We start from the raw sequence: 115343 nt of genomic DNA, 5'->3' as shown, positions 1-115343 counted from the left end.
CCAACCGATGCCGCCGCCTAGCGCGATGAGTCCGTAGAGCCCACCGGCCAGCACGGCTGCCAGCCACTGGGCCTGATGGACGGGCGTCAGCGGCTTGAGGATATGAATATGCCAGTCGAAATTGGCCATGGGACGGGCCAGGCTCAAATAGCGTTGTCCGGCGAGCGGGCCCGAGTCGAACCCCACGAGGCGCGTACGGGTATCTCGGCGATGATGTTCACGCAGTCCAGAAGGCGGTAGCGCTGCGTTGCCGTAGCGTCGGGAGGCGATCACGGCCTGGCGCTGGGCGGTCGTCAGCGGTGCCATGGTCGTCAAGCGTAGTTCGGGATGGCTGGCCATGAAGATGACCCCGTCATGATCGGTGACCAGGAGTTCGGCATCCTGCTCGGCCCACCCCGTTTCCACCGTATCGAGCAGGACCTTGAGCACCATGACGCCATCGGGGCGAGCCTCGGCGGCGGTATCGTCGAGCCTGACCGGTGCCGAGAAATAGTAGCCACGATCCTGAGACTGGATACCCAGACCGAAGAAGCTGCCATTCTTCCCGGCCATGGCTTCCCGATAGTAAGGACGAAAACGATAATTCTGGCCGATGAACGTATCGGGACGATGCCAGTTGCTCGCCACGAGGGTGTCACCCGCCTGATCGAGCAAGTAAATGTCCGACACATTGGCGGTGGCCCGAAAGCGGTCCAGCATGCGGTTCAAAGGCATCGGGTCTTGAGTGTCGGGATCGTCCAGAAAGCGCTTGACCATTTCACGCGAGGCCAGCAGCTCCGGTAAGTAATCGTGCCGCGATAAATGGCCGACGAGGCTCGCGGCCGACAGACGCAACTCGTTCTCGGCATCTTGACGTAGCGCCTGAAGCGCTTGCTCGCGCGCCAGGCGTGACGTTTGCCACATGCAGAGGAGTAAACCGGCGATGACGCCCAGCACCAAGAGTGTGCGTGGGCGTAGCGGGAGTGGAAAGCGGCGCTGAAAGTGCATGGGAACGTGATGACTCGTGGCGGATGGCATAACGCAGCGGGGCCACATGGCCACGTTCCCATGATGAGCGGCGCCTAGGCTAAAGTTAAGCGCCAGCACTTAGTCTTTAGTCGCGACCCGAGCGCTGGTTACTTGGGTACTGAGCGTCGGAGCCTGGTCACGTTGCAGACCAGGCGCGTGGCAGGATGAATCTCTCAAGCGGCCGTTTTGTTAACTCTGCCGATGCTTCGTCCGCCAACTGAGCACCGCCACGGTCAGCGCGGGCAAGAAGGTCACGGTGACGATCGCCGTGCCGAGCAGCCCGAACAGCACAATCGCGCCGACACCGCGATATAGTTCGGTGCCTTCGCCAGGTAAAAATACCAGCGGCGAGAGCCCGCATAGCGTGGTGAGTGTGGTCATCGCTATGGGGCGTAAGCGGCTCTCCACCGCATGAAAGACCGCATCGCGCACGTTCATTGACGCTTCGCGCAGGTTCTCGCGGGCCTGGTGAACGACCAGAATAGGATTGTTGACCACGGTGCCCATTAGTATCAAAAAGCCCAACATGGTGATCATGTCAAATGGCTGGCTGATAGCGTTCAAGCCAATGCGTGGCAGCACCGCGCCGACGGTATTCATCAGCCATAGCCCGACGATGCCCCCGGCCGCGCCGAGGGGGATAGTTGCCAGAATCAGCAGCGGGTAGCCCCAGTGGGTGAAAATCGCCACCAGCAACAGGTACACGATCGCCAGCGCGATCAGGCCGTTGCTGGTTAACGCCTGGCGAGTGGCGTCCAACTGATCGCCCGCGCCCGTCACCGTCACATCGATATTGCCTGGCAGCTCGCCTGTGTCGCGCATTGGCTCTATCACCTCACGCTGCATCCGTTCGATGCCCGCTTCGAGCGCCACGCTGCGCGGTGGAATCACGTCCAGAGTCACGCTGCGCCGACCATCGACCCGGCGGATGGTCGCGGTGCCCACGGTTTCTTCAATATCGGCCACGTCATTGAGCGGTACATTGGAGCCGGTTGGCGTGTGCAGGGGCAGGCTGGCCAATTGGTCGAGGTCGATATCGCCTGCATTCGGGCCATAGCCGTACAGGTCGATTTTTTCATCGTCGAGATAGAAATCATCCAGGTAAGCGCCGTTGGTCAATACCGCGATGGCGGTGCCCAGAGCATCGGTGTCGAATCCTAATTCAGCGGCGCGTTCCCAGTCGGGGTAGACCTCGATCAGCGGCTGGCCGAGGTCGAGCGCAGAGGGGCGCGATTGAATGCGCGGATTGTCGAAGGCCGTTTCCGCACGCTGATAGATGCGGTTGGCCGTGGCGTAGAGCGTTTCAAGGTCATTGCCGGCTATATCCAGCGTGATGCTGCGCGTGCCGCCGTCGTTGCTGGAAATGATCGAGCCGCGAGCGGCAAAGGCACGCATATCTGGATAGGCCTCGTAGCGCTCGGTCAGCGCATCCATCAGCGCTTCAATATGATTGGGATCGATGGTCTCGGCAATGATGCGCACGCTCTGGGCTTCGGCCTCGATGCCCATGGTGCGGATCGGCGGAACATCGGTATCGCCGCGCTCAAAGGCGGCCGGTTCGGCGCCCACATGGGGCTCGAGTTCACGCTGCAGGGTGCGCGCGATCTTGTCCATGGTGGCGAGGTTATAGCTGGCGGGGGCATTCATGCTCGCAAAGGTCTTGGCTTCTTCACCCTCGGGCAGGTACTCCGCAGGGGGTGTCAACCAGACAAAAATCGCCACGCCACCGATGACGCCAAGTACGATGGCCGCCAGGCGTCGTCCGGCGCTCTGGATCATGCCGTTCACCACCCATAAGCAGGCGCTCATCCAGCGCGGGCGGGTAGTGTTGCCATTACGATTATCTCCACCCCGGCCGCGGAAATCGATATGCGCGCCCAGGGTCGGGATGACGGTAATCGCCACGACCATCGAGATCAGGATCGAGGTGGCGATGGCCACGGCAATATCGGAGTAGAGCTGCCCGGCTTCCTGCTCGATGAAGAAAATCGGCACGAACACCAGAATCGTCGTCAGCGTCGAAGCCAACACTGCCGACCAAACCTGCTTGACGCCTGCCAGTGCCGCCTGGAACCGTGCCAGCCCCCGACGACGCTGGGTTTCGATACTTTCGAGCACCACGATGGTGTTATCGATGGTCATGCCGATGGCAAAGGCGACCCCCGCCAGGGAAATCACGTTCAGGGTGCGCCCGGCCAGCAGCAGGCCGAGAAACGCGGCAATGGTACAGATGGGAATGCCGACGACACCGGCAAAGGTGGCCCGTGCCGAACGTAGAAAGGCATACATCACCAGCGTGGCGAACAGCGCCCCCAGGCCGAGGTTGAACCAGACGTTGGCAATCGATGATTCCACGTAGCGCACGTCGTCGTTGGACAGGGTGATTTGCATGCCTTGCTCTGCGAGCAGGCCGTCGTTCAATGCCTCGACTTCCTCAAGCATGTCGCGCTTGATGTCGATGACGTTGGCCCCGGGTTCGCGGCGGACCTGAACGCTGAGCACTGGCTCGCCAGCGGCGTTATACGAGCGTGACGTGAGTTCGGCGTAGGATTGCTGCACCTCGGCGACGTCACCAAGGCGAACGATTTCGTCACCCTGGCGCCTGAGGATCAGCGCTTCGAGGCTTTTTACGTCGTCAAAGCGTCCCACGGTGCGCAACAAATAACGACGCTTGCCGCTTTCCAGATTGCCACCCGACACGTCCTGGTTGCGCGCTTCCAGCGCGGCTTGAATATCGCTGATGCTGAGATCGCGAGCGGCGAGGGCGTCTGGGTCGAGCAGCAATTGCATCTGGCGTTCGGCACCGCCGGAGACGCTGACTTCCGACACCCCGCTGACGCTTTCCATGCGTGGGCGTACGTTATCTTCCAGGTAATCGCGCATGGCCGGCATATCGAGCTGGCGAGGGTTGCCCTCGCGCGGGCCGACGTTGAAATACATGAACGCGTTGGCCGAAAACGAGTTGGCGACGATGCGCGGCTGGTCCACGTTGGTGGGGTAGGAGGGCACCTGACTGAGGGCGTTATTGACCCGGATCAGGGTTTCGGTGAGATCGACGCCGAAGGGAAACTCCAGCTCGATTTCTGCACTGCCACTGCTGGCGGTGGACTCCATACGCTGCAGATTGGGCACGTTGCGTAGGTATTCTTCCTGCTCGATGAGGATATCTTTTTCGATGTCCTGCGGGTTGGCGCCGGCCCACTCGGTCTCGATGCCAATCACCCGAGTTTCCAGGTCGGGAATCATTTGCACGGGAATCCGCCAGATGGCGGCGATGCCCACAATCAGTAAAATCAGCGTGACCACGCTGACCAAAATGCCGTGGCGAATAATGGCGGCAAACATGCGTGGGCGTTACTCCTTGTCGTCGGCGAGGGTCAGTGCTTGACCCTGTTCGAGGCGTTCATTACCCACCACGATCACGCGATCGCCGACCGCAACGCCTTCATGAACGGCGACATTCCCCTCATGGCCGCTGCCGATTTCGACCCGCTGTTCAATGGCGCGCCATTGACCACTTTCCTGACGGGCAAGCCACACGCTGACGCTGCCATCCGGGCGTCGGATCAAGGCATCGCGGGGTACGCTGGGGCCGGAGTCGCCTTCAATCCGCAGGCGGCCCTCAACGGCCATGCCGGGCATCAGGGTAAGCGCCTCGCGGGGGGCGGCGCGCAGCAGGAATTGGCGATTACGGGTATCTTGCGGTACCTGCGCTTGGGGACGGGCGGAATACCATTGGTCATCGCCTTCCTGGCGCACCTCAAGCGTGGCGTCATCCATTTGCGCATAGGCGGAGTAAGGCACTGAGAAATCAACCACCAACGAGTCGATGTCGATCAGCGTCAACAAGGTGTCGCCGGGCGTGACCCATTCGCCGAGTTCGGTTTCGCGCTGGGTGACCAGCGCGTCGAATGGAGCGGTGATCTCGTGGCGGGTTATGCGTAGTGCCCAAAGTGCCTGTGCGGCTTGTTCAGCATCCAGAGTGGCTTCGGCAGCAGCCAGAGCATTTTGCCGCTGACGCTGCTCACTAGCCGCGATGTGCTGCTGTTCTGCCAATTGGTTGGCTTCGTCGAGCAAGCGTCGGGCGTCGTCACGTTCGGCGCGGGCCTGGTCGACGTTGGCCTGGGCGCGTTGGTGTTCGAGCTCGGCTTCTCGGCTGTCCAGAGCTAACAAGCGCTCACCCTGGCGGACTCGCGTACCCAGGTCGACATGTAGCGTGCTTACCTGGCCCGCCTCGGCGCTGGAGAGCTGCGACGTGCGCGGAGCACTCACGCTACCGTTCAAGCGGAGCATCTCGACACGCTGAGTTTCCTCGACTCGCTGGGTTTCCACTTGCGTTTCTTGAGCGGTAGCGGCATCCGCTGTGGCCACCAGCAAGGTCAGTGCCACTGCGCACATCCAGAACGTGCGGCCGCTAGATCGAAGTCGTCGCAAGTTAGCCCACCCTTCAACTCAAATAACGCAACAGCGTGACACATTAAAACGCTCTGTTGGCGTTGGTGAGATCAACGTTATCGCGCTTGGGAGTGTCCCACCGAGCATGATGAGCGACGCCTTGCCGAAAGGCTGGACATCAAGCGTCGGCGCTGATGCTACGCCGGACCCGGTGATGCAGGCGCCAGCCCAGCAACAGGGCAGCCACCGTCAGCCCGGCGCACAGCCCCAGCCAATAGCCATGGATGCCAAAGGGAGCGAAATGACCTTCCCAGCCGCGCCCGAGCCAATGGCCACCCGCCAGCCCGACCAACCAATACGACAATACCGTGATCAACATGATGATCCGCGTGTCCTTGTAGCCACGCAACGCGCCGGCCAGATTGACCTGGAGCGAGTCGGATATCTGATAGAACATCGCCAGGGCGACCAGCGACATGGCCAGCGTATGCACCTCCGTGTTCGACGTATACAGAGCGAGGATGGGCGATGCCGTCATCCACAGAATGGCGTCGTTTAACAACGCGACCAGCAGACACACGACGACGCCATTCCAGGCCACGAAGCGCGCCTCGTGCATGTCACCGCGCCCCAGCGTGTTGCCCACCCGCACGGTGAGCGCCATGCTCAGCGACAACGGCAACATGAACAGGATCGAGGTGTAATTGAGCGCGATCTGGTGGGCGGCGACGACGACTTCTCCCAGGCGCGCGATGAACAAGGCAATCAGGGTAAACAGCGTGACCTCGACGAAGATCGCCACACCGATGGGCACGCCGACATATAACAGCTCGAGTATGTCGCGCCGCCGGGGTGGCACTGGCGAGTGCCATAGCCTGACCTCACCGTATGCGCGTGCTCGCCGCGTATAGATCATCATCGCCAGGCACATCACCCACATGGAGATCGCCGTGGCGATGCCACAGCCCACGGCGCCCAAAGCGGGCAATGCGGCGATCCAGTCGGGGGTGAGGCCGCCGAACAGCGAGACGATGCCGGGGCCCCCATAGATCAGCGCGTAGTTGCAGGGAATGTTGAAGCCCAAGCCCAGGAGGCTGATCCACAAGGCGGGACGGGTATGGTTCATGCCATCGGAGAAGGCACGCAAGGCTTGATAAAGGCCGATGCCCGGCATGCCAAACGCCACGCCAGCCAGATAACCGGCGGAAAGCTCGGCCACGTGGCTGGGGACACCCATGAGTCGAAAAATCGGACTGACGCCGAACCACAGAGCCGCCGCCGAGAGCCCACCCAGCAGCAAGGCGATCCACAGCGCCTGATGGACGTAAGGACGAATCGCCGCCTGGCGCTGGCCTCCTAACAGCTGCGCCACGATGGGCGTGAGTCCCATCAGGGCGCCGGTCATGAAGAGCATCAACGGCAGCCACAGGCTGGAACCGACCGAGACGGCGGCCAGGTCGGTGGCGCTGGCACGCCCCGCCATGATGATATCGACCGCGCTCATGCCCGACTGCGCCAATTGCGCGCCGCAGATGGGCAATGTCAGGCGCATCAAGAGACGCGATTCACGAAGGCTATGGGCGAACAAGGCCTGTGGCGCGGTCAAATCAGTCCTCCCTTGATAGGTAAAAGCGGCATTCTAAGCTCTGTCTGAAAAATCGACGAGCGATAGCCAGACAAGGCAAAAATCGGCGAAAAAGCGGAGTTTACACGGGGTAAATGAGTATTTTGAGTCGATTTTTAACGCCGTATGGGTGAGCGCAGGCATTTTTCAGACAGAGCGTAGCAAGGGTGCGCCGAGGACGCCTTTCTTCTAGCGGCCCGAGGACGCCTTTCATCGTGCAGTGGAGTGCCTATAATGTGCCTCCGCTTTTGAAGGAGGTCGCGTGAAGCACCGTATCGACGATGTCATCGCCGTATTCGACGGCATCTTTGCCGTGCCGTATCGAACGTGTCTGGTCAGCGGTGACGACGAGCCCCTGTACTGTCCCGCCGACAGCGAACATGACATGCACCGGATCATCTTCGCGCATGGTTTCTTCGCCAGTGCTCTACATGAAGTCAGTCATTGGTGCATCGCCGGGGAGCGCCGTCGTCAGCTCGAGGATTATGGCTACTGGTATGCGCCGGACGGCCGCGATGAGGCGCGTCAACGCGAGTTCGAAAGCGTCGAGGTCGCCCCCCAAGCGCTTGAATCGCTGTTCAGCGAGGCGTGCGATCTACGTTTTAGCGTCAGTGTCGATAATTTGGATGGCATCGAGGTCGATCGGCATGCCTTCGCCGCGGATGTCGAGGCCCGCGCGGCCCGTTATAGAGAGACCGGCCTACCTCTCCGCGCGGCGGCGTTTCGCGATGCACTACATGCCTTCTACCGTCGCGGGCTATCGCGCGAAGCGGCGATCGACATAGGGCGCGAGCGATTGGCACAGGCATGACCGAAGGCATGCCCATCCCTTGCCACGATAACGGTCACGAGTGCCCGCTATTCTTCGCCGCGCAAGCGTTGATGTAGATACAGCATGACCTGTACTTCGTGGTCGGCGCGCATGGGCTCGAGCCCGAGATCGCCGAACAGTTCGCCCCGGGCGCGCGTCCATTCTCCCGGGCCGAGATCGGGGTAGAGCGTTTCCGCCGGCGCCAGTTCGACGAAGGGCGTCACCGCGAAGTCCTCGAACAGGCGCGATAGTGCAGCCTCGTCGTCGCCGATCCCCGCAGTATAGAGCGTCACGTTGAAATGATCGGCCTCCAGCTCGCGCAACACGTCCAGGGGGCTCAAGCCCAGGCTGCGCAGTTCATCCAGGCTGTAATCGCCGAGTTTGAGGAGGTCCTCGTCGAGCCAGTCGTCGTCGGGCTGAATCAGCGCATGCTTGACCTGGCCATCGGGCAGGGCCCAGGAAATGGCGACGGGAAGCGCGTCCTCGTCGCCGGTTTCGATGGTGATGAAACCGGGAAAGTCCATATTATTGCTCCTCGTCGAGTTGGAAGAATCGGCGTGCTGTGGCCGTCGTCGCGGTGGCCAGCGTCGTCTCGCTTTCACCGCGCCAATGGGCGATCTCGCGGACGATCCAGGGCAGCAGCGCCGGTTCGTGGCGGCGTCCCTTGAGCTTGGCCGGCAGGTTGCGCGGCAACAAGTACGGGCAGTCGGTTTCGACCATCAAACGTTCGACGGGAATGTCGCCGACGATCTCGCGCAAGTGATGGCCGCGGCGCTCATCGCACAGCCAGCCGGTCAGCCCGATATGCACATCGAGATCCATATAGCCATGCAGGGTCTCGCGATCGGCGGTGAAACAATGGATGACGGCGCTGCCGATATCGTCGCGCCAGTGACGCAGGATTTCTCGCATCCGCGGGCCGGCGTCGCGCTCATGCAGAAACAGCGGCAGGCCGCTTTCGGCAGCCAGGCCGAGCTGGGCTTCGAGGGCGCGTTCCTGCTCGGCAGGGGTGGAAAAGTTGCGGTTGAAATCCAGCCCGCATTCGCCCACGGCGACGACCTTGGCATCGGTATGCAACGCCCGCATGGCGCTCTCCAGCGTGGCATCCCAGTGGCTCGCCATATGCGGGTGCAGTCCCGCCGTGGCGTAGAGGCCGTCGTGGCGATGCGCCAGAGCGGCGGCTTGTTCACTGTGCGCCATGTCGGTGCCGGTGAGGATCAGTGTCGCTACCCGCGCCGCATGGGCACGCCCGAGTACGGCGTCGAGATCCTTGGCGAAGCTTTCGTGCGTCAGGTTCGCGCCGATGTCGACCAGGGGCGCGGGCGACGTCATGCGCAGCGCGTCAGGTAGCGGATTGGCGTCGTCGTGTGTCACGGAAGATCTCTCCAGCCCAATGAGTCGCGAAAACCCACCATTCTACCCCCGGACCTAGGAGGCGACCATGCGTTACACTAGTGTCTTTACTACGAATGTCTGTCAACGAGGTGGTTACGCGTGACGCTGTTACGTCTGGAACAGTTGCAATTGGCTTACGGCACCCAGGTTCTGCTGGATAACGCCGAGCTGACGCTGGAAAAAGGGGAGCGCTTGGCGCTGGTGGGGCGCAACGGCACGGGCAAATCGACGCTGCTTAAGTTGATTTCCGGTGAGACGTTGCCCGATGGCGGGCATATCTGGCGCGCACCGGGGCTGAAGGTGGGCGTGCTGGCGCAGGAACTGCCGGCTGCCAGCGGTAACACCATTTTCGATGTGGTCGCCCAAGGCCTCCCCGAGGCGGGCGCCTTGCTGAGCGCATATCACCATCTAGTGATGAGCGATTCGCCCGACATGGACGAGCTCGAGCGGCTGCAAACCCAGCTCGAATCGGTGGATGGCTGGTCGTTTCATCAACGCATCGACACCATTCTCTCGCGTCTCGGGCTGCCGGAAGATACCGAAATGGTAAGCCTCTCCGGGGGCTGGCGACGGCGTGTGGCGCTAGCGCGTGCCCTGGTGGCCGATCCTGATGTACTTCTGCTCGACGAGCCCACCAACCATCTCGATCTGGATACCATTGGCTGGCTGGAAGAACAGTTGCTCGCCTTCAATGGCTCGGTGCTGTTCATCACCCACGACAGGGCCTTTCTGTCGCGGTTGGCGACCAATATCCTCGAGCTCGACCGGGGGTTGCTGGGGCGTTATCCCGGTAACTACGCGGCGTATCAGGAGCAAAAGCAGCATGAGCTCGAGGTCGAAGCGCGAGAGCGCGCCGAATTCGACAAGAAGCTCGCCAAGGAAGAAAGCTGGATTCGTCAGGGCATCAAGGCACGCCGCACGCGCAACGAGGGCCGAGTGAGAGCGCTCGAGAAGATGCGTGGTGAGCGCGCCGAGCGCCGTGAGCGCGTGGGCCGTGCGCAGCTCAGCGTCGACAGCGGTGAGCGTACCGGCAAACGCGTCGTCGAACTCACTAATGTCAGCCAGCGTTTCGGCGACGACTGGGTGGTTCGCGATCTGTCGCTGGAAATTCAGCGTGGCGATCGTATCGGCTTCATTGGCCGTAACGGCGCCGGCAAGACCACGTTGCTGAAGATGCTGCTGGGTGAGCTCGAACCCACCGAAGGGAAAGTTCGGATGGGCACCAACCTCAGCGTGGCCTATTTTGATCAGCTGCGTGCCGGGCTCGAGCTCGAGAAGACGGTCTACGACAACGTGGCTCAGGGCAGTGACCGCGTGGAAGTGGGAGGCAAAGACAGGCATGTCATGAGCTACCTGCAAGACTTCCTGTTCTCGCCAGACCGCGTGCGTCAGCCGGTCAAGGCACTCTCGGGCGGGGAATCCAACCGCTTATTGCTGGCCAAGCTGTTCACCCAGCCGGCCAACGTCCTGGTGCTCGACGAACCGACCAACGACCTGGACGTCGAGACACTCGAGCTGCTCGAAGAGTTGCTGCTTGATTTCGACGGTACCCTGCTGCTGGTTTCGCACGACCGTGCCTTCATGGACAACGTGGTGACCAGCGTGCTGGCCTTCGAGGGTGAGGGTCGCGTTCAGGAGTATGTCGGCGGATATAGTGACTGGGTGCGTCAGGGCGGCAAGTTGCCCCCGGCGCCTGGCGAGTTCGGCAATGCGGCGAACGTACTGCCGGCCCGCGAGGCCGAGCCCTCGACGCCCGCGCCCGCTAGCCCTGATACCGGCAAGAGCAAGGACTCAACGGCGCCGGCCACGTCCAAGCGGGTCAAGCTTTCCTACAAGTTGCAGCGCGAACTGGATCAGCTGCCGGCCACCATCGAGACACTGGAAGCCGCCATCGCGGACTTCGAAGCGGAAGTGGGCGCTCCTGAGTTCTACCAGCAAGACGCCGAGACAGTTACTCAGCGCCTGGAGGCGCTGGAGGCGAAGCAAGCCGAACTGGATGAGGCGATGTCGCGCTGGATGGAACTGGAAGCCATGGCCGAGGGCGAGTAAGGGCCGAGAGAAAGACGGTGGCCGAGGAAAAGTAGATGGCGTCGCGCCGGGCACCTTGATCGTGCCCGGCGCATACGGTCATTCGTCGACTTCCCCGTCTTGCCCCACGCGGACCGCTAGTACGTCGCATTGCGCGCCGTGCAGCACGCCGGTGGAGGTCGAACCGAGCAGCAAGGCGAAACCGTGACGCCCGTGCGAGCCCACTACGATCAAGTCGACATTGTGCTCGGCGGCGAAACGATGGATCTCGGTATCCGGCATACCGACCACGACGTACTGGTTGTCCGCCGAGATCCCATGAGGATCGGCGATTTCCGCGAGCCGCTGCTTGGCATGATCGTCGAGCTGATCCTGGATGCTGGTCAGATCCATCGGGATATCGCCGCCATAGGCGAACCCCAGTGGCTCGAGCGTATGCATGATCGACAGCTTGGCATGGTTACGTTCGGCGATGGGAATCGCACGCTCGAGTACCTTACGGGAATCCTTGGTCAGGTCGACGGCGACTAAAACGTGTGTGTACTCGTTACTCATGGGGCATCTCCCACCTTGTCGATGAACACTTCCACTTTAGGCGTGCCGAATCGACGAGACAATGCTTTAGATCAATCAGCGCCTACGGAGGCAGGCTTGGAGATCTTTCTATTCTTGGGGCTGGCGGTATTTCTCATTCTTTCGCCAGCTTTGTGGCTCCGGCCGGGGCTTCATGAAAAGCGTCGCAGTGCGTTGCGGGTGGCGGCGCGTGAATCGGGCGCGGCGATCCGTGCCGACAAACCGCCGCTGCAAGCGGTGGATGGCTTGGTGGGGTATCGCTGGCGTTATCCCCAAGCCGCGCCGGGGAGTGACTTCACGCTGGTGCGCGACGCCCACGCGAGTGATCGGTTGCAGGAAGCCATGGTGGGATGGCGTTGGCGTCAGGCACCGCTGCCACCTTTAAGCGAAGATGATGATCGCCGCTTGAAAGAGGTACTGCTTGCTTTACCCGAAGACGCGCTGGTCGTGGAATCGGGGCCGCACGGCTTGACGTTGTGGTGGGAGGAATCTCGCGAGGTTAAGGCATTCGAGCCAGCACTGCGTGCACTGATCGATCTCGTCGACCAATTGGGGGGAAGCGGCCGCCATCGCAAATAGCATTGCCGACAAGGAGGCCGGTCAGCGAGTACCGCCGCACAAACGAGTACCGCACAGATACGTACCGCCTCGCATGAGCGCCGCGTGATGACTCACGCGGCACTCGGCGACACCAAGCGATCGCTCACTCCTCGCAAGACGAGCGTGATAGCAGCCGCTGCCCGTTCTGCTCGATGCGCGTCAGTATAGCGTCCAGTTGGTCGACGTCTTCATCGCTCAACCCTTCGATCATTTCGACACGCGCTTGCTCGACGACGGTCTCGATTTTCTTGAGCAGTGGCGTCGCCTTGTCGGTGAGGTAGACGCGCTTGGTGCGGCGGTCTTCATCACTCGGGCGGCGCTCGATGAGCCCCTGTTCGGTTAGTTGGTCGAGTGTCCTGACCAAGGACGGAGCTTCCACGCCGATGGAGCGAGCCAGATCGCATTGCGGCTGGCCATCACCCATTTTCGACAGGTGGTATAGCGTCACCCAACGTGTCTGCGTCAGCTCCAGTGGAGCCAGGCGTTCGTCGAGGATGGCGCGCCACAGGCGTGGTACGCGCGACAGTTTGAGTCCGATATCCTGATGCATGGGCCTTGTATTGGTTAGGAACCTAACGGGATTGTCCCGAGTGCGACGTGCTATTGCAAGTCACACTATCGTCGACCTTTCATTCATCGTCTTGGGCCGAACCGGCAACCAAGTGACGGATGTTCCAGCCAGGCAAACCCGGGGGTGAATGGATGTCGCCATCGGCATGCGTGGCCTTCGAGGCGTCTTCGTCGACACGAAAACGCAGTGTGCCGATCCGCTGGTCGGTGGCCGTCATCACATCGATCTGCCAGTTCCCTTGTGATGCCGAGGGGAAGTTCTGCTTGTGCGTCCAGGCGCGGTAGCCCTGCTCGCGTCCCCCGCGGATGACCAACGGTATGCGATCGACCACTTCGCCATTGTGCCGCCACACGTGATAGATCTTCTCGCGTAGGCCACGTGGCGCGCGAATTGCGGTGTAAGCGTACAAGCCTTGCCCCGAGAGTGTCGATGGGGTCAGCACGCTTTCGCCGCGCGGTTCGCGGGCCTCGACATCGAAGCCCGGTGAGAGGGCGTTGCCGGAGAGCCACAGCGTAGCCGGCGGAATCCACACTCGTCCCATCCAGGCCGCCGAGGCCAGCACCACGATCAGCCCGATCATCGCCAGCCAGCGCCACAGTCCTTGAGGCTGCATCAGGTTGATCAGGCTGGGCACGCTGAAGATCGCCATGGCCACGATAGCCAGTAGCAGGCTCTGACCGGTGGTCAGATGCAGCATGATCGGCAATGTCACCAACACCACCACGAACACGCACAACGCATGGAACATGAAGTACAACCAGCGATGGCGTTGCGCGAGGCCGAAATACAAGGGGTCGAGAATCGCCAGCAGGCCGCAGCTGATCAGCAGCAACGTGAACACCGCCTGTCCGCTTGCCCACACCGTGGTGGCAAGGAAAAACGGCAATGCGAAGAATAACGTCTCCTGGTGAATGAGCTGCGCGATGAAGGTCGTCACCATGCGTGGCAGACCCGGCTGGCCGTGAAAGTTGAGCAACCGGGTCAAGAGACTCTCGGCCAACAACAGGCACCAGGCGAACAGCAATCCCAAGGCCAGCACTGCGCCCAGCCATTGCTGACGATTGACCAGGAAAAACCCCAGCAAGCCGATGACGAACGCCGTCGGCGGCCACAGCCAGGCATAGCGTTTGAGCTTTTCGACAAGCGGCGTAATGCGAGCGAGCAGTGTCGCGCTAGCGGGTAAGGACATGAGGCGTGTGGATGTTCCGATGCAGCGTGTAATAAAAGGGAGTGCGTAAAAAAGCGGCGCGATGGTTGGCGGATCGCAAAGATGCCTATCCTATCAGGAGTCGGTCGTGTCCGGGAGCTGTCTTGTCGGGATGTGCCTCGTCGGGATGTTCTCGATGGGACGTGTTTCAACGCGACCATTCGCTAATGGCGGAAGACTTGACGCCACCGCTTGGCTGGCGCAAGCTGATCTACATTCAAACGACTGTATGAAAGTGTGCGAGGAGCAGCGCCACGCCCGAGCTCGGCGCATGCCTCCTTCGTGAATCGTGAGGTCCAGGCCAACAGCAGGGAGAGCCCTGAATGATTTATCAAGGTAACGCCATCACGGTGGTGCAGCGCGATGACGGCATCGCCATGCTGACCTTCGATGCGCAAGGCGAGTCCGTCAACACGCTCTCGAGCAAGGTGATCGAGGAGTTCGAAGCGGCCCTGGCGGCGCTTGGCAAGGCAACGAATGTCAAAGGCCTGGTCGTCACCAGCGCCAAGGACGCCTTCATCGTCGGGGCAGACATCACCGAGTTCCACGGCATGTTCCGCCGCGACGAAGACTTCCTGGTCGACATGAACACGCGGGTGCACCGTATCTTCAACACCCTGGAGGATCTGCCTTTTCCCAGCGTGGCGGCGATCAACGGTTTGGCGCTCGGCGGTGGCTGCGAAATCACCCTGGCGTGCGATTTCCGGGTCATGAGCGACAACGCCAAACTGGGCCTACCCGAGACCAAGCTGGGGATCGTGCCGGGCTGGGGTGGTTGCGTGCGTCTGCCGCGCTTGATCGGCGCCGACAACGCCATCGAGTGGATCTCCGGCGGGACGGAAAACCGTGCCGACGCCGCCTTGAAGGTCGGCGCGGTGGACGCCGTCGTCTCAGGGGACGCCCTGGAAGCCGCCGCGCTGGATATTCTGGGCCGCGCCAACGCCGGTGAGCTCGATCACCAGGCGCGCCGCAGCGCCAAACAGTCCCCGCTGATGCTCAACGCTATCGAGCAGATGATGGTGTTCGAGACCGCCAAGGGCTATGTGGCGGGCAAGGCGGGGCCGCATTACCCAGCCCCCATCGAGGCGATCAAGGTCATCCAGAAGGGCGCCGGTGAAGGCCGCGAACGCGCGCAGGCCATCGAAGCCAAGGCGTTTGCCAAGCTTGCCAAGACCGACGTCTGCTATCACTTGGTCGGCTTGTTTCTGAGCGATCAACTGGTCAAGAAAAAGGGCAAACAGTACGCCAACCAGGCGGCCGCCGTGAACAAGACGGCGGTGCTGGGCGCGGGCATCATGGGCGGCGGTATCGCCTATCAGAGCGCGTACAAGGGCACGCCGATCCTGATGAAGGACATCAAGGAAGAAGCGCTGCAACTGGGCCTGCAAGAAGCCCGCAAACTGCTCGGCAAGCAGCTCGAGCGTGGCCGCCTGAGTAGCGACCAAGTCGCCGAGGCGCTGTCCAACATTCGCCCCACGCTCTCCTATGGCGACTTCGGCGATGTCGATCTGGTGGTCGAAGCCGTGGTCGAAAATCCCAAGGTTAAGGAAGCCGTGCTGGCCGAGGTCGAGGGCCTGCTCGACGACAACGCCACGCTGACCTCGAACACCTCGACGATCTCCATCGACCGCCTGGCGGCCAATCTCAAGCGTCCCGCAAACTTCTGCGGCATGCACTTCTTCAACCCCGTGCATCGTATGCCGCTGGTTGAGGTCATCCGTGGCGAGAAAACCAGCGATGCCGCCGTGGCCGCGACCGTGGCGTATGCCCGGCAGATGGGCAAGACCCCGGTCGTCGTCAACGACTGCCCGGGTTTTCTGGTCAATCGCGTGCTGTTCCCCTATTTCGGCGGCTTCAGCCTGCTGGTCGAGCAGGGCGCCGACTTCGAGCGCGTCGATAAGGTCATGGAAAAGTTCGGCTGGCCCATGGGCCCCGCTTACCTTCTGGATGTGGTGGGCATGGACACCGCCGTGCACGCGCAGACGGTGATGGCGGAAGGCTTCCCCGAGCGCATGGCGCAGGAAGCCAATAATGGTGGCAAGACGGCCATTCAGCGCATGTACGACGAGGACCGCCTGGGCCAGAAGAACGGCAAGGGGTTCTATCGCTACGAGGAAGACAAGAAGGGCAAGCCCAAGAAGGTCTCCGATGAGCAGGCGCATGCGCTGGTCGAAGAAGCCGTCGACACTCGGGGCGAGTTCAGCGATGACGATATCATCGCGCGCATGATGGTGCCGCTGTGTATGGAAGCCGTACGCTGCCTGGAAGATGGCATCGTGGCGACGCCGGCCGAGGCGGACATGGCATTGATCTACGGCATCGGTTTTCCGCCGTTCCGGGGTGGGGCATTGCGTTATATCGACGCGCTGGGCGTCGATGCGTTCGTCGCCCAGGCCGAGACGCTGGCCGAGGAACTGGGACCGCTTTATCGCCCCACCGAGCGGCTGCGTGACATGGCTGCCAAGGGCGAGCGTTTCTATCCCGACACGTCCGAATCCGATCAATGAGCCACCACGCAACGAGGAGCGCGAAAATGAGTTTGAATCCTAGAGATATCGTGGTGGTCGATGCCGTCCGGACCGCCATGGCCAAGGCCAAGCACGGTGCTTTCCGCAACGTGCGCGCCGAAAATCTATCCGCCTCGGTGATGCAGGCACTGTTCGATCGCAACGCCAACCTGGTGCCTGCGGAGGTCGACGACGTGATCTGGGGCTGTGTCAATCAGACCCTCGAGCAGTCCATGAATATCGCGCGCAATGCCGCGATCATGACCGGGATTCCGCGCAGCGTGCCGGCGCAGACGGTCAATCGCCTGTGTGGCTCGTCGATGAGCGCGCTGCATATCGCCACGGCCAACATCAAGGCCGGCATGGGCGACTTCTACATCATTGGCGGTGTCGAGCACATGGAACATGTGCCGATGGATCATGGCGTCGACGTCAACCCTGCGGCCAGCAAGTACGCCGCCAAGGCCGCCATGATGATGGGCCTGACCGCCGAGCTGCTGGGCAAGATGCACAATGTCGGCCGCGAGGAGCAGGACGCGTTCGGCGTGCGCTCGCATCAACGCGCAGTGGCCGCCAACGAAAACGGCTACTTCGACAACGAGATCGTCGGTGTAGAAGGGCACGATGCCGATGGCTTTCGGCGTCTGATCGACCGCGACGAGGTGATTCGCCACGACGCCAACCTGGAAGACATGGGCAAGCTCAAGCCGGTTTTCGACCCCAAGGGCGGCACGGTTACGGCGGGCACGTCCTCGGCGCTCTCGGTCGGCGCCTCGGCGCTGGCGGTGATGAGTTACGAGCGCGCACAAGCGCTAGGGCTCGAGCCTCTGGCGCGGGTGGTTTCCACGGGCGTCGCCGGCTGCGATGCCTCGATCATGGGCTACGGCCCGGTGCCCGCGACGCAGAAGGCCCTCAAGAGCGCGGGCCTTAGCATCGACGACATCCAGACCGTCGAGCTCAACGAAGCCTTCGCCGCGCAGTCGATCCCAGTGCTCAAGGACCTCGGCCTGCGCGAGCGCATGGACGATGTCGTTAACCTGAACGGCGGCGCCATCGCGCTGGGGCACCCGCTGGGCTGCTCCGGTGCGCGTATCTGCACCACGCTGCTCAACGTCATGCGCCAGCAGGACACCACCTTGGGCCTGGCGACCATGTGCATCGGTATGGGCCAGGGCGTGGCCACGGTGTTCGAACGCCTCAAGTAACGCACTACCCGCTTTTCGCCTGAAGTACAGCGACCACAAAGCGACACTCGCCATGAGTGTCGCTTTTTAATGTGTATGCCGTTTCAATCGGTAAATCTGATATTACTGACCAAAATACTGACTACACTGATAAAAACGTCGCGGCGCATCGAATCATTACGTGGGCCGCGACGTGATACGCATATCGGCGATGGAGGAGGTGTTTTCTATGCTCACGCATGTCTGGGGACTCTTGGCGCACCCGAATCGTGAATGGAAGCAGATCCACGACGAAAGGGAGACCATCATCCACCTCTACAGTCACCATGTTCTGGTAATGGCACTGATCCCGGTGGTGTGTGCGTTCATTGGTACCACCCAGGTCGGCTGGGATTTCGGTGGTGGGCATACCATCCAACTCAACTATCTGGACGCCTTCTTCGCGGGGGTCGCCTTCTATGTGGCGATCCTGCTGGCGGTGGGCTTCATGGGCTCGGTAATCCACTGGATGGCGCAGCGTTATTCCAGTCCCCCGAGTCGTCGACGCTGCATCATCTTCGCCGGCTACGTCGCCACGCCGATGTTCGTCGGCGGCGTCGTCGCCCTCTATCCATTGGTCTGGCTGTGCATGCTGGCGACCATCATCGGGCTCTGCTATAGCGCCTATCTGCTGTATCTGGGTATTCCCAACTTCCTCGACATCGGCGCGGAAGAGGGTTTCATCGTCACCGGCTCGACGCTGGGTATCGGCGTGCTGGTACTCGAGGCGTTGCTAGCTGTGACAGTATTGCTGTGGGGCTACGGCGCCAAGTTGTTGGGCATCGACTTGTAGAAAGTCGCTGAGAAGGCGTGTCGAGTAGAGAGTGTCGAGAGGGAATGTCGAGCAGCACCCTTCGAGCACTCTGGAATATCCATGCTAGCCAAACGCCAACGGCGCCCCGCGGGGCGCCGTTGGTCTTCCAGGGCCGCCCTTCGTTACTGCTGGGCTTGGTAGGCGTCGAAGGCTTGGGAGAGGATGTCACGCGCCTCGCCGGCATCCCCGAAGCCGTTCAATTCGATATCGCCGCCTTCCGGCAGGTCCTTGTAAACGCGGAAGAAGGCATTGAGCCGCTCGGTCTGCATGGCCGGGAGATCCTCGATGCCCTCGATATCGGCGTAGCTGGGATCCACGGCGTCGGTGGGGACGGCGATGATCTTGTCGTCGGCTTCGCCGTCGTCGACCATCCGCAGCACGCCGATGGCCCGGACCTCGATCACGGCGCCGGGATAGATGCTGTCACGGGTGAGCACCATCGCGTCCAGCGGGTCGCCATCGCCACCCGCCGAGCTGGTGATGGAGCCGTAGTTGGCGGGATAGCGGACCGGCATCGAGACATAACGGTCGACGATCAACTGGCCGTGCTCGGCATTGATCTCGTACTTGGTGAAGCTCCCGGCGGGAATCTCGTTGACCACATGGAAGCTGGCCGGTGCGTCATCGGGTTGCGGATAGTCGAAGACGTTCGGCTGCGCCTGGGCGGACGCGGTGAACAGTAAGCTGGCGGCGATCAGGAAAGGGGAGATGATATTCATGAGACCTCGCGTTGTTGTGTGAGGGATGAGGTCTCAGCCTATGCAACGAACGATGACACGTGCGTGACACCGTCCTGAGTGGCTTTTCATAGTGAGCGCCGTGAGCAGAAATTGCCGTCGTCTTTGGCCCACGAGGCTCTCAAACGCCAACGGCGCCCTTCGGGGCGCCGTGTTGCGTTCAGCCTTCTGCGGCCACGTATTCCAGCGACTCCAGCGAGTCGGTCGCGGTGACGATGCTCTCCAGCTCGTCGCAGAAGGCGACGAAGGCGTCGCTGGAGTGGCCCGGCGTGCGGTGCATTTCGATCTCGACGTGCCCGAGCGGCGGCAAACCTTCTTCCTCGCCGACGATGCGACAGCCCTCGGGGACGCTGCGCGGGGTCTTGACCGTGGCGGCCAGCCCGGCCTGTACCGGCAGATTGATGCCGGTGGGGGAGCGGCTGGAATAGCGCACGTCCCAGCGCCGCTCGGTGGGCCCCAGCGCGGCGAACGCATGAGCGCGGAAAATGCAGCCCTCGGGGTTCAGCGCCAGGGGCAGAATCTCCCAGTCGTCGATGGCGCGGTCCTCGGCTACCACCCACACCATAGGCTCGCGGCCCAGCAGGCGACCGGTCTGCGTGGGGCCATGGCGCACCACCAGCGCGACATCCAGAAGCCCCTCCTGGAAGTCATGCACCAACGAGCCGCTGATGCTGCAGCTCACTTCGAGGCGCACCTCGGGAAAGTGAGCGGCGAAACGCGGCAGTAGCTCGGGCAGGTAGGTACTCGCCTGTTCCTCGGAGGTGCCCAGGCGGATCAGCTCGCCCTGGCGGTCCACCCCCATCACCCGCCGTGCCTCGTCCTGAAGCTTGAGGATATGCCGGGCGTAGGGCAGCAAGCGCCCGCCCGAAGGGGTCAGCATGACGCTGCGGCTGGTGCGCTCGAACAGCGACTCGCCCATCTGATCCTCGAGCCGCTTGATCTGCAGGCTGACCGCCGACTGCGTGCGATGCAGCACCTTGCCGGCGGCGCTAAAGCCCTCGCACTCGGCGACGGTGACGAAGGCGCGGAGCAGGTCGGTGTCCATGATCTATGAGCCTTTGCAATCTTTTTGATCTTAACCATTCATTTCTATTATTGAACCTGCCTCTCTACCCTGTCCATACGTTATTGGAAAAAGTCAGGAGCAGATCCGCATGTCAGCCAACGCCATGCAGGCAAACGACAACGCACTTCACGGTCTGATCGATCTCGAGCGCTATCCCATCGACCAGCTGGACGGCGAGCGCGGCCGCGCCCTTATCGAAGAGTGCCGTGCCCAGCTCGGTCAGGACGGCTGCGTGGTACTCAAGGGCTTCGTGCCCGACGAGGCCCTGACACGGCTGGAACGCGAAACCGAGCGACTCTCGCCGGAAGCGCATTACAACCAGACCGAGACCAATCCCTACAACAGCGACGGCGACCCCAGCCTGCCGGCCTCGCATCCCAAGAACCGCTTCGGCGACCGCACCAACGGCTTCGTCGCCGGGGACCGCATCGACGCCGACACCATCATTCGTCAGGTCTACTCCGACCCCGGCTTCCAGCGCTTCATCGCCAGCGTGGTGGGCATGGAAGAGATTCACCAGTACGCCGATCCGCTGGCCGACCTGGTCGTCAACGTGCTGCGCGAGGGCTGCCAGCATCCGTGGCACTACGACACCAACGAATTCATCGTCACCATGATGACGCGCCAGTCCCACGGCGGCGGTCGGTTCGAGTACGCGCCGGGCATCCGCAGCCCCGAGGGCGAGAACTTCGAAGGGGTGGAAAAGGTCATCGACGGCGACCGTTCGCAGATCAAGTCGCTGGATCTCCAGCCGGGCGACCTGCAGGTCTTCTTCGGCCGCTATTCGCTGCACCGCGTGACCCCGGTGGAAGGCGACCGCGAGCGCCACACCGTGATCTTCGCCTACGCCAAGGAGCCGGGTTTCATCGGCCGCCCCGAGCGCGCCAAGCGCATCTTCGGGCGCATGGCGCCGGTTCACGAGCGTCTGCTGGAAGAGGGCATGCAGCGCAGCGATAGCCTAGCCGACTAGGCGCTGTCCGAAACGTACCTGCGCTTGCCGCCCCTAACAAGACGCCTTCGCGGCCCTATAAAGATAGACATAGAGAGCTTGATCATGAGCATCGTCGACTTCGAAAACCTGACCGACAACGAACCCAACGCTATCCCGGTCGTACCTTCCGCCCCCATGGCTAACGGCGACAGCATTCCCACCGCCTTCGACCCGGTACAACTGCGCGGCGGGCGCCTCAAACGTCTACGCGCGATGATGGCCGAGCAGGGCTACGCCGCGCTGGTGCTGTTCGACCCGTACAACCAGCGCTACGCCACCGGCTCGCGCAACATGTTCGGCTACTTCCTGCGCAACTCCACGCGCTACATCTACGTGCCGCTCGAAGGGCCGGTGATCCTGTTCGAATACCCGGGCAGCGCGCACGTCTCCACCTGGCTCGAGACCATCGACGAAGCGCGCACCTCCAAGGTGGTGTGGTCCGCCGTCAATCAGCGCGACAACATGTCCTCCGACCCGTTCGGCATCGAGATCGCCGAGCTGATGGAAGAGCACGGCAAGGGCAACAAAAAGATCGGCATGGACCGCTGCACAATGAATCTGGCCCGCTCGCTGGAAGCCCAGGGGCTGGATGTCTATGACTGCATGCAGGACACCCTGCATTGCCGGCGCATCAAGACGCCCGAGGAAATCGCCTGCCTGGCCCAGTCGATGGCCGGCAGCGAGGCCGCCGTGGCCGAGGTGGAAGCCGCGATCAAGCCCGGCATCACCGAAAACGAGTTGTTCGCCATCATGTACGGCGATGTCATCCGCCAGGGCGGCGAGTTCATCGAGACGCGGCTGCTGTCCTCCGGCCCGCGCACTAACCCCTGGTTCAACGAAGCCAGCAACCGGGTGATCCGCCCCGGCGAGTTGGTCGCGCTGGATACCGACACCATCGGCTGCCACGGCTACTACTCCGATTTCTCACGCACCTTCCATGTCGGCCCCGGCAAGCCCACCGCCTATCAGCAGAGTCTCTACCGGATGGCCTATGACCAGGTGCACCACAACATGGGCATCCTCAAACCGGGCATGAGCTACCGCGAGATCGCCGAAAACGCCTGGAAGATTCCCGAGCGCTTTCTCGACCGCCGTTATCCCTCGATCATCCATGGCGTCGGCATGCACGGCGAGACCCCGCTGGTCGCCCACCACATGGATTTCGACCGCTTCTCCAAGGACGGCATCCTCGAGCCCGGCATGGTGGTCTCGGTGGAAAGCTACATCGGCGAGGTCGGCGGCGCCGACGGCGTCAAGCTCGAAGAGGAAGTGCTGGTCACCGACACCGGCATCGAAAAACTCTCGCGCTATCCGTTCAGTGAGGCCCTGCTCGGCAGAGAATTTTGAGGAAACACTGCATAAATGTCTGCGCGGGCAAATCACTTCGTTGTTCGGTGCGCGGAATCCTCACCTATACCCCATAGGCTCCGGTTCCTGTGCTCCGTACGCCTCGTGCTTTACGCCGCTCGCCGATTTATTCAGCGCTTCCTTAAGCGTACCCGTATCCCGACATGACGCCCATATTCGATAGAGCAAAGTTGTTATGACAGACGTATACCACCGGATCGCCGGCGAGCGGCTGACAAGCGAGCGCACCATCGACGTGCTCAACCCGGCCACCGCCGCGCCGGTTCGCCGCCTGGCGATGGCCGATACCGCCACCGTGCAACGCGCCATCGACGCCGCCCGTGAAGCTCAGCCCGCCTGGCGCGACATGCCGCCGGCCAAGCGTGCCCAGGTGATGTACCGCTTCAAGACCCTGCTCGAGCGTGACGCCGACGAGATCTGCGCGCTGGTCAGCGAGGAACACGGCAAGGTGCTTGAGGACGCCATGGGCGAGCTCAAGCGCGGCATCGAGAACGTCGAGTACGCCTGCGGCGTGCCGGAACTGCTCAAGGGCGAGTACTCCCACAACGCCGGGCCGGGCATCGATACCTGGTCCAACCATCAGCCGCTGGGCGTCGTCGCCGGCATCACGCCGTTCAACTTCCCGGCCATGGTGCCGCTGTGGATGTATCCCATGGCGCTGGCCTGCGGCAATGCTTTCATATTGAAGCCCTCCGAGCAGACGCCCTCGGCCGCCGTGAAGATGGCTGAACTGCTCGACGAAGCCGGATTGCCCAAGGGGCTGTTCAGCGTCGTCCACGGCGACCGCGAGGCCGTCGACGCGCTGATCGAAGCCCCCGAAGTGCGCGCGCTGTCGTTTGTCGGCTCCACCCCCGTGGCCCGCAAGATCTACGAGGGCGGCACCCAGCAGGGCAAGCGGGTGCAGGCGCTCGGCGGCGCCAAGAACCACGCCGTGGTGCTGCCGGATGCCGATCTCGACAACGCCGCGAGCACCCTGATCGGCGCCGCGTACGGCAGTGCCGGCGAGCGCTGCATGGCGATCTCCGTGGCTGTGTGCGTGGGCGACGCCACCGCCGACGCCCTGGTCGAGCGTCTCGCCGCCCAGGCCCGCGAGCTCAAGATCGGCCCGGGCACCGAGCGCGGTCTCGACATGGGCGCGCTGATCAACGAAGGCCAGCGCGACAAGGTCGCCGATTACATCGGGCAGGGCGAACGCGCCGGCGCCGACCTGGTGGTCGACGGCCGTGAGCACCCGCTGGTGGAAGGCTCGCCCGGCTACTTCCTCGGCGCCACGCTGTTCGACCGCGTCACGCCGGAGATGAGCATCTACCGCGACGAGATCTTCGGCCCGGTGCTATGCGTGGTGCGCGTCGAGACCTTCGAGGACGCCATCGCCCTGATCAACGCCCACCAGTACGGCAACGGCACCTGCGTGTTCACCCGTGACGGTGAAGCAGGGCGCCGCTTCGCTGATGCCATCGAAGTCGGCATGGTCGGCATCAACGTTCCGCTGCCGGTCCCCGTTGCCTTCCACAGCTTCGGCGGCTGGAAGGACTCGTTGTTCGGCGACCTGCACGCCTACGGTCCCGACGCCGTGCGCTTCTACACCCGCCGCAAGGCCATCTCCCAACGCTGGCCGAAGCGTAGCGACCAGGAAACCGCCCAGTTCAGCTTCCCCTCCTGAACCACCCGGATGGCTGAACCCCACGCCCGCGTCGCTCACACCGGCGCGGGCGTTTTTGTATCCACGTCTTTCGTGTAGCGCTATGTTAATCGACGTTAAACTAAGCTAGGTTCAGTATTGTTTGGTATTGCCGATACAACCTGATGAACCGGGTGGTGGAGCGTTCAGTGCTTCGCTTGGCGGTAGCGTGGGCGAAGCGGTAGCGGGGCAGGGGATCGTATTGGTTCCAGGGTGACAGAGCCGACAAAAGCAGCAGGCACGCGAATTCTGCATAACGCGCCGAACTTTTCTTAGTGTATTTAAAATCAAAAGCTTAAGAGCGACAAAGCGGGCTTGCTAAGATTTTTGAACGCGCCTGCTTGTTAAAGTGAGGAAATGAGCGCGCTGTCTAATACCTGTTATGTCTATGGAAGCATATGAGAAGATTTAGTGAGGAAGAGCAAGAAATAATACGTCGGCTTGTCGAAAGCGACGGTTATTCGAGAAATATTGTTAATCTAATTGATGGTCGTGGACTTGAAGGTGTGCGATTTTCAATGGATCGCACAACGTTATCTGCCGAGTTACTTTTCGAGGCGATAGGCCAAACTCCATCGGACGACGAGGTCCGGCTAATGGGTAGCCGTCAAGAAAGCATTGCCAAGATGATACTGAGCTATGTGGCACTGTTTCGTTACTTGGAAAAGCATGATCTGGTGATTACTTACAAGCCAGCTAATTCCAGCGGAAACATCATAGAATTCGGTTTAGGTGCAGTGAATCTTCCTGCGCATCGCTGGAAGCTAAATGATAAGAGCCTTGCCGGTTTGGTTGCTGAATATTATGACAAAGAAATTATTCCGACCCGCCCACTTAAACATCTCGTTGAGAATGATTTTATCCCTGACGAGGAGAAAAGGTTCAAATCCCAAATGCGAGCGACATGGACGGCTATCGGAACCTCGATAATCATAGGTATTCTGAGCCTTGCAGTGGGTGGTACTTTGATTTACCTGAATGTGGCAGGCAAGACATAACAATGCGCGGCACGCGGATGGCCTTGCCTTCGCTTCGCTAAGTCAAAGCCACCGGTGCGCTTAGCGTTAGAATTCTATGTGCCAACGAAAGAAGAACTTATGAAAAAAGAAGAAGTAACTCATGGCATCACGTAAAGCAATATCAACTGAAATCAAATTACGGCTATTTTCTGATTCAGCAGGTTATTGTCAAAACCCTGATTGTCTTCAACCGCTTTACCCAGCAGAAATGGGCGGTGAAAAACATATTGCAGAAATGGCTCATGTTATACCTCATGGAGAAAAAGGGCCGCGTCATGAAGAGCGACCTACTAAAGAATTTGAGGCAGATTCATTTGAAAACCTCATACTACTGTGCCCAACGTGTCACACAATCATCGATAAGGCGCCAGATGGTTTCAGTAGGAGTACATTGCTAGGTTGGAAAAGTAAACATTTAGTAGCATTGGCTCACAGTCAAGGAATACAAACTTACGAGGATCGTAATCAAGCTAGGGAGGCTGTGGCTGCAGCTATGGCTGAAAACAAGGCTATATGGAAAGAATATGCCCCTGTAGATGGGGGGAGCTTCGATTACAACCCAGAATCTGAAGCAGCCAAGACATGGGAAAATAGGATGCGAGGAGTAATTCTTCCGAACCATTTTCGCATCGAAGCAATTATTAAGAAAAACCAATGTCACATGGATCCTGATGAACAAGAAACTTTTGCTCGATATCAGGAGCATGTTAGAGGTTTAGCAGCGCGACATATTGGTGGTGTTGCCGGAGAAGCACTCCGCTACCCAGCGGCTATGGACGGAATTTTTTCATGATGTGGCAAATTAAATTCGCTCTTGAATATCTGCATGAGAACACAAGTTTAGTTTCGGCGGAACATATCCGAGATGATGCTATTAAAATAGAGCTTCATGATGGAAGCGAAGTAATTGCAATCATCTCTGCATCATACAAAATTACGCGGGAGCTAGTAGCTCAATATCATTCTTATTTTCCAAGGATGAACTTTCTTTGTGGCTATAGAAAGGAATGCATATGGGAAGGAGAGGCTATAAAGTATGCACAAGAAAACCAAATTGGATGGGGTAATGCAGGTTCGCTAAGTGATGCTGTCGAATCCGGTGATTTTATAAAAGCTGAACATAAACTATACTTTTTCTCATATAGGCTCATAAGGCAAATGGGCTCAATTGCTGAATTAAATCGAGAGTACGACCGAGTTTTTACTATGTCGTTAAAAAGTGGGAAAAACTACCGTGTTGGCATGATTATGGAGTACGAGCCTACCGCAGATTCCATACGAACTTTTTGGGATCAATTTGGCCCAATTGATATTGCCTGGAACATAAATCCCAATGGCAGTCCAACTCAGCAAGCAATAAATGCCGGCTTGGAGCTTGGGTGTGAAGTAGTGAAATGGGAAGAGTTAAAACAATTAATGCGAGGCCGTTAGCAAATGAATGCGTCTAAAGTAGCAAAACACATATTGATGTCCTGCCCAACTTTATCTGAGTTTCATGCTTACATGTTCGGGTCATCTCTAGCAGGTGTCGGTAGTGACTTCGATATACTTATAATTGGACCCTCAGGTATAGCTTTGTCACAGCTCAAGTCAGAAATAAGAGATGCGGGAAGTATGTTGCCTTTGGATGTTATATACATGCTTCCTGAAGAAGCCGAAGAAACTAACTTTGTAGCAAAGCAAAATTGCATATCATTTGAGCAGCTATGCAAGCTTAATAGTGCAACATGAAAAAATACTCTACTATCGATGATTAAAAGTAGAAATTTTGATATTAAAATAGTCAGCAATTCTAACAAGCGCATGTTGTCGGACTGGTTTTCCGCTGCGCTCCAAACCAGCCGCAAATGCGGGCGTTAGCGTATTTCTTCAACATGGAGGTTCTAATTGACACTTTGTGAGACTTTTCGGGAGTTGTCGTTCAGCACGTGGACCCATTTGGGGCGAGCCCGACGCATTGGGCATCAGCCACTAGAAGAAACCCTCACTGATATCAATATGCTGGAGCTTAAAGATAGACATGCTGATGAAGTTTTCACGAGAACTTTCACTCGGCCACAGGAAGGAGTTAATGGCGCAGATTGGGAGTGGTGGTTCACTGACGGATCAATGACAAAGTGGCTAGGGATTCGGGTTCAAGCCAAAATTCTAAAGCTTTCTTCTAACCGCTTTGAGCACCTGCATTATAGAAAAGGAAGAACATACCAAGCTGAAAAATTAAAACGTGTTGCTGCAAAAGATGGTTTGGTTCCGCTGTATTGCGTATTCACTCATTGGTCCACTGGTCACCTCCGTAATTGGTGGCCTTGCGGGAGTTTTGGCCCAGCGATGGAAAATTTCGGCTGTTCCATGCTTGCGACAAAACATGTTGATGCTTTGCGAAGAAACTCTCACGAAGATGGTTTGGCGCCAGTTATGGAGTGTGCTGTGCCGTGGCACTGCCTAGTGTGTTGTGCAGGCTACGGTGGTTCGGACTTGCCAGAGCGAGTTTGGTCATTTTTACAGCAAGGACTTGGAATCAAGCCTTCCGGGCGAAAACCAAAGGAAGCGCCGCAAATTGGTATTCGTGAACGCCCTCCGAATTATGTGTGGATGGTCATCGAGCAGGAGCGTGGACAGGATTTCGATGGACCAGATAAAGATTTGCGGGGGGTTGTCGTCTTTCGCGATCGAAAACGCTAACCAGGCCATTCACCGGATGCCAAAACCTCCGCGCTGCTACGGTTTTGTCACCGGTGATGGCGGGCGTTAAATGCCTGGTATCGTCGCTTATGGGCTTGGAGTAGTTTGCAGGCAAAACACAGCCGCCAGTCAGTCATCGGTTTTGGCGGGTAGCTCGGTGTTCAGGTCGCGGGGCAATCCGGCGTAAATTTCGTGCACCATCTGCCCATACAGTGTTCTGTTTCCTAGCGCCATGGGTCGCGTTGGTGCAAAGTATCGGGAGTGGGCATTCAGTATTGGGTGCCGCAATAAATTACCGGGGTAAACGGCATCTAACCAGGCGCATCAATTCGCGGCCCGGGGGCCGCCGGACGCCCTTTGCATTGCGGCTGCGCCTCCATTCCAAGGGCGCCGTTGTGCGCTGGCGTTAGGCTGCTAGGGAGGATTGATGACTATCAACCACAATAGCAAATGTGCTGACTGCACAGCTGGTAGGCCTTCTGATGCCTGTGTCGAGATCGGTCAGGTCGTGCATATCAATGGCGGTCCTGCAGGTGACACCGATCATACCTTCATGCAGTGTCAGAACTGCGGCTCTGTTCTAGTCCGTATTCTGGATCGTGGCGGGCTTGCCGGCAATGGCACCTTCTATCAGGTACTCACTCGTGGTCTCTACTAGGAGCAAGCCTAACAATTCATTTAAGCCGACGCCGCTTCGCGGTGCAGCTTAACTCAGGCTTTAGGTATTTGAGGGAAATCGATGAGCAGTGATCTCCAAGACAAAGCTGAAGGAATTAAGGCTTCTATAGGCAAGCTTTCTGAGGAGGAGTCGTTGGCTCACTTCGAGGCTCAAAGAAAGCGATACGGAGCTGAGTATGAGAATTTTTTAGAGCATTACGAAAAAGATGCGTGTTACCTCTGCGGCAAACCCTTCGCTACCATTAGCAAAGATCACCCTTGCCTTCATTGGCTACTCCGTAGGTGCAAGTTCAAGAAAAAGGACTTTCCGAAAGTATTCGAGAATTTCGATTTATATGCCTTATCAGCATTTCTGCGCTGGGTCGCCTATGCTGAATCAGGTAGCAAAAACATAAATAACCTGAAGGAAGAAAGCAGTGAGCGTAAGATCTTTGAGATCACCATAAAGTGGAAAAATATTGAGTGGACTCTGGATTGCTCTAACAACGATTTCGCCGGACACGTGGGGGCTAAAACTGAATTTCCTCACTGGCACTTACAAATGAGAATCGACGGGCAGCAATTCATTAACTTCAATGATTTTCACATCCCTTTTTCGGAGAACGACCAGCTCAAGATTCGTTTGGAAAATGACCCAGACTCCGGATTTTTGCATAGTTTTGGTCCTGGCGGACAAGGAATGCAAGAGCGAATGGATCAGCTCGAAAACAACTTCGATGAATTTTTAGAAGATTCTGTTTCTGCGTCGGATCCAGAAGATGGCCAAATTCATATGCAATCGGTTATCAAGGCTCCGGATGGTGGAATTCCAGGGGGAAAGATTGAAGAGGCGCTTGATATGGCTAGAACCACCGGAAAGACTTTGGCTCACTGTTTCAGTGTTGTTCTGAAAGATGAAGAAGGGGTATCGATGTCCACTATTGCTAGCCCTGCTGATTCAGTTCCTGAAATTGCCAAGCGAAGCGAGCGGAAGCGGAGATAAACCTAACCATCGGCTGCACTGTGACCGATTTTCCGCCGCTCCGCGGTTCCAAACCGGCACGTGAGCCGGGCGTTGAGCATCGAACACTGATCAAGCCAAGCGGGTAAGCTATGACTGAAGGCATCGCCGTTACGAGGCTGCTTCCGAACATTTGTACTGACAAGATGGAAGAGACCCGCGACTTTTACAAAGAGTTGCTGGGTTTTGTCGTTGGATTCGAGCATCAGGGCTGGTACATCCAGATGGCGTCGCCCGACAAGCCGGAACTGCAAATCGGTATCATGCGCCTCGACCATGAGTTTACCCCACGGTCTTTCCAGCACCCTGCACAGGGCGTCCTCATCTCGGTACAGGTTGAAGATGTTGAGGCGACATACGCTGCAGTGAAGGCCCGTGGTTTCGAATTGACACACGACCTATGCGATGAGGAGTTCGGGATGAGGCGGTTTATGGTAGCGGACCCGAACGGGCTACTTGTCAACATGTTCTCGTTTCCATGAGTGTGCGCCCGACAAGTGCATTAAATTCGTTCCGGCCCGATGGACCTCCACCGAAAGCCCCTGGCGGGCGCCGTTCATACAAAGCGTTATGTGCAAGGGAAGCCAAAATCAAAGGGGCAGCTCGATTTTGTATTGATCAATATAAATAGGGCAGGTTGATTTTTTTTAACCAAGCTGACCGATTTGAAATCTATCTGACCCTTTTTGGTTCATTGCCTCCTGTTCTCGCTCTAGTCCTAAACCTGCGCGTAGCCCCCGTCAACGAACACCTCGCTCCCCGTCATGAAGCTGCTGTCGTCGGACGCCAGGAACGCCACCGCGCCTGCGGTTTCCTTGGGATCGCCCAGACGCTCAAGCGGTACGGTCCGGTTCATCTCGCTCAGGGCTTCGGATGGGAGGAGTTCCATCAGCTTGTCTGTTTTGGTCGGGCCAGGAGACATGACGTTCACGCGGATACCGGTGCCCCTGAGATCATGGGCCCAACTGCGCACCAGGTTTCGAACGGCCGCCTTGGAGGCGCTGTAGATGCTCATCGCGGGGGTGCCCATGCTGCCGACCGTGGAACCGGTAAGGATGATGGAGCCGCCGTTCTTCATCAGGGGCAGGGCCTTCTGGACGGTGAAGAGGGTGCCTTTGACGTTGATGTCGAAGATGTAGGCGTAGTGCTCCTCGGTGATCTGTCCCAGACTGGCGAATTCGCCGACGCCTGCGTTGGCCACCAGGACGTCCAGGTGCCCCTTTGCTTTCTGGATCGTGTCGAATACGCGATCGAGATCCTCCGGCTTTGTCACATCCGCCTGGACGCCCCGGGCGTTGGATCCCAGTGCCTCAGCCGCGTTGTCGAGGACGTCCTGGCGCCGTCCGGTAATGAAGACGAAGGCGCCTTCTTCGATAAGGCGTTGGGCCGAGGCCAGGCCGATGCCGCTGGCTCCGCCTGTGATCAATGCGATTTTACCGTGTAGCCGACTCATGGTTGGGTCTCCGTATGTGTTGACTCGATTCGCTTTCACGATATATAAGCCACTTACAAATGTTTAAGTATGCACCTTTTAGTAAGTACCCGTTATGGCGAACGAAAAATCAGAAAACCCACGTTTCATTTGCGGCCTGCATGCGACGCTGCACGTGATCTCCGGGAAGTGGAAGCCGTTGATTCTGTTCTTTTTAGACAAGGGCCCGACGCGTTACGGCGAGCTCAAGCGAAGCGTCCGGGGCGTGAGCGACAAAATGTTGATCCAGCAGTTGAAGGAGCTCGAGTCCGACGGCATCGTCCAGCGAACCGACTATGGAGAGATTCCGCTGCGCGTCGACTACTCGCTGACGCCTTTCGGAGCAAGTCTGGTGCGGGCCATGGAGCCGCTTTGCGGCTGGGGCGAAGAGCACGAAGAGGACATTGCCGCGGCGATGGACCGCCGGAAAACCAGCCGGTAGGAAGCGAAGCGCAGTGACCAGGAAACCGCTCAGTTCAGCTTCCCCTCCTGCCCCCTCACGGCTGAACCCCACGCCCGCGCCGCTCACACCGGCGCGGGCGTTTTTGTGACTACGCCTTTCGTGTGGCGGTATGTTAATCGACGTTAAATTAAGCTAGGTTAAGTATTATTTGGTGCTGCCGATACAACCTAATGAACCGGGTGGTGAAGCGTTCAGTGCTTTGCATGGCGGTAGCGTGGCTCACACGGCAGCGGGGCGTGCTGGTTTCAAGGTGATAGAGCCGGTAAAGGCAGCAGGCACGCGAATTCTGCATAACGCGCCGAACTGTTCTTAGTATGTTTTAAAATCAAAAGCTTAAGAGCGAAAGGGCTGGCTCGATAAGATTATTGAACGCGCCTGCTCGTTCAAGTGGGAAAACGAGCGCGCTGTCTAGTACCTGTTAGCTGCCATTTAAGTTTCAGCATATATCATAATTTCATCAGTTAAATATTTAAAAAAGGAAGTTCGAATGTTCGAAGCTAAAGCAATTTTACCAGTAATTACTTTGCTGATTGGTGTGTATTTAGCTCCTTACATCGAAAAAAGAAAGAACAAAGCTAAAGCTAAAGAAATATATGATAATTTGAAATTGGAGCTCAATGACGAAATTGAAGAACTTCCAAATAGGCTAAAGAAATTTGCGTCATGCTTAGATAATCTAACCTATTGGGAGGAAAAAAATGAGCCGAAGACAAATCAATTTTGGTACTATATCCCCCGAGAAACAAATTGTTATTTTTTAAATAGCGCAATAGAAAACAGCTTTCAACTATTAACAAAAGAGCAACGATATGCAGCAAAATCTTTGCAAACACAGCTTGTCGCACTTGTAGATTACTGCTTAGAGATAAAAGAAAACGAAGAAGTTTCTAAAGAAAATAGGGCCTTATTGAAAAATTGTTACAAAAGGTATTTGTTTACAGGGTGCTGTGCATTGAACACTATGCGAATTCTTGTAGGCGATTCTAAAAGGATAACAGGTAAGTCTGACAAAGAAATAATTGATGAAATTTTCAGTGTAATTGGTATTAAATTCGCTGCTAAGGATTTGCACATTACTTGTAGGGTCCCGGATGATCAGATGAGCTATAGAAGTTATCCTTTGCTGGCCGCCAAGGAGCTTCTTCACCAGTTCATCCGGGAGCAAGGATATGGACATCAAGCTACATAAACAGGCGACCACCACTCCGAAGATCCGGGCCGAGATCCAGGCAGCGCCTTCCAGCATCAGCGACAGCGAGCTAGCACGCCAGTACGGCGTCGCCGTCTCGACCATCCGGCGCTGGCGGTACCGTGACGATGTCCAGGACCGACCGCACACGCGTCACAACCTGCTGGCCACGCTCACTTCCGAACAGGAAGAGGTGCTGATCGCGGCGCGCGAATTCCTGCGCCTCGGCCTGGATGATCTGCTCGTCGTGGCGCGTGAGTTCCTCAATCCTGGCTTGTCGCGTTCTGGTCTGCATCGCATGCTCAAGCGGCGCGAGGTGCCGACACTGGCAGAGCTGTCTAGACGGGACGCGGGCGACGATGAGAAACCCCGGCACAAGCCCTTCAAAGATTATGAGCCGGGCTACGTGCACATCGACATCAAGCACCTGCCCCGGATGCCCGATGAGGAGCAAAAACGCTACCTGTACGTCGCCATCGATCGCGCCACGCGCTGGGTCCATCTGGAGGTGAGACGCAGCCAGTCCGCGAAGGATGCGCGGGCGTTCATGAAGCGGGTGGAGGAGAAGGCTCCCTTCCAGGTCCAGACGGTACTGACCGACAACGGCAAGTCATTCACCGATCGCTTCACGCGGGCGGGGGAGCGCAAGCCCAGCGGGAATCACCCGTTTGACCAAGAGTGCCAGGCCCTTGGTATCGAGCACCGTCTGATCAAGCCGGGAAGACCGCAGACAAACGGCATGGTGGAGCGCTTCAACGGCCGTATCAGCGATGTGCTGGCGACTCGGCGCTATACCTCAGGCGAGGACCTGGAGCAGACGCTCAAACGCTACACCTGGCTGTACAATCACCACATCCCGCAGAAGGCGCTGCACCATCAATCACCGATTGCGATGATGAAGGAATGGCAGACCAAGCGTCCTGAGTTATTTACCAAGCGGGTAGTCAATCACACGGGACCCGACAATTACTCACAAAAGAGTGATCAGCGACTGAAACAGCTAACAAACAAATCAAGCCGATTCGCAACGCGTGGCAGTTTTGGTTTGCAGTGAGTTCTGTGTTTATGGCGTAATGCGGTAGCTTTTGTATTGCGTTGCTCACTACTTAATTGGGCGTTAAGCGTTACGTCGCAGCTCAAGTTTGGAGGGGATTATGAACAACGCTGAAATAGTGATTCTGGCAAATTCCGTGAAGCATCATCAGCACTGTGTTGCTGGAAAATGCACTGCTACTGGCCAGTGGGTGCGGCCGGTCTCGAATACAAATGGTGCGGAATTGAGTCACGCGCAAGCTCAGTGTCAGAACCCACATGGAACTTTCAATGTGAAGCCTTTGCAGAAAGTTCTTATGGGCTTTTCTGCTCATGTTCCCTTGGCGCACCAGCCAGAAAACTATGTAATAGACGGATCTATGTGGCGGCAAAATTATAGGATTTCAGACGGAGAACTAAACCAGTACCTGGATCAACCTGACGATATATGGGGTAATGCAGATCGAGTGCCACACGCACTCATTTTATCAGGACAGATTGTAGTTGGACAATCCTTGTATCTAATGGCTGTCGACAATTTGAATTTATACAGAAATCAGTATAACCGACGAAGAGCATCGTTTTTATATCGCGGCACTAACTATGATCTCGCTGTTACGGACCCTAGCTTTGACAGAATCACTCAAAACAACGAGGCAGTTAAAGGAATTCTATGTGTGAGCCTCGGCGAAGAGTACCAAGGCGACTGCTTTAAGCTCGTTGCGACTGTGTTTTAGTAGGAAGCACTATGAAAATTTATACGATTGGATTTACACAAAAGAACGCGGAAAAGTTCTTTAAATTCCTCAAGGTGTCGCAAGTCAAGACCTTGATTGATGTCCGTCTCAATAATGTGTCTCAATTGTCTGGGTTTGCAAAAAGGGATGATCTGAAGTTTTTTTTGAAAGAACTTTGTGGTGCTGATTATGCGCATTTGCCAGAATTAGCACCTACAAAAGATATTCTTAACGCATATAAAAAGGGTGATATGCCATGGGAGCGATATGAGGATAAATTCCTTAACCTGATGGCGAAAAGAAATATCGAGAAATCAATCATGCCTTCGCTCCTAGACCATGGGTGTTTGCTGTGCTCCGAACACGAACCGCATTTTTGTCACAGACGGCTAGTTGTGGAGTATTTAAACGAGTATTCTGACTTGGACCTCAAAGTTAAACATTTATACTGATGAAAAAAATCCTAGTTCTTTATCCGAAACTTTTCAAATGCTACCAAAAGTTCCATAGGAAAGTTGAAAAAATACTCTCTGCCTCAGATGCGGTTGAGTTGATTTATCCATCGGATGAAAATGATTTTATCCAACGGATTTCTGATGAGAGCCAGAAGGTTGGTTCGACTCTGCAATCTGAGAATTGGAGTGTGAGCGACATAACCCACGCAATTGTTTTCGACGACGGTGAAGAGTTTCCAAAAGAGGTTAAGCTACTCATAGAAAACTCTGTTCCTCTTCGTTTTATAAATATTGCTATTACTCGAGTAATCAATATTAAACGTGAGCCAGAATATAAGGGTCTAAAAAGTACGCCTGAGTACGAGTACATTGGGCGGGGATCGTATTGGGGAAACCCATATTCAATGTATGAAGACGGTGAAGACAGAGAAGAGGTTATAAGGAAGTATAAGTATGATTTTGTTTTTGAGAAGTTCCCAAACAAAGACAAGAATGAGGTGTACAAGTTGGCAGGGAAGCGTTTGGGGTGTTTTTGTAAGCCGGAGTCGTGTCATGGGGATGTGTTGGCAGATTTTTTGAATTCATGGGACGACGGTAAATGAACGCTTAACAATCGGCTGCACAGTGTCCGATTTTCCGCGCTTCGCGGCTCCAAACCGGCGCGTGAGCCGGGCGATAAGGTTGTAACCAATGAATAAAATTTCACTAAGTAGAGAAGACCTTGAAGAATTTGCTGCTAATGATCTTGGTTTCTATGGCTTAGATATCTCTCGGATTAGCAGCATCTTCATTGCTCAGGTAATGCAAATGCAGGCAAATAAAGTTATTAATACTCACCAGATACTAGATGAGGTTAAGTTCCTAGAAGGCCTTAAGGAGGTATCTTCTACTCAAACTGCTTCCGCCTTTAATAGAGAGCCTTTGAAAGGACTCATGAAAAAGCATTTTACTGATGCGCGATTTATAATGAAAAACCTTGGGGCTCATTTTGGCTATGAGTTTGGCGGAAATGAGAATTTAAAGGAGGTTATAAATAAAGCTTTTGCGAATAATAAATCTGGGTATATAGATGATGAGTTTATTAAATTTATGGCTCACGAAAGCACAGTTGGAGCATTTCAAAAAAGGGTTGAGAAAAAGAAGGTTAGCGGAGAATGGATTGTTTTTAAAAAGTACAACGGAGAAAACTACTATCTTACATTGGCTGCACACGATGAAGGTGATGAAAACATTTATAGTCGAGCCTGCGACGCTTATGATCTTGATTTCGAATTCTTACGTAAAAGTAATTAACAAGCTAATCAACTGCGCGCCTGCGGCGCCGGACGCGCAAAAATCCGCGCGCCGGTTATTGGAGAGTTATACATAGAAGGATCGGTGCCTTGGCATATAGTGCTGATCCTTGCCTACTGTCCGCCCGACGGGTTGAATCCTCCACTTACGCCATCACCTTATGGGGAAGAGCCGCCGTGAGGGCGTCGCTCGGTTCATTGTTTCAATGCGTTTCATGGGAGGATCGCCATGCCTTTTGCACCGTCCAGCATGCAAGTCGAAAGCACCGCCTTCACGCCGAATGGGGCGATTCCGAAGCGTCATTCGGCGGAAGGTGATGATGTATCCCCGGCCCTGAGCTGGAAGGATGCGCCGGCGGGGACCAAGGGCTTCGCGGTGATCTGCCACGATCCGGATGCGCCGCTGGTGAAGGATGGCAGCTACGGCTACGTGCATTGGCTTCTCTACAACCTGCCGGCGGATGTCACCTCGCTGGAAGAGGGCACGAAGACAGGCACTGCCGGCATCAACGATGGTGGCGCTATCGGCTATGGCGGTGCCATGCCGCCGGAGGGCCACGGGCCGCACCAGTATTATTTCTGGGTGCTGGCGCTGGATACCCTCACCGAACTGCCCGAGGGACTGACGCAGCCGGAACTGCTCAACGAGCTTGAGCCGCATATTCTTGGCATGAGCCGGTTGGTGGGGACGTATCGCCGCGACTGATTCGCCTTTGACTGTTTAGATCCCGCTTCACATGCACTCGGCGCCTTCCCTTGGGAGGCGCCGAGTGTCGTTTGGGGCCGGGTTCAGCGATAGCCGTCCATCAATTCGCGTACCAGTGGCGTATCGGCGTCGCGGTGGGTGGGGAGCTCGAAGCGGGCGCGGGCAATGGCGGTGCGCGAGAGCTGGGCTTCGATCAGCGTTTCGCCGTCCTCGGCCAGGGCGAGGGTGTCGCCGCGCGGGCCGAGAATGCGCGAGCCGCCCCAGAAGTGGCTGTCGCCTTCGGGGCCGAAGCGGTTGGCCATGATCACGGGTGTGCCGTAGGTCATGGCGTAGAACTGCAGGTTGACGGCCCAGTTCTGCTCGTTGGAGAAGTCGTCGCTGACGATGCCCGAGGCCGAGTTGATCGGTGCGCACAGTACGGTGGGGCGGGCCAGCAGGGCGGCGTGCACCAGCCCCGGATTCCACAGGTCGGCGCAGATCAGCGGGGTCACCGACCAGCCGGGGCACACCGGAAGATGCGTGAGCTCGCTGCCGTGGGTGAACAGCTTGCCTTCTTCCAGGCCACCGTAGGTGGGCAGGTTGAGCTTGCGGTGCACGGCCTGCAGCTTGCCGTGCTGGAGAATCGCCAGGGCGTTGTAGTACTCGCCGGGGCTGGCTTCCTCGACGAAGCCGACCACCACCTGCATCTCGCCGGCGGCGCGGGCGAGCTCGGCCAGGCGCGGATCATGAGCCGGGCAGGCCACGTCGATCACCCGGTTGCCCAGGCCGTAGCCGGTCAGCGAGAGCTCGGGGAAGACCAGCAATTCCAGCTCCGCGCGGCGTGCGTCGGCAATGAACGCGAGATGGCGCTCGAGATTGGCATCGACATCGCCGAGGCTGGCGTTGATCTGCGCGGCGCCGACGCGCAGTTGATCCTGATAGTGCATGGAGGCGTCTCGCTATTGTTTGGAAAACGTGGGTGCGCTGAGCAGCGCCAGCAGGTCGCTTGCCGGACGTGCCTCGAGGCTCATCACCACGTCGTGCAGCCGGGCCGCGCGCTCGCCCAGCACGGGTTCGGCCAGCGCCCAGTACTTGGCGAATATCTCGGCGTCCGAAAGCGGGCGATCGGGGTTGCCGCGCGCCTCGAAGTCGGCGCTTTCGATGACCTCGCCGCTTTCCAGATGCAGCCGGGCGCGCGCCCAGCGCTCGGCGGGAAAGCGGGCGTTGAAGGTGTCGTCCTCGTGAATCTCCACCCGGCTGGCCAGGGCCTTGAGGTCCGGGGCGTCGAGTTCGTCGCTGACGCCTGCGACATCCACGGTGCCTCGGCCCAGGGCGCAGGCGACGGACCAGGGCAGGCTGTACTGGGCTTGCTCGGTGGTGGTCGGGTGCGTCACATGCAGACGCTTGCCCTCGTGGAAGGTGACGATCTCGATGCGGGCGATGGCGGCGGGGTCGTGTTGTTCGGCGGGCAGTGACAGCACGGCTTCCACCGCGGGCTGGGCCCAGCGGCAGATCGGGTAGGCCTTGAAGTACTGCTCGTGGAGATACCAGCGCTCGCCCAGGTCCTGCCAGAGACCGGCCACGTTTGGTGCGGTCACGGTCAGCGCCGGGGCGCCGGTGAAGCCGTCCTCGGCCAGAAGGGCGGCGGAGATGCCGGTCATCGCGCCCCAGCCGGAGCCGTCCTTGAGCATCGTGGGATGGTCGATGCAGCGCATCATCTGGCTGCGCGGGCCATAGAACTCGGCGATGCCAAGGGCATGATGTAAGGTCTCGACATCGGCCACGCGCAGGCGCGCGGCCACGGCGGCCACACCCAGGGCGTTCCAGGCGCCGGAGGTGTGGTAGTCCGGGCTGGTGGCGTGCAGGGCGATCCCCGCGCGGGTGGCGATCTCGTAGCCGTAGGCGAGCAGGGTGAGGAAGTCGCGCCCGGAGAGATCGGCGACCTCGGGCAGTGCCAGCAAGCCGGGCAGCAGGGCCACGCCGGCATGTCCCTTGGTCAGCACCTGGCCATCGTGGGCGTCGAGCGCGTCGATCAGCCAGGCCCCGTGCAGGGCGACGCCGGTGGGCGAGGCCTTTCCGGCGGTGAACAGCAGTGGGCGTTCGCCGCCGTGTTGGGAGGTCACGAAGCGCGTGGCCTTGTCGGCCAGCGGCGTGCGAGTGGCGCCGGCGGCCACGCCCAGCAGGTCGAGCAGGCAGCGCTTGGCCTGATGCAGATGGGCGTCGTCCAGGGCAGAGAGAGCGAACCCGTGCATCCAGTCGAGGGGGGCGTGGTCGTGCATGGCAGTGGCCTCGGGTGCTGGCGAAGAATCAAGAAACGCGTGACGCAGAAAGAAGGCCGCATTGGAGCGGCCTTCGTCATGATCGAGCACGGTAGGGCATGGCCCCGTTCAGGTGCCGATCACAACAGGTCGTTTTCTTCGAGGAAGTTCTCGGCGACCCGTTCGATGGATGTCTTGTCGACATCGACCCGGGCGTTGAGTGTAGACATGGTGTCGTTGTCGAGCAGGCCGGAGAGCGTGTTCATCTGCTCGGCGAGCTCGGGATTGGCGTCCAGAGCCGCCTGGCGCACCACCGGTGTCAGCGCGTAGGCCGGGAAGAAGTTCTGGTCGTCCTCGAGCACCTGGAAGTCGAAGGCGGGGATGCGGCCGTCGGTGGCGAACACCAGCCCCACGTCGACTTGCTCGTCGCGCAGCGCCTGGTAGACGAGGCCGGAGTCCATGCGCTTGACGTCGCCACGGCTGGCGCGGAATTCATAAGCCTGCTGCAGCGGGCGCCAGCCGTCTTCGCGGGCATAGAACTCGGCGTTCATGGCGAAGGTCAGCCCCTGCTCATCGTTGACCGCCTGGGCCAGATCGCTGAGCGAGGTGATGCCGGTTTCCTCGACGCTTGCCTCGCGCATGGCCAGCGCATAGGTGTTGTTGGCGTCGGAGGGCTCGAGCCATACCAGGCCCTTCTCGGCGTCGAGTTCCTTGACCTTCTGGTAGGTCTCGTCGACGGTCAATCCTTCGGCGGACTCGTCGTTGTAGTTGATCAGCGAGGTGCCGGTGTATTCCCAGTAGAGGTCGACCTGGCCGTTTTCCTGGGCTTGGCGCAGGACGGCGGAGCCCAGCCCGGCGCGCTTATCGACGTCATAGCCGAGGCCTTCCAGGTACTGGGTGGTCATGCTGGAAAGGATCTGCTGCTCGGTGAAGTTCTTGCCGCCGACCACGACCTCGTTCGCCTGGGCGGTCGCCAGGCTGCTGGCGAGTGCCGCGCCGGTAAGCAGGGTCATCAAGGTTTTCATGGTGTCGCTCCTTTCGTTGCTTGTTGGATAGCCGTTGATTGTCGATTATCCGTTGACTGTTGGTATTGCGCTTGTCGGATTCGAGCCGTCGAGGGCTCCCGCTAGGCGCGGCCCGGATTGACCCCGCGCGGCACCACCACGAAGGCGGTGATGGCGATGAGCATGTCCACCACCACTGCCAGCAGGGCCGTGGGGATCGCGCCGGAGAGCATCATGACCGGGTCGTAGAGGTCGATGCCGGTGAAGATCAGCTCGCCGAGACCGCCCGCGCCGATCAAAAAGGCCAGCGGCACCGTGCCGATGTTGATCGCCAGCGCCGTGCGGATGCCGGCGAAAATCACGTACAGGGCGTTGGGCAGCTCGACCCGTAGCAGGCGCTGGGTGGGCGACATACCGATGCCCGCCGCGGCCTCCTTGAGGGCCGGATCGACGCCCTTGAGCCCGGTATAGGTGTTGCGGGCGATGGGCAGCAGCGTGGCCACGAAGAGCCCGAAGACCGCCGGGACGGTGCCGATGCCGAGAAAGCTCATCGACAGCGCCAGCACGGCGAGCGTGGGAATGGTGGTGCCCACGTTGAGGATCTGCATCATGGACTCGGCGACCTGCGCCATGCTGGGGCGTGACAGCCAGATGCCCAGCGGGATGGCGACCAGAATCGCTAGGCCAGCGGACATGACGGTCAGCCACAGGTGTTGCACGGCCAGGTAATGGACGTCGGGCAGATAGAAGATGAAGTCGTCGATCACGCCGCTGGACTGACTCCAGACACCGGCTAGAAAGATCGCCACCAGCACCAGCAGGCGTATGGCTCCGGAGAGGTTCAACGTCGGCATGGCTTACTCCTTGGTGGCTGGTGACGATGCCGCTTCGGCAGCCGAGGCGTCGCTCTCGCGCTTGGAATGAGCACGATAGCGCGAGCCCAGGTGATGGGTGATCGCCCGCTGGGTGACCTGACCGACGATGCGGCCGTCGTCGTCGACGCAGGGCACCCAGGTCATGTCGTTGGCGAACATCAGCGAGGCGACCTTGCGTAGGTCGTCGTCGAGGCTGACCACCACTGGCACGCTCTGGTAATGATCGCGACAGTGCCCTTGGGTGGTACGGGCCACGGCGGCGTTGATGATGCCCACTGGCTGACGCTTGTCGTTGACCATCACAATGCTGTTCTGGTACCCGTAGGATTCGATGCGCTGAAGGGCGGTGGCCAGCGTTTCGTCCGGACGCACCAAGCCGATCTCTTCGCTGGCCAGGTCGCGGACCTGGACCAGGTTGAGGCGTTTCAGTGCGCGGTCCTCGCCGAGGAAAGATTCGACGAAGTCGTTCTTGGGCGCGGCGAGCAGTTCATCGGGTTCCGAGTACTGGACCAGCTTGCCATCACGGAAGATGGCGATGCGGTCGCCCATCTTGATCGCCTCGTCGATGTCGTGACTGACGAACATGATGGTCTTGTTCAGTTCCTGCTGCATTTTCAGGAATTCGTCCTGAATCACCGCCCGGTTGATCGGGTCGATGGCGCCGAAGGGTTCGTCCATCAGCATCACCGGCGGATCGGCGGCCAGCGCCCGGGCCACGCCGATGCGCTGTTGCTGTCCGCCGGAAAGCTCGCTGGGGTAGCGCTTGAGGAAGGCGTCCGGCTCCATGGCGATCATGCGCATCATCTCCCGGGCACGCTCGCGGTACTTGGCCTTGTCCCAGCCCAGTAGCTTGGGCACCACGGTGATGTTTTCTTCGATGGTCATGTTGGGGAACAGGCCGATCTGCTGGATCACGTAGCCGATGTTGCGGCGCAGATCTTGGGTATCGAGGCTGGAGGTGTCCTCGCCGTTGATGAATACCTTGCCAGAGGTCGGCCGGACGATGCGGTTGATCATCTTCAGGGTGGTGGTCTTGCCGCAGCCCGAGGGGCCGAGCAGGATGCAGATCTCGCCGCTGGGCACCTCCATGCTGATATGGTCGGCGGCGGTCACCGCGCCCTTGGGCGTATCGAAGACCTTGGTCAAGTTGTCGAGTCGAATCATGAAGTTGTCCTTGTCGGGTCGGCAGCCTTTGCAGGTCGACAGAGAATGGCGCGGGTAACGGCTCAGGTGGCGGCGGCGGCGCGTTCCATCCCTTTGGGTGTCAAGCGCTTCTGCAGTGCCAGCAGCGCATAGTCGACGATGATCGCCAGGATGCTGACGGCCACGGCGCCGAGGATCAGTTGGCGCGGGTCGGACTGGGAGATGCCGCGACTAATGAAAGTACCGAGCCCGCCGGCGCCGATATAGGCGGCGATTGCCATGACGCCGATGTTGAGCACCACGGCGGTACGCACGCCGGCCATGATCACCGGCACGGCGAGCGGAATCTCGACCATGCGCAGGCGCTGGTTCTGGCTCATGCCGACGCCGCGCGCGGCTTCGCGAAGGGCCGGGTCGACGTTATTGATGGCGGTGTAGGTGTTGCGGATGATCGGTAACTGCGAGTACAGCAGCACCGCGATGACCGCCGGCATGTAGCCGATGCCCTGGCCGATGAGCGAGAGGATCGGAATCATGATCCCGAACAGCGCGATGGAGGGAATGGTCACGATGATTGAGGCGATGTAGAGCACGGTCTTGGCGATGCGCTCATTTTTCGTGATGGCGATGCCAATGGGGACGCCGGTCAGCGTGGCGATCCCCACCGCGACACCCACCAGGCTGATGTGCTCGAGAGTAAGGGTCCCCAGCAACTCGAGATTGTCGAGAAAATATTGCAGTAATTCCACGGCACGGACCTCGCACTCGCGATCGAGTAATTGTTTGAACACTTACGCTTCGTCTGAAAACTGTCTGCGCTCGGCCATACGGCGTTAAAAACCAGCTCAAAATACTCATTTACAGGCCGTAAACTCTGTTTTTTCGCTGTCTTTTGCCTTGTCTGGTCTTCGCTCGCCGACGTTTCAGGCCGAAGCTATAAATTTCTTATATGAAAGGCTTTTTATAAGTTCGTATTATGCGAAGAGCATAACACGCTCTTCGCGAGTGCCCCCCGTTTTGGGCATTAGGATGTGTCATATCATTCATTTTCAGTGGCAATGGGCGTTCAATAGGAAATTAAACGACTTCGCCGTATGCTCGTCGACGATAATCTAGTGTTTTGATTTTCCTTGCTGGAGGCCTGCATCTTGAGCACTCGCCGGACGAATTACCGACTCGCCGCCGCCCAGATTAACTGCGTCCTGGCCGATGTCGCGTGCAATATCGAGACGCATCGTCGCGTCATCGAGTCGGCGTGCCACCGGGGCATCGATGTCCTGGTGTTCCCCGAGCTCTCGCTGACCGGTTACGACCTGAGTGCGCGCGTCCCCGAGGTCGCGATGGACCGCGATGATCCGCGTCTGCTCCAGCTGGCGGATGCTACCGGCGACATACTGACCGTGGTGGGCTTCGTCGAGCGCTGCGCCCGCGGCGAGTACGCCAATGCCATGGCGTGTCTGTGCGAGGGGCGGGTCGTCGCCGTGCATCGTAAGCTCAATCTCTGCACCTACGGCGGGCACGAGGAGGGCAAGCATTTCGGCAAGGGGCAGACACTCACTGTCACCGATGCCGATGGCCTCGCCTGCGGGGTGATGATCTGCGCCGACCTCTGGAATCCGGGCCTGGCCCACGCGGCCATGCTGGAGCGGCCCGACGTGATGCTGGCGCCGGCCAACGCGGCGACGGGAATGGTCGACGGCGATTTCGACGACGAAGGCAACTGGCTGATCTGCCTGCAGTTCTACGCCATGATGTACGCCACGCCGATGGTCATGGCGCATCGCTACGGGGCCGAGGGCGACGCCTGGTTCTGGGGCGGCAGTTGCATCGTCGGCGTCGACGGCCGGGTGCTGGCACGGGCCGAGGACGGCGAGACCCTCGTCAGCGCCGACATCGACACCGACGAGATCGACGCCGCGCGCTTCGCGATGCCAACCCACCGCGACGCTGACACCCCGCTGGTGGCCTCGCTGATGGCGCAGCGGCTGGAGCGGGAGCGGCGTGGTTGAGGCGAGTCAGGCCAGAACATAGCGTCCGCTGGTTACCCGAGACGGTTCACGCTGCATGATGATTTCGCCCTGACGCACCGAGAGCAGTACGTCGCCTTGCTTGCGCAGCACGCTGTAGTCGTCTTCTCCGTCAAGCAGGATGAAACTGCCGGGCTTGCCGGTTTCGATGCCGTAGTGATCTTGAATGTTCAGGGTGCGGGCGCTGTTGTCTGTGATCAGATCCAGTGCGTTTTCGAAGTCGCGATAGCCCATCATATGGCAGATATGCAGGCCGAAATCCAGGCTGCGAAGCAGTTTTCCATTACCCAGGGAGTACCAGGGATCGAAGATCGAATCCTCGGCAAAGCAAACGTTGATACCGGCCTCACGCAGCTCTTTTACTCGCGTCAGGCCGCGCCGTTTCGGGTAGGTATCGAAACGGCCCTGCAGATGGATGCTCTCTGTGGGACAAGCGATGAAATTGATGCCGGAGTTCTTCAGAAGCCGGAATAATTTGGAGCAGTAGGCGTTGTCGTAGGAATGCATCGCTGTGGTGTGGCTGGCGGTGACATGCGAGCCCAATTCATTGAAGAGCGCCTCGCAGGCGAGGACTTCGAGAAAGCGAGAGTTGGGATCGTCGATCTCGTCACAGTGTACGTCCACCAGACGGTCGTACTTCTTCGCCAGCCCGATCACCGTCTTCATCGATTCCACGCCCAGCTCGCGGGTGTACTCGAAATGCGGAATACCGCCGACTACATCCGCACCGAATTCCAGCGCTTCTTCCATTAGCTGCATGCCGTTGGGGAAGGAGAGCAGGCCATCCTGGGGGAAGGCGACCACTTGTAGATCGATCTTTTCTTTCAGTTCGTCGCGCAGGGCGCAGAGGGTCTTCAGGCCCACCAGACTGGGGTCGGAGATGTCCGCATGGGTGCGGATATGCTGCACGCCGTTGCGTACCAGAAGCTCGATGGTGTCCAGTACGCGGCGACGGATATCGGCCTCGTGCAGCATTGGCTTGCGTTCGCTCCAGCGCTCGATGCCCTCGAACAGAGTGCCGCTCTGGTTCCAATGTGGCTCACCTGCGGTCAGCGCTGCATCCAGGTGGATATGCGGCTCCACGAACGGCGCGCACAGCAATTTGCCGCCGGCATCGATGGCGCCTTCGGGGCAAGCGATCACGCTATCTTGTTCACTGATCTGGCTGAATAGCCCAGCGCTGATCTCTAGGGTGTGGAGCTGGGATTTCTGGCGAAGGCGAGCGTTGACGATTTTCATGGACATTTCTTGAGTGGTCTCCTGCCGTAGAGAACTGGCCGTCGATATCGTGATGCTGGAATAGAATCTGCTCGATCAGCAGGGCGTTCTGCAGGTTGAGCCGCACGAATGCGTCGCCGAGGCGATGGCCGATCAACTGCTCGATGCGTTTCAAGCGGTGTCTCAACGTGTTGCGGTGAACACTCAGGCTTTCGGCGGTCTGCTGCTGGTTGCCGAACAGATTCAGGTACTGGGTCAGGGTTTCTTTCAGCTGCAACGACCGGTCATCCCGGGCGAAGCAGAGGCTACCAAGCTGCTGCTGGCAGAACTGAGCCAGCAGGTTGCGTTGTGGAATCGCCGCAAACAGACGGGCGATACCCAGTTGATCGTAGAAAAACAGCCGTTGGCCACCGTGTTGTATAGCGAACTGGACTGCCTGCCGGGCTTGCTCGACAGCCGAGCAGAGTTGGCTGAGCCCCGGCTGCAGGTCGCTGGCACCGGCGTAGAGTGTCAGATCAGGCATTCGGTTCTGTAACTGGCTAAGTGCGGATTCAAGGTCGTCGGACAAAGCGCTGGCGTTGTCTTTGTCCGCAGGCCAGATGGCGATCAGATCTTGCTCCAGCACCAGTACAGGCCAGTCGATTCCGCGTCGTTTCAGTAACTCACCAAAGTGTTGTTCCAACTGGTTACGCTGGTGAATCAATTGCCAGTGCTGATCAAGGTTCTCGCTGAGCAGTCGCTGATGAAAGATCGAAAGGCGAACGGACACCACTGCATAAGGGCGGTTATCTTTAAGCCCCAGTTCGGCGGCGCGCAGGTGGATCAGCTCAGGTGCGTCGGCAAAGCCGTTGATCAGTCGGGTCAGGAACAGCTTGATGGATTGCCCGATCAGGTTGTCCTGAACGATGGCATTACTGATTACCTCGGTCACCAGTACCATCTTCAACGAATAGGGCTGTTCAAGGATCGGAAAATTCAGCGAGTTGGCCAATTCCAGAACGCTAGCGGGTATCTCGTGGATAAACTCGGGTCCGGTGAGTATCACCAGTCCCGCGACCTGATGTTCCACAGCCTCGTTCACTAGTTGCTTCAGGTTGGCTTCGCTGCGATGCAGGTTGATACCGGTGACGAACACCAGTTCGCCGCCGCGCACCCAAGGAGCGATGGCGTCGTTTTCCGCTACATAAGGCCAGCGAACGGGGCGGTTTCCGCCCTGCAGGCCTGCCCGGAAACGGATTTCCTCCAGGCCGGGGAGGCGCGGTATCTCGGCGCAGGTTATAGCCATATCAGTCTTTGGCCGGGTCCAGCGCGGGGCTGGTGAGCGGCAGCTTCAGCAGGATGCCGTAACACAAGGCCGCGGCGATGACGCCCACCAGCGGCGGGAGTATCGGGGAGAAGTACGCTACCCCGGAAGCGATCGCATAGGAGGCCAGGCCGATCCAATTGAAGGCGGGCAGATTGACGTCGGCCAGCTTCGGATACCGGCCCTTATGATTGAGCCAAAAGTCCGCCATGATCACGCCGCCGATCGGTGGAATGAAGGTACCGAGCAGCACCAAAAAAGGAATCAGCAGGTTGTACATGCCGCCCACGGCCAGCACGGTGCCGATGGCAGCGCCGGCCACGGTAACCACCTTGCGCTTGTCGGTGCGTAGTAGGTTGCAGCCGGCCACGGCGAAGTTGTAGATGGTGTTGTCCTGGGTGGTCCAGATGTTGAGGAACAACATCAGTACGGCAAGCACCACGAAGCCCTGAGCCAGCATGACATCGACGATATCCGCCTGCTGATAGATCATCGCTCCCAGCGCGCCGGTTAGCACCATCAGGCCGTTACCGATGAAGAAGGCGGCCAACGTCGCGATCACGGCGATCTTCGGCGTGCGGGCGAAACGGCTCCAGTTGGTGGCTTGGGTGCCGCCACTGATGAAGGTGCCGATCACCACAGTGATGGCTGCGGCAAAGCTCATGCTCTCGGAGGGCGTTTGGCCCGCAAGGCCGGAAAGACCGCCGACATCCACCAGGCCAGTGTAGAGGCTGATCAGGATGAACAGCATCATCGCCGGCACGGCAACGCGGGAAAGCAGATCCAGTCCGCGAAAGCCGATCATCGCGGTGATGCAAAAGGCGAAGCCGAACAGCACCATCAGCGGAGTCTCGAGCGACTCCGGCATGCCGGTGGTCTTGACCAGCACCACGGCGATGGTGGCAGTGCCCCATGCGTACCAGCCGATCTGAGTAAAGCCGAGTACGAAGTCAGACAGTTTGCTGCCCATCTCGCCAAAACAGAAACGTCCCATCAGCACGGAGTTGAGGCCGCTTTTACAGGCAATATAAGCCAAAGCTGCCGCGTAGGTGCCCAGCAGCAGGTTGCCGATAAGAATCATCCCCAGCAGCTCGCCGAACGGGAAGGCGACGCCGAGTGATCCGCCCGCCCACATGGTGGCGGTAAAAAAGGTAAAACCGAGCAGTACAACCGAGGTGGAGAGCAGCCCTTTACGTTCGCTGTTGGGCACTTCGCTCAATGGGTAGTCTGAGGTTTCCATCGTATGCTCCGCAGAGAGTCTGCATGAATAGCTGGAGGTAGTCTTTCTACACCATGCATGAAGCAAAAGACGTTCCACTATTGGGGAGTGATGGCAATGACTGTGTGAGGTTGTCGATTTCCGCTTTTCGGTGAGTCAATAAACTGTGCAACGTGCACAATCAACTCCGCACTGCGGGGCCGTGGCTATCGTAGCGCGTAGTCCTTGCACCGCTATGGTTCATTGGAGGTCTCATTGTGGGGCTGACGCATGGCATAAAAATGCCCGAGGCAGCGTCTCGGGCATTCTGAAGCCAACGGGGACATCCCTCAGAGGCTGTCGCGCTTCGTGGTATCCCGTGGGGGCTTACACCCATCTCGATACACTGCTGCCTTGGCGATGGAAAGACACGCTACCGGCTTGAGTCAGGCTGGAACAGGTGTAGTTGGTTGCTCGCTTACTGAAACCTTGCATGGTCTGGCCGCTAAGGCGGGGCGTTTATCTAGAGACGATACGCGTTGAGTGTAACAGGATATTGTACATGTCGGCAGGTTAGGCTAGAATTGTACAGTAAACGGTACAGGAGAGAGGGCCGATGAAAATTATTTCCTTCACCGAGGCTCGCAATAGCCTCAAGGCAGTACTGGATAACGTGGTCAACGATGCCGACACCACGGTCATTACGCGTCGTGATGCCGAGAACGCGGTGGTAATGTCGCTTGACTATTACAATGGCCTGATGGAAACGGTCCATCTGCTGCGTTCCCCTGCCAATGCCGAACATCTGAATAAGTCAATTGCACAATACAAGGCTGGAAAAGTCGCCGAGCGTGAGTTGATAGATGGGGATGAATAGTCGCTTGCTCTGCTGGACGGACGAGTCATGGAAAGACTACCTCCACTGGCAAAGTCAGGATAAAAAAACCCTCAAAAGAATTAACAAGCTAATTTCTGACGTGAAGCGCTCCCCGTTTGAGGGCATTGGTAAACCAGAACCTCTCAAGGAAAACATGACGGGGTTCTGGTCACGCCGTATCGATGAGACCAACCGTCTGGTATATGCCGTGGATGATGCCGCGATAACGATCATATCCTGCAGGTATCACTATTGAGCATAAAACGCCCGAGGCAGCGCCTCGGGCGTTCTGACGCTATTAATCGTCATCCCGTTTCATGGACCGGGCATCCCCTGACATTACACCCAGCGTCGGCGGCGTCGCGTTTTCCAGTGCCGGTCGATGAAGCGCTCGTCGCCCTCGAAGGCTTGCAGGCGCGCTTCCAGGTAGAACCACTCAGCGTCGCAGCTCAACTCCGCCTAGGTCTCGGTGTGTACCTGCCAGTCGTCGCGCTGAAAGGCCTGGCGCCAGCTCTTGCTCATGGTCGCGGTGGCCGGGGCCTCGGGGTGGATGGCGTAGCGCTCGTCCGCCGAGGCGATGTTGGTCAGGCCGTGGTCGTAGGCGATCTCGCCGAAGTCGTCGAGGATGGCATGCCGGGTCCAGCCGTCGGTCAGCGAGTGGGTGACGTCCCGGGACTGTTCTCCGGCGCGTACGATCCGATGTTGCATGGGCCCTGAAAACACCGCCGGTTCGAACTGCACGGGCGGCGTATCGTGCGGGGGGCGCTGGGGCAGCGTGAGCCGCGATTCGGCCTCGTGCAGGGTCAGCGTCACCGGATAAGGGCTCGGCCAGACCAGCGGCCAGTAGGCGGTGGTCACCGAGACGCGCAGCCGATGCCCGGCAATGAAGCGATAGCAGGTCTGGTTCAGTGACACGGTCACATCGAGCGGCGTATCGCACGGCACCTCGGAAGGCGTGACGTGGCTGTCGCGGTGGCAGAGGTTGAGCACGCCGTAGGAGACGCGTTGCGAAACACCCTCGGGCGAGACGTCGCACACGCGCACGATCAGGTTGGCGCGCGGCTGATCGACGCTGACCCGCAGCGAGAGCGTGGGGCGCCCCAGAATCACGGTGTCGGCATCCAGCGGATCGGTGTCGTAGGTCAGCGAGTGGGCGTCGTCGCCACGCTGGTCGCCGGCGATCTCGGGGCCGCTGCTGTGGGGGGTGTACTCGCCGCATTGCAGGCCGTTGTCGGCGGGCGCGCGCAGTCTGACCACCCTCGGGCGGGCGGTGCCGTCTTCTGCGGCCTGTAGCTCGCCGTTGCCCAGCGCCAGGCTGCGGGCGGCGATGTGCGGGCTCGGCCACTGGGTCTCGGCGAGCCATTCGCCGGGCACTTCGAGGCGTTGCGGATCGGCCTCGGAAAAGGACGGGCAGAACACGCGGTACAGCGGCTCTTCCATGATGCCGGTGTCGCGATCCTTCAGCCAGTGATCCCACCAGCGCAGCGCTTCCTGGAGAAAGCCGATGGTCGGCCCCGGCATCGCCAGGTGCGGGTAGGCATGCGGCCAGGGGCCGACGATGCCGCGCCGGGGGCAGGGCGCGTGCTCGAGAATCTCGGCGACGAAGTTGACGTAGGCATCGGCCCAGCCGGTGACGGCCAGGGTCGGCGTCGTCAGGCGCGAATAATCTTCGCATACCGAGCCGTGGCGCCAGTAGGCATCGCGCGTCTGGTGATCGAACCAGTTTTCGGCGACGAAGGGTTGATGAGCGAGCCGGTGCTGCCAGAGTTCGCGCCAGTCGTCGCGCAAGGCGGGATCCGGCGGCCGCGACATGAAGGACAGCGACGAGGCCGCCCAGCCGAAGTTCTCGTTGAGTACGCAGCCGCCCTTGTAGTGGACGTCGTCGTGATAGCGGTCGACGGTGGCACCGACGGCGATGATCGCGCCGAGCGCCGGCGGCTGGCGCGAGGCCACCTGCAGCGAATTGAAGCCGCCCCAGGAAATGCCCAGCATGCCGACGCGGCCGCTGCACCAGGGTTGCTCGGCGAGCCAGGCGATCGCGGCGACGATGTCGTCCTGCTCGCTGGCCAAGTATTCGTCCTCGAGCACGCCGTCCGAGTCACCGCTGCCGCGCAGGTCGATGCGCAGCGCGGCGTAGCCGTGGCCGGCGAAGTAGGGGTGCATGCGCTCGTCGTCGGCACTGGTGGCATCCCGCTTGCGGTAGGGAATGCACTCGATGATCGCGGGCACAGGATGGGTCTCGGCATCAGCCGGCCGCCACATTCGTGCCGCGAGTCGGCTGCCGTCGGGCAGCGGAATGAACAGTGCCGGTTCCTCGACGATCGAGTACGGGAAGTCACGCACTTCCCGGGCATCGGGTTGGCTTCCACTCGGAAACATGGGGCGTCCTGTCGTCGGAACGGGGCGATGCATGCATCGCCCCGCAGGTGAAAGACTGAGATGAAAGACGGGAAAGACGGGAAAGACGGGAAAAGGTCAGCAGAAACGAGCGATCAAATGAGGTCGTTTTCGGTCAGGAAGTCCTTGGCGACCCTTTCGATGTTCTGATCGTCGACATCCACGCGGCGGTTGAGATCGATCAGCATCTCGTCGTTCAACGCGGCGGACATCTCGTTGAGCAGGGGCTCGAGGTCGGGATTTGCGTCGAGCGTTTCCTCGCGTACCACTGGCGCCAACTGGTAGACCGGGAAGAACTGCTTGTCGTCGTCGAGTACCTCGAAGTCGAAGGCGCCGTTGCGGCCATCGGTGGCGAACACCAGCGCCACGTCGACTTCCTCTTCGCGCAGCGCGTTGTAGGTCAGCCCCGAGTCCATGCGCTTGACGTTCGCGCGCGTAAACTCGAATCCGTAGGCTTCCTGCAGCGGCCGCAGACCGTCGTCGCGGGCATAGAATTCGGCATTGGAGGCGAGCGTCAGATCGGCGCCGTCGTTCATGGCCTCGGCGAGGTCCGAGAGGGTGTGGATGTCACGTTTCTCGGCATCGGCCTCGCGCATGGCGAGCGCGTAGGTGTTGTTGGTGTCCGAGGGATCCAGCCAGATCAGGCCTTTCTCGGCGTCCAGGCGCTTGGCGGTGGCATAGGTTTCGGCGGCATCGTCTGGCTGCGGCTGATCATTGAACAAGATCACCGAGTTGCCGGTGTATTCCCAGTAGAGATCGACCTGGCCGTTCTCCTGCGCCTGGCGCAGCACCGAGGTGCCCAGCCCGTCGCGCTTGTCGACGTTGTAGTCGTTGGCCTCGAGCAACTGGAAGGTGGCCGAGGTGAGAATCAGGTGCTCGGTGTAGTTGAGCCCGCCGACCACGATGGGATCGTCTTGCGCGTGTGCCGTCGTGGCCGCGGCGGAAAGGCTCAGTCCCAGCGTTGTCAGCAGTGCCGTAATGGGATGTTTCATGGCAGCGACATACCTCCGTTGTTATAGAGTGTTATCGGGTTGCGATTTGCGTCGTTTTCCAGAGTAACCCACACCGCTGCCGGGATTGATGAAGATCCGTGATGCCTGCGATTTCGAACGCCAACAGGTGATGGCATAGCCGACATGGGTGGCAGGGGCACCACCGGTTGGCTAGGCAGATGGCGTTCGGGTCGACACTGACGAGATCGCCGCCGTACGTTTCGCGTGTCGGTCCACCGCGACGACAGCACGCTGCTACTAGTGGTCTCGCTACTGGCGTGGAGCGAGAGCGTCGCGGCTAGGGTCTTGCCGCAAACCCAGCGAAGTTGGCTCCCCGCTGCCAGATGGACCGTTGCCCTTTGTTCGCCTACTTCAACTAGCGCCATTTTTGGAGGTGGTGTCAGTGTGCTTGCCTCGCTGATGATCTGCTTGGTCATCACATGAAGCGATGTTTCTGCCACTCGCATACTTGCTGCCTACTGAAGCAGAGGCAAGAGGAAGCCAAGGGTTACATAACAAATGATTTCGATGGCGCTTTCAGCGGGAGGCTGGGAAGCGACGCCGCTTTACAAAGTTGATTCCATGCTGACTCGATACGCTCAAGAGAGTGGAAAATACTGGCATTTACGATCATGCCATCGATTGTGATGACAAAAAGCTGGGAGAGGGAGCCTGGATGGTCTACTCCAGCATCGCTCAGAAGGTCGGTGAGCAAGCTGGCTACCCAATCTTTGTGTGCTTGCGAAACCTTCAGAAAGTTGTCAACACCATGGAATTCCCCCGTAGCCTTTATAAACATGCACCCATGAAAGTCTTGTGAGAAAAACCAGGCGACATGCCAGTTGATAAATGCGTTTAGCCTTTCTAACGGTTCGGAGTGCCTAAAAACCTCGCTTTCAAGTGAATCTTTGAACTGGCTGTGTCTCAGTTTAAGAACCTCTTCGACCAAATTGTCTTTGTTTGGAAAGTACTTATAGAGGGTCATCTTTGAAACTTGAGCTTCATCACGAATCCAATCCACTCCAACAGCATGATAGCCATGCTCGTTAAAGAGTCTAAGAGCGGCATTCAGGACGTCATCACGTTTATTCATAGTCAAAACCTATTTTATTAGATTTCCTCATAGCCTCATGAGTGTTGCCGTTTTGGCCAAAGCCGTTTAGTGTACAGACCTGTCTGTACATATTAGCACAGAGGTCTAGAATGTTTCACAAAATGAAAGGCAAAGGTATTGCTCCTGCGCGCCCTGACACGTTCCAAATACTAACTGGGCTGATCGGTGGAATCGCCGGAATCGGGGTCACGTCTCTGCTTGCCCAACTGGCGGGCGTCCCTTTGCTGATGGCGCCTTTTGGAGCGACATGTGTTCTATTGTTCGCCGCCTCCCAAGCGCCACTTGCACAGCCGCGGAATGTGATCGGTGGCCACGTGGTGGCAACTGCAGTAGGCCTGGCAATGATGGCGACATTTGGAAATGGGATGTGGCAGATGGCGGTGGGCGTAGGTGCGGCAATCGCGCTCATGCAGACGCTTAGAGTGGTACATCCTCCAGCTGGTGCTAACCCTCTGGTGGTACTGATGGCTGGCGTACATAACTGGGAATTTTTGATCACGCCGGTACTCGCAGGGTCGGTAGTCCTCGTGGTAATCGCTTTGTTCATTAACAACGTCGGCCGTGCCAAAGAGTGGCCCCACTACTGGGTATAAGGTAGTAAATGTTAGTCCAAGGTTGGAAGGGCCTGGTCAGCTTATGCTCGATGCCATAGCGCCAGTATTGCCCGCTGCGGGCGACCTGGAGTCGCGCCGCCGCGGGTCCTCGGAGAACGGTCAGTCGCGGGAGGTCGGCGTTTCCGACGAGGTGCTGTCGTCGGCGTGGGGCGGCGTTGCCTGATCGGCGTAGCAGGGCGACGAGACGGGCGTGCGGTCGTCCGCCTCGCGATCTTCGGTCTCCAATGCCTTGAGCAACATGTCGCGTAAATAGGGGAGGTGCGAGCGCTGTGGCTCCCGGGAGGCGGTCAGCAAGGTGAGCGTGCCTTCGCGCGCCCAGCGCATGAGGGGCAGCAAGACGTCGGGATCATCCTCGACTTCCCAGCGGTAGCGATGGCTGAACACGGTGTCGTTGAGTTCTCCCTGGTGCCAGGCTCGGCGCAAGGCGTTGGAGGGCGAGGCGTCGCGGTACCAGTCGGTCAGTTGCAGCGACTCGCGCCGCTTGCCTCGGGGCCATAGGCGGTCGACGAGAACGCGTGCACCATCGCTTTCCTCGGCGGCCTGATAGATACGTTTGAGTGCGATCGTATACGACATTCCAGCTCTCCTTCGCCAGACCTGTGCCTTCGTCAGATGCAATGTAAGCCTATCTCGATCTAGGCGATGCGATAGGAATACGCCATCTCGGCCAGAGGGCCGCGCCCACCGGCCAGAGTGAGCGACAGGTCGTGAAGCCCTTCCCAGACGGGCAATGCCGCAGCGCCCTTGATGGATAGGTCCAGGCGCTGTGCAAACAATAATAGCTTGTGTAGCCGCTTGAGGGGCATCCGCTTCAAGGCCTGCTGGTAAAGCGGACGACGCTTGTCGGGAATCGGCGGACGCTGAGCCTTGCAGGCGTGATCGAGGCTTTGCCCCTGATCGAGATGCTGCGCCAGCGATAAGAAGATGCGCAGCTCACGCGTCAATGCCCACAGCACCACCGGAGCCTCGATGCCTTCGCCGCGCAAGCCGCTGACGATGCGCGAGACGCGCACGCGATCGCCACGTAGGCAGGCGTCGATCAGTGTGAAGACATCGTAGCGTGCGTTGTCCTCCACGCCGCCGGCAATGGCTTGGGTATCGAGCCGGGCATTGGGTGGATTGAGCAGCGCCAGCTTCTGCAGTTCCTGGTCGGCGGCCAGCAGGTTGCCCTCGGTGCGCTCACCGAGCAGGCGGGCCGCGTCCATGTCCATGGACAACCCATGGCGCGACGCGCGATCCCGCACCCAGAAGTGCAGGCGCTGGTGATCCACCGGCCAGACCGGGACGAACACGCCAATCTTATCCAGCGCTTTGAACCAGGCGCTGGATTGCGCGCGTCGGTCGAGACGCGCGCTGCTGATCAGCAGGATGTCGTCGCTGTCTTTGGCCTGGCGGGCGTAGGCATCGAGTGCCTTGGCGCCTTCTTGGCCTGGTGATTGGCCGCCCAGGCGCAGCTCGATGAGCTTGCTCGAGGCGAACAGCGACATGCTGGCTGCCGATTCCGTGAGTCGTCCCCACTGAAAGCCATTTTCCACGTGGAGTACATCGCGTTCCTCGACGCCTCGCTGGCGTGCCGCGGCGCGGATGGCGTCGCAAGCCTCCATATGGATCAACGGCTCGTCGCCGGCGACGATGTAGACTGGCTGGAGGCGCTTGCCGAGCGCCTCGTCGAGCTTGTCGGGAAAAACCTTCATGGCGTCTCGAGCGCGCGCAAGCGGTCGACGAGTTGACGTGCCGCCTCCTGACGCAATGAATCTAGGGCTTCATCGCGCAGTTCGTCCTGCGCCAGCAGGTTGTTGTTATCGACGCTTAACGTGGTGCTGGCCTCGAGGGTCTGCTGGTCGAGCAGGTAGGCATTGTCTTCGCTGCGCTGCACTGAGAACGGCACACCGAGGGTCAGGCGACGTTCCTGGTTCCCGCTGCCCCCTTGGGTCAGGCGTGTCTCACGGACCTGCTCTTCGCTCAGGTTGACGCGTAGCGGAGCGCCTTCCTCGAGCGTGGTGCCGGTGCCTTCCAGCGCCTGTTCCACGGCATCTTCGAAGCGTCCATCGGGGGATGACAGTGTCAGCGAGGGAATGTCGAGCGCGGTGGCGTCGAGCCCACGCAGTTGAAAGCCGCACCCGGCGAGCATCGTCGTCAGGGTCAGCAGGAGCAGAGATCGGATGATGAGCGAACGGCGCTTCACGCAGGCCTCCTTGCGGGCTTGGGCCCGCTCCTCGGGGAGCGGGCGTATGGGCCGAGTCAGTTGGCGACGATATTGACCAGCTTGCCGGGCACGACGATGACCTTGCGCACGGTCTTGCCCTCGGTATGGCGACGTACGTTCTCCGCCTCGAGTGCCTGGGCCTCGACAGCGGCTTTGTCGGCCGCTGCAGGGACCTCGAGGCGTGCCCGCAACTTGCCGTTGACCTGCACGGCGAGTTCGACGCTGTCCTTGACCATGGCTGCTTCGTCGGCGACTGGCCACTCGGCATCGATGACCGGCGCCTCATGCCCCAGGGCTCCCCATAGCGCATGGCAGGCGTGCGGCACGATCGGTGCCAGGATCAGCACGCTGGCTTCCAGCGCCTCGCGCGTGACCGCCAAGCCTTGTGGCGTATCGGCGTCGTCCTCGTTCTGGAAACGACCCAGGGCGTTGACCAGTTCCATGACCGCGGCGATGGCGGTATTGAAGGTGGTACGGCGCCCGATGTCGTCGCTGGCCTTGGCGATGGTTTCATGGGTCTTGCGACGCAGCGTTTTCTGCTCGTCGTTGAGCGCGTCGACATCCAGCGTGGCGGGCGCGCCGGCGTTGACGTGATCGGCGACGAGCTTCCAGAGCCGCTTCAAGAAGCGGTGCGCGCCCTCGACGCCGGAGTCCGACCATTCCAGCGACTGCTCCGGCGGCGCGGCGAACATCATGAACAGGCGCACGGTGTCGGCACCGAAGCGGTCGATCATCGCCTGCGGGTCGACGCCGTTGTTCTTGGACTTGGACATCTTCTCGATGCCGCCCATTTCCACCGGTTGGCCATCCTCACGCAGCACGGCGCTGACGGGGCGGCTCTTGTCGTCACGCTTGACGTCGACATCGGCAGGATTGAACCAGTCCTTGCTGCCGTCGGCGTTATGGCGATAGAAGGTTTCGGCGATGACCATGCCCTGGGTGAGCAGGCGCTGGAAGGGCTCGTCGCTCTCGACCAGGCCGAAGTCACGCATCAATTTGTGGAAGAAGCGCGCGTAGAGCAGGTGCAGAATCGCATGCTCGATCCCGCCGATGTAGAGATCCACCGGCAGCCAGTAGTTGGCACGTTCGTCGAGCATCGCCTCCATGTTGTCGGCACTGGCGAAACGCGCGTAGTACCAGGAGGATTCCATGAAGGTGTCGAAGGTGTCGGTCTCGCGTGTCCAGCCCTCGCCGAGGTCATAGAAGTCCGGCATCTTCTTGAGTGGCGAGCCGGAGGCATCGACCTCGACTTCCATCGGCAAGGCGACGGGGAGTTCATCGTCGGTCAGCGGCACGGTCTGGCCTTCAGGCCCGTATTTGACCGGGATCGGTGCGCCCCAATAACGCTGACGTGCCACGCCCCAATCACGCAGACGGAAGTTGGTCTTCCGCGTTCCTTGACCGTTGGCTTCTAGCTTGGCAGCGATCGCATCGAAGGCCGCTTCGAAGTCGAGCCCGTCGTACTCGCCGGAGTTGATCAGCGGACCATGCTCGGCATGTGCGCCCTGGGACAAATCCGGGGCGTTACCCTCGGCATCGGCGATCACCGGTTCGATGGCGATGTCGTACTTGGTGGCGAACTCCCAGTCGCGCTGATCATGGGCGGGCACGGCCATGACCGCGCCGGTGCCGTATTCCATGAGCACGAAGTTGGCCACGAAGATCGGCACTTCACGGCCGGTCAGCGGATGAAGCGCCTTGTAGCCGGTGTCCATGCCTTTCTTTTCCATGGTCGCCAGCTCAGCTTCGGAATTGCCGCCGTGTTGGCACTCCACCAGGAAGTCGGCCAGCGCCGGATTGTCGGCGGCCGCCTGCTTGGCCAGCGGATGGCCGGCGGCCAGCGCCATGTAGGTGGCGCCATAAAGCGTATCGGGACGCGTGGTGTATACCACGAGCGGGTCGGCCTGGCCGGCGACCTCGAAGGTCAGCTCGACGCCAGAGGACTTGCCGATCCAGTTGCGCTGCATGGTCTTGACCTGTTCGGGCCAGTCGACCTCGTCCAGATCGGCGAGCAGTTCCTCGGCGTAGTCGGTGATCTTGAGGAACCACAGCGGGATTTCCTTGCGCTCGACTGGCGCGCCGCTACGCCAGCCGCAGCCTTCGATGACTTGCTCGTTGGCGAGCACCGTCTGGTCCACCGGGTCCCAATTGACGGTCGACATTTTCTTGTACACCAAGCCTTTTTCGACCAGCTTGGTGAAGAACCATTGTTCCCAGCGGTAGTAGTCGACGTCGCAGGTGGCGAATTCACGGTTCCAGTCATAGGCGAAGCCCAACGCCTTGAGCTGACGGCGCATGGCGTCGATGTTGTCGTAGGTCCAGGCGCCGGGCGGGACCCGGTTCTTGATCGCGGCGTTTTCGGCGGGCATGCCGAAGGCGTCCCAGCCCATGGGCTGAAGGACGTTCTTGCCCTGCATACGTTGAAAACGCGAGACCACATCACCGATGGTGTAGTTGCGCACGTGCCCCATGTGCAATTTGCCGCTGGGATAGGGGAACATCGACAGGCAGTAGAATTTCTCCCGGGTCGCGTCCTCGACGGCCTTGAAGCACTGGTTGGTTTCCCAGAAGGTCTGGGCGGCGGATTCGGTTGCGTGCGGCGTGTACTGTGCGTCCATCGGTTTGATCTGGCACCTTGCGTTAGGCTTGGCTTGAAGCGGATAACGCCCGGCCTCGCGATGTGATAGAACGGAGCTGGGCGGACGTTGTCCGTGTTTTATGACAGGCCGTCAGGATACCCCAGTCATGCGCCTACAGGTAGGGGCATGGCGACGACGACAGATCAGGAGAAGCGTTATGAGCGAACGTCACGATCAAGAGCATCGCCTGAGCCGCGCCTATGAGCGGGTTCTCGAGCGTCTCGAAAAAGGCGCTGGCGATCTGTCCTGGGAGTCGTTGCAGCGTGAAATGGACGACGCCATCGAGTTCGAAGCGGAGTTCGAGAATTACACCAAGGATGAATTGTCCTTGCTGCGTGCCTGGATCGAGCGTGACATGCGCGACTTGCGGGGGTTCCTGGCGCGGGGCGGCGAGGGCATCGCCACTTGGTTGGGAATCGATCTGGGGATCATTTCGCGGCGAGTCACCGAGGCGCTGTTCTCCATCGCCGATCGCACCACCGTCGATCAGGTCCGCTTCGAGGACGATCTCGAAGCGGCGCGCGCTGACTATGTCGAAGGCGAGATGGCCGTGCCCGGTCGCATGCACTGCGTGCACTGCGACACGGAAATCGTGCTCGAGTCGATCACCCGGCTCGAACCCTGCCACCACTGCGGGCATCGTTACTTCGCGCGGACCAGTGGGTAAGGCCGAAAAGGGCATAACAGGCGCAAGAGAAAGGCGACGCCTTTTTACACTTCATCAGGGTGGCTGGCACGAGGCTTCATGGCCAGCCCTCTTGGAGACCAATGTGAGTTGGGGCTAAGGGGGCAAATAAGTCTCTGGTCTGCTGACTCTTGGCACGTCACTGTAAGGAGTTCGAGGCCAGCCTTTTAGGCTGCTTCGACGCTAACAATACTCGCCAGGGAGGTTTCCCCATGACGCAACCCAACGTATTGGTCCTGATGGCCGACCAGCTCAATGGCACGCTGTTCGAGAACGGTCCCGCCGATTTTCTGCATGCGCCCAACCTCAAGAAATTGGCCAAGCGCTCGGTCAACTTCAACAATGCTTATACGCCGAGCTATCTGTGTGCGCCGGGGCGGGCTGCCTTCATGTCGAGCCAGTTGCCGAGCCGCACCGGAGTATATGACAACGCTGCAGAATTCCGCTCAAGCGTGCCGACCTGGGCGCATCATCTACGGCGTGCCGGCTATTCCACCTGCCTGTCAGGCAAGATGCACTTCGTCGGCCCCGACCAACTCCACGGTTTCGAGACGCGCTTGACTACCGACGTCTATCCGGCCGATTTCGGCTGGACGCCGGATTACACCAAGCCGGGTGAGCGTATCGATTGGTGGTACCACAACCTGGGCTCGGTGACGGGGGCCGGCGTCGCCGAGATCTCCAACCAGATGGAGTACGATGACGAGGTCGCTTTCCACGCAGAGCAGAAGCTATATGACCTTTCGCGCGGTCACGACAAACGCCCCTGGGCGTTGTGTGTCAGCTTCACCCACCCGCACGATCCTTATGTGGCACGTCGCCAGTATTGGGACCTGTATAACGACTGCGAGTATCTCGAGCCACAGCAAGGGCCCGTGCCCTTCGATGATCTGGACCCGCATTCCCAACGGATCTTCGAGGCCAACGACTACACCAAGTTCGACATCCAGCCCCAGGACGTGCGCAACGCGCGTCAAGGCTATTTCGCCAACATCTCCTATATCGACGACAAGATCGGCGGCGTTCTAGACGTGCTCGAACGCACGCGTATGCTCGACAATACAATCATCGTGGTTTGCGCCGACCACGGTGACATGCTTGGCGAGAAGGGCCTGTGGTTCAAGATGAGTCCCTATGAAGGCTCGTCGCGTGTGCCGCTGATGCTTTCCGCACCGGGGATCGAGCCGCGCAATGTCGAGGACCCGGTATCGATCATCGATATCAATACCACCATCGCTGATCTCGTGGGGATCGACCTGTCCTCGATCGCGCCCTATACCGATGGCCAGTCGCTGCTGCCCCTGACCCGGGGCGAGAAGCGCGATGCACCGGTGTACATGGAATACACCGCCGAGGCGAGCTATTCGCCGGTCGTGACCATCCGCGAGGGCAAGTGGAAATTCAACTATTGCGAGATCGATCCGCCACAGCTGTTCGACCTGGAAGCCGATCCGCTGGAACAGCACAACCTGGCGGAGAATCCCGACTACGCCGATGTGCTGGCCGAATATCGAGCCAAGGTGCACGAGCGCTGGGACATGCAAGCCTTCTATGCTGACGTGTGCGCCTCCCAGGCTCAGCGCCTGATCGTCTACGAAGCGCTGCGCAATGGCCATTACTATCCGTGGGACTACCAGCCGCTGCAGGATGCTTCCGAGCGTTACATGCGTAACCATATGGACTTGAACGAGGTCGAGGAAGCCCAGCGCTACCCCCGCGGTGAGTAAGACGAGGCGAAGTGCATCGTCTGAACCCCGTCGGCAATCAACACGAACGCTCGTGCCAACTTGGTACGGGCGTTTTTCCTTTACGCGGGATGGTATCTCCCCGTGCCGGTGGGGGCCTGGCAATGGCTCGGCAGTTCGATTGGTCGTTCGCCCCCCTTTGGCGCGGGAAAAAGTTTGATATCGTTTCACCTCGAAGCAGCGATCACGATGAGGAGGTAGGTATGCGGAGCGAGGCGCTACCCGATGCGATGGCGGCGATGCTGCTGACCGGGCATGGGGATATCGACAAACTGGAGTATCGACAGGACGTGTCTGTCCCCAGGCCTGCCAAAGGCGAGGTTTTGGTGCAGGTGACCGCGACAGCGAAGAACAATACCGACCGCAAGGCGCGAGAGGGGCTTTATCCGACCAAGGACAAAGGGGATACAACCTCGTTCCAGATCGGCGGATCACCGACGCTGACCTTCCCCCGCATTCAAGGCGCCGACGTGGCCGGACGCGTGGTTGCTGTCGGTGAGGATGTGAGCGCTGAGCGCATTGGCCAGCGTGGGCTTCTGGACTTCAATATCTATGCCGATGACCGCCCCGACATCAACCTGACGCCCGACTATTACGGTCATGGGGCTGATGGCGGCTTCGCCGAGTACATTGCCGTGCCCTCGGCGCAGTTCCACACGGTGGACAATTCCGAGTTGGCCGATGCCGAGCTTGCCGCCATGGGCATGTGTTCTTATCAAACCGCGCTTCACATGTTGAATGCGGCCAATGTCAAAGCCGGGGAGCGCGTGCTGGTGACAGGCGCGAGTGGTGGCGTGGGCACAGCACTGATTCGGCTCTGTCGTATCATGGGGGCGATTCCTTACGCGCTGAGCCAGCCGGACAAGGCCGCTTCGTTGATGGCGCTGGGTGCGGAAGCCGTGCTGGACCGCTCGGACATGCAGGATTTCACCGAGAAGGTGAAGGCGCTAACGCAGGGCGCGCCCATCGACGCGGTCATGGACCTGGTCGGTGGCGAGATGACCGACCGCTTCATCGACACCATGATTTTCGACATGACGCGTCGAACCACCTATCCACGCTTGAGCATCGCCGGCGCGAGCGGCGGTAATCTCAGCGAGATCATGTGGACGCGGATCTATCTGTATCAGGTTCACATATCCGGTGTCTCCCACGGCACGCGCGACGAGGCCGAGCAACTGGTGGCCTGGATCCGCTCGGGGCAGCTGACGCCGGTATTGCACGCGGCATTCAAACTCTCCGAGCTGCATGACGCCGAACGCTACTTCGTCAATCGCAACAGCAATTACTTAGGCAAAATCGTGATCGTCCCGGACTCGCAGTGGCAAGAACATGGCGCACCCTACGCGTTGAAGGAAGGCAAATGAGCGACAAACTGACGCTGCAACTGATCGACCTGCATGCTGGCGGTGATGTCAGCCGTATCGTGACCGGCGGCATCGATCCGCTGCCGGGGAACACGGTGCGCGAAAAGATGGAATATCTGCGCGAGGACGCCGATGGCCTGCGCCAACTACTGCTCAGCGAGCCTTATGGCATCCCCGAGATGTCGGTGGACCTGCTCGTGCCCGCCAGCGATCCGGAAGCCGAGGTGGGCTACATCATCATGGAGGTGATGGGCTATCCCATCTATTCCGGGTCCAACACCATCTGCACCGCCACGGCCGTGCTGGAAAGCGGTCTCGTGCCCAAGCGCGAGGGATACCAGCGTTTCATCCTGGAATCTGCGGCCGGCCTGGTCCATATCGAGGCGCGAGTGGAAAACGGCGTCGTGGAGGGCATCACCTGTGAAGGGCTGCCCAGCTACATCGATACGTACCGGGCCAGCATCCATGTACCCTCGATCGGGGACGTGACCTACAGCGTCGCCTATAGCGGGGGCTTCTACGCGATGGTGGAATCCGCCGAGTTGGGCTTCTCGCTGAACCGGGATGAGGAGACGCGACTGGCGGAATGCGCCCACGCCATCGTCGAAGCGATCCAGGCTGAACGGGGCTTCTCTCACTATACTCTGGGCGATGTGGGGCCGCTGCCGTTCTTGCATTTCATGGGCCCGGTCGAGCAAGTCGCGGATGGTTTCTTTCGCTCGCGCTCGACGACCTATGTGCACCCGGGTGTGATCTGCCGCAGCACGACCGGCACGGGCACCTCGGCGCGTCTGGCCCTGATGCATCACGAAGGCACTCTCCAGCCGGGGGACAAGCTGGAGACCGTGTCCCTGCGTGGCACGGGCTTCATCGGCGAGTTCACCGGCTCACGGCAGGAAGGCACGCACCAGGTGGCCGAGAACACCATCACCGGCAAGGCCCATGTCCTGGCCAGTTCGGACGTCGTCATCAACTGCAACGACCCGCTAGTGGAATGCGGCAGCCTGCACCATATCGTCACCAGCGGTCATCGCAAGGCTGAGGAGGCGTTGCCCGTCGAGGAAGAGGCGTCTCTACCAGACTAGGCCCACCCCGGCACGACGCGCGGGTTTCGCTGCGCGTCGTGCCGTGACCGGGCGTCAGGCTCGGCGCATGCTAGGTGCGGCGGCGCCAACGCAGTCCGGGGACGAGCAGTAGCAGGGCGAGTCCCCATGCCGGCCAACTGCCGGTACGAGTGAAGAGCGTCAGTCCCTGCATGGGCTGAACCTCGCCGCTGATGCTGGCAGTCTCGAAGCGCGGGGCGCGTTCGGTGATATGGCCCTGAGCGTCGATGATGGCGGTGACGCCGTTACTGGTGGCGCGGAGTACGTAGCGGCCATTCTCCAGGGCACGTAGCTGGGCCATCTGCAAGTGCTGCAATGGGCCAATGGAGTCCCCGAACCAAGTGTCGTTGGAGACGGTGAGCAGCACGTCGGCGCCGCGCGCACGTTGGGCGACCAGGTCTGGATAGATGATTTCGTAGCAGATCGCGACGCCCAGGCGCATACCCGCGGCCTGGATCGGTGCCTGATCGGAGGCCCCGGCGGTGAAGCTCGACATGGGCAGGTTGAAGAAGGCGATGATGCCGCGCAGCAATCCTTCCAACGGTAAATACTCACCGAATGGCACCAGATGCTCCTTGCGATAGCTGCCTTGGCTGTTGCCCATCCCGATGACCGCATTGTAGTAATCGCCTTGATCGTCGCGCTGGACGATACCGGTCAGCAGGGCGGTATCGGTGGGCAGCGTCGTTTGTACACGTTCCAGAACGGGACGTGCCTTGGACGCGAACATCGGCAAGGCGGTCTCCGGCCATATGATCAGGTCGGTGTCGTCGTCCTGGTCGCGGGTCATCTCGGTATAGGTGTTGGCGGCCTTGCGTTGTCCCTCGGGGCTCCACTTCGAGAGCTGGGGAAGATTGCCTTGCAGCAGGGCAACTTGCTTGGGGTCGCCTTGTGGAGATGTCCACTGCGTGGGCAGCACCAGCGGTAGGCACCACATCGCGATGAGCGGCACCAGTGCCCACAGGCGGCGCTTCACGAGCGCCACCAGCAAGGTGCCGCTGAGGGCGACGATCAACGACAGCAGGTAGACGCCGCCGATGGGCGCCCACGGCGCTAGCGGCGATTCGACATGGGCACTGCCGAGCAGCAGCCAAGGAAAGCCCGAGAAGGCCCAGGTACGTAATGCCTCGCCGAGGACCCAGACGCCCGCGAAGGTGATAACGGACCATCGTGCGCTCGTGAAACGCCGATAAACACCGAACACCACGCCATAAAACAGCGCCAGGGTGACCACGAATAGCGCGGTGAGGAAGATCGCCAGTGGGACACCGGTGTAGCCGTAGTCATGGATCGAGACATAGATCCATGAGGTGCCGGCACCGAAGAGCCCGACGCCATAACTCCAGCCGCGTAGTGCTGCCTGGCCGGGCGTGAGGTCGTGGAGGCCATAGAAGACCAGAGCGACGGCGAGGGGGCCGATCCACCACCATTCGAAGGGGGAGAAGGTAAGCGTCGTGAGCGCGCCAGCGAGCAGCGCGACGAGATATCCCATCCAGGGGCGATAGGTGCGGGAAGACAGCATGAGGCACTCCTTGTCGAAGGTGCCTCTTATAACAGAGCGAGGCGCTGTGGGCCATGCCGCACATACGCCTGCCCGATTTAATGCGTGTCGTCGTTCCCGGATTCTTCGGCATCATCCTCAGGGCAGGGCGAGACCTGCAACAGACGAATGCGACGATTGTCGGCATTGAGCACGGTGAAGCGCCAGGTGCCCAGGTCGGCGTGTTCGTTGCGTCGCGGCAGATGCCCAAAGCGCTGCATGACCAGGCCACCGACGGTATCGAATTCTTCATCGGGAAAGGACGTCTCGAAGCGTTCGTTGAAGTCCTCGATGGGCGTCAGGGCACGAATTGCATAGGTGCCATCGCCCAGGTCGCGAATGTCGTCTTCATCATCGATGTCGTGTTCGTCCTCGATGTCGCCGACGATCTGCTCGAGGATGTCCTCGATGGTCACGATGCCTGCAGTGCCACCGTATTCATCGACCACCACTGCCATGTGGTTATGGGTGTCGCGAAATTCCTTGAGGAGGCTGTTGAGGCGTTTCGATTCGGGAATGAACATCGCCGGACGCAGGATATCGCGTAGTTGGAAGCGTTGGCGCTCGGCGTCGCTTAGCTTGAGCAACGGCAGGAGATCCTTGACCAGTACGATGCCCAGTACCTCGTCGAGGTTTTCGTCGATGATCGGGTAGCGAGAGTGTGCGGTCTCGAGGATGATCGGCAGGCAGTCCTCGGGGCGCTGGTCGACATGCAGGGCGGTTACCTGGGAGCGCGGGATCATCACCTCGCGCGTTTGCTGATCGCTGATCTGGAACGCGCCTTCGATGATGGTCAGCGCGTCTTGGTCGAGGCGCAGTCGTGTACCGGCCTCGCGCAGGAAGGTGAGCAACTCGTCACGCGAACTCGGTTCATCGGAGTCGTTGGAAAAAGCGTTCAGCAGTTTATCCAGCCAGGTTTTGCCACCCTGGCTGCTCGATCGGTCTTCGCTCATGCGATAGGTCTCTCGTTCCTCATGGACGATAACGCGGGGATGATAAAAGGGCGTGCACGGCCACGGGCCGAGCATCGCGGGGCGTCGAGATGTGTGCCAGGCGGAGGTTCACTCGGCATAGGGATCACCGATCTTGAAACCAGCCAGTAGCTCGCGCTCCAACGCTTCCATCTCTTCGGCTTCACGCTCATCTATATGATCGTAGCCGAGTAAATGCAAGGTGCCGTGGATCACCATATGGGTGTAGTGATGGGCTAGAGGCTTATCCTGTGCGGTGGCCTCGGTGACGACGACATCGTGGCAGATCGCCAGGTCGCCAAGCAGTGGCAAGGTCACCCCGGGAGGCGTTTCGAAAGGGAAGGAAAGCACGTTGGTGGGCTTGTCCTTGCCGCGATAGTCGCGATTGAGCGTCTGGCTCTCTTCAGGGGAGACGAATCGCACGGTCATTTCCGTGCGCTTTTCATCGGGATGACGAGCGAACACGGCGCTTACCCAGGCCTCGAGGTCGGCCTGGGTGGGGAGCGCGGTTGTCGTGTCAATGGCGACCTGACGGTCGATGTCGAGGGTCATGCGTCTGCCGGCTCGTCGTTGTCGCGGCGCGTATCGTCTTTATCGCGCTTGGCCTGTGCACGCCGTTCTTGGCGGGCGCGCTCCTGCTCTTCCTCGGCGCTTTCGAAGGCATCGTAGGCTTCGATGATACGCTGGACCAATGGGTGGCGGACCACGTCCTTGGCCACGAAATGCGTCACGCCGATCCCGGCGGTGCCCTTGAGCACATCGAGAACTTGAATCAGCCCCGATTGATTGCCGCGTGGCAGGTCGACCTGGGTGATATCGCCGGTGATCACGGCGGTGGAGCCGAAGCCAATACGCGTCAGGAACATCTTCATCTGTTCGCGTGTGGTGTTCTGGCTCTCATCGAGAATGATGAAGGCATTGTTGAGCGTGCGTCCGCGCATGTAGGCCAGCGGGGCGACCTCGATCACTTGCCGCTCGATCAGCTTGTTGACCTGTTCGAAACCTAGCATCTCGTAGAGCGCGTCGTAGAGCGGGCGCAGGTAAGGGTCGATCTTCTGAGCCAGATCGCCGGGGAGGAAGCCCAGGCGCTCGCCGGCTTCCACCGCCGGGCGCACCAGGAGGATCCGCCGCACCTGTTGCTGGTTGAGCGCCTCGACTGCTGCTGCGACTGCCAGATAGGTCTTGCCGGTGCCCGCCGGGCCGACCCCGAAATTGATGTCGTGATCGTGAATACTGGTGACGTAGGTCTGCTGATTGTGACCGCGTGGCTTGATCAAGGCGCGCGGCGTGCGGATGAGCACGCCGCCCTCGTCGAGCGTTTCCTCGTCTTCTTCCAGTGACTCGAGGCCGGATTCCTGCAGGAAAAGGTGCACGGTGTCCGGTGTCAGCTCATTGGCTTCCGTCTCGCGGTAGAGATGCTCGACGACATTGGCGGCCGCTTTGACGTGAGGGCCGGGGCCTGCAAGCTGAAAGGTGTTGCCGCGATTTCGCAACGTCACGCCCAGACGCGACTCGACGAGCTTGAGATGTTCGTCCTGCTGCCCGCATAGGCTTGCCAGGCGCATGGGGTCGTTGGGTTCGAGTGTCAGCGTGAGGATGCGATGTGCCTGCGAAGTGTTCTGGCTCAACTCGAGGAGATCCATGGGTTGGAAGTGTGAATTCAGCTTAGCGCCCCGGACAACGCCGGGGCAATGATCTTGCGCAAGGATTCGTCACGATAGCAGACAAAGACCGCCGGCAGCGCCTTAGTAGCGAGCCGGAGAGGCCAAATCGCCACGCAGCGAGTTGGGAAGCGCCTCGGTGATCTCGACATCGACGAAGTAACCGATGAGCTCGGTCGGGTTGGGCGCACGGAAGTTGACGACTCGGTTGTTCTCGGTGCGACCGGAGAGCTGGCCGGGATCCTTGGGCGAGAAGCCGGTGACCAGGATGCGCTCGGTATGGCCGACCATGCGCCGCGAGATCTGCATGGTTTGCTGGTTGAGGCGTTCCTGCAGGATCGCCAGACGCTGTTTCTTGGTCGCTTCCGGCGTTTCGTCTTCCAGATTCGCGGCCGGGGTGCCCGGGCGCGGGGAATAGACGAAACTGAACGAAGCGTCGTAACCGATGCGCTGGATCAGGTCCATGGTGTTCATGAAGTCTTCTTCGGTCTCGCCGGGGAAGCCGATGATGAAGTCCGAGGAGAAACTGATGTCCGGACGCAGCGCGCGAATGCGCTCCAGCTTGTCGACGTATTCCTCGACGGTATGACCGCGCTTCATGGCCGCCAGGATACGATCCGAGCCGGCCTGCACGGGCAGGTGAAGATGGCTGACCAGCTCCGGAATCTCGCCGTAGGCCTCGATCAGGCTGTCGGAGAACTCCACCGGGTGCGAGGTGGTGAAGCGGATACGGTCGATGCCTTCCACGGCGGCGACACAGCTGATCAGCTCAGCGAGGTCGATTTCATCGCCCAACTGGTTCTCGCCGCGATAGGCGTTGACGTTCTGGCCCAGCAAGTTGATCTCGCGCACGCCTTGATCGGCGAGGTGAATGACTTCCTCCATCACCGGCTCGAAGGGCCGCGAAACCTCTTCACCACGGGTGTAGGGCACCACGCAGAAGGTGCAGTACTTCGAGCAGCCTTCCATGATCGAGACGAACGCGGTGGCGCCATCTGCCGTGGGCTTGGGCAGGTGGTCGAATTTCTCGATCTCAGGGAAGGTGACATCGACCATGGAGATGGTCTCCGCCCCTTGGCTCGAGTCGAGCATGGTCGGCAGCCGGTGCATGGTCTGCGGCCCGAAGACCATGTCCACATGCGGCGCACGCTTCTGGATATTGCCGCCTTCCTGACTGGCCACGCAGCCCCCGACGCCGATCACGAGATCGGGGTTGGCGGCCTTGAGCTTCTTCCAGCGCCCGAGCTGGTGGAAGACCTTCTCCTGGGCCTTCTCACGGATCGAGCAGGTGTTGAGCAGGATGACATCGGCCTCCCGCTCGTCGTCGGTCAGCTCGAGTGCATGCGATTCGCCGAGTAGATCCGCCATGCGCGCGGAGTCATACTCGTTCATCTGGCAGCCGTGGGTCTTGATGAAGAGTTTCTTCGCCATACCGATCCGGTCGGTGCGTCGAGCGCCCGACATATGTCCGTGATTGGGAGTAAGTAAAAGCGTGGCCTTGAAGCGTGGCCCAGCCGCTTGTTCAGGATAAGAAAGCACATTATACGGATTGACGGCATCGTGGGCCAGCCTTGCGCCTGAGTCGAATCGTCCGCGATGATGCCGAGGCTGTGATACGCTACGTTTCTCGCGTGAGGCGCCTCGTGAAGGTACGCTGCGGACAGTCAAGACCGACTCAGGATTGCGAAATTTTCGTGTCCGATGAATCGGTTATCGCGCGATGGTAGTGGTTAAAAATTGCACGATTTGTCGCTATGACAGACATTGCGGTGGTCTCGCCGCCGTCAAGGTCAGGTTTTCCCAAGACTTATCCACAGAATGTGTGGATGGTCGCCCGCCCGCCGAGTCGCGACAGGATGTCCTCTCGGCTGGGTGATGCAACGCGTGGAAGCAGTACGTACTCGTGAGCCGTTCGTCATTCATGAAGAAGCCACGTTATGTCTAGAATCAAACCTCTGATGCTGAGCTTGGTCCTCGGGGCCTGCGCTTTTAACGCTCATGCGCAAGACGATGGGCAGTACTGGGTCTCAGACAAGTTACCGACCTATGTGCGTAGCGGCCCCACCGAGGGCTACCGTATCGTCGGCACACTCGAGAGCGGCGATCCCGTGACGCTACTCGAGCGCCAGGGTGACTACAGCCGCGTCCGTGGTGACGATGGCGATGCCGTCTGGATTCCCAGCCGTTACCTGCAGGACTCGCCGAGTGCGAGCTCGCGCTTGCCCGAGTTGCAAGCGCGTGTGGATGAATTGACCTCGCAGCTCGACGGTATCAATGAAGAATGGGAGCAGCGCGTGGAGGGCATGACCACGAAGCTGGACAATAGAGCCGAGCGTATCGAAGAGTTGGAATCGCGTAACGCCGAATTGGATAGGGCTTACAGTGATGCCGAAGAAACCACGCGCGAGCTCAAGGCGCGGCTCGATACGCAGGAACAAGATCTTTTGATGCGTTATTTCACCTACGGTGCCGCCGTGGCCGGGGCCGGCTTGCTGGTGGGCTTGATCGTGCCGCACCTCCCGCGTCGGCGTAAGCGCCGTAGTGGATGGTTTTAATGGCGTGTCGAGGGCGTGTGAACGATGGAGAGGCGTTAACGACGTATGGCGACGGATGAGTGGCTGGAGCGCTGGGAAGAGGGTCGGATCGGGTTCCATCGATCCGTGCCGCATGACGCCTTGATACGCCACTGGCCGTCACTCGGGGCTCAGCCCGGCGGCAAGGTGCTGGTGCCCCTGTGTGGCAAGAGCCTGGATATGCGTTGGCTGGCCGAGCAGGGGCATCCCGTGCTTGGCCTGGAACTCTCGTCGCTGGCCATCGAGCAATTCATGGCCGAAAGTGAGGCGCCGATCTCACGCTACACGCAAGATGCGTTTTCGTGCTGTCGTCAGGGCAGCATCGAGCTCTGGTGTGGCGATTTCTTTCATTTCCATACCGCGCAGGCCGAGGAGTTGGCGGCGTTCTACGATCGCGCGTCGCTGATCGCCTTGCCCGAGGCCACGCGGCAACGCTATGCCTTTCACTTGGCGCAATTAATGTTGCCTGGTGCGAGAGGCTTGTTGATCAGCTTGATGGATACGCACTCGCCCGAGAGCGGCCCCCCGTATTCGGTGGCCGATGACGAAGTGGAGCGTTTGTTCGCGGCGAATTTCGAGCTGACGCACCTGGAAACGCGGCCACCGGATGACACCGGCAAGCAGGAAAGCGTGTGGTCGCTGATACGGCGTGGGCCGCGACTGGCATGATCACCGTCGCGGCGCCGGCGTGCGTCAGTCCTTGAGCTGGCGGGAAAGTTCGGGGTCGCTGAAGGTGCGTCTCAAGGCGTTGCTCAACAGGTCGCTGACCATGCGGTTGTTGGAGTCCCAGTCGGGCTTGATGGCGAAGCTCTGCTTGCGCTTGGCCGTATAGGTGCCGGTATAGGTACCGCCGTCGTTGGCGACCTGGGCACGCAGCACTGCCTGTAGCTGCGCGGCGTCGAGTAGCGGTGCATCGGCCTCGACGGGGCCGTAACTGAGATCGGCGAGTGTCAACGTCAACGTCGCATTGGTGCTACCGTCTTCGACGGGCGAGAAGCCCATGCGACGCAATGCCTGTTCCGCCTGCGTCTGTAGCTTGGGGATGACGTCATGCGCGGGGACACGAATCGTCGATGTCGACGCCGGTGAGCCGGAGCGCGTGCCCAGCACGTCGCTGCGACGTCCATCGACCACGCTGAGGGCAATTTCCTGCCCGTTTCCCGTTTGAGGAAGCGCCGTCCCGATATCGGGCTTGACCTGAAGAATCTGAGGGCTCTGGGCGCAGCCGGTCATGAGTAGTGGCGTCATGAGTAGCGCGACAAGGGCGAACGCGGGCCGTGTTCTAACGGGGATGAGTCGGCGCATACGCATCGTGTGTCCTGAAATGAAAGAGAAAAGATAGTTGAAGCTTGGCTGCGAGTATAGCGGCACCTCAGGAGCGCGCGAAGTCCTTTCGGGGCAACGCCAATGCCCACAGGCCTAGCAGCGGACCGGGCAGCATCAACCAGGCGACCCACGGGCCGAGCGATGACCAGGCGGGCAGCAGCCACGCCAGGGAGCCCGCCGATATCGCAAAGCCGATGGCGTTTTGCAGGGTCAAGGCGCTACCGACCAGCGACGCCGGACAGGCACGTGCCGACAGCGCCGAGAAATGCGGGGAATCGATGACCGCGAGTAGGCTCCAGAGCGCCAGAAACAGGGCGACCCAGAGCCCCGACATGCCGCCAAGCCAAGGGTACAATAGACAGCAGACGGCTGAACCGCTCAACCCCAGTTGAGCAATGCGACGACTGCCCAGGCGCAGGCTCAACCAGCCGCCCAGCCAGCAGCCGGGCCCCCCGATGGCGATCAACGCGAAGCTGCCGAAGGCCAGTTGTGTCTGTGTCAGGGCGGGGAGCGCCGTGGCCAGCAATAGCGGTATCAAGGCCCACAGGGTATACAGCTCCCACATGTGACCGAAGTAAGCACTTGCCGCGCGCCGGAAACCGGCGATGCGAAAGGCGCTGGGTCCCGCCCAGCGGGGTGTCTCCCGAGAGGTCTTGCTCACGCTTGGTGCCTCGCCGAGACGCCAGATCATGGCTCCTGCGACAAGCGCCAGCAGTGAGGCGCTCCATAGCGCACCGCGCCAACTGCCGCCGAACGAGAGGCCGGCCAGCAAATGCGGCAGTGCCGTACCGACGACCAGCATGCCGACCAGCCACGCCAGCCCGAGTCCTGCACGTTGCGGTTCCCAGCCGACCATGAGCTTCATGCCCACCGGGTAGATGCCGGCCAGCGCCATGCCGGTGATCAGACGTAGCGCCACTGCCGGCCACAGACCGCCGGCCCAGGGCAGCGCGGCATTGCTGAGGGCGCCGAGCAGACAGCAGGTGGCGAACAGGCGGCTTGCGTCGCGGCGGTCGGCAATGCCGCTCAGGCCGATCGTCAATGTGCCCAGGAGAAAGCCGACCTGGACGGCACCGGTCAGCCATCCCAGGTCATGGGCGGCGAGCATCCATTCACGTTCCAGGTCACCAATCACCGCATTGGGGGTGAACCACAATGCAGTGCCGAACAGTTCGGCCAGGGCGATCCAGACGATGGGCATGGCGGCTCGCCTCCACCTAGCTCTACCTAGCACTCAAAGCCCTAGTGCGGAAGACGTCGAGCGACGCGGGTCGGCACCGCCGTAAAAGCGACCGTCCTCGATCAGAACGGACTGCGCGGCCCCCATGGCGTCTTGTTGTGACACCGTGTGCCCCATGGATTCGAGCAGGCCGATGGTGTCTGGGCTGATGCCTTCCTCGATGCGGATCTCGTCGGGCAGCCACTGGTGATGAATGCGCGGCACGCTCACGGCACTTTGCACGTTCATGTCATGATCGATGACATTCATGACCACCTGCAGCGTCGTGGTGATGATCCGAGACCCTCCGGGACTGCCGGTGATCAGGAAGTTCTTGCCATCCTTCTTGACGATGGTCGGCGTCATCGATGACAGCATGCGCTTGTGGGGTTCTATCTTATTGGCCTCGCCACCGATCAACCCGTAGGCATTGGGTGTGCCCGGCTTGGCGGAGAAGTCGTCCATTTCATTGTTGAGCAAAAAGCCTGCGCCGTCGACGACGATGCCCGAGCCGTAGCTGAAGTTGAGGGTATAGGTGTTGGAGACGGCGAGGCCGTTATCGTCGGCGATCGAGAAATGCGTGGTTTCATTGGATTCATAAGGCAGAGGGTCGCCTGCTTCGATACTGTCGCTTGGCGTGGCGCGACCCAGGTCGATTTGCTCGCGCAGCTCATCGGCGTAAGCCTTGGAGGTGATGCCCTCGAGCGGGACATCGACGAAATCGGTATCGCCTAGATACTCGGCGCGGTCGGCATAGGCGCGCTGCATGGCCTCGCTCATCACGTGCAGCGTACGAGCCGAATTGAATCCCATCTCGCCGATCTCGTAACCCTCTAGAATGTTCAGCATCTGCACGATATGCGCGCCGCCGCTGGAAGGCGGGCTCATGGCATAGACGTCGTAGCCGCGATAGGTGCCATGCACGGGATCGCGAAGCGTAGGTTGGTAGGCTGCCAGATCCTCGGCGGTCATGAGCCCGTCGTGTTTTTCCATTTCGGCGGCGATGAGCTCGGCGGTCTTGCCTTCATAGAACTCGCGCGGGCCATGGGCAGCGATGCGCTTGAGCGTCGCCGCGAGATCCGGCTGGCGGAACGTTTCGCCGGCGGTATAAAGGCTGCCATCTTCTTTATAGAAGACCGCGCGCGAGGCATCCCATTGGCTCAGGCGTTCGCGTGCGTCGCGCAAGCCATTGGCGAAACGCGGCGGTATCTCGAAGCCTTCTTCGGCGAGTCGAATGGCGGGTGCCAAGGCATCGGCGAGGCTCAGAGTGCCGTATTTCTCTAGTGCCATGGCCAGGCCGGCGACGGTTCCCGGGACGCCGGAGGCGTTGTGGGTAAAACGGGACAGCTCGGTTACCGCCTCGCCTTGATCGTTCTGGAACATCGTTTCATAGGCCGCGCCTGGCGCCTTTTCGCGATAATCGATGGCGATGACCTCGTCGTTTCTCTCATCGGAAATCAGCATGAAACCGCCACCGCCGATATTGCCGGAGCGCGGCTGCGTGACGGCCAGCGCAAAGCCTGCAGTCACCGCCGCGTCGACCGCATTGCCGCCGTCTTGCATGACGTCGCGCGCGATCTTCGAGGCCAGGTAATGACTGGTAGCCGCCATGCCGTGTTGGCCTTCCTGAGGGTGGAAGCGCTCGCCTTCGAGGATCGCCTGCTGAGCGCTGGCGGCAAGCGGCAGGGTGGCGAGTAATGCGCCCAGTGCCAGACGTCGTCCATGGCGCAAGGTAAGTCGAATCATGCCGGGCCTCTCGAGAGTGGGGCGGCAATGCGGCGCCGCGTTTTTATGAGGGATTGCTTTTACTATCGAAGGCGTCGCCTGAATATGCAAGGAGGGCGCGGCCTCTCTCAAGATGACGGGCAGCATGCCATGCTGTATGGCGTCGGTTCACAGTGAGCGCACCAGTGACGCCATGCGCTCGCGTTGGCCAGCATCCGGGAGTGGGCCATGGGCAGCACCGATATTGTCCGTTGCGTGCTCCGGATCGCTCGTCGCCGGGATGGCGCAGGTCACCGCCGGGTGACTGACGATGAACTTGAGGAACAGTTGCGCCCAGCTCTCGATGCCGAGTTCCTTGGTCCATTCGGGCAGTGACTTGCCTTTGACCCGACCGAATAGCGATCCTCTCTCGAACGGCTCATTGATCAGAGTCGCTACACCGTTATTGGCGGCGGCCGGCAGCAGACGCTTCTCCGCATGGCGGGTCATGATGTTGTAGTTGAACTGGACGAAATCGATCGGCTCGCGTTCGACGATTCGGGTCAGGCGTTCGTGACTCGACGCGGTGTAATGGGTGACGCCGATGTAGCGGATCCGGCCTTCGTCCCGCCAGGCCTTGAGGGTATCGAGCTGGGTCTGGAGATCAAGAAGGTTATGAACCTGGACCAGATCGAGGCGACCGCCACCCATGTGCTCACGCGAGGCCTCCAACTCCTCGATTCCGGCCTCCCTGCCGTGTGTCCACACCTTGGTCGCCATGAACAGGTCGTCGGCGATATCGAGCCGCTCCGCGAGCCGGCCGACAACGGTTTCAGCCCGACCGTACATCGGTGAGCTGTCGACGAGCCGACCACCGCCGTCATAGAAATTTTGCAGGACCTGTTCCAGCGGCCGCATCGCAGCGGCGTTATCGGGATCGACATTGAAGGTGCGTGCGGTGCCAAGACCAATGACCGGAATGCGCTGTCCGGAAGCCGGGATTTCACGGACGTTCAGCGTGTCCGGTGCGGCGCGCAGTGCTGTCGGTCCAAGCGCGGCCAATAGGCCCGCGCCCGCGGACAACTGGAGGAATGTGCGGCGCGATATGGGACCGCGCCTGCCGGGAAAATTATTGTCGTCGATCATCGGATTCCCCTGCCGCCGTCAAGGCGGACGTTGCAGTGTCGTTAGCCTGCGCCTGACGCGATACGCCAAGGCGATAGCCGATAACCGCCCAAACCACCGCCAGTGGAACGGCTACGACCGAGATGCCGCTGATACCCAATCCAAGGCCCGTCAATCCGGTATAGACCCAACCCGCGATGGCGTCACCCCCGCGATAGACCACGGTATCGATGAAGTTCTTCGACTTGTACTTCTTGAACCGGGGCACGACCGTGAACAGCATCTCCCGGCCCGGTTTCGCCAGTGCATAGTTACCGGCGCGCCGGAGTACCTGGACCGCAGCGATACTGAGTAGCACGGGGGTCGCGACCAACACCAAAAAGCCCGCAGCGACGAGCAGCGGCACGAATGCCAGCGCACGGCCGAGGCCAAAGTACTGAACGACCCGTGCGGTGAGAAACAGCTGGATACCGACGGTGAGCGTGTTGGTGAGCAGGTCGATGGCTGCGAACACCGAGGTCCGATCGCCACTGTCATCGATGGCATTGCTGATGATATCGGCCTGGATGAAGTACAGGAACGTGGCCAGCGTCGTGTATAGCCAGATGAACAGGCAGATTCCGAGCAGATAACGCGACTGCAGGACCGCCTGTACTCCCTCAAACAGCGTACCGCCGAGCGGCTGGTTCGTGGTGCTGTGCTCGTTACTGCGGCTGGACCAACGTTCGAGCACCCACATGCACGGCAGGGTGCAGGCGAGGATCACGGCGGCGATGGGCAACAGGCTTGCCGGCTCGAGTTGCTGGGCCAGCACGCCGGTGATCGCCGGGCCGCCGATCGCACCGGCGCTCCCGCCGGCGGCGATGGCACCGAACAGGCGCGTCGCCTGGCGATCCGTAAACACATCGGTCAGGAAGCTCCAGAAGACCGATACGACGAACAGGTTGAACACCGACAGCCAGACGAAAAAGCCGCGTGCTGCCCAGACCATCTGTATGTCGACGCGCAACCACAGCCAGAACAGTGCGATGCAGGCGATGAAAATGCCATAGACGGCGGGGATCAGGCGCGTACGACGGAAGCGCGTGGCCAGCGTGGCGAACACCGGTACGGCTAGAAGCATGGCAAAAAACGTGGCGGTAAATAGCCACTGCATGTTCTCCACGCCGCCGCGCACGCCCATCTCGTCGCGTACTGGTCGCAGGATGTAGTAGCTGGATAACAGGCAGAAGAAATAGGCCGCGGCGCTTAGCAGGCCGGGTAATTCGCTGCGCCTGACGTTGACGGCACGCGAAAGGAACGGCACTTGGTCATCGCCACTCGGCGGATTCGACACCATGGAACCTCCGGGACCGTCACGGCCCAAGGCGGATCCCGCGCGACGGCGGGCCATTTGGAGAACGAACCAATATTTCTACGCTACCCTCAGGGGGTAGTCGCTGCAACTATGCTGGACAGGCGCATTCCGTTGTCCGAATGCATACCGGGTACCGTGCCTGAATATGCAAGACGGCTTTGATCGAGCTCACTCCTGAGCCTGTTTTTCCGCCTGGCATTCGCTAGAATGAAGCCCTCATTTCCAGCCGAACGCACCTTATATTGCTTATGCCCGACTTCAAGATTGCGCCTTCGATTCTGTCCGCCGATTTCGCTCGTCTGGGTCAGGAGACGGAGGATGTGTTGGCATCCGGCGCGGATATCGTGCATTTCGATGTCATGGACAATCATTACGTTCCCAACCTCACCATCGGTCCGATGGTGTGCAAGGCTCTGCGTGACCATGGCATTACCGCGCCCATCGATGCGCATTTGATGGTCAAGCCGGTGGATCGCCTGATCGGAGATTTCATCGAGGCAGGCGCGAGTTACATCACCTTTCACCCCGAGGCCAGCGAACACATCGACCGCTCCTTGCAGTTGATCCGCGATGGTGGCTGCAAGGCTGGCCTGGTCTTCAATCCCGCCACGCCGCTGCATTACCTCGACTACGTCATGGACAAGCTCGACATGGTGCTGCTGATGAGCGTCAATCCCGGCTTCGGCGGCCAATCTTTCATTCCTGGCACGCTCGATAAGCTGCGCGAGGTGCGCCAGCGTATCGATGCCAGCGGTCGCGATATCCGCCTGGAGGTCGATGGTGGCGTCAAGGCCGAGAATATCGCTGAAATCGCGCGGGCTGGTGCGGACACCTTCGTCGCCGGGTCGGCGATTTTCAAGGCACGTGACGAGGCGGACCCGCACCGTTATGACAGCGTCATGCGGACCTTCCGTGACGCCTTGGCGCAGCGTTGAGTCAGGTGATTCATGGCCGATAACGAGCGTACCGCACGATCGCAGGCCTGGTATCTCTACCTGGTCGAAACGTCGGCAGGGGCGCTTTATACCGGGGTGACGACCGATGTGGCGCGGCGTTTCCGCGAGCATCGCGACGGCAAGCGCGGCGCACGAGCCTTGCGCGGCAAAGGCCCGTTGATCTTGCGTCATTCGGAATACGTGGGCAGCCATGGCGAGGCATTGCGCCAAGAAGCCGCCCTCAAGAAGCTCAGTCCCGCCGCCAAGCGTGCCTGGTTGGCGGCACGTGGGGGCGGGGCGTCGTCGTCATAGGTCGTCGTTATAGGCAGCGGGCCAGTGTTTCGAAGACCCGCGCGACTGCTTCTGCGCCAGGGTCGACGACGCCTTCCAATGCACTGTCGGGTACATAGGCGGCACGTCCGGCTCGGGCGTGGGAGAGGGTGGCCGTATGCGTGGCACCCTGGCGTGCTGCTTGGGCCGCTTCGGTGAGCGTGGCGTCTTTTTGTAGCGTTTGAAGAGCGGGGATCAAGGCGTCAAGCAGGGTGCGGTCGCCGAGCCGGGCGCCGCCATAAGTCTGCATGCGCTCGACCCCTTGCCAAAGACTGTCGACCAGGCCGCGTTGCTCGAGGGCAGTCGCCGTGGCAGTAAACAGGATTGACAGCAGTACCCCGCTCGAGCCGCCCATCCCGGTGGCCAGGCATTGCCCCAAGCCTGCGAATAACCGCTCGGGGTGTGCGGTATCCAGGCGGCCGGCCGTCAACGCCTGCTCGATGGCATCGGCGCCCTCCACCAAGCTGCTGCCGGCATCGCCGTCGCCGCTCTGGGCATCGAGCCCATCGAGATCGTCACGTGCATCGCGTAAAACACTGAGCACCTGAGTGAGCGCCGCCGCAATGTGCGTCGCTTGGGGTGCGTTGTCTTGCAGTGCGCCGTTGCGGGCGGCGAGGTTGGGTGTGAAGGTGTCCGGCTGGCGCACGTTCCTGACGCCGGGCCAGGCGGGTGCATCGGTAGGCGCCTGCAAGGCTTTACGCATGGTGGCGTCGGCGGCCATCAGCGTTACCGAGAAACCGTGCATATCCAGCGAGGTCATCAAAGGCGCGGGGCCGATGAGCTGAGTCATGCGCGCCGCACCCAGGTGGTCGATCAAGCTGCCGGTAAGCACGCCCATCTCCTGGGTCGAACAGCCGCCGAGGTTGTTAAGCAGGGCGATCCAGCTGTCGGTGTGGCCGCGTTCATCTAGGGCGGCTGTGAGGGGCGTGACGACGTGGCTCATGGCGTCGCGTGCGCTATCCGGCACGATATGCTGGGCGCCCGGCTCGTTGTGGATACCTAGCCCTAGTTCCGGGCTTCGGTCGGGACGCGCTTGGCCCGGCAGGGTGGCTGGCGTGAGCGCCATGCCCATCGAGGCCATACGCTCGCATGCGTGTTGAGCAAGGGCTTGAATATCGTCCAGTGAGTCTTGCTGTTGCGCGTGATAGCCAGCGATCTTGTGGATCAGCACGGTACCGGCTAGGCCACGTGGCTGTGGCGTATCGGGCAGGGAGATATCGTCGGCGACGATGACCATGGCGACCTTGAGGCCTTCACGACGCGCCTGCTCGGCGGCCAATCCGAAGTTGAGCCGGTCCCCGGTATAGTTCTTGACGACCAGTAAGCAGCCGGCCGACCCGCAGACTTCGCGAATGGCAGCGAGTACGGCGTCCATGCTGGGGGAGGCGAACAGGCTGCCGGAAATCACCCCGGTCAGCATGCCCTCGCCGATGAAGCCGGCATGCGCGGGCTCGTGTCCTGCGCCGCCACCGGATAGCACTGCGACTTGTTGCTGGCCGCGCGTGTCGCGGTCCCAGTCGCGACGAATCAGGATGCGTACGCCGCTTTGGGGTTCGGCGATACGCAAGGGAGCAAGGTGGCCGGTGGCGTAGAGAACGTCGGCGACGACGCGTGAGGCGTCATTGAAAAAATGTTGCATGAACGGGCTCCATGATCGAGCGGTGCGGTGTCTCGATCATGGTGGCCCGGCTAGATTAGTGCAACTTCATGCGTGGACGCAGGTAGCGATTGAGGCCATCGACGACGATGGTCATGCTGGTTTTGACCACGCCATGAATGGCCATCTGATGCATGCGATAGAGCGAGGCATAGAACAGCTTGGCCAGGCGCCCCTCGATGAACAGGCTGCGTGCCGAAGTGCCTCGCATCAGGCTGCCCACGGCTTCGAAGTGGGCCAGCGAGATAAGCGAGCCACGGTCGCGAAACACGAAGGGTTTGAGGGGCTTGTCGTCCATGGCGGCGCGCAGGTTGTGATACAGCAGGGTGGCCTGCTGGTGGGCCGCTTGAGCGCGCGGCGGTACGCGGGTGTCGTCGGGCTGGGGACAGGAGGCGCAATCACCGAAGGCGAAGATGCGCTCGTCGTCGAGGCTCTGCAGGGTCTGGTTTACCTTGAGCTGATGGTTGCGCTCGGTGGCAAGGCCCAGTTCGGATAGAAATGCCGGTGCGCGAATCCCCGCCGCCCAGACGTTCAGGTCGGTGGCGATGCGCGTCTCGTCGGCGGTAATGAAGCCGTGTTCATCGGCGCAGGTCACGCGGGTGTCGACGTGGATCTGCACGCCGAGCTTTTCCAGTTCCTTATGCACGGCCTGGCTGATGCGTTCGGGTAGCGCTGGCAGAATGCGTGGCGCCGCCTCGATCAGATGGATCTCCAGCTTGCCGCTGTCCATGGCGGTGAAGCCGTAGCTGTGCAGCATCTTGGAAGCACCGATCAACTCCGCTGCGAGTTCGACCCCGGTGGCGCCAGCCCCTACGAGTCCCACACTCAACTTGGGGTGGGTTCGGCGTTCAGGGTCGCTGTAACGCAGGAAGGTGTTGAGCATGTGCTGGCGGAAGTTTTCGGCCTGCTCGGGGCTGTCGATGAAGTGGCTATGCTTGGCGACGCCGGGGGTGCCGAAGTCGTTGGAGACACTGCCCAGCGCCATGACCAGATAATCGTATTCGATCGTGCGGGCAGGGAGGATCACGACGCCGTCGTCGTCGATGATCGGCGCCAGGGTAATGGTGCGGTTGTCACGGTCGAGATTGCTCAGTGTGCCGCGCTGGAAGCGGTAGCCATGCGCCTTGGAATGGCCTTGATAGGAGACTTCGTCGAGGCTGGAGTCGAGCACGCCCGTGGCTACTTCGTGCAGCAGGGGCTTCCAGATATGGGTCGAGTTGCGGTCGACGAGCACGATCTCGGCGCGTTGGCGCTTGCCGAGCTTGCGTCCCAGGCGGGTAACCAGTTCGAGGCCGCCGGCGCCGCCACCGACCACCACGATGCGGGGTGTGGACATACTGACTCCTGGAGAAAACATGGAAAAGGTTCGAAAAAAGGGTCGCCAGGGTCGGGCATCGCAGCGGAATGACAAGGGCACGAGACGCACGATAGTGAGCTGTGCGTCGTGACGAATGGGCGCTGGCGCCTGGTGTCGGCGACGTCTGCGTATAGAATAACGCCGTTCGCGTACCAAGAACACCGTGAGGCAGGCGCACCACTGCGTTTTTGCGTAATATTACATGCATCATGGCAGGCGCTTTCTGGTTCAAGGAGACAATCATGCCGTCCCGCGCGATACATCCCGCCCTTGAGGGTATTCAGCTCGTGGTCTTCGATCTCGACGGCACCCTGATCGATTCCGTGCCGGATCTAGCGGCGGCGGTCGATAGTGCGCTTCGCGACATGGCGCTGCCCGAGGTTGGCGAGGCGGCGGCGCGTGACTGGGTGGGTAACGGCTCGCGCAAGCTGGTCGAGCGTGCCTTGCAGGCCGTTGGTGCGCAGGATAGGAATCTCGATGGGGCGCATGACATCTTTTTGCATCATTACCGCCTGGCGCCGTGTCGTGCCACCCGGGTGTATCCTGGCGTTCGCGATGCGCTCGAAGCGCTTGCTGCGCGCGGTGTGGCATTGGGGTTAATCACCAACAAGCCGACAGCGTTCATCGCTCCTATTCTGGCATGTCTGGACCTTGAGCATTACTTTGCGCTGACCCTGGGCGGCGATGCTTTGTCCACCAGGAAACCCGATCCGGCCCCGCTGCTGCATCTGGCGGAGCGCCTTGAGGTCGCGCCGAGCGCGTGTTTGATGGTGGGAGATTCGCGGCACGACGTGGAAGCCGGTCGGCGAGCGGGTTTTCGTACATTGGCGGTGCCATATGGGTATAATCACGGCGAGCCGGTGTCCGCGAGCGAGCCGGATGTCATGGTTGAATCGCTGGGGGAACTCGTTTAGTGTTTTTCGATGCTAGCGTCTATTACGCTAAGCCTTTGATAATCATCTGCTATAACGGATAGCGTTTCATGGATCTGGATGCCTCCTCATTCCGTAGCGCCCACGCGTTGATGCGCGCAGTCAAACGCTGGCGATGGTGATGCTCGCCGACGCGTCCGAGTGTCGGCCCCATGCGGAAGTGCGAATTCGTCACGACGTAGACTCTCACCAAAGGAATGCAGGGCATGATGACCCCCGAACGCTTCACCGAGCTGGCGCAGGCCGGCTATAACCGTATTCCCGTGACCCGCGAAGTGCTTGCGGATCTCGACACGCCGCTCTCCACCTATCTCAAGCTGGCCGATGCGCCCTGGACCTTCCTGCTCGAATCAGTGCAGGGCGGCGAGAAATGGGGTCGCTATTCGATCATCGGCTTGCCGAGTCGCGAGCGCATCGAAGTGCGCGGCCAGGTGGTACGTCATATTGCTGACGGCGAAGTGCTCGGCGCCACCGAGGTCGAAGACCCGCTGGCATGGATCGAGCAGTTCCAGGCGCGCTTCAAGGTGCCGCAGGTCGACGACCAGCCCCGTTTCGATGGCGGTTTGGTCGGGTATTTCGGTCATGACACTATCCGTTATATCGAACCGCGCCTGCGGGGCGTGGAAAAGCCCGATCCCATCGGGGTGCCGGACATCCTGCTGATGGTCTGCGACGAGCTGGTGGTTTTCGATAACCTTTCCGGACGTCTGACGCTGTGGACGCATGCCGACCCCGACATGACGGATGCCTATCCGCGGGCCTTGGAGCGTCTCGAAGCGCTGGAAATGAAGCTGCGCAGCGCCACGCTCAACACCGTTAGCCCCGGCACCGGCGGGCCGGCGGTGGAGGAGGGGCACTTTACCTCCGGGTTTACCGAGGCCGGCTTCAAGGACGCGGTCGAGCAGATCAAGGAGTACGTGTTGGCCGGCGACGTCATGCAGTGCGTGCCGTCGCAACGCATGACGATCCCGTATCGCGCAGCGCCGTTGGACCTGTATCGCGCGCTACGTAGCCTCAATCCGTCGCCCTACATGTTCTTCTTCAACCTGGACGATCATCATGTGGTCGGGTCGTCTCCGGAAATCCTCACGCGTCTGGAAGACGGCGAGGTCACGGTGCGTCCCATTGCGGGCACGCGGGTGCGTGGCCAAAGCGAGGCAGAAGACAAGGCGCTCGAGGCCGAACTGCTTGCCGACCCCAAGGAGATCGCCGAGCATTTGATGCTGATCGATCTGGGCCGCAACGACATCGGGCGCATCAGTGAAACTGGGTCGGTCGAGGTCACCGATAACATGGCCATCGAGCGTTACTCACACGTCATGCATATCGTCTCCCACGTGACCGGTAAGCTGAAGCCCGGGATGTCGGCACTCGACGTGCTGCGCGCCACCTTCCCCGCCGGCACGCTCTCCGGGGCGCCCAAGTTCCGCGCTTTACAGATTCTCGACGAGCTCGAGCCGGTCAAGCGCGGCGTCTACGGCGGCGCGGTCGGCTATCTTTCCTGGCACGGCAACATGGATACCGCCATTGCCATTCGCACGGCGGTCATCAAGGATGGCCAGCTGCATGTGCAGGCGGGCGCGGGCATCGTCGCCGACTCGGTACCCGAGCAGGAATGGCAGGAAACGCTCAATAAAGGCCGCGCTTTGTTTCGCGCGGTGGCGATGGCCGAGCGGGGCCTCGACAATCTCGGTTGATGTGGCTCTAGGGCCACACGTATGCGGGGAGGACGGCGCTGCGTGATGACGTAGCGCCGTGCAAGACACGCCTAGCGAGACGACGAGTCGTTGGACGATTTCTTGCGGCGGTTCTGATACTTTTCGGCCATCTGCTTGGCCGTTTGCTTTGCCTTTTCGCGGTTCTCGGGCTTACGGAACCAGTTGGCAATGGCTGCGCCTATCATGCGTTTCATCGGTGCCTCCTGCGGATACGGTATGCCTCTAAGCATAGACATGGCGTCGTCGCGCGGCGAGATCAAGTGCCAGTCGTGACCGTGCCGTCAATGCTCGGCACGGCACGTTTTACGCGCAGTGGCATCAATAGTAGGGCCGTTTGGGGGCGTTAGCCTCCAACAAAAGACGTGGCCTGATCGGCAACCATCCCGCAGGCTTTCTCGCCGACCTTGTCGCCGAGGGATGTCAGATTGAATTCCTGATCCTCGCCCTGAAGGATACCGCTCAAGCCTTGCTGGTAGTCGCTGTCATCGGTGGGTTCGGAATTTACACCCAACTGCTCCATGACCTGGTCCTTCGCGATATCGGCAGTACTGCCGAGATAGCCGTTATCTTGGCAATAGCTGATTACGCCCGTGAGATTGGTAAGGCTTCCGGGATTGAAGGAGCCGCTGGATAGCGTGCTCAACAGGCTGGCGCTTCCATTGCCTCCCCCTCCATCGCCGGACATCATGTCTGCTGCCTCATCTTTCATGCTGTCGAGAGAAAAAGCCTGCGCCTGCCCAATAGATATGAGGCCGAGCAAACCGGCGAGGGCAAAGCTTTTAAAACGTGTATCCATACAATCGTATCCATGTCAGTAAAGAGCGGTCTCCTACATATGAAGCACGTAGGGACGGTCTTGTGACCAGCTGTCTACAGCGATGTTCCTGCTGGAAGATCATTCCGCGCACGGGAATGTGCGTGCCGGCGGGTGAGTAGGTGTGATAGACAGAGGTTCGTGTGGTAGTGGAAAGGACGTGGCTTCGATCTGGCGTTTTCAGACGTCGAGCGTGGCTGCGAGCGCTTGACATGGCCCGTGACGCGCGAGCAGTATTAAGGCTATGAATATACTAGATCTGACATTCGGTCCCATGAAGTGGTGGCGCTCCTGAGCGAGGGGCGGCACGCTTGCGACTGAACAAAATGCCGCCGTCAGGGCGGCATTTTTGTGTCTATCGCTCCCTGCACGGCTGGCATACCTAGAGAGGCCGACTCGGGTAAGATTGTGAGTAACAATCTGCGTTATCAAGAGCTCATGCCAAAGAACTTAATGAGAAACAGGACTTTATCACCATGTCCGTGCTGATGATCGACAATTACGACAGCTTTACCTACAACGTCGTGCAGTATCTGGCGGAGCTGGGGGCCGAGGTCGTTACCTACCGCAACGACGCTATCACCCTGGAGGAGATCGAACGCCTTGCGCCGAGTCACCTGGTGATCTCGCCGGGGCCGTGCACGCCCAATGAGGCGGGTATTTCGCTCGAGGCCGTGCGCCATTTCGCCGGCAAGTTGCCGATCCTGGGCATCTGTCTGGGACATCAGGCCATTGGCCAGGTCTTCGGCGGCGAGGTGGTGCGGGCACCGCAGGTCATGCATGGCAAGACCTCGCGGGTGGAGCACGATGGTCGTGGCGTGTTCGACGGCTTGGCCAACCCGCTCGAGGTGACGCGCTATCACTCGTTGGTGGTGGCCGAACAGGGGCTGCCGGAGTGTCTCGAGGTCTCGGCACGCGTCGTGGCCGATGATGTCACGCCCGGTCTGATCATGGGCATGCGCCACAAGACGCTGGATATCGAGGGCGTGCAGTTCCATCCCGAATCGATCATGACCCGTCAGGGCCACGAGCTTCTGGCCAACTTTCTGAAACGCCGCGCGTAACGAGGAGCGAAACATGCAGATGCGAGAAGCCATCGGCGCGGTGATGCGTCGCCGCCACCTGAGCTTCGACGACACCCACGCGGTGATGAAAGCGATCATGACCGGTGAGGCCAGCGATGCCCAGATCGGCGGCTTTCTGATCGGCCTGTCGATGAAGGGCGAGACGGCGGACGAGATCACGGCGGCCGCGCAGGTGATGCGTGAATTGATGCTGCCCGTCGAGGTGGACCGCACGCACCTGGTGGACATCGTCGGCACGGGCGGCGATGGGGCCAACCTGTTCAACGTCTCGACTGCTTCCAGCTTCGTGGTTGCCGCTGCCGGCGGGCGTGTCGCCAAGCACGGCAATCGTAGCGTGTCGTCGTCTTCCGGAAGCGCCGACTTGTTCGACGTGGCGGGTATTTCGCTGGAGCTGCCGCCAAATGAAGTGGCGCGCTGCATTCAGGAAGTCGGGGTCGGCTTTATGTTTGCGCCCCGGCATCACCAGGCCATGCGTCATGCCATCGGCCCGCGTCGCGAAATGGGCGTGCGCACCGTGTTCAACATCCTCGGGCCGCTGACCAATCCTGCCAATACGCCGAATCAGTTATTGGGGGTCTACGATCCCGCGTTGCTGACGATCATGGCGGAAGCCTTGAAGCGACTCGGCAGCGACCATGTGCTGGTCGTCAATGCCGAGGACGGGCTCGACGAGATATCCCTGGCCGCTCCGACGCGCGTGGCCGAGTTGCAGGACGGCGAGATTCGCGAATACACCATCGCGCCGGAGGACTTCGGCATCGAACGCCAGTCGCTGGCGCCGCTGAAAGTAGTGACCGCCGAGGATAGTCTCAAGCTGGTCAAGGCCGCGCTGGTGGGAGACGGCCCGGCGGCGGATATCGTGGCGCTGAATGCGGGGGCCGCGCTTTACGCTGCCGGCGTGGCGGACACGTTGAAAGAGGGCGTGATCCTGGCGCAGGATGCTCAAGGGTCCAAACTGCCGCTGGAGAAGATGAAAGAGCTCGCGGATTTCACGCGTATTCTGGCCCATAAGGACGACCGCTGATGAGCCATGAACACGACACCGGCCTGCCGACGATTCTGGCCAAGATTCTGGCGCGCAAGGACGACGAGATTCGTGAGCGTCGCGCCCGCGTCAGCGAAGCACAGCTTTTGGAACAGGCGCGCCAGCAAGACGCGCCGCGAGGCTTCGTCGCTGCGCTCGAGCGGCGCATTGTGGAGGGCGATCCGGCGGTTATCGCCGAGGTCAAGAAGGCCTCGCCCTCCAGGGGTGTGATTCGCGAGGACTTCCAGCCGGCCCAGGTCGCCAAGGCATATGCCGAGGGCGGTGCCAGTTGCCTCTCGGTGTTGACCGATGGCGATTTCTTTCAGGGCCACGAGCGTGACTTGCAGGCGGCGCGCGAGGCCTGCGCACTGCCGGTGATCCGCAAGGACTTCATCGTTGATGCCTATCAGGTCAGCGAGGCACGTGCCATCGGCGCGGACTGCATCCTGCTGATCGTCGCGGCACTCGACGACGCCCGCCTGAAAGCATTGCACCAACAAGCCCATGAGCTGGGGATGGACGTGCTAGTGGAGATCCACGATGCCCATGAGCTGGAGCGTGCGCTGGCGTTGGATTTGACGCTGGTAGGAATCAACAACCGCGATTTGCGCACCTTCGAGACCTCATTGGCGACGACCTTCGAGCTGCTGCCGCGCATTCCACAGCATGTCACGGTCGTCACCGAGTCGGGAATCCACACGCGCGATGATGTCGAGCACATGCGCGAGCATGACGTGAATGCCTTCCTGGTCGGCGAGGCCTTCATGCGCGAGGCGGACCCGGGCAGTGCCTTACGTCGCCTGTTTTTCTAGACGCGCATTCGCCAGTTTCTTATGCCGTCTCCTATCGGGCCGCCTTGTGCGGCCCGATGGCGTTGGGGGTATTCAGAATTGTGGGGCGTTCAGAATTCGGGGGAGTCAGGATAGATCAAGCTGATCAGGGTATCCCCGGCACGAGGGGTGAGCGGCGCCCGGTCGTTGGCGACCCGTATGCGGCCGTTGGGGCCGATACAGAACAGGGGCAACATGCGATTCTGGTGCGCCAGGCGATAGTCCTCGATGCTGAAGTTGGCGCTCAGCTTGGCCTTGCGTACTTCGCCGCCACGGTAGACCACGCTCGAGAGCTGGGCATATGTCACGTCTTCGCCGAAGACCATGGGCAGGTGATCCAGCGCCTGTTCCTGATGGCGGTGGGCGTGCTTGCTGGTGCCCGCCGCAAGGCGAAAGACTTTGCCGTGCCCCAGTACATGCTCGAAATGCAGGATCGCCAGATTGTTCAATTCACGGTAGGGCGACAGCGGCAGCAGGTGGCCGATACCGGTCAGTTCGAGATGCTGGGTGGCATGCTCGGAGAGCGGGTTGCCGTAGTAGACGGGTAGCCCGGCCATGCGCGCTTCCTGCACGGCGTCCCAACTGTTGTCGGTCAGGCGTACGGTAAAACCGGATTCTTCCAACGCCTTGGCGATGGTGCGGGCCACCGGGTTGGCGCCGATGATCAAAAAGCCGGTGGGCGGCGGTTCGCTGACCTTCAATGCTAGCGCAATGGGGCGCGACAGCAGGCTTTGCACCACGACGGTACTAATGATGACCAGAAAGGTCACCGGTACCAGCATTTCTGCGCCCGGCATGTTCAGGTTGTCGAGCTTGAGGGCGAACAGCGAGGCCACGGCGGCGGCGACGATGCCGCGCGGCGAGAGCCATGCCAGCAGCGCTTTCTCTCGCCAGTTGAGCCGCGTCCCCAGGGTGCAGACCCATACCGCCAGAGGGCGGGCCACGCCCACCAGGACGAGCAGAAACGCCCAGGCCGGCCAGGAGAGTTGCGCGAGCTGATCGACGGTCAAGCGTGCGGCGAGCAGGATGAAAAGCCCCGAGATCAACAGCAGCGAGAGCGTTTCCTTGAACTCGATGATCTGCTGCGTGGGTACGCCGCGCATGTTGGCTAGCCACACGCCCATCACCGTCACGGTCAACAGCCCGGATTCGTGAAAGAGCATGTTGGAGAGCGTGAACAGCGACAGCATGGCCATCAGTGTGCCGAAGCTGTGCAGGCGTTGCGGCAACCAGTGGTGGCGCAGTATACAGCCCCATAGATAGCCGCCGAGACCGCCGAGACCGAAGCCGATCAGGGCCGTCTTGGCGAATAGTACCAGGGTGTAGGTGGCGGCGCCGTTGGAAGCGCCAAGCGCGACGAACTCATACACCAGAACCGCGCCGATGGCCCCCACCGGGTCGATCAGAATGCCTTCCCACCGCAGGATTTGCGAGAGATGCTCGCGGGCGCGCAACGTCTGCAACATGGGCAGTACCACCGTGGGCCCGGTGACCACCAGCACGGCCCCCAGTACGCTAGCCATCTCCCACGATAGCCCTAAGATGAAGCGCGCCGCCACGATGGCGATGATCCCCGTGACCAGCGCGCCCCAGGTCACCAGTCGGCGCACGATGTGGCCATGGCCGCGCAGATCGCCAAAGTCGAGCGTCAGGCTGCCTTCGAACAAGATCACCGCCACTGCCAGCGAGACGAGCGGAAACAGCAGATCGCCGAGCAGCGCATCGGGCTGGAGCAGACCCGTCACGGGGCCCATGACGATACCCACGAGCAAAAGCGGTAGGATCGCCGGCAATTTGAGGCGCCAGGCAAGCCATTGGCAGATCAGCGCGAGCAGGCCGATCAATGTCAGGTCGACGGCAGCGTGCTCCATGGTCGCGCTCCTTGGGGGTGAACGAAAGCGCGAAGCCTAGCGTTGCCTCACGCTAGTTGCAATGCACGGCAAGCGTTAATGATAAATGTGTCGACATCGCGATGCGATGCGCCGTTATGGCGTGTCTCGCTGCACCGTATTGGTGTGCTCGGTTCAGCGATTGAATAGCCACAACAGGGCCGATACGACCACGCTGACCAAGATCATGGTGGTGATCGGAAAATAGAAGGCAAAGCCCTCGCGCTTGATGGCGATATCACCGGGCAGATGCCCGAGCGGCAGCTTGGAAAGCCAAGGCCACAACAAGCCGATGACTACGATGGCCAGGCCAATGAAAATGATCGATCGGGACATCGTCGACACCTTCAAAGTCGGGTGCGTTTGAGTGCTGTCAGCAAGCCCTGTAACGGATGTGGCAGCACGGCATCGGAGAGGCGCTTGGCCTGGCTGCGGCACGAGTAGCCGGTGGCCAGCAGGCGCCCGGTATTGGCGTCGTCCTCGACCGGCGCTCGCCACGAGAGATCGTAGATTTTCTCGGAGGTCTCGCGGTTACGGGCTTCGTGTCCGTAGGTGCCGGACATGCCGCAGCATCCGGTGGCGACACTTTCCAGGTCCAGCCCGAAAGTCGCGAAAACCTGTTGCCAGGCCTTGGTAGCGCCCGGCGCGTTGGTCTTTTCTGTGCAGTGTGTCAGCAACTTGTAGCCAGGATCCTCGATCGCCGGCAGGCCGGTGGGCGGCAGGGCGCGCCCCAGGGACAGCAACCACTCCTGGAGCAGTAGCACCTCGGGGACGGCCTCGGGCCCCAGCGCTTTGACGTACTCCTGACGGTAGGCGAGCGTCATGGCCGGGTCGATGCCCACCAACGGCACGCCGAAGTCGGCGAGCGTCTTGAGACGCTTCGCCTGGGCGCTGGCGGTCTTTTCGAACGCGCCCAGAAAGCCTTGCACGTGTAGCGGTTTGCCGTTGGCGCGGAAGGGCGCCACGAAGACGCGTATATCCAGCCGCGAGAGCAGCTCGACGATATCCATCACCAGCTTGGCCTCGAAGTGGCTGGTGAAAGCATCTTGAACGATGACCACGCTGCGCGTCTTCTGGCGTTCGGTCAACAGGCCCAGCGCAGTGGGCGTGGCCTCGGCGATGCCCCATGCCTGGAGCTGCTTGGCGAGACTCGCCCGAGACAGGCGCGGGGTGTCGACCATGCCTAGCGGCCCGGCGAGCAGGCGTTCTGCCAGGCGTGTGTTCAGCAACGCGTTATACGCCGGCGCCACCGGCTTGAGGTAGGGCACGAAGAATTCCAGCGAGCCGATCAGGTAGTCGCGTGGCGGGCGCAAATAGCGGTTGTGATAGAGCTCCAGGAACTGCGATCGAAACTCGGGGACATTCACCTTGATCGGGCACTGGCCAGCGCAGGACTTGCATGCCAGGCAGCCGGCCATGGCGTCATACACTTCGTGGGAGACATCCTCCTGGCCACGTCGCTTGCGCAGGGTGTTGCGCAGCCGGCGCGGGAAGGCCTTGGTGGCGCCCCAGAGGCCTTCAGTTTGCTTCTGGCGTGATTCTTCGATGACGTCAATGCCGGCTTGGTCCTGCAGGCGCAGCCATTCGCGCATCAAACTGGCGCGCCCCTTGGGCGAGTGGACGCGCTCGCGGGTGGCTTTCCACGAGGGGCACATGGCGTCATTGGGGTCGTAGTTGTAGCAGGCGCCGTTGCCGTTGCAATAGACCGCGCTGGCATGGTGTTGCCAGACGCGCTCGTCGATCTGGCGATCCAACTGGCCGCGCGTGGTGACGCCGTCGATGGTCAAAAGCCCTGGGTCGACCCATGTGACCGGCTCCGCCTCGGCGGCTTCGGGCGAGCCTGAACTAGTGGTGCTATCGGGAGCGGACCGGTGGGCAAGCGGCGTGGCGATCTTGCCGGGATTGAGCTGATTGTGCGGGTCGAATGCCGCCTTGAGGCGCTGCAGGCTGGGATAGAGCTCGCCGAAGAAGCGCGGCGCGTATTCCGAACGCACGCCCTTGCCGTGCTCGCCCCACAACAGGCCGTGATAGCGTTGGGTCAGGGCGGTGACCTGATCGGAAATCTCGCGGATCAGGGCTTCTTGCGCCGGGTCTTTCATGTCGATGGCTGGGCGCACGTGCAATACCCCGGCATCGACGTGGCCGAACATGCCGTATTCCAGTCCGTGGGCGTCGAGCAGGGCGCGGAACTCGGCGATGTAGTCGGCCAGATGCTCAGGCGGTACGGCGGTATCCTCGACGAAAGGAATCGGGCGCTTTTCGCCCTTGGCGTTGCCGAGCAGGCCCACTGCGCGCTTGCGCATGGCGTAGACGCGGCCGATCGCCTCGCGGCCTTCGGCTAGGGTATAGCCCAGGCGTTTGACTTGGGTGTCGGTGCCGAGGTGCGTGCAGAAGGCCTCGACGCGTGCCGCCAGGCGTTCTGGGTCGTCGTCGTTGAACTCGATCAGGTTGATACCGTGGATATCCTCGCCCTCGTCGGGGAAGAACTCGGCTACGCCGTCCCAGACGAAGTCCTCCATGGCCAGCGTCAGCACCTTGTCGTCGACCGTCTCGATGGAGGTGGGAAGCGCCTCCGGCTGATCCGATGAAGAGTCACCGCCCATCAACGCCTTGGCATCGCGCAGGGCGTCCATGAAGCCTCGGTAGCGGACGTTGACCAGCGTCGAGTGCTTGGGGATGGGCAGCACGTTGAGCGTCGCCTCGGCAAGGAAGCCCAGTGTCCCTTCCGCGCCGCACAGTACGCTGTTGAGATCGAAGTCGCCGTTGTCACGATAAAGGTGCGCCAGGTCGTAGCCTGTCAGGCAGCGGTTGAGCGGCGGAAACGTGGCCTCGATCAACGCGCCCTGGGTCTCGGCGATCTCGCGCGCGGTGCGGTGCGCGTCGCCGATGCGGTCGTCGCGTGTGCAGGCCTGGTCGAGGGCGTCGGCGTCGAGGGGCTGGCAGTGCAGACGCTCGCCGCCGAGCAGCAGCATGTCCAGCGCCAGTACGTGATCGCGGGTCTTGCCGTATTCGCAGCTGCCCTGGCCGCTGGCATCGGTGGAGATCATGCCACCAATGGTCGCGCGGTTGGAGGTCGACAGGTCCGGGGCGAAGAACAGACCATGCGGCTTGAGGGCAGCGTTGAGCTGATCCTTGACCACGCCGGCCTGGACACGTACACGGCGGTTCTCCACGTCGATTTCGAGGATGTGGTTCATGTGCCGTGACACGTCGACCACCAGGCCATCGGTGAGTGACTGCCCGTTGGTGCCGGTGCCCCCGCCGCGTGGTGCGAGCACGATGGCTTGAAATTCTTCGCGCCCGGCGAGGCGTGCCAGACAGGCGAGATCCTCGGCGTCGCGCGGATACAGCACGGCCTGCGGCAAGCGCTGATAGATGGAATTGTCGGTGGCCAGTACCGTGCGGTTAGCGTAGTCCGGGGCGATCTCGCCACTGAAACCGGCCTGGTCGAGCGCATCGAGAAAGCGCAGATAGGGTGTGGCGGTGCGTTCCGGAGTGTCCAGGGGTGCGATCATGAAGTCTCAAGCCATCGGTCAGCGTCGGGAGGCGGTGTCTATGGCCGTCTGTGCCAGGGCGTCGTCGGGACGACGGTGTCTGGGGCCACTTTACTTCAGCGCGCTGCGTGACGCATCCCGCCAGCAGGGTCGAGAAGGCGGCGAGCGTGGTGAACGGCGTGGCTTTTCCCTACAATGTGGATCTATTCACGTGGCTTCATTATTTCTTTTCGACGGATAAGATCCATGCTCGATCCTAAATTGTTGCGCAGCGACCCGGCATTGGTCGCCGAACGACTGGCCCGTCGCGGCTTTACTCTCGACACGGCGCACCTCGAGACGCTGGAATCGCAGCGCCGCGAGCTGCAGACCGAGACCGAACGACTTCAGAACGAGCGCAACACGCGCTCCAAGGCGATCGGCCAGGCCAAGGCATCGGGCGAAGACATCCAGCCACTGCTCGACGAGGTCAGTGACCTGGGCGAACGCCTCGATGCGGCGAAATCGCGCCTTGCCGACGTGCAGGCGCAGTGGGACGAGTTCGCGGCGGCGCTGCCCAATCTGCCCCACGACAGCGTGCCCCAGGGGCTCGATGAAGCTGATAACGTCGAGCTGCATCGTTGGGGAACACCGGGCACCTTCGACTTCGAAGTGCGCGATCATGTCGATCTGGGCGCAAAGTTCGGCTACCTCGACTTCGAGATGGCGGCCAAGCTGACCGGGTCGCGGTTTGCCGTGATGCGTGGCCCCATCGCGCGGCTGCATCGCGCGCTGGCGCAGTTCATGCTCGACAAGCAGACGCGTGAGCACGGTTACGAGGAATGCTACGTCCCCTATATCGTCAATGACGACTCGCTCACCGGTACGGGGCAGTTGCCCAAGTTCGGCGAGGACCTGTTCAAGCTGGAGGGGGATCATGACTTCTACTTGATTCCCACCGCCGAGGTGCCGTTGACCAACATCGCGCGGGAACAGATCTTCACGCCTGCCGAGCTGCCCCTGAAACTGACCGCCCACACGCCGTGCTTCCGCAGTGAGGCGGGGGCCTATGGGCGTGACACGCGCGGCATGATTCGCCAGCATCAGTTCGACAAGGTCGAGATGGTGCAGATCGTCGATCCGGCGACCAGCTATGACGCCCTGGAGTCTATGCGTGGACACGCCGAGGCGATCCTGCAGGCGCTCGAGCTGCCTTACCGCGTCGTCACGCTGTGTGCCGGCGATATGGGCTTCGGTGCGGCCAAGACCTACGATCTCGAGGTCTGGCTGCCGAGTCAGGAGACGTATCGCGAGATTTCCTCGATTTCCAACTGCGAGGACTTCCAGGCACGGCGGATGCAGGCGCGCATGCGGCATCCCGAGCAGAAGAAGCCGCAGCTGGTGCATACGCTCAACGGCTCCGGCCTGGCGGTGGGGCGTTGCCTGCTGGCGGTGCTCGAGAATTGTCAGCAAGCTGATGGCAGCATCGTGATTCCCGAGGCCCTGCGCGGCCACATGGACGGCGTCGAGCGGATCAACGCTTGATGCGACGCCCGCCATGCCATTGCGCGCCATGGGCAATGGCATGGTCCGCCACTTGGTTATAACCTTCCAACCAGACGTTCCTTCCCCGCAATGCCGGGGAACCGTATCGTTTTGGCTATAAAACCTCGATTTTTGAGTCGAACCGGGAATAACGATGCCTGCTTCTTCGCATGATGTGACATCGCGTTCGTCGCGTCCCCGACGTCTCCATGGCCACGTGGCACTGGTGGGCGCGGGCCCCGGCGATCCGGAGCTGTTGACGCTCAAGGCGCTGCGCTTGCTGCAGGAAGCCGACATGGTGCTGCATGATCGTCTGGTCAGCGACGAGATCATGGCGTTGGCCAATCCCGAGGCGCGGCGACTGTATGTCGGCAAGGCGCGGTCGTCGCACAGCGTGCCTCAGGAAGGCATCAACCAGGCGCTGGTCGACTGGGCGCGTGCCGGACATCGCGTGGTGCGGCTCAAGGGTGGCGACCCATTCATTTTCGGGCGTGGCGGCGAGGAACTGGAAACCCTGGCCCAGGCGGGCATCGCCTTCGAAGTGGTACCGGGCATCACGGCGGCCAGCGGTTGTGCTGCCTATGCGGGCATTCCCTTGACCCACCGCGATCACGCCCAGTCGGTGCGCTTCGTCACCGGGCATCTCAAGAACGGTGGCTGCGATCTTGAATGGCCGACGCTGGCGCGTCCCGGGCAGACGTTGGTGTTCTACATGGGGCTGGGGTCTCTGGCCACCATTCGTCATGAACTGCAAGCGCATGGCATGTCGGGCGACACGCCATTGGCCTTGATCGAACAGGGCACCACGTCGCGGCAGCGGGTGCACGTGGGCACCTTGGAGGCGCTTCCCGAGGGCCTCCTGAAAGCCATCGACACGGGCGATATTCGTCCGCCGACGCTGATCGTGGTCGGCGATGTGGTCTCCCTACACGGCCGACTTGACTGGTTCGAGCCGAGCTCCTCTTCTACCCAGGGCTGGCAAGACGGCAAGCATCCCACGCCGCTGAACAACGCCTCGAGCGCCTGATACCAGGCGCTCGCTAGCCGCTTTGCTTGTGTCCACCCGAGACGCGGGCGCCTTGCCGCCTGTGTTCCCTCTCCCTGTTTTTGCGTGTGTGCACTTTTTTGGTGCTAATGGCGCTATTTCTCCTCCCTTTTGGTGCGTTCGCGGGTCTGTCGTGCGCCATTTAGGTGCGTTCGGTTCGTCTTTGCACCTTTTGTATACGCTGTAAATGATTGTTTTTAATGTGCTTATGGGTGCGTTGCACGAAGTTGGCACATGCCTTGCGAGGTGTCGTGTAGACGCCATCGAGCGTCGTCGCTGGATAACACGACAACAGCGTGTATCGCGCTGAATAACAATCAGATCCGCAAGGAGTCATTCGTGAACAAGATCTCCACTACCACTGCATTGTTGCTGTCAATGGGTATCGCGTTGCCGGCTGCTGCTCAGGAAGACGACACCATCAGGGTCGGCATCCTGCATTCGCTCTCCGGCACCATGGCCATCAGCGAGTCGACGCTGAAAGACGAAATGCTGATGCTCATCGAAGAGCAGAACGAAAAAGGCGGACTGCTGGGCAAGAAGCTCGAGCCCGTGGTGATGGACCCGGCGTCGGATTGGTCCCTTTACGCCGAGCAGGCACGCGACATGCTGACCGGTGACGATCAGGTCGACGTGATTTTCGGCAATTGGACGTCGGCGTCGCGCAAGGCGGTGTTACCGGTAGTCGAGGAAGAAAACGGCCTGCTGTTCTATCCGGTTCAGTATGAGGGCGAGGAATCTTCCGAGAACATCTTCTACACCGGCGCGGCACCCAATCAGCAGGCGATTCCCGCCGTTGACTATCTGAGAAGCCAGGGCGTGGAACGCTGGGCGTTGCTGGGCACGGACTATGTCTACCCGCGTACCACTAACAAGATTCTCGAGGCGTATCTCAAGGACCATGGCGTCGCTGACGAAGATATCATGGTCAATTACACGCCGTTCGGGTTCAGCAACTGGCAGTCGATCGTCTCCGACGTGGCCGACTTCGGCAGCCAGGGCAAGAAGACCGCCGTGGTTTCGACCATCAATGGCGATGCCAACGTGCCGTTCTACACCGAGCTTTCCAATCAGGGTGTCAGCGCTTCCGACATCCCGGTCGTCGCCTTCTCGGTGGGCGAGCAGGAGCTCAGCGGGATCGATACTGGGCCGTTGGTGGGGCACATGGCGGCCTGGAACTACTTCATGAGCGTCGATAGCGATGCCAACTACGACTTCATCGACAATTGGGTCGAGTACACCGATGACGAGACCGCCGTTACCAACGATCCCATGGAAGCGCATTACATTGGCTTCAACATGTGGCTGGAAGCGGTGCGTGAAGCCGGCACGGCGGACGTGGACGCAGTGAAGGATTCCATCATCGGGGTCACGGTGCCCAACCTCTCCGGCGGTTCCTCGGCGATGATGCCCAACCACCACATCACCAAGCCGGTGATGATCGGCGAGATCCAGGATGACGGCCAGTTCAGCGTGGTCTGGGAAACCTCGGGCAATGTCGCGGGCGATGCCTGGTCCGACTATCTCCCCGAATCGAAGAACCTGATCAGCGATTGGCGCGCGCCGCTGCGCTGCGGAAAGCTGAACGTCGAGTCGATGACCTGTGAAGACGGCGCCGGCGACGAATAAGAACGTTCGCGGTGGGCGCGCGGCGCTCACCGCTTCCTTCCTGTCAAGGCGCCCGTTGCGGCGGGCGCTCTCGAACCGTGCGCCGCGACTGTAGCGGCGCGAGAAGGACCCCTTCGATGACGCCAACTCACGTGACGAATGTCCGTCCGGAAATCGTGACCGGATCGCAAGCCGGCACCGCTCTCCGACGTTGCCTGGCGGTCATGGCTGCACTGCTGGTGTGGTTTGCCATCGTGTCGCCGGTGCAGGCCGAGGTGACGCCACAGCGCGCCCAGGCCTTGCTGCAGGCGCTGGATACCGACGACTTCGATGCCAAGGCCGAGGCCGCACAGGCAATCGCCGCCAGCGACGCTGCACAGAAAACACGCTGGCTTGAAGCCTTTCTCGACGGTCGCCTGGGGCGCGAGCGCGATGGCGAACGCTTTTATATCATCACCGATGACAGCGGCCGCGAATGGCCGATCATCGATGCCATCACCTTCGAGGATGCCGGGACCGGCTCCCGGCGCAGTGTCGATGCCTTCCGCATCAACAATTCGCTGCGCACGCAGCTGCAGGGCTTGATTGCCTCGCTGTCGCTTGGCGAGGGCGACGAAGCAACGCGACTCGACGCCGCGAAACGCCTGATCGGTGAGGTCGATGAGCAAAGCGTTGATGCGGTCGCCACGCAGCTCGATAACGAGGAGAGCCCCGCGGTACGCGCCGAGATTGAAACCGCGCTGGCGTTGTATCGCGTAGAGCAGGGAGAAGGCGAGGCTCTGTCGGCCTTGCAAGGCAACCTCGATACCCGCGTGCGCAATTCCCTGACGACAATCGCCAATAGCGATTCCCCGATTGCCGCCGAGGCCGGCGAGACGCTGGCTAGCATCGAGAGCAAACGCGCCTGGTACGAGCGGGGACAGACGCTGTTTTTCGGTTTGAGCGCCGGCTCAGTGCTGGTGCTGGCGGCGATCGGCCTGGCGATCACCTTCGGGGTGATGGGCGTGATCAACATGGCGCACGGCGAGTTGATCATGTTGGGGGCCTACACCACCTGGATGATCCAGCAGCTGTTGCCCGGGCAGCCGGGGCTGGCCTTGTTGCTGGCGATCCCTGGCGGCTTTTTGGTCGCGGGGGCGTTCGGCATTCTCATCGAGCGCAGCGTGATCCGCTTTCTCAAGGGGCGTCCGCTCGAGACGCTGCTGGCGACCTTCGGTATCAGTCTGATTCTGCAGCAACTGGTGCGCACGGTGTTCTCACCGCTCAACCGGCGTGTGAACTCGCCGGATTGGCTGCAGGGCGCATGGCAGATCAACGAGGCCTTGTCATTGACCCTCAATCGCCTGGGTGTGCTGATTTTCTGCCTGGTGGTGTTCGCCGCGCTGTGGGCGCTGATGCGTTATACCCGCTTGGGGCTCGAGGTGCGCGCGGTGACCCAGAATCGTGTCATGGCACGTTCGATGGGCGTGCGCGCCGCTCGGGTGGACATGCTGACCTTCGGCCTGGGCGCCGGCGTCGCCGGGCTGGCGGGCGTCGCCCTGTCCCAGATCACCAACGTCGGCCCCAACCTGGGGCAGAGTTACATCGTCGACTCCTTCCTGGTGGTGGTCTTCGGCGGCGTTGGCAACCTGTGGGGCACGTTGGTTGCCGGCATGTCGCTGGGCGTGATCAATCAGGTCTTGCAGCCCTGGGTCGGGGCCGTGCTGGCCAAGGTGATCGTGCTGATCGGCGTCATCCTGTTCATTCAGAAACGTCCGCAGGGGCTCTTCGCGCCCAAGGGGCGGACGTCATGAGTCTCGCCACGATGTTCAAACGCAATTCCTTGCTCGATGAACGCTCGACCTGGATCACCAGTGTCGTACTGATCGTCGGCATGCTGGCGGTGGTCGTCCTCCATGCCTTGCCGCCGGATCACGCCTTGCATCTGAACGGTTCCATCGTCTCGTTGCTGGGCAAGTACCTGACCTACATGCTGCTGGCACTGGCGGTGGATCTGATCTGGGGTTATCTGGGCATCCTGAGCCTGGGACACGGCGCCTTCTTCGCTCTGGGCGGCTACGCCATGGGCCTCTACCTGACGGCCCAGGAGTCCCCATTGGCGTCATGGCAGGGTGTCATGGCCCACTTTCCCGTGGCGGCGCTTGCCGTGGTCCTGGCGCCTGGGTTGCTGGCCCTGGTCTTCGGTTGGCTGGCGTTTCGCTCGCGGGTCACCGGCGTGTACTTCTCGATCATCACTCAGGCTTTGACCTTTGCGCTGATGCTGGCCTTCAACCGTAACGAGATGGGCATGGGCGGCAGCACCGGGCTGACGCGGTTCGATGAATTACTGGGTTTCTCGCTGAGTAGCGAAGGCATGACCGTGGCGCTGTTCGTGGCCTCGGGCGTGGCCGTGTTGCTGGCGTTCTGGGGCTGCAAGGCGATCACGCGCTCACGGCTCGGGCGGGTGTGCATGGCCACCCGCGACGCCGAGGCGCGAGTGCGCTTCATCGGCTATCGCGTCGAGCACGTCAAGCTGGCGGTGTTCGTGCTGTCGGCGATGATCGCGGGCATTGCCGGGGCGCTCTACGTGCCACAGGTCGGCATCATCAACCCGAGCACCTTCGCGCCGCTGTTCTCCATCGAGGTCGTGGTCTGGGTCGCATTGGGCGGCCGCGCCACGCTGTACGGGGCGCTGCTCGGCGCTCTGGTCGTCAATTATCTCAAGACGGTGCTGACCGGGGTGATGCCCGATGCCTGGCTATTTCTCCTGGGTGGCTTGTTCGTGGTGGTCACCATGTTCCTGCCGCAGGGCGTGGCGGGCCTGATGGCTCACCTGCGTCGGCGTCGGGAGGTGGCCACATGAGCATGATGGATTCGCAACGCATGCAACGCCTGCGCGAGTTCGCGCGTCCCGATCGGGTTTTCGACTTCATGGCGCCGGCGGATTCCCCCGTCGACGTGCGTCATGGGCCGATTCTCTACCTCGAAGATGTCAGCGTGAGCTTCGACGGCTTCAAGGCCATCGACGATCTCAACCTGACCATCGACGACGGCGAGCTGCGCTGCATCATCGGCCCCAACGGGGCCGGCAAGACCACCATGATGGACATCATCACCGGTAAGACGCGTCCCGATCGCGGACAGGCCTGGTTCGGCAGTCGCCATAACCTGCTACAGATGGATGAACCGCAAATCGCCAATCTGGGGATCGGGCGCAAGTTCCAGAAACCCACCGTGTTTGAGGCGTTGTCGGTGAGCGCCAACCTCGAGCTGGCGATGTCCGGCGACCGGCGCGTGTGGAAGACCTTGCTGGCCCGCCTCGATCACGAGGGGCGCGAGCGTATCGACGAGGTCATGGAGACCATCGGCCTGAGCGGCGAACGTGACCGGCTGGCCGGCGTACTCTCGCATGGCCAGAAGCAATGGCTGGAGATCGGCATGTTGCTGATGCAGCGTCCGCGCCTGTTGTTGGTCGATGAGCCCGTGGCGGGCATGACCGAGCCGGAAATGCATCGCACGGCGGATTTGATGACGCGCCTGGCTGGCCAGCAGTCGGTGGTGGTGGTCGAGCACGACATGGGATTCGTGCGCTCCATCGCCCGTACCGTCACCGTGCTGCACCAAGGCAGCGTGCTCGCCGAGGGCAGCATGGACGAGGTCGCCAACGACCCGCGGGTAATCGAAGTCTACCTGGGCGGTGATGAATCGTCTGACGTGCGGGAGGGAACGTGATGCTCAGCGTCGACAAGCTCAACCAGTATTACGGTGAAAGTCATATCCTCCGCGATCTCTCGCTGGAAGTGCCGACGGGGCGCTGCACCTGCGTCATGGGCCGCAACGGGGTGGGCAAGACTACACTGCTCAAGGCCATCATGGGGGAAGTGGCGGTGCGCGATGGTCAAGTGCGTTTCGCCGACGAGAACCTGCTCAAGAGGCGGCCGGAGAGCCGTGCCGATCTGGGTATCGGCTACGTCCCCCAGGGGCGTCAGATCTTTGCCACGCTGAGTGTGGAGGAAAACCTGCGCATCGGCCTGCCGGCACGGCGCAAGCGTGTACAAGACGGAACGGAGCGGGGCATTCCCGAGCGTATCTACGAGCTCTTTCCGGTGCTCAGGGAAATGCGCCACCGGCGTGGCGGCGATCTGTCCGGCGGTCAGCAGCAACAATTGGCCATCGGCCGGGCGCTGGTGATCGAGCCGCGTCTGCTGATCCTCGACGAACCCGGCGAGGGCATCCAGCCCAATATCGTCGCGCAAATCGGCGAAGTGATTCGCCGGCTCAACCAGGAGGATGGACTCACCGTGTTGCTGGTCGAGCAAAAACTGCCGTTCGCGCGCAAGTACGCTGACCGTTTCACGATCATGGACCGGGGGCAGACGGTTGCCGGCGGCGAGATCGGCGAACTCGACGACGACCTGATCAAACGGCACCTGACGGTATGACGGACTTATCTTTTCCAAGCCACGCGCCACCTCCCGACGAATCACCGGGCAAGACGTTGTCCGGCGGTTCGGGGCACCGCTTCGACACCCAGCGCCACTGGGCGGCTTCCTTGTCGCTGGGCTTTCGCGCGCGCGATGGACGCACGCGCATGACACGGGCGCGTCACCACGGCCCCTTGCGTGTGCAACGGCCGTTCTATCCCGAGTCGGGGCGGATCGACGAGCCATCCTATTCCAAGCCCCCGTATGCCGAGCCTTGCCATGTGTATCTGTTGCATCCGCCGGGCGGACTGGTCAGCGGCGATGAGCTGCGCATCGACATCGAGGCCGAGAGCGGCGCGCATGCCCTGCTGACCACGCCGGCGGCGACCAAGTTGTACCGCGCCGATAGCCATGGCGTGAGCTGGGGGCAGCACACGCACCTGGCCGTGCGGCCCGGCGCGCTGCTCGAATGGTTACCGCAGGAAACCCTGTGTTTCGACGGCGCGCGCGGCGTACAGAGCACGACCTTGGACGTGCAGGGCGATGGACGCTGCGTGGGCTGGGAAGTCCTGGCGCTCGGGCGTCCCGCCAGCCAGTTGCCGTTCGTCAGCGGGCGGGTCGAGCAACGCTTCGCGTTGACGCGCGACGGACGTCCGCTATGGATCGAGCGCCAACCGCTCGACCCCATGCACTCGCGATTCCACGGCTATTGGGGACAGGGCCGCAGTACGGTGCAGGCGACGCTCTGGGCAGTGGGGTTCGACGACCCTGCGGCGGCAGTAGAGGCCCTGCGTCAGTGGTTGCCGGCGTCGCGGAACTGGGCGGTTACCCAGCGTCTCGACGTGCTCCTGCTCCGCTACCTGGGCGATGAGCGCAACGCCGCCTGGGAGATTTGTCAGCAGGCATGGGAGTTGCTGAGGCCTTGGCTGTCGTCACGGCAGGCCAGTGTGCCGCGGATCTGGATGACCTGACAGCAGCCCGAAGCCCGAATTCACGAAGAGAGAGTTGCCGATATGGAATTGACGCCGAGAGATAAAGACAAGCTGCTGCTGTTTTCTGCCGCGCAACTTGCCGAACGACGCCGTGACCGTGGCCTCAAGCTCAATTACCCCGAGGCGGTGGCCTTGATCAGTTTCGAGATCCTGGAAGGTGCGCGCGATGGCAAGAGCGTCGCCGAGTTGATGGGCTACGGCCGCGAGATTCTGACCCGCGGCGACGTCATGGAAGGCGTGGCCGAGATGGTCGATGAGGTGCAGGTGGAGGCGACGTTTCCTGATGGGACAAAACTCGTGACCGTTCACTCACCGATTGTGTAAGGAGATCTCGATGATTCCCGGTGAATACCAATTACAGGACGGCGAGATCGAGCTGTGCGCGGGGCGCGAGCGAATCAGTGTCGAAGTCGCCAATACCGGTGACCGGCCGGTGCAGGTCGGTTCTCATTATCATTTTGCCGAGGCCAACCCGGCCTTGATCTTCGACCGCGACAAGACGCGTGGGTATCGCCTCGATGTGGCGGCGGGCACGGCGATTCGTTTCGAGCCTGGCCAGACACGGGAGGTGAGGCTGATTCCCTATGCTGGGCGCCGACACATCTACGGCTTTCACGGTGATGTGATGGGCAGCCTCGACCAATCCAGTGCGGGAGGAACGTCATGAAGATCAGTCGCAAAGCCTATGCCGACATGTACGGCCCGACCGTGGGCGATAAAGTCCGGCTGGGTGATACCGAGCTATGGATCGAGGTCGAAAAGGACTTCACCCATTACGGTGACGAGGTCAAGTTTGGCGGCGGCAAGGTTGTCCGCGACGGCATGGGCCAGAGCCAGCGCAGCGATGCTGCCGTCATGGATACGGTGATTACCAACGCCTTGATTCTCGACTGGTGGGGTATCGTCAAGGCCGATGTCGGCCTCAAGCATGGCCGTATTGCGGCCATCGGCAAGGCCGGCAATCCCGACACCCAGCCGGATGTCGACATCGTCATCGGTCCGGGCACCGAGATCATTGCCGGCGAGGGCAAGATCCTGACGGCGGGTGGTCTGGACGCGCATATCCACTTCGTATGCCCGCAACTGGTGGAAGAAGCGCTGATGAGCGGGATCACCACCATGCTGGGTGGCGGTACCGGCCCGGCCACCGGCACCAACGCCACCACCTGCACCCCGGGCGAGTGGCACCTCGGCAAGATGCTGCAGGCCGTCGATGACATGCCGATGAACATCGGCTTGCTGGGCAAGGGCAACGCCAGCCTGCCCGAGGCGCTTGAGGCGCAGCTCGAGGCCGGTGCCATGGGTCTCAAGCTGCACGAGGACTGGGGGACCACGCCGGCCTCCATCGATAACTGCCTGAGCGTGGCCGAGAAGTACGACGTGCAGATCGCCATCCACACCGATACCCTGAACGAGTCGGGCTTCGTCGAGGACACGTTGGCGGCGTTCAAGGAGCGCTGCATCCATACCTACCACACGGAAGGCGCCGGGGGCGGTCATGCGCCGGACATCATCACCGCCTGTTCCAGGGACTACGTGCTGCCCTCGTCGACCAATCCCACGCGGCCCTACACGGTGAACACCATCGACGAGCACCTCGACATGCTGATGGTGTGCCATCACCTCGACCCCAATATTCCCGAGGACGTGGCCTTCGCCGACTCGCGGATTCGCCGCGAGACCATCGCCGCCGAGGACATCCTCCATGACCTGGGCGTGATCTCGATGATCGCGTCCGACTCCCAGGCCATGGGCCGAGTCGGCGAGGTGGTCTGCCGTACCTGGCAGACGGCGCACAAGATGAAGGTGCAGCGTGGCCTGCTGCCTGAGGACCGCGACCTCGGCGCCGACAACCATCGCGCCAAGCGCTACATCGCCAAGTACACGATCAATCCGGCGATCACGCACGGTATTGCCCATGAGGTGGGCTCGGTAGAGGAGGGCAAGATGGCGGATCTAGTGCTGTGGGATCCGGCATTCTTCGGCGCCAAGCCGGCATTGATCCTCAAGGGCGGAATGATCGCCGCCGCGCCGATGGGCGACCCCAATGCGTCGATCCCCACCCCGCAACCGGTGCATTACCGCTACATGTTCGGCGCGCTGGGAAAGGCGGCGAGTCAGACACGCCTGAGCTTCGTCAGCCAGGCCGCGCTCGACGCAGGTATCAAGACGCGTCTGGGGCTGCATAGCGAACTGGCAGCGTGCAAAGGCGTGCGGCAGGTGCGCAAGTCGGACATGAAGCTCAACGATGCCTGTCCCAAGCTCGAGGTCGATCCGCAGACGTATGAAGTTCATGCCGACGGTGAACTACTGACCTGCGAGCCGGCGACAGAATTGCCGCTCGCCCAGCGATATCACCTTTTCTGAGCTACGAGCTACGAGCTACGAGCTACGGGCCATGGACTCATTGCCGAGAGGGAAATTTAACGATGTTGAAACTGATCGAACGTCTGGGACCGGTGGCCGCCGAGGAGGCGAGCGACACGCTGACGCTGCCTTTCGAGCAGCGCTGTCGTGGGCGTCTCAAGGCGGTCAGCGATACCGGCCGTGAACTGGGGCTGTTTCTCGACCGGGGGCCGGTGCTGCGCGATGGCGATGGATTACGGGCGGAAAATGGCGAGGTCGTGCGTTTGTGTGCCGCCGAAGAACCCGTGGTGACTGCGCGCATCGCCTCGGGGCTACCCTTGGCGCGATTGGCCTATCATCTGGGCAATCGTCATGTTCAGTTAGCTATCGGGGACGATATCAACGGTGGCTGGGTACGCTTTCCCCCGGACCATGTGCTCGAGGCGTTGGCCGAGCGGTTAGGGGCGACATTGGAGCACCACACCGCGCCGTTCGATCCCGAGTCCGGCGCCTATGCCGCTGGGGAGGCCCATCACCACACGCATGACCATGCCCACGAGCACACACATGTCCACTGAACGGCAAGCGTGCAACGACCCGTTGGCGCTGGCGGGGTTGCTGCAACTCGTCAGTCCGGCGTTACCGATCGGCGCCTTTGCCTGGTCGCAGGGGCTCGAGAGTGCGCTGGAGCTTGGCTGGGTAGAGGATGAAGCGAGCCTCGGTGAATGGATCGCCGGGGTGCTGGACGACGGCCTGACCCGCTGCGAGCTGCCGGTTTTGGCACGCGCTTACCGCGCCTGGGCGCAAGGCGACGGCGATACGCTGGCCCACTGGAACGCTTGGCTCCAGGCCAATCGTGAAACCCATGAACTGCTCGAGGAAGAGCAACGCCTGGGGGGTACCTTGCTGCGCTTGCTGAGAAGCCTCGATCAGGTGCCCGAGTCGCCGACTCTGCCCGACACGCCGGGTTACGTAGTGGCCTTTGCCCTGGCGGCACGCGTACGTGGTGTGAGTTGTGAAGACGCCATGCTGGGGTTTGCCTGGGCGTGGCTGGAGAACCAATTGACGGTGGCCTGCAAGGCGTTGCCGTTGGGGCAGACGAGCGCACAGCGTCTTATCGAGAAGCTGCGCCCCCATCTGGCCGACGCGGTGGCGACGGCCGTGGCATTGGACGACGACGAGCTGGGGCCGGCATTGCCCGGCCTGGCGTTGGCCAGCGCTTTGCATGAAACCCAGTATTCACGGTTGTTCAGGAGTTGAGGAGAAAGAACATGACACATTGTCTACGCGTCGGGGTCGGTGGCCCGGTGGGGTCCGGCAAGACAGCCTTGCTCAAGCAGCTCTGCTTGGCACTGCGTGAGCATTACGATATCGCCGTGGTCACCAATGACATCTATACCCGCGAGGATGCCGATTTCCTGCTCAAGCACGACGCCTTGGAGTCCGATCGCATTTTGGGGGTGGAAACCGGAGGGTGCCCGCATACGGCGATCCGCGAGGACGCTTCTATGAACCTGGCGGCCATTGACGAGCTGCAGTCGCGTCATCCGGGGCTCGAGCTGGTGATGGTCGAATCCGGTGGCGACAACCTGTCGGCGACGTTCAGCCCCGAGCTTTCTGATCTGACGATCTACGTCATCGATGTTTCCGCTGGCGACAAGATTCCGCGTAAGGGCGGGCCGGGGATCACCAAGTCGGATCTATTGATCATCAACAAGATCGATATCGCCGAGCAAGTGCATGCCTCATTGGAGGTCATGGAGCGCGATGCGCGCAAGATGCGCGGTGAGCGTCCCTTCGTGTTCGCCAATCTGTACGACGGGGTGGGGCTCGAGACGATCGTCGACTTCATGCTCGAGCGCGGCATGCTGCCCGAGCGTCGTCCGCAGCATGTAGGCCAGGCGGCGGGCGCGGATGCGGCGCCGAGCGCCTAAGACACGCTGGTTATCACTGACTGTAAAGGAGAATATTCATGTCCCTGTCTCGTCTTCACATGCGCCATCTGATCCTGGCGTTGTCCCCCTTGGTCTTGTTGTTCGCCGGTCCCGCATTGGCGCACCCGGGGCATCTGCCGCATTCGCATGCCGGCAGTTTCATGGCCGGCTTGATGCATCCCTTGACCGGGCTCGACCACCTGCTGGCGATGGCGGCCATCGGGCTGTGGAGCTGCCGCCAGGCGGGCGCGCTACGTCGTACCATGCCGCTGTTGATTGCGCTGGGCATGCTGGCGGGCGCCAGCCTGGCCTGGATGGGCGTGCCGCTGATGGGGGTCGAATTCGGTATCGCCTCGAGCGTGCTGCTGGCCGGGGTATTGCTGGCCACTCTGGTGCGTTTGCCGAGTGCGCTGGGGGGCCTGCTGGTCTTCGCGTTCATCCTGCTGCATGGCCATGCGCATGGCAGCGAATTGGCGCCGGGCGCCTCCGCGCTGCTTTACGCGTTGGGCTTCGTGGCGACCAGCGTGGCCATCACGCTGACGGGACGTGTGCTGGGCGAGTGGCTGTCGCGTCGTGACAACCGTTGGCTACGCGGAATCGGCGCCGCCATCGCGGCTACCGGCGGTGCGCTGTTGATGGGCTAAGCCCTTTCTCGGTCACAGGCGCGGGGTGCGCGTGCGTCGGTATCCCGCGTTGATGAAGCAATACAGGCCGTAGGCCACGAGGCCCAGCGAGACACCCCCGAGCAGCCAGCGACCATAGGGTTGCTCGGCGAGTGTTTGGAGCACGCCTCCCAGCCCCTCGGCGTTGTCGGGGTCGACCTCGATGGCGGCCACGCACAGAAACACGCCAATGATCACGAAGATTAGGCCCCGCGATGCCAGGCCCAGGCGGGCGATGCCCTCGAGCAGCGGCATCGGTCCCTTGGGCATTTCCTCGATATGCCAGTTGCGTCGATAGTGCCGCTTCCACGCGCGGTAAAACTGATGCAGCCCCACGCAGATGAACACGATTCCGATGCCCAGCAAGACGTATAGCCCGCCAGGGTAAGTGAGCAGCTCGGCGGTACGCTGCGAGGTGCTGCTGCTTTCGCCACTGGCCAGGGAGAGGATCAGTAGCGTGGCGCATTGCCAGGCCAGGGCGATGTACAACAGCCCGCTGATGGCGAAGCCGAGGCGCTGCAGGATACCCTTCCAGCCGTTTCCCTTGTGCTCGAGGTCCCACCAAGCCTGGGCGAGCCGCCAGAGCACATAGGCGAGCAGGCCGATACCGAGCAAGCCGATCAACAGTGTGCCGAACGGCCATAGCGCGATGGCGCGAATGACCTCGCTGGTACCGGCTTGCTGGCCACCGAGTCCAATCGTGGTCAGCAGCGACAGCCAACCGACCGTGAAGTAGACCATACCCTTGGCGATATAGCCGGCACTGGCCGTGCCACTGAGCGCATTACGCAATCCGGCCAGGGAAAATTTCATGAAGACATCCTTGTCGCCGAGGAAAAACAGAGGAAGCGGTAGGCGTCATGCCATGCCAAGTTTACTGACGATGCCCACGGGGCGTGAAGAACATGCGAGCACTCGCCGATCCCCTAGAGTGAATGAATGCGCTACCATGAGCGCTTTTCGCGTATCGCCATTGTAAGGCATACGCCTTGGCAACGTAGACAATCTTTCCTGAGCGGAACGTTTCATGAAGCATTATATCGTGCGGCCGACCACGGGCCGTGGCTGGGGTTTGACTCTGGCATTTGTCGTGCTCATCGCTGCGGGTATCTGGCCGGTGATCGGCTGGTTCAACCGCGCCTGTGTGGTGCTCGGCTTGCCACTGATCGCGGTATGGGCGTACGTCATCGTGTTTGCCTGTTGCGGCGTCATGGCCATCGGCAATCGGCTAGTGGAGCGTTCTTGCGATGACGAGTAGTGTGCCGATTATCATGACGCTCGCTTATCTGGGCGTGGCGATCTTTCTTGGCTTGCGTGCCCGGACAGGACGCTCGATGAACTCGCTGGAAGAGTGGGGCGTCGCCGGTCGCAGCATGGGGCCGGTCACGCTCTATTTGCTGATCGCCGCAGGCAGCGTGAGCGCTTACACCTTCATGGGCGCTCCAGGCTGGGCCTACACCAAGGGTGTTGCGGTGTTCTACGTGGTGATTTATTTATCCTACCTGGCGCTGGTGGCTTGGTATTTCGGTCCCAAGGTGTGGGCCTTCGGTCGGCGCTTTGGCCATGTCACACAAGGGGCGGCCATTGCCGACCGCTATGAAAGTTCGCTGTTGGGGGCCCTGGCCGCAGGGGTGATGTCGATTGCTTCATTGGCCTATGCGGTACTACAGACCATCGGGGCGGCGTATATTCTGCATGTCATGAGCGCTGGACGTTTGCCGATCTGGGTGGGGGTGCTGGTGGTCTTGAGCTGTATTGCCCTCTATCTGTATGCCAGCGGCCAACGCGCGATCGGCATTACCAACGCCTTCCAGGGCGTGCTGATGCTGGCGGTGGCATGGGCGATTGGGCTCTGGGCGTCACAGCGTTTCGGCGGCGGCCTCTGGTTCGGCGATGTTTTTACCACTCTGCGTGAGCGTGATCCGGCCTTTCTGACCTTGCCGGGCGCGCAGGGAGACATGAGTTTCGCCTTCTGGACGACGTCGATCATCGTCTCGATGCTGTCGTTCATGCCGCCGGTCTGGACGCAGTGGATGAGTGCATCATCGGCGCGCACCATTCGCCGCAGTGCGACCTGGCTGCCCAGTTACTATGTGGTCATCTTGCCCATGGTGGTGGTGGGCTTCATCGGCATCTATAGCCTGCCTGAGCTGGCGCGTGCCGATACCGTGGCCCTGGAGCTTGCCATGCAACAGATGCCGGTCTGGCTGGTGGGCTTGTTGGGCGCGGGCACATTGGCTGCGTCGATGTCATCCTGCGAACCCTTCTTGCATTCGGTGGCGCTGTCCTACGCCAAGGACATCGCCCAGCCGGCCTTCAAGCTTTCCGACGCCGTCGCCGGCAAGCTGGCGCGACGCTTGCTCTTACCGATCATGGCGCTGATCGTTGCACCGGTGGCTATCGCCGAACCCAGCAACCTGGTGATGATATTGCTCGTGGGGCTTGGCTTTGCCACCCAAGTGTTGCCTGCCTTCATCGGCATGTTCTTCTGGACCCGCGCCTCTAAACTGGGCGTGTTGAGCGGCATCGTGGTGGGATTTATCGTCACACTGCTGTTTACGCTGGTGTGGCGCAATCCGCTGGGGATCCACGCTGGGTTCTGGGGACTTGTCGTCAACCTGCCGGTATTCGTGATGGTGTCCTGTCTTACGCGGCCGGCCTCGACGGCTGTGATTACGCGCTTTTTCGCCATTGCGGCACCCACGAGAAGTCGTCTCAATGCAGAAAGCAAAGACTTGGCATCGCGAGGCTGAGTAAGTGCTTACGCTGAGTATTGTACAGCGCTTTTCCAAGCCCGGCCTGACGTCTAAGATGTAGGTGATTCAAGCGATCACCGGCCACTGGGACGCTGCCAAGGGAACTGCGCGATTGCGCTGGCTGGTGGCCGGCAGCCAAGGAAGGAGGCGGATTTCGCCTCGCAGGCTCATGTGATCCGAATCGCCAAGGAAGACGCAGGTCTCATGTGTCTCCAGAGGTGGAAGATCATCCGCCTCCAACCGGTCTGTAAAGGCCGGCGTATATCTCTCGCCATGTTGCGCGTGGCGGCTCGCCGGTTGCTTGTCAGCCGGCGTTTTTTTGCCCTTGTTTCGACGTTTGGTGAATGCAGGACGCTGGAAGCTCGCCGATAACGCTCTATAGGCGTCGTCGTGAGCGAAGCCCATCGTTTTTTCGCGTCCATGGAGTCGAAGCATGCCAGCCAGTGCGAAGCGCGTATCGCTGCAAAATCTGGGCTTACAGCCCCGTATCCTCATGGCTACCTTGTTGCCCCTGGTGCTTATCAGCGCGGTCATCTTGTGCGCCACGGTCTATCAGATGAAGCAACAGGCCGAGGATAATCTTGAGGAACGTCGTGCCTCCTTGATCGAAGATCGGCGCGATGCCCTGCGTGATTTGATCGATACGGCGGTATCGTCGATTGCGCCGCTTCGTGACAGCGATAATGCCAATACACAAGAACTCAAGGCCGAGGCGGCAGACCTGCTGCGTAGCATTCGCTATGGCAACAATGGCTATGTCTTCGTCTACGATTACGACGGCAATAATGTGGTGCTACCGTTTTCGCCTGACAAGCAGGGCACGGATATGTCGGACCTGACGGCGCCCAACGGTGATTACCTGGTGCGCGAATTCGTGGAACGGGCCCGCGACGGTGGCGGCTTTTACGAATATCCGTGGCTCAATCCCGAGAGCGGCGAGGAAGAAGCCAAGTTGTCGTATATCGCTGCTATCGACGAGTGGCAGTGGGCGGTCGGTACCGGTGTTTACATCGCCGATATCGATGCCGAAATAGCGGCCACGCGCGAGGACCTCAACGCCGCCATATGGCGGAATGCGCTGGTAACGGTGGGGCTTGGCATGATCGCGTTCGTGATCGTGGCGCTACTGGCGGTCATCATGACGCGGCGTATCGTGGGGCCGATTCGTCGCACGTCCCAGGCGATGAGTGATATCGCTTCCGGGGAGGCTGACCTGACGCGGCGGTTGCCGGTAGAGCGTCACGATGAAGTCGGGGAACTGGCCGAACGCTTCAATGCCTTCGTCGAGCGTATCCAGCATACGCTGGTCAAGGTACGCGGTGCCTCGCACGCGGTTGACTCCGCGTCGGGCGAGATCACCCAGGTCAGCCAGGACCTGTCCAGCCGTACCGAGCAGACCGCGGCCAACCTGCAGCAAACCTCATCCTCGATGGAAGAGATCACCGGCACCGTCTCGCATTCCGCTGACTCGGCAGGACAAGCCAACCAGTTGGCGCAGGATTCGGCCGGCGTTGCGCGCCGGGGTGGCGAGGTGATGAGCGAAGTCGAACAGACCATGGTGGATATCGACACTGCCTCGCGTCAGGTAGGGGAAATCATCACCTTGATGGATAGCATTGCTTTCCAGACCAACATTCTGGCGCTGAATGCTTCCGTCGAAGCGGCACGCGCCGGTGAGCACGGGCGCGGATTCGCCGTGGTGGCCAGTGAGGTGCGCACCCTTGCCAGCCGCAGTGCCGAAGCCGCCAAAGAAATTCGCGCCTTGATCGAAACGTCCACACAACGCACGCAACGCGGCACGGAGCTCGTTAAAAGTGCGGGCGCGACGATGCATGAGATCGTCGAGAGCGTGATGCGCGTCAGCGATGTCATCAACGAGATCAGTGCTGCCAGCAAGGAACAGAGCGACGGCATCAACCAGGTCAACACGGCGGTTGCCGAACTCGATCGCATGACCCAACAAAATGCTTCCATGGTGGAAGAGACCAGCACAGCGTCTGAAGAACTGAGCGCCCAGGCGCAGTCGCTGGCGCATATCCTGGAAGCGTTCAAGTTGGGTGATGATGAGCGTGCCTCCTTGACGCCACCCCGCCAAGCATCCCGGCCCGTGGCTGGGAAAGACGACAGCTCCGACCAAGCGCCGGTGGCAACTCGACAATCGCAGTCTCAAGACGAATGGACGGAGTTCTAGGCAGCGGTTGACGTCTTATCGATATCGCGGCTTACTCATTCTCATGGCGACCGTCGCGACGGTCGCCATGTCGTGCCTCAATGGAATAAGCAAGGAGTCAGGGTGAGTCACAAGAGACAAGCCACCAAACGGGTATTGAGCGTGATGTTGGTAGCCGGTTTGGGCATTACGGGAATCGGCAACGCGTGGGGCTATTTCTACAATGGTGCCGACCTGCTCGATTTTCAGCGCCATTACCAGCAATTTCGTGCCGATGAATCCTACGATACCAGTAAGTTTTTCACGTATACCGGATACGTGTTAGGTATTTTTGACCGCTTAGAATCCCGAGAAAAAATTTGTGCACCCAGTGATGTTCGCGGTCGCGATATCTTGGATGGCGTGTCGCAATATCTGGCAAATACTTCCGGAAGCTGGGACGAACCGGCCAGCGATGTGGTCACCGAAGCCTTGAAAAAGGCGTACGCCTGTCAATGACATGATGGCGTTTATAGGGTGAAACGCTGCCTTTTACCTCGAAAAAGTGGGGCTAGGCGGCCAGCATGAACATGTTGGCCTGCTCACGAGCTTTTTGTTGATGTAGGTTAAGTTTATTGCATTCGAAATTTGTCAGAATAGCTACATCCAGGAAGGATACTCAGCTGCCAAGGACGTGTTGAATTCATTCAGGCACATGGGCTTATGCTGATTGAGAGCCTCCGGTCGTCCTCGGAGGCTCTCTCTTTCAAGGCATCACCGGCCGGTTCATTTCATGTCATGCAATTACCCAGCTCGCAAGCTGGGACGTTTGTACCAACGAACTTTAAGACACACGTGGGTGTACACCGCGCAACGTGCTATTGCGTGTCGTCGGGATCATGTCAGGTTTCAGGTTAAGAAAGACCCGTGCGTGATTGCTGGGCTTTTAGGACTTCGAAGATAGGTCAGATGATGCTGGGTTAAGCTTGATGGTGCGGATAGGGAGACTCGCCCCCTCGTCTTTTATTCATGAAAACGCTTTTCTATCAATTGGATGCGGTAGGGTGAGTGCAGATTCTGTACCCATGGGGACCAAGGTGGGGACTCAGCTATAGCCCGAGCAGCTTCTCGACTGCCTTGTGGATGTCCGGGCCGTCGGCGTGGATCCACTGCCGTAGCGCTTCTGGATCATCTGGATGCTGCTGTGGCCGACGTGATCGGCGATCCAGTGGATAGGGACTAGGTTTTGTCCGAAAAGTCGGGTTTGCTAATGTGCACCATGCCGCAACTGCATAGGTGATGCATGGCAGGACGTTACGAGCTCTCCGATCAAAGCTGGGAGATGATCGAGGATATCGTCTCGCCCTCTCAGCCAATAGGCCGCCCACGTAGGGATGACCGCCAAGTGCTAAACGGGATCTTCTGGATCCTGTGCTCTGGCGCCAAATGGCGCGATCTTCCGGAACGGTATGGTCCTTGGAAGACGGTCCATGACCGATTCCGGCAGTGGCGCGACGATGGCACTTTCGAGGCTGTCCTGGATCGGCTCCATCTCAAGCTGCGTGAAGACGGGCTGATGGATCTGGATACCTGGATGATCGATTCCACGTCGATCCGAGCCACTCGCGCTGCCTCAGGAGGCGGCAAAAAAGGGGGTCGAGAGAACCCGTAGACCATGCACTGGGGCGGAGCCGAGGCGGCCTGACCACCAAGATCCACATGGTCTGTGATCGACATGGTTGGCCGCTGACTTTCACGCTATCACCGGGTCAGGATGCTGACACTCGGCATTTTATCCCCACGATGGAAGCGATTCACTTGCCAGGAAAGGTGGGCCGGCCCAGAAAGCGCTGTCGCTACGTCGTGGCAGACAAGGGCTACGATAGCGATGCGTTACGCCACTACTGTGACCGTTACCATATGAAGCCGATCATTGCTCAGCGCAAGATGAAGCGGCGGCCGCGTCCAGGGCTGCCCCGAGGGTTCGACAAGCCCAAGTACCGGGAGCGAAACGTGATCGAACGTGGCTTCGGCTGGGTTAAGGAACTACGGCGCATCGCCACCCGATACGACAAGCTCGCCAGTAGCTTTAGCGCCATGGTATGTCTGGCTTGCATAGACCGTTGCCTACGTGCTGACTTTTCGGACAAAACCTAGACCAGTTGAGAGCATCTGGCTGATGCTGATGCGCTCGACGTTACCGGTAGTGGCATCGTGCAGTTCCCCGAGCTGCTGGGGCTTACGCACAAGCAGGCAAGGGACATCGTCTCAGATCATGCGCCCATCTACATAACTGTCGGTGATGACGATCCCGAG

The 115343-nt window shown here is 60.5% G+C and carries 107 protein-coding genes and 1 pseudogene (1 of these 108 cut by a window edge); 62 read left to right on the top strand and 46 right to left on the bottom strand.

The annotated features are described in order from the left end of the window. The 4 genes from SR908_RS02770 to SR908_RS02755 form a co-directional block, all read right to left on the bottom strand. Positions 1–987 carry the 5' portion of a sensor histidine kinase gene (locus SR908_RS02770; protein WP_246925399.1) on the bottom strand. 927 nt of this gene lie to the left of the window's left edge, so 987 of the gene's 1914 nt are visible here — the first part of the coding sequence; it begins with the start codon at positions 985–987; its stop codon lies off the left edge, out of view. A gap of 210 nt (positions 988–1197) precedes the next feature. After that, entirely contained in the window at positions 1198–4353 is a 3156-nt protein-coding gene (locus tag SR908_RS02765; RefSeq protein WP_246925396.1) for an efflux RND transporter permease subunit, read from the bottom strand. A 9-nt stretch (positions 4354–4362) separates the two neighbouring features. Further along, positions 4363–5406, bottom strand: coding sequence for an efflux RND transporter periplasmic adaptor subunit (locus SR908_RS02760; protein WP_246925458.1), 1044 nt, complete (start codon positions 5404–5406; stop codon positions 4363–4365). A 175-nt stretch (positions 5407–5581) separates the two neighbouring features. Beyond that, complete coding sequence (locus SR908_RS02755; RefSeq protein WP_378075691.1) at positions 5582–6955, bottom strand: MATE family efflux transporter; 1374 nt, start codon at positions 6953–6955, stop codon at positions 5582–5584. A gap of 334 nt (positions 6956–7289) precedes the next feature. Here SR908_RS02755 and SR908_RS02750 point away from each other — a divergent pair, with 334 nt between their 5' ends. Further along, entirely contained in the window at positions 7290–7838 is a 549-nt protein-coding gene (locus tag SR908_RS02750; protein ID WP_246925390.1) for an elongation factor P hydroxylase, read from the top strand. 47 nt (positions 7839–7885) lie between these two features. On the opposite strand, the gene SR908_RS02745 is transcribed toward SR908_RS02750, so the two are convergent. Both SR908_RS02745 and SR908_RS02740 read right to left on the bottom strand, forming a co-directional pair. Next, the gene (locus SR908_RS02745) at positions 7886–8362 is read right to left on the bottom strand and encodes a hypothetical protein (protein WP_246925376.1); all 477 of its coding nucleotides are present in this window, start codon (positions 8360–8362) and stop codon (positions 7886–7888) included. A 1-nt stretch (position 8363) separates the two neighbouring features. Continuing rightward, entirely contained in the window at positions 8364–9170 is an 807-nt protein-coding gene (locus tag SR908_RS02740; protein ID WP_246925444.1) for a TatD family hydrolase, read from the bottom strand. A gap of 162 nt (positions 9171–9332) precedes the next feature. Here SR908_RS02740 and SR908_RS02735 point away from each other — a divergent pair, with 162 nt between their 5' ends. Beyond that, positions 9333–11282 (top strand): ATP-binding cassette domain-containing protein, encoded by a 1950-nt coding sequence (locus SR908_RS02735; RefSeq protein ID WP_246925373.1) that lies wholly within the window; start codon positions 9333–9335, stop codon positions 11280–11282. 78 nt (positions 11283–11360) lie between these two features. Here the strand turns inward: SR908_RS02735 and SR908_RS02730 are convergent, their stop codons facing one another. Beyond that, positions 11361–11816, bottom strand: coding sequence for a universal stress protein (locus SR908_RS02730; RefSeq protein ID WP_097023091.1), 456 nt, complete (start codon positions 11814–11816; stop codon positions 11361–11363). Between the two features lie 96 nt (positions 11817–11912). Between SR908_RS02730 and SR908_RS02725 the strand changes: the two genes are divergently transcribed. Next, a complete protein-coding gene (locus SR908_RS02725) occupies positions 11913–12413 on the top strand; it encodes a preprotein translocase subunit YajC (RefSeq protein ID WP_246925370.1) in 501 nt (166 codons plus the stop codon). A gap of 124 nt (positions 12414–12537) precedes the next feature. Here the strand turns inward: SR908_RS02725 and slyA are convergent, their stop codons facing one another. After that, positions 12538–12984: a transcriptional regulator SlyA gene (gene slyA, locus SR908_RS02720; protein ID WP_246925366.1), complete on the bottom strand. Its 447-nt coding sequence runs from the start codon at positions 12982–12984 to the stop codon at positions 12538–12540. 79 nt (positions 12985–13063) lie between these two features. Further along, positions 13064–14194, bottom strand: coding sequence for a DUF5924 family protein (locus tag SR908_RS02715; RefSeq protein WP_246925363.1), 1131 nt, complete (start codon positions 14192–14194; stop codon positions 13064–13066). Between the two features lie 341 nt (positions 14195–14535). Between SR908_RS02715 and fadB the strand changes: the two genes are divergently transcribed. The 3 genes from fadB (at position 14536) to SR908_RS02700 (ending at position 18735) form a co-directional block, all read left to right on the top strand. Then, a complete protein-coding gene (gene fadB / locus SR908_RS02710) occupies positions 14536–16719 on the top strand; it encodes a fatty acid oxidation complex subunit alpha FadB (protein WP_246925360.1) in 2184 nt (727 codons plus the stop codon). A 26-nt stretch (positions 16720–16745) separates the two neighbouring features. Further along, entirely contained in the window at positions 16746–17924 is a 1179-nt protein-coding gene (gene fadA / locus SR908_RS02705) for an acetyl-CoA C-acyltransferase FadA (protein ID WP_246925357.1), read from the top strand. 208 nt (positions 17925–18132) lie between these two features. Further along, positions 18133–18735 (top strand): Yip1 family protein, encoded by a 603-nt coding sequence (locus tag SR908_RS02700; RefSeq protein WP_246895548.1) that lies wholly within the window; start codon positions 18133–18135, stop codon positions 18733–18735. A 143-nt stretch (positions 18736–18878) separates the two neighbouring features. Here the strand turns inward: SR908_RS02700 and SR908_RS02695 are convergent, their stop codons facing one another. After that, positions 18879–19475, bottom strand: a complete 597-nt coding sequence (locus SR908_RS02695; RefSeq protein WP_246925339.1) for an inorganic diphosphatase — start codon at positions 19473–19475, stop codon at positions 18879–18881. Positions 19476–19653: 178 nt separating this feature from the next. Next, positions 19654–20538, bottom strand: coding sequence for a LysR family transcriptional regulator (locus SR908_RS02690; RefSeq protein ID WP_246925336.1), 885 nt, complete (start codon positions 20536–20538; stop codon positions 19654–19656). Between the two features lie 109 nt (positions 20539–20647). Between SR908_RS02690 and SR908_RS02685 the strand changes: the two genes are divergently transcribed. The 11 genes from SR908_RS02685 to SR908_RS02640 all read left to right on the top strand — a co-directional run bounded on the left by SR908_RS02685 (position 20648) and on the right by SR908_RS02640 (position 30460). Continuing rightward, the gene (locus SR908_RS02685; protein ID WP_075368694.1) at positions 20648–21529 is read left to right on the top strand and encodes a HalD/BesD family halogenase; all 882 of its coding nucleotides are present in this window, start codon (positions 20648–20650) and stop codon (positions 21527–21529) included. An 84-nt stretch (positions 21530–21613) separates the two neighbouring features. After that, positions 21614–22897: a M24 family metallopeptidase gene (locus tag SR908_RS02680; RefSeq protein WP_246925333.1), complete on the top strand. Its 1284-nt coding sequence runs from the start codon at positions 21614–21616 to the stop codon at positions 22895–22897. A gap of 196 nt (positions 22898–23093) precedes the next feature. Further along, the gene (locus SR908_RS02675; protein ID WP_246925329.1) at positions 23094–24581 is read left to right on the top strand and encodes a CoA-acylating methylmalonate-semialdehyde dehydrogenase; all 1488 of its coding nucleotides are present in this window, start codon (positions 23094–23096) and stop codon (positions 24579–24581) included. A 416-nt stretch (positions 24582–24997) separates the two neighbouring features. Continuing rightward, positions 24998–25597 carry a hypothetical protein gene (locus SR908_RS02670; protein ID WP_246925326.1) on the top strand — a complete coding sequence of 200 codons (600 nt, stop codon included), beginning with the start codon at positions 24998–25000 and terminating at the stop codon, positions 25595–25597. 121 nt (positions 25598–25718) lie between these two features. Continuing rightward, on the top strand, positions 25719–26411 hold the full coding sequence (locus SR908_RS02665) for an HNH endonuclease signature motif containing protein (protein WP_246925323.1): 693 nt from the start codon (positions 25719–25721) through the stop codon (positions 26409–26411). Then, on the top strand, positions 26408–27049 hold the full coding sequence (locus tag SR908_RS02660; RefSeq protein WP_246925320.1) for a hypothetical protein: 642 nt from the start codon (positions 26408–26410) through the stop codon (positions 27047–27049). Before SR908_RS02665 ends, SR908_RS02660 begins: the two co-directional genes overlap by 4 nt. Positions 27050–27052: 3 nt before the next feature. Beyond that, positions 27053–27349 (top strand): nucleotidyltransferase domain-containing protein, encoded by a 297-nt coding sequence (locus SR908_RS16735; RefSeq protein ID WP_378075682.1) that lies wholly within the window; start codon positions 27053–27055, stop codon positions 27347–27349. A 156-nt stretch (positions 27350–27505) separates the two neighbouring features. Beyond that, positions 27506–28300 carry a DUF6615 family protein gene (locus tag SR908_RS02655; protein WP_322527385.1) on the top strand — a complete coding sequence of 265 codons (795 nt, stop codon included), beginning with the start codon at positions 27506–27508 and terminating at the stop codon, positions 28298–28300. A 427-nt stretch (positions 28301–28727) separates the two neighbouring features. Next, positions 28728–28958 (top strand): hypothetical protein, encoded by a 231-nt coding sequence (locus tag SR908_RS02650; RefSeq protein ID WP_246925313.1) that lies wholly within the window; start codon positions 28728–28730, stop codon positions 28956–28958. 81 nt (positions 28959–29039) lie between these two features. After that, positions 29040–29960: a hypothetical protein gene (locus SR908_RS02645; RefSeq protein WP_246925311.1), complete on the top strand. Its 921-nt coding sequence runs from the start codon at positions 29040–29042 to the stop codon at positions 29958–29960. A gap of 110 nt (positions 29961–30070) precedes the next feature. Continuing rightward, positions 30071–30460, top strand: a complete 390-nt coding sequence (locus tag SR908_RS02640) for a VOC family protein (RefSeq protein WP_246925297.1) — start codon at positions 30071–30073, stop codon at positions 30458–30460. Positions 30461–30696: 236 nt separating this feature from the next. On the opposite strand, the gene SR908_RS02635 is transcribed toward SR908_RS02640, so the two are convergent. Beyond that, entirely contained in the window at positions 30697–31431 is a 735-nt protein-coding gene (locus tag SR908_RS02635; RefSeq protein ID WP_246925294.1) for an SDR family NAD(P)-dependent oxidoreductase, read from the bottom strand. Positions 31432–31525: 94 nt separating this feature from the next. Here SR908_RS02635 and SR908_RS02630 point away from each other — a divergent pair, with 94 nt between their 5' ends. The 8 genes and pseudogenes from SR908_RS02630 to SR908_RS02595 all read left to right on the top strand — a co-directional run bounded on the left by SR908_RS02630 (position 31526) and on the right by SR908_RS02595 (position 37323). Next, a complete protein-coding gene (locus SR908_RS02630) occupies positions 31526–31891 on the top strand; it encodes a winged helix-turn-helix transcriptional regulator (protein WP_246925291.1) in 366 nt (121 codons plus the stop codon). 508 nt (positions 31892–32399) lie between these two features. Then, positions 32400–33101, top strand: a complete 702-nt coding sequence (locus SR908_RS02625) for a hypothetical protein (RefSeq protein ID WP_322527384.1) — start codon at positions 32400–32402, stop codon at positions 33099–33101. Beyond that, a pseudogene (locus SR908_RS02620) lies at positions 33082–34065 on the top strand (IS481 family transposase); the annotation flags it as partial. The gene SR908_RS02625 and the pseudogene SR908_RS02620, both read left to right, overlap by 20 nt. A gap of 190 nt (positions 34066–34255) precedes the next feature. Further along, entirely contained in the window at positions 34256–34870 is a 615-nt protein-coding gene (locus SR908_RS02615; protein WP_246924827.1) for a dual OB domain-containing protein, read from the top strand. A gap of 11 nt (positions 34871–34881) precedes the next feature. Continuing rightward, entirely contained in the window at positions 34882–35322 is a 441-nt protein-coding gene (locus SR908_RS02610) for a DUF488 domain-containing protein (protein ID WP_246924825.1), read from the top strand. Continuing rightward, entirely contained in the window at positions 35322–35927 is a 606-nt protein-coding gene (locus SR908_RS02605; RefSeq protein ID WP_246924822.1) for a DUF4326 domain-containing protein, read from the top strand. Before SR908_RS02610 ends, SR908_RS02605 begins: the two co-directional genes overlap by 1 nt. A gap of 88 nt (positions 35928–36015) precedes the next feature. Further along, complete coding sequence (locus SR908_RS02600; RefSeq protein ID WP_246924819.1) at positions 36016–36618, top strand: hypothetical protein; 603 nt, start codon at positions 36016–36018, stop codon at positions 36616–36618. A 228-nt stretch (positions 36619–36846) separates the two neighbouring features. Beyond that, the gene (locus SR908_RS02595) at positions 36847–37323 is read left to right on the top strand and encodes a YbhB/YbcL family Raf kinase inhibitor-like protein (protein WP_075370137.1); all 477 of its coding nucleotides are present in this window, start codon (positions 36847–36849) and stop codon (positions 37321–37323) included. Positions 37324–37406: 83 nt separating this feature from the next. Here the strand turns inward: SR908_RS02595 and SR908_RS02590 are convergent, their stop codons facing one another. The 6 genes from SR908_RS02590 to SR908_RS02565 all read right to left on the bottom strand — a co-directional run bounded on the left by SR908_RS02590 (position 37407) and on the right by SR908_RS02565 (position 43373). Then, positions 37407–38249 carry a nitrilase-related carbon-nitrogen hydrolase gene (locus SR908_RS02590; RefSeq protein WP_246924816.1) on the bottom strand — a complete coding sequence of 281 codons (843 nt, stop codon included), beginning with the start codon at positions 38247–38249 and terminating at the stop codon, positions 37407–37409. 12 nt (positions 38250–38261) lie between these two features. Beyond that, positions 38262–39671 carry an MmgE/PrpD family protein gene (locus tag SR908_RS02585; RefSeq protein ID WP_246924813.1) on the bottom strand — a complete coding sequence of 470 codons (1410 nt, stop codon included), beginning with the start codon at positions 39669–39671 and terminating at the stop codon, positions 38262–38264. 29 nt (positions 39672–39700) lie between these two features. Beyond that, on the bottom strand, positions 39701–40585 hold the full coding sequence (locus SR908_RS02580; RefSeq protein ID WP_246924810.1) for a glycine betaine ABC transporter substrate-binding protein: 885 nt from the start codon (positions 40583–40585) through the stop codon (positions 39701–39703). 101 nt (positions 40586–40686) lie between these two features. Next, on the bottom strand, positions 40687–41418 hold the full coding sequence (locus SR908_RS02575; RefSeq protein ID WP_246924808.1) for an ABC transporter permease: 732 nt from the start codon (positions 41416–41418) through the stop codon (positions 40687–40689). Between the two features lie 3 nt (positions 41419–41421). Continuing rightward, positions 41422–42603, bottom strand: coding sequence for an ABC transporter ATP-binding protein (locus SR908_RS02570; protein WP_246924804.1), 1182 nt, complete (start codon positions 42601–42603; stop codon positions 41422–41424). 62 nt (positions 42604–42665) lie between these two features. Next, positions 42666–43373, bottom strand: coding sequence for an ABC transporter permease (locus SR908_RS02565; protein ID WP_446681830.1), 708 nt, complete (start codon positions 43371–43373; stop codon positions 42666–42668). Positions 43374–43730: 357 nt separating this feature from the next. On the opposite strand from SR908_RS02565, the gene SR908_RS02560 reads away from it, so the two are divergent. Then, on the top strand, positions 43731–44591 hold the full coding sequence (locus tag SR908_RS02560) for a nitrilase-related carbon-nitrogen hydrolase (RefSeq protein WP_246924789.1): 861 nt from the start codon (positions 43731–43733) through the stop codon (positions 44589–44591). A 6-nt stretch (positions 44592–44597) separates the two neighbouring features. Here SR908_RS02560 and codA read toward each other — a convergent pair whose 3' ends face one another. Genes codA through codB form a run of 3 tightly spaced genes read right to left on the bottom strand, consistent with a single transcriptional unit; the run spans position 44598 to position 48370 of the window. Next, on the bottom strand, positions 44598–45854 hold the full coding sequence (codA, locus tag SR908_RS02555) for a cytosine deaminase (protein ID WP_246924786.1): 1257 nt from the start codon (positions 45852–45854) through the stop codon (positions 44598–44600). Continuing rightward, entirely contained in the window at positions 45763–47112 is a 1350-nt protein-coding gene (locus tag SR908_RS02550) for a PucR family transcriptional regulator (RefSeq protein ID WP_246924783.1), read from the bottom strand. Before SR908_RS02550 ends, codA begins: the two co-directional genes overlap by 92 nt. A gap of 1 nt (position 47113) precedes the next feature. Continuing rightward, positions 47114–48370 carry a cytosine permease gene (gene codB / locus SR908_RS02545; protein WP_246924780.1) on the bottom strand — a complete coding sequence of 419 codons (1257 nt, stop codon included), beginning with the start codon at positions 48368–48370 and terminating at the stop codon, positions 47114–47116. Positions 48371–48944: 574 nt separating this feature from the next. Here codB and SR908_RS02540 point away from each other — a divergent pair. Both SR908_RS02540 and SR908_RS02535 read left to right on the top strand, forming a co-directional pair. Beyond that, a complete protein-coding gene (locus SR908_RS02540; RefSeq protein ID WP_246924776.1) occupies positions 48945–49205 on the top strand; it encodes a type II toxin-antitoxin system Phd/YefM family antitoxin in 261 nt (86 codons plus the stop codon). After that, positions 49198–49461 carry a Txe/YoeB family addiction module toxin gene (locus tag SR908_RS02535; RefSeq protein ID WP_040239129.1) on the top strand — a complete coding sequence of 88 codons (264 nt, stop codon included), beginning with the start codon at positions 49198–49200 and terminating at the stop codon, positions 49459–49461. Before SR908_RS02540 ends, SR908_RS02535 begins: the two co-directional genes overlap by 8 nt. A gap of 203 nt (positions 49462–49664) precedes the next feature. On the opposite strand, the gene SR908_RS02530 is transcribed toward SR908_RS02535, so the two are convergent. The 3 genes from SR908_RS02530 to SR908_RS02520 form a co-directional block, all read right to left on the bottom strand. Next, positions 49665–51584: a CocE/NonD family hydrolase gene (locus tag SR908_RS02530; protein ID WP_246924773.1), complete on the bottom strand. Its 1920-nt coding sequence runs from the start codon at positions 51582–51584 to the stop codon at positions 49665–49667. Between the two features lie 113 nt (positions 51585–51697). Beyond that, complete coding sequence (locus tag SR908_RS02525) at positions 51698–52594, bottom strand: glycine betaine ABC transporter substrate-binding protein (RefSeq protein WP_246924770.1); 897 nt, start codon at positions 52592–52594, stop codon at positions 51698–51700. Positions 52595–53102: 508 nt separating this feature from the next. Then, positions 53103–53687, bottom strand: a complete 585-nt coding sequence (locus SR908_RS02520) for a TetR/AcrR family transcriptional regulator (RefSeq protein WP_246924767.1) — start codon at positions 53685–53687, stop codon at positions 53103–53105. Between the two features lie 110 nt (positions 53688–53797). On the opposite strand from SR908_RS02520, the gene SR908_RS02515 reads away from it, so the two are divergent. Then, positions 53798–54301 carry an HPP family protein gene (locus SR908_RS02515; protein WP_246924764.1) on the top strand — a complete coding sequence of 168 codons (504 nt, stop codon included), beginning with the start codon at positions 53798–53800 and terminating at the stop codon, positions 54299–54301. Between the two features lie 120 nt (positions 54302–54421). Here SR908_RS02515 and SR908_RS02510 read toward each other — a convergent pair whose 3' ends face one another. From SR908_RS02510 to leuS, 4 genes are read right to left on the bottom strand one after another with little or no spacing between them, the layout of a single operon-like run. After that, positions 54422–54898 (bottom strand): DUF488 domain-containing protein, encoded by a 477-nt coding sequence (locus SR908_RS02510; RefSeq protein ID WP_179000014.1) that lies wholly within the window; start codon positions 54896–54898, stop codon positions 54422–54424. A gap of 59 nt (positions 54899–54957) precedes the next feature. After that, complete coding sequence (holA, locus tag SR908_RS02505) at positions 54958–56016, bottom strand: DNA polymerase III subunit delta (protein WP_246924761.1); 1059 nt, start codon at positions 56014–56016, stop codon at positions 54958–54960. Continuing rightward, positions 56013–56507 carry an LPS-assembly lipoprotein LptE gene (locus SR908_RS02500; protein ID WP_246924757.1) on the bottom strand — a complete coding sequence of 165 codons (495 nt, stop codon included), beginning with the start codon at positions 56505–56507 and terminating at the stop codon, positions 56013–56015. The genes holA and SR908_RS02500 overlap by 4 nt, the downstream gene beginning before the upstream one ends. A gap of 56 nt (positions 56508–56563) precedes the next feature. Continuing rightward, entirely contained in the window at positions 56564–59146 is a 2583-nt protein-coding gene (leuS, locus tag SR908_RS02495; protein ID WP_246924741.1) for a leucine--tRNA ligase, read from the bottom strand. Between the two features lie 178 nt (positions 59147–59324). Between leuS and SR908_RS02490 the strand changes: the two genes are divergently transcribed. The 4 genes from SR908_RS02490 (at position 59325) to SR908_RS02475 (ending at position 64049) form a co-directional block, all read left to right on the top strand. Continuing rightward, positions 59325–59834, top strand: a complete 510-nt coding sequence (locus tag SR908_RS02490; RefSeq protein ID WP_246924737.1) for a zinc ribbon-containing protein — start codon at positions 59325–59327, stop codon at positions 59832–59834. Between the two features lie 230 nt (positions 59835–60064). Continuing rightward, positions 60065–61579: a choline-sulfatase gene (betC, locus tag SR908_RS02485; protein WP_246924734.1), complete on the top strand. Its 1515-nt coding sequence runs from the start codon at positions 60065–60067 to the stop codon at positions 61577–61579. A gap of 221 nt (positions 61580–61800) precedes the next feature. Further along, the gene (locus SR908_RS02480) at positions 61801–62964 is read left to right on the top strand and encodes a zinc-binding dehydrogenase (RefSeq protein ID WP_246924836.1); all 1164 of its coding nucleotides are present in this window, start codon (positions 61801–61803) and stop codon (positions 62962–62964) included. Continuing rightward, positions 62961–64049 carry a proline racemase family protein gene (locus SR908_RS02475; protein ID WP_246924730.1) on the top strand — a complete coding sequence of 363 codons (1089 nt, stop codon included), beginning with the start codon at positions 62961–62963 and terminating at the stop codon, positions 64047–64049. Before SR908_RS02480 ends, SR908_RS02475 begins: the two co-directional genes overlap by 4 nt. A 70-nt stretch (positions 64050–64119) precedes the next feature. Here SR908_RS02475 and lnt read toward each other — a convergent pair whose 3' ends face one another. The 5 genes from lnt to miaB form a co-directional block, all read right to left on the bottom strand. Continuing rightward, complete coding sequence (lnt, locus tag SR908_RS02470; protein WP_246924726.1) at positions 64120–65589, bottom strand: apolipoprotein N-acyltransferase; 1470 nt, start codon at positions 65587–65589, stop codon at positions 64120–64122. A 77-nt stretch (positions 65590–65666) separates the two neighbouring features. After that, the gene (locus SR908_RS02465; protein WP_097023048.1) at positions 65667–66560 is read right to left on the bottom strand and encodes an HlyC/CorC family transporter; all 894 of its coding nucleotides are present in this window, start codon (positions 66558–66560) and stop codon (positions 65667–65669) included. A gap of 108 nt (positions 66561–66668) precedes the next feature. Further along, positions 66669–67130 carry an rRNA maturation RNase YbeY gene (ybeY, locus tag SR908_RS02460; protein WP_246924722.1) on the bottom strand — a complete coding sequence of 154 codons (462 nt, stop codon included), beginning with the start codon at positions 67128–67130 and terminating at the stop codon, positions 66669–66671. Next, on the bottom strand, positions 67127–68206 hold the full coding sequence (locus tag SR908_RS02455) for a PhoH family protein (protein WP_246924705.1): 1080 nt from the start codon (positions 68204–68206) through the stop codon (positions 67127–67129). The genes ybeY and SR908_RS02455 overlap by 4 nt, the downstream gene beginning before the upstream one ends. A 117-nt stretch (positions 68207–68323) precedes the next feature. Next, positions 68324–69670, bottom strand: a complete 1347-nt coding sequence (gene miaB / locus SR908_RS02450; protein ID WP_097023046.1) for a tRNA (N6-isopentenyl adenosine(37)-C2)-methylthiotransferase MiaB — start codon at positions 69668–69670, stop codon at positions 68324–68326. Positions 69671–70176: 506 nt separating this feature from the next. On the opposite strand from miaB, the gene SR908_RS02445 reads away from it, so the two are divergent. Together SR908_RS02445 and tmpT are read left to right on the top strand one after the other, a co-directional pair. Next, positions 70177–70794 carry a TIGR04211 family SH3 domain-containing protein gene (locus tag SR908_RS02445; RefSeq protein WP_246924688.1) on the top strand — a complete coding sequence of 206 codons (618 nt, stop codon included), beginning with the start codon at positions 70177–70179 and terminating at the stop codon, positions 70792–70794. Positions 70795–70839: 45 nt separating this feature from the next. Beyond that, positions 70840–71481, top strand: coding sequence for a thiopurine S-methyltransferase (gene tmpT / locus SR908_RS02440; RefSeq protein WP_246924684.1), 642 nt, complete (start codon positions 70840–70842; stop codon positions 71479–71481). A 24-nt stretch (positions 71482–71505) separates the two neighbouring features. Here the strand turns inward: tmpT and SR908_RS02435 are convergent, their stop codons facing one another. From SR908_RS02435 to SR908_RS02415, 5 genes are all read right to left on the bottom strand, one after another. Beyond that, complete coding sequence (locus tag SR908_RS02435) at positions 71506–72060, bottom strand: YajG family lipoprotein (RefSeq protein WP_246924667.1); 555 nt, start codon at positions 72058–72060, stop codon at positions 71506–71508. A 124-nt stretch (positions 72061–72184) separates the two neighbouring features. After that, complete coding sequence (locus SR908_RS02430; protein ID WP_246924664.1) at positions 72185–73339, bottom strand: MFS transporter; 1155 nt, start codon at positions 73337–73339, stop codon at positions 72185–72187. Between the two features lie 33 nt (positions 73340–73372). Then, positions 73373–75103: a gamma-glutamyltransferase gene (gene ggt / locus SR908_RS02425; protein ID WP_246924661.1), complete on the bottom strand. Its 1731-nt coding sequence runs from the start codon at positions 75101–75103 to the stop codon at positions 73373–73375. A gap of 147 nt (positions 75104–75250) precedes the next feature. Next, entirely contained in the window at positions 75251–76207 is a 957-nt protein-coding gene (locus tag SR908_RS02420; protein ID WP_246924659.1) for an aldo/keto reductase, read from the bottom strand. Beyond that, positions 76191–77525 (bottom strand): NTP/NDP exchange transporter, encoded by a 1335-nt coding sequence (locus tag SR908_RS02415; protein ID WP_246924656.1) that lies wholly within the window; start codon positions 77523–77525, stop codon positions 76191–76193. Before SR908_RS02415 ends, SR908_RS02420 begins: the two co-directional genes overlap by 17 nt. Positions 77526–77791: 266 nt before the next feature. Here SR908_RS02415 and rpe point away from each other — a divergent pair, with 266 nt between their 5' ends. Beyond that, positions 77792–78478, top strand: a complete 687-nt coding sequence (gene rpe / locus SR908_RS02410) for a ribulose-phosphate 3-epimerase (RefSeq protein ID WP_246924653.1) — start codon at positions 77792–77794, stop codon at positions 78476–78478. A 12-nt stretch (positions 78479–78490) separates the two neighbouring features. Continuing rightward, positions 78491–78790, top strand: a complete 300-nt coding sequence (locus tag SR908_RS02405) for a GIY-YIG nuclease family protein (protein WP_246924650.1) — start codon at positions 78491–78493, stop codon at positions 78788–78790. 7 nt (positions 78791–78797) lie between these two features. Here the strand turns inward: SR908_RS02405 and SR908_RS02400 are convergent, their stop codons facing one another. Continuing rightward, positions 78798–80447 (bottom strand): dihydroxyacetone kinase subunit DhaK, encoded by a 1650-nt coding sequence (locus tag SR908_RS02400; protein WP_246924637.1) that lies wholly within the window; start codon positions 80445–80447, stop codon positions 78798–78800. Positions 80448–80502: 55 nt separating this feature from the next. Then, on the bottom strand, positions 80503–81801 hold the full coding sequence (locus SR908_RS02395) for an NAD(P)/FAD-dependent oxidoreductase (RefSeq protein ID WP_097023036.1): 1299 nt from the start codon (positions 81799–81801) through the stop codon (positions 80503–80505). Between the two features lie 263 nt (positions 81802–82064). Between SR908_RS02395 and SR908_RS02390 the strand changes: the two genes are divergently transcribed. Beyond that, positions 82065–82736: a phosphoglycolate phosphatase gene (locus tag SR908_RS02390; RefSeq protein WP_246924624.1), complete on the top strand. Its 672-nt coding sequence runs from the start codon at positions 82065–82067 to the stop codon at positions 82734–82736. Between the two features lie 227 nt (positions 82737–82963). Continuing rightward, complete coding sequence (trpE, locus tag SR908_RS02385; protein ID WP_246924831.1) at positions 82964–84451, top strand: anthranilate synthase component I; 1488 nt, start codon at positions 82964–82966, stop codon at positions 84449–84451. Positions 84452–84522: 71 nt separating this feature from the next. Here the strand turns inward: trpE and SR908_RS02380 are convergent, their stop codons facing one another. Continuing rightward, positions 84523–84666, bottom strand: coding sequence for a hypothetical protein (locus SR908_RS02380; RefSeq protein ID WP_179703058.1), 144 nt, complete (start codon positions 84664–84666; stop codon positions 84523–84525). A 149-nt stretch (positions 84667–84815) separates the two neighbouring features. Continuing rightward, positions 84816–85268 carry a DUF2501 domain-containing protein gene (locus tag SR908_RS02375; protein ID WP_246924622.1) on the bottom strand — a complete coding sequence of 151 codons (453 nt, stop codon included), beginning with the start codon at positions 85266–85268 and terminating at the stop codon, positions 84816–84818. Positions 85269–85762: 494 nt separating this feature from the next. Here SR908_RS02375 and SR908_RS02370 point away from each other — a divergent pair, with 494 nt between their 5' ends. From SR908_RS02370 to trpC, 3 genes are read left to right on the top strand one after another with little or no spacing between them, the layout of a single operon-like run. Then, a complete protein-coding gene (locus SR908_RS02370; protein ID WP_097023033.1) occupies positions 85763–86350 on the top strand; it encodes an anthranilate synthase component II in 588 nt (195 codons plus the stop codon). Between the two features lie 13 nt (positions 86351–86363). Continuing rightward, positions 86364–87395: an anthranilate phosphoribosyltransferase gene (gene trpD / locus SR908_RS02365; protein ID WP_246924610.1), complete on the top strand. Its 1032-nt coding sequence runs from the start codon at positions 86364–86366 to the stop codon at positions 87393–87395. Further along, positions 87395–88207, top strand: a complete 813-nt coding sequence (gene trpC / locus SR908_RS02360) for an indole-3-glycerol phosphate synthase TrpC (RefSeq protein ID WP_246924608.1) — start codon at positions 87395–87397, stop codon at positions 88205–88207. The genes trpD and trpC overlap by 1 nt, the downstream gene beginning before the upstream one ends. An 89-nt stretch (positions 88208–88296) precedes the next feature. Here trpC and SR908_RS02355 read toward each other — a convergent pair whose 3' ends face one another. The 3 genes from SR908_RS02355 to SR908_RS02345 form a co-directional block, all read right to left on the bottom strand. Beyond that, the gene (locus tag SR908_RS02355; RefSeq protein ID WP_246924605.1) at positions 88297–90096 is read right to left on the bottom strand and encodes a cation:proton antiporter; all 1800 of its coding nucleotides are present in this window, start codon (positions 90094–90096) and stop codon (positions 88297–88299) included. Between the two features lie 153 nt (positions 90097–90249). Next, a complete protein-coding gene (locus tag SR908_RS02350; protein ID WP_040241963.1) occupies positions 90250–90450 on the bottom strand; it encodes a DUF2905 domain-containing protein in 201 nt (66 codons plus the stop codon). A gap of 11 nt (positions 90451–90461) precedes the next feature. Continuing rightward, positions 90462–93629, bottom strand: a complete 3168-nt coding sequence (locus SR908_RS02345) for an FAD-binding and (Fe-S)-binding domain-containing protein (protein ID WP_246924603.1) — start codon at positions 93627–93629, stop codon at positions 90462–90464. Positions 93630–93854: 225 nt separating this feature from the next. Here SR908_RS02345 and serS point away from each other — a divergent pair, with 225 nt between their 5' ends. The 15 genes from serS to SR908_RS02270 all read left to right on the top strand — a co-directional run bounded on the left by serS (position 93855) and on the right by SR908_RS02270 (position 108104). Beyond that, positions 93855–95132: a serine--tRNA ligase gene (serS, locus tag SR908_RS02340; protein WP_246924599.1), complete on the top strand. Its 1278-nt coding sequence runs from the start codon at positions 93855–93857 to the stop codon at positions 95130–95132. Between the two features lie 154 nt (positions 95133–95286). Further along, on the top strand, positions 95287–96159 hold the full coding sequence (gene cobA, locus SR908_RS02335) for a uroporphyrinogen-III C-methyltransferase (RefSeq protein ID WP_246924596.1): 873 nt from the start codon (positions 95287–95289) through the stop codon (positions 96157–96159). 396 nt (positions 96160–96555) lie between these two features. Beyond that, positions 96556–97806 (top strand): urea ABC transporter substrate-binding protein, encoded by a 1251-nt coding sequence (gene urtA, locus SR908_RS02330; RefSeq protein ID WP_245846402.1) that lies wholly within the window; start codon positions 96556–96558, stop codon positions 97804–97806. Between the two features lie 116 nt (positions 97807–97922). Next, entirely contained in the window at positions 97923–99578 is a 1656-nt protein-coding gene (urtB, locus tag SR908_RS02325) for an urea ABC transporter permease subunit UrtB (protein WP_246924593.1), read from the top strand. Next, positions 99575–100627 (top strand): urea ABC transporter permease subunit UrtC, encoded by a 1053-nt coding sequence (gene urtC / locus SR908_RS02320; protein ID WP_246924591.1) that lies wholly within the window; start codon positions 99575–99577, stop codon positions 100625–100627. Before urtB ends, urtC begins: the two co-directional genes overlap by 4 nt. Beyond that, the gene (gene urtD, locus SR908_RS02315) at positions 100624–101496 is read left to right on the top strand and encodes an urea ABC transporter ATP-binding protein UrtD (RefSeq protein ID WP_245846395.1); all 873 of its coding nucleotides are present in this window, start codon (positions 100624–100626) and stop codon (positions 101494–101496) included. Before urtC ends, urtD begins: the two co-directional genes overlap by 4 nt. After that, positions 101496–102206, top strand: a complete 711-nt coding sequence (gene urtE / locus SR908_RS02310) for an urea ABC transporter ATP-binding subunit UrtE (protein WP_097023024.1) — start codon at positions 101496–101498, stop codon at positions 102204–102206. Before urtD ends, urtE begins: the two co-directional genes overlap by 1 nt. Continuing rightward, on the top strand, positions 102203–103159 hold the full coding sequence (locus tag SR908_RS02305) for an urease accessory protein UreD (protein WP_246924588.1): 957 nt from the start codon (positions 102203–102205) through the stop codon (positions 103157–103159). Before urtE ends, SR908_RS02305 begins: the two co-directional genes overlap by 4 nt. A 42-nt stretch (positions 103160–103201) precedes the next feature. Beyond that, entirely contained in the window at positions 103202–103504 is a 303-nt protein-coding gene (locus tag SR908_RS02300; protein ID WP_246924585.1) for an urease subunit gamma, read from the top strand. 10 nt (positions 103505–103514) lie between these two features. Beyond that, positions 103515–103847, top strand: a complete 333-nt coding sequence (locus SR908_RS02295; protein ID WP_246924582.1) for an urease subunit beta — start codon at positions 103515–103517, stop codon at positions 103845–103847. Then, positions 103844–105547, top strand: coding sequence for an urease subunit alpha (gene ureC / locus SR908_RS02290; protein WP_246924566.1), 1704 nt, complete (start codon positions 103844–103846; stop codon positions 105545–105547). The genes SR908_RS02295 and ureC overlap by 4 nt, the downstream gene beginning before the upstream one ends. A gap of 62 nt (positions 105548–105609) precedes the next feature. After that, complete coding sequence (ureE, locus tag SR908_RS02285; protein WP_246924563.1) at positions 105610–106104, top strand: urease accessory protein UreE; 495 nt, start codon at positions 105610–105612, stop codon at positions 106102–106104. Further along, positions 106094–106786 carry an urease accessory protein UreF gene (locus SR908_RS02280; RefSeq protein WP_246924559.1) on the top strand — a complete coding sequence of 231 codons (693 nt, stop codon included), beginning with the start codon at positions 106094–106096 and terminating at the stop codon, positions 106784–106786. Before ureE ends, SR908_RS02280 begins: the two co-directional genes overlap by 11 nt. An 11-nt stretch (positions 106787–106797) precedes the next feature. Then, complete coding sequence (ureG, locus tag SR908_RS02275) at positions 106798–107460, top strand: urease accessory protein UreG (protein ID WP_246924555.1); 663 nt, start codon at positions 106798–106800, stop codon at positions 107458–107460. A gap of 38 nt (positions 107461–107498) precedes the next feature. Further along, positions 107499–108104: a HupE/UreJ family protein gene (locus tag SR908_RS02270; RefSeq protein WP_246924552.1), complete on the top strand. Its 606-nt coding sequence runs from the start codon at positions 107499–107501 to the stop codon at positions 108102–108104. 12 nt (positions 108105–108116) lie between these two features. On the opposite strand, the gene SR908_RS02265 is transcribed toward SR908_RS02270, so the two are convergent. After that, positions 108117–108935 (bottom strand): DUF1206 domain-containing protein, encoded by an 819-nt coding sequence (locus tag SR908_RS02265; protein WP_246924549.1) that lies wholly within the window; start codon positions 108933–108935, stop codon positions 108117–108119. 214 nt (positions 108936–109149) lie between these two features. Between SR908_RS02265 and SR908_RS02260 the strand changes: the two genes are divergently transcribed. The 5 genes from SR908_RS02260 (at position 109150) to SR908_RS02240 (ending at position 115184) form a co-directional block, all read left to right on the top strand. Beyond that, the gene (locus SR908_RS02260) at positions 109150–109380 is read left to right on the top strand and encodes a hypothetical protein (protein WP_075369869.1); all 231 of its coding nucleotides are present in this window, start codon (positions 109150–109152) and stop codon (positions 109378–109380) included. After that, positions 109370–110875 carry a sodium:solute symporter family protein gene (locus tag SR908_RS02255; protein ID WP_246924546.1) on the top strand — a complete coding sequence of 502 codons (1506 nt, stop codon included), beginning with the start codon at positions 109370–109372 and terminating at the stop codon, positions 110873–110875. Before SR908_RS02260 ends, SR908_RS02255 begins: the two co-directional genes overlap by 11 nt. Before the next feature lie 436 nt (positions 110876–111311). Then, the gene (locus SR908_RS02250; RefSeq protein ID WP_246924542.1) at positions 111312–113069 is read left to right on the top strand and encodes a methyl-accepting chemotaxis protein; all 1758 of its coding nucleotides are present in this window, start codon (positions 111312–111314) and stop codon (positions 113067–113069) included. Between the two features lie 102 nt (positions 113070–113171). Continuing rightward, positions 113172–113546, top strand: coding sequence for a Rap1a/Tai family immunity protein (locus tag SR908_RS02245; protein ID WP_246924539.1), 375 nt, complete (start codon positions 113172–113174; stop codon positions 113544–113546). A 784-nt stretch (positions 113547–114330) separates the two neighbouring features. Continuing rightward, positions 114331–115184 (top strand): IS5 family transposase gene (locus SR908_RS02240; RefSeq protein ID WP_097021830.1). Its coding sequence is split into 2 segments (ribosomal slippage): positions 114331–114685 and positions 114685–115184, totalling 855 coding nucleotides; the frame shifts between segments, so codons are not numbered across the junction. Positions 115185–115343: the final 159 nt, after the last annotated feature.

Source organism: Chromohalobacter canadensis, assembly GCF_034479555.1.
Classification (GTDB): Bacteria; Pseudomonadota; Gammaproteobacteria; order Pseudomonadales; family Halomonadaceae; genus Chromohalobacter; species Chromohalobacter canadensis.
Note: the sequence above shows the minus strand (reverse complement) of the source record. Positions and strands in the feature narration are given on the sequence as shown.

Bases quoted from the DNA above. Each gene is read 5' to 3' on its own strand.
- SR908_RS02305 (WP_246924588.1), top strand. From the start codon at position 102,203: ATGACGGACTTATCTTTTCCAAGCCACGCGCCACCTCCCGACGAATCA.
- SR908_RS02415 (WP_246924656.1), bottom strand. From the start codon at position 77,525: ATGGTGTCGAATCCGCCGAGTGGCGATGACCAAGTGCCGTTCCTTTCG.
- fadB (WP_246925360.1), top strand. From the start codon at position 14,536: ATGATTTATCAAGGTAACGCCATCACGGTGGTGCAGCGCGATGACGGC.
- SR908_RS02670 (WP_246925326.1), top strand. From the start codon at position 24,998: ATGAGAAGATTTAGTGAGGAAGAGCAAGAAATAATACGTCGGCTTGTC.
- SR908_RS02590 (WP_246924816.1), bottom strand. From the start codon at position 38,249: ATGCACTATCAGGATCAACTGCGCGTCGGCGCCGCGCAGATCAACGCC.
- trpE (WP_246924831.1), top strand. From the start codon at position 82,964: ATGACCCCCGAACGCTTCACCGAGCTGGCGCAGGCCGGCTATAACCGT.
- ggt (WP_246924661.1), bottom strand. From the start codon at position 75,103: ATGATTCGACTTACCTTGCGCCATGGACGACGTCTGGCACTGGGCGCA.
- SR908_RS02660 (WP_246925320.1), top strand. From the start codon at position 26,408: ATGATGTGGCAAATTAAATTCGCTCTTGAATATCTGCATGAGAACACA.
- SR908_RS02435 (WP_246924667.1), bottom strand. From the start codon at position 72,060: ATGACGCCACTACTCATGACCGGCTGCGCCCAGAGCCCTCAGATTCTT.
- SR908_RS02515 (WP_246924764.1), top strand. From the start codon at position 53,798: ATGTTTCACAAAATGAAAGGCAAAGGTATTGCTCCTGCGCGCCCTGAC.
- codB (WP_246924780.1), bottom strand. From the start codon at position 48,370: ATGGAAACCTCAGACTACCCATTGAGCGAAGTGCCCAACAGCGAACGT.
- SR908_RS02685 (WP_075368694.1), top strand. From the start codon at position 20,648: ATGTCAGCCAACGCCATGCAGGCAAACGACAACGCACTTCACGGTCTG.
- urtC (WP_246924591.1), top strand. From the start codon at position 99,575: ATGAGTCTCGCCACGATGTTCAAACGCAATTCCTTGCTCGATGAACGC.
- SR908_RS02405 (WP_246924650.1), top strand. From the start codon at position 78,491: ATGGCCGATAACGAGCGTACCGCACGATCGCAGGCCTGGTATCTCTAC.
- rpe (WP_246924653.1), top strand. From the start codon at position 77,792: ATGCCCGACTTCAAGATTGCGCCTTCGATTCTGTCCGCCGATTTCGCT.
- SR908_RS02730 (WP_097023091.1), bottom strand. From the start codon at position 11,816: ATGAGTAACGAGTACACACACGTTTTAGTCGCCGTCGACCTGACCAAG.
- trpD (WP_246924610.1), top strand. From the start codon at position 86,364: ATGCAGATGCGAGAAGCCATCGGCGCGGTGATGCGTCGCCGCCACCTG.
- SR908_RS02615 (WP_246924827.1), top strand. From the start codon at position 34,256: ATGAACAACGCTGAAATAGTGATTCTGGCAAATTCCGTGAAGCATCAT.
- SR908_RS02630 (WP_246925291.1), top strand. From the start codon at position 31,526: ATGGCGAACGAAAAATCAGAAAACCCACGTTTCATTTGCGGCCTGCAT.
- SR908_RS02550 (WP_246924783.1), bottom strand. From the start codon at position 47,112: ATGGCTATAACCTGCGCCGAGATACCGCGCCTCCCCGGCCTGGAGGAA.
- SR908_RS02760 (WP_246925458.1), bottom strand. From the start codon at position 5,406: ATGTGCGCAGTGGCACTGACCTTGCTGGTGGCCACAGCGGATGCCGCT.
- SR908_RS02465 (WP_097023048.1), bottom strand. From the start codon at position 66,560: ATGAGCGAAGACCGATCGAGCAGCCAGGGTGGCAAAACCTGGCTGGAT.
- urtA (WP_245846402.1), top strand. From the start codon at position 96,556: ATGGGTATCGCGTTGCCGGCTGCTGCTCAGGAAGACGACACCATCAGG.
- SR908_RS02380 (WP_179703058.1), bottom strand. From the start codon at position 84,666: ATGAAACGCATGATAGGCGCAGCCATTGCCAACTGGTTCCGTAAGCCC.
- SR908_RS02430 (WP_246924664.1), bottom strand. From the start codon at position 73,339: ATGCCCATCGTCTGGATCGCCCTGGCCGAACTGTTCGGCACTGCATTG.
- ureG (WP_246924555.1), top strand. From the start codon at position 106,798: ATGACACATTGTCTACGCGTCGGGGTCGGTGGCCCGGTGGGGTCCGGC.
- betC (WP_246924734.1), top strand. From the start codon at position 60,065: ATGACGCAACCCAACGTATTGGTCCTGATGGCCGACCAGCTCAATGGC.
- SR908_RS02675 (WP_246925329.1), top strand. From the start codon at position 23,094: ATGACAGACGTATACCACCGGATCGCCGGCGAGCGGCTGACAAGCGAG.
- SR908_RS02765 (WP_246925396.1), bottom strand. From the start codon at position 4,353: ATGTTTGCCGCCATTATTCGCCACGGCATTTTGGTCAGCGTGGTCACG.
- SR908_RS02510 (WP_179000014.1), bottom strand. From the start codon at position 54,898: ATGTCGTATACGATCGCACTCAAACGTATCTATCAGGCCGCCGAGGAA.
- SR908_RS02525 (WP_246924770.1), bottom strand. From the start codon at position 52,594: ATGAAACATCCCATTACGGCACTGCTGACAACGCTGGGACTGAGCCTT.
- SR908_RS02680 (WP_246925333.1), top strand. From the start codon at position 21,614: ATGAGCATCGTCGACTTCGAAAACCTGACCGACAACGAACCCAACGCT.
- SR908_RS02260 (WP_075369869.1), top strand. From the start codon at position 109,150: ATGAAGCATTATATCGTGCGGCCGACCACGGGCCGTGGCTGGGGTTTG.
- SR908_RS02280 (WP_246924559.1), top strand. From the start codon at position 106,094: ATGTCCACTGAACGGCAAGCGTGCAACGACCCGTTGGCGCTGGCGGGG.
- serS (WP_246924599.1), top strand. From the start codon at position 93,855: ATGCTCGATCCTAAATTGTTGCGCAGCGACCCGGCATTGGTCGCCGAA.
- ureE (WP_246924563.1), top strand. From the start codon at position 105,610: ATGTTGAAACTGATCGAACGTCTGGGACCGGTGGCCGCCGAGGAGGCG.
- SR908_RS02255 (WP_246924546.1), top strand. From the start codon at position 109,370: ATGACGAGTAGTGTGCCGATTATCATGACGCTCGCTTATCTGGGCGTG.
- SR908_RS02480 (WP_246924836.1), top strand. From the start codon at position 61,801: ATGCGGAGCGAGGCGCTACCCGATGCGATGGCGGCGATGCTGCTGACC.
- SR908_RS02610 (WP_246924825.1), top strand. From the start codon at position 34,882: ATGAAAATTTATACGATTGGATTTACACAAAAGAACGCGGAAAAGTTC.
- SR908_RS02740 (WP_246925444.1), bottom strand. From the start codon at position 9,170: ATGACGTCGCCCGCGCCCCTGGTCGACATCGGCGCGAACCTGACGCAC.
- SR908_RS02530 (WP_246924773.1), bottom strand. From the start codon at position 51,584: ATGTTTCCGAGTGGAAGCCAACCCGATGCCCGGGAAGTGCGTGACTTC.
- SR908_RS02755 (WP_378075691.1), bottom strand. From the start codon at position 6,955: ATGCGCCTGACATTGCCCATCTGCGGCGCGCAATTGGCGCAGTCGGGC.
- SR908_RS02745 (WP_246925376.1), bottom strand. From the start codon at position 8,362: ATGGACTTTCCCGGTTTCATCACCATCGAAACCGGCGACGAGGACGCG.
- fadA (WP_246925357.1), top strand. From the start codon at position 16,746: ATGAGTTTGAATCCTAGAGATATCGTGGTGGTCGATGCCGTCCGGACC.
- SR908_RS02475 (WP_246924730.1), top strand. From the start codon at position 62,961: ATGAGCGACAAACTGACGCTGCAACTGATCGACCTGCATGCTGGCGGT.
- urtD (WP_245846395.1), top strand. From the start codon at position 100,624: ATGAGCATGATGGATTCGCAACGCATGCAACGCCTGCGCGAGTTCGCG.
- SR908_RS02595 (WP_075370137.1), top strand. From the start codon at position 36,847: ATGCCTTTTGCACCGTCCAGCATGCAAGTCGAAAGCACCGCCTTCACG.
- leuS (WP_246924741.1), bottom strand. From the start codon at position 59,146: ATGGACGCACAGTACACGCCGCACGCAACCGAATCCGCCGCCCAGACC.
- SR908_RS02535 (WP_040239129.1), top strand. From the start codon at position 49,198: ATGAATAGTCGCTTGCTCTGCTGGACGGACGAGTCATGGAAAGACTAC.
- SR908_RS02250 (WP_246924542.1), top strand. From the start codon at position 111,312: ATGCCAGCCAGTGCGAAGCGCGTATCGCTGCAAAATCTGGGCTTACAG.
- SR908_RS02390 (WP_246924624.1), top strand. From the start codon at position 82,065: ATGCCGTCCCGCGCGATACATCCCGCCCTTGAGGGTATTCAGCTCGTG.
- SR908_RS02350 (WP_040241963.1), bottom strand. From the start codon at position 90,450: ATGTCCCGATCGATCATTTTCATTGGCCTGGCCATCGTAGTCATCGGC.
- SR908_RS02695 (WP_246925339.1), bottom strand. From the start codon at position 19,475: ATGAATATCATCTCCCCTTTCCTGATCGCCGCCAGCTTACTGTTCACC.
- SR908_RS02640 (WP_246925297.1), top strand. From the start codon at position 30,071: ATGACTGAAGGCATCGCCGTTACGAGGCTGCTTCCGAACATTTGTACT.
- SR908_RS02375 (WP_246924622.1), bottom strand. From the start codon at position 85,268: ATGGATACACGTTTTAAAAGCTTTGCCCTCGCCGGTTTGCTCGGCCTC.
- SR908_RS02355 (WP_246924605.1), bottom strand. From the start codon at position 90,096: ATGGAGCACGCTGCCGTCGACCTGACATTGATCGGCCTGCTCGCGCTG.
- SR908_RS02295 (WP_246924582.1), top strand. From the start codon at position 103,515: ATGATTCCCGGTGAATACCAATTACAGGACGGCGAGATCGAGCTGTGC.
- slyA (WP_246925366.1), bottom strand. From the start codon at position 12,984: ATGCATCAGGATATCGGACTCAAACTGTCGCGCGTACCACGCCTGTGG.
- SR908_RS02575 (WP_246924808.1), bottom strand. From the start codon at position 41,418: ATGCCGACGTTGAACCTCTCCGGAGCCATACGCCTGCTGGTGCTGGTG.
- ureC (WP_246924566.1), top strand. From the start codon at position 103,844: ATGAAGATCAGTCGCAAAGCCTATGCCGACATGTACGGCCCGACCGTG.
- SR908_RS02420 (WP_246924659.1), bottom strand. From the start codon at position 76,207: ATGATCGACGACAATAATTTTCCCGGCAGGCGCGGTCCCATATCGCGC.
- SR908_RS02395 (WP_097023036.1), bottom strand. From the start codon at position 81,801: ATGTCCACACCCCGCATCGTGGTGGTCGGTGGCGGCGCCGGCGGCCTC.
- SR908_RS02300 (WP_246924585.1), top strand. From the start codon at position 103,202: ATGGAATTGACGCCGAGAGATAAAGACAAGCTGCTGCTGTTTTCTGCC.
- SR908_RS02270 (WP_246924552.1), top strand. From the start codon at position 107,499: ATGTCCCTGTCTCGTCTTCACATGCGCCATCTGATCCTGGCGTTGTCC.
- SR908_RS02635 (WP_246925294.1), bottom strand. From the start codon at position 31,431: ATGAGTCGGCTACACGGTAAAATCGCATTGATCACAGGCGGAGCCAGC.
- SR908_RS02400 (WP_246924637.1), bottom strand. From the start codon at position 80,447: ATGCAACATTTTTTCAATGACGCCTCACGCGTCGTCGCCGACGTTCTC.
- SR908_RS02715 (WP_246925363.1), bottom strand. From the start codon at position 14,194: ATGTCCTTACCCGCTAGCGCGACACTGCTCGCTCGCATTACGCCGCTT.
- SR908_RS02345 (WP_246924603.1), bottom strand. From the start codon at position 93,629: ATGATCGCACCCCTGGACACTCCGGAACGCACCGCCACACCCTATCTG.
- SR908_RS02690 (WP_246925336.1), bottom strand. From the start codon at position 20,538: ATGGACACCGACCTGCTCCGCGCCTTCGTCACCGTCGCCGAGTGCGAG.
- SR908_RS02625 (WP_322527384.1), top strand. From the start codon at position 32,400: ATGTTCGAAGCTAAAGCAATTTTACCAGTAATTACTTTGCTGATTGGT.
- SR908_RS02700 (WP_246895548.1), top strand. From the start codon at position 18,133: ATGCTCACGCATGTCTGGGGACTCTTGGCGCACCCGAATCGTGAATGG.
- cobA (WP_246924596.1), top strand. From the start codon at position 95,287: ATGCCTGCTTCTTCGCATGATGTGACATCGCGTTCGTCGCGTCCCCGA.
- SR908_RS02665 (WP_246925323.1), top strand. From the start codon at position 25,719: ATGGCATCACGTAAAGCAATATCAACTGAAATCAAATTACGGCTATTT.
- SR908_RS02605 (WP_246924822.1), top strand. From the start codon at position 35,322: ATGAAAAAAATCCTAGTTCTTTATCCGAAACTTTTCAAATGCTACCAA.
- SR908_RS02540 (WP_246924776.1), top strand. From the start codon at position 48,945: ATGAAAATTATTTCCTTCACCGAGGCTCGCAATAGCCTCAAGGCAGTA.
- SR908_RS02265 (WP_246924549.1), bottom strand. From the start codon at position 108,935: ATGAAATTTTCCCTGGCCGGATTGCGTAATGCGCTCAGTGGCACGGCC.
- miaB (WP_097023046.1), bottom strand. From the start codon at position 69,670: ATGGCGAAGAAACTCTTCATCAAGACCCACGGCTGCCAGATGAACGAG.
- codA (WP_246924786.1), bottom strand. From the start codon at position 45,854: ATGTCCATGAAAATCGTCAACGCTCGCCTTCGCCAGAAATCCCAGCTC.
- SR908_RS02650 (WP_246925313.1), top strand. From the start codon at position 28,728: ATGACTATCAACCACAATAGCAAATGTGCTGACTGCACAGCTGGTAGG.
- trpC (WP_246924608.1), top strand. From the start codon at position 87,395: ATGAGCCATGAACACGACACCGGCCTGCCGACGATTCTGGCCAAGATT.
- SR908_RS02445 (WP_246924688.1), top strand. From the start codon at position 70,177: ATGTCTAGAATCAAACCTCTGATGCTGAGCTTGGTCCTCGGGGCCTGC.
- SR908_RS16735 (WP_378075682.1), top strand. From the start codon at position 27,053: ATGAATGCGTCTAAAGTAGCAAAACACATATTGATGTCCTGCCCAACT.
- urtB (WP_246924593.1), top strand. From the start codon at position 97,923: ATGACGCCAACTCACGTGACGAATGTCCGTCCGGAAATCGTGACCGGA.
- urtE (WP_097023024.1), top strand. From the start codon at position 101,496: ATGCTCAGCGTCGACAAGCTCAACCAGTATTACGGTGAAAGTCATATC.
- SR908_RS02600 (WP_246924819.1), top strand. From the start codon at position 36,016: ATGAATAAAATTTCACTAAGTAGAGAAGACCTTGAAGAATTTGCTGCT.
- tmpT (WP_246924684.1), top strand. From the start codon at position 70,840: ATGGCGACGGATGAGTGGCTGGAGCGCTGGGAAGAGGGTCGGATCGGG.
- SR908_RS02580 (WP_246924810.1), bottom strand. From the start codon at position 40,585: ATGAAAACCTTGATGACCCTGCTTACCGGCGCGGCACTCGCCAGCAGC.
- SR908_RS02645 (WP_246925311.1), top strand. From the start codon at position 29,040: ATGAGCAGTGATCTCCAAGACAAAGCTGAAGGAATTAAGGCTTCTATA.
- SR908_RS02570 (WP_246924804.1), bottom strand. From the start codon at position 42,603: ATGATTCGACTCGACAACTTGACCAAGGTCTTCGATACGCCCAAGGGC.
- SR908_RS02370 (WP_097023033.1), top strand. From the start codon at position 85,763: ATGTCCGTGCTGATGATCGACAATTACGACAGCTTTACCTACAACGTC.
- ybeY (WP_246924722.1), bottom strand. From the start codon at position 67,130: ATGACCCTCGACATCGACCGTCAGGTCGCCATTGACACGACAACCGCG.
- holA (WP_246924761.1), bottom strand. From the start codon at position 56,016: ATGAAGGTTTTTCCCGACAAGCTCGACGAGGCGCTCGGCAAGCGCCTC.
- SR908_RS02520 (WP_246924767.1), bottom strand. From the start codon at position 53,687: ATGAATAAACGTGATGACGTCCTGAATGCCGCTCTTAGACTCTTTAAC.
- lnt (WP_246924726.1), bottom strand. From the start codon at position 65,589: ATGCTGTCTTCCCGCACCTATCGCCCCTGGATGGGATATCTCGTCGCG.
- SR908_RS02490 (WP_246924737.1), top strand. From the start codon at position 59,325: ATGAGCGAACGTCACGATCAAGAGCATCGCCTGAGCCGCGCCTATGAG.